Source organism: Alistipes sp. HGB5 (assembly GCF_000183485.2).
GTDB classification, from domain to species: domain Bacteria; phylum Bacteroidota; class Bacteroidia; order Bacteroidales; family Rikenellaceae; genus Alistipes; species Alistipes finegoldii.
In genome coordinates, this window is the sequence record NZ_AENZ01000010.1 from 1 (window position 1) to 93,099 (window position 93,099).

The 93,099-nt window shown below is 59.6% G+C and carries 84 protein-coding genes and 1 pseudogene; 36 read left to right on the forward strand and 49 right to left on the reverse strand.

All coding sequences use genetic code 11. From position 1 onward, the window contains the following. Positions 1 to 135: 135 nt before the first annotated feature. Positions 136 to 690: an NADH peroxidase gene (locus HMPREF9720_RS02160; protein ID WP_009596576.1), complete on the reverse strand. Its 555-nt coding sequence runs from the start codon at positions 688 to 690 to the stop codon at positions 136 to 138. A 120-nt stretch (positions 691 to 810) separates the two neighbouring features. Next, complete coding sequence (locus tag HMPREF9720_RS02165; protein ID WP_009596533.1) at positions 811 to 1,734, reverse strand: DUF5106 domain-containing protein; 924 nt, start codon at positions 1,732 to 1,734, stop codon at positions 811 to 813. A gap of 143 nt (positions 1,735 to 1,877) precedes the next feature. Between HMPREF9720_RS02165 and gadC the strand changes: the two genes are divergently transcribed. The 4 genes from gadC to HMPREF9720_RS02185 all read left to right on the forward strand — a co-directional run bounded on the left by gadC (position 1,878) and on the right by HMPREF9720_RS02185 (position 5,599). Further along, positions 1,878 to 3,425, forward strand: a complete 1,548-nt coding sequence (gene gadC, locus HMPREF9720_RS02170) for a putative glutamine/gamma-aminobutyrate antiporter GadC (protein ID WP_009596540.1) — start codon at positions 1,878 to 1,880, stop codon at positions 3,423 to 3,425. A 20-nt stretch (positions 3,426 to 3,445) separates the two neighbouring features. Next, complete coding sequence (gene glsA, locus HMPREF9720_RS02175) at positions 3,446 to 4,429, forward strand: glutaminase A (RefSeq protein ID WP_009596593.1); 984 nt, start codon at positions 3,446 to 3,448, stop codon at positions 4,427 to 4,429. 636 nt (positions 4,430 to 5,065) lie between these two features. Beyond that, on the forward strand, positions 5,066 to 5,302 hold the full coding sequence (locus tag HMPREF9720_RS02180; protein WP_014776312.1) for a helix-turn-helix domain-containing protein: 237 nt from the start codon (positions 5,066 to 5,068) through the stop codon (positions 5,300 to 5,302). Positions 5,303 to 5,347: 45 nt separating this feature from the next. Next, positions 5,348 to 5,599: a helix-turn-helix domain-containing protein gene (locus tag HMPREF9720_RS02185; RefSeq protein WP_009596606.1), complete on the forward strand. Its 252-nt coding sequence runs from the start codon at positions 5,348 to 5,350 to the stop codon at positions 5,597 to 5,599. A 115-nt stretch (positions 5,600 to 5,714) separates the two neighbouring features. On the opposite strand, the gene HMPREF9720_RS02190 is transcribed toward HMPREF9720_RS02185, so the two are convergent. The 6 genes from HMPREF9720_RS02190 to HMPREF9720_RS02220 all read right to left on the reverse strand — a co-directional run bounded on the left by HMPREF9720_RS02190 (position 5,715) and on the right by HMPREF9720_RS02220 (position 12,492). Then, a complete protein-coding gene (locus tag HMPREF9720_RS02190; RefSeq protein ID WP_009596538.1) occupies positions 5,715 to 7,442 on the reverse strand; it encodes an acyl-CoA dehydrogenase family protein in 1,728 nt (575 codons plus the stop codon). Beyond that, on the reverse strand, positions 7,442 to 8,461 hold the full coding sequence (locus HMPREF9720_RS02195) for an electron transfer flavoprotein subunit alpha/FixB family protein (protein WP_009596603.1): 1,020 nt from the start codon (positions 8,459 to 8,461) through the stop codon (positions 7,442 to 7,444). The genes HMPREF9720_RS02190 and HMPREF9720_RS02195 overlap by 1 nt, the downstream gene beginning before the upstream one ends. A 17-nt stretch (positions 8,462 to 8,478) precedes the next feature. Continuing rightward, a complete protein-coding gene (locus HMPREF9720_RS02200; protein ID WP_009596542.1) occupies positions 8,479 to 9,357 on the reverse strand; it encodes an electron transfer flavoprotein subunit beta/FixA family protein in 879 nt (292 codons plus the stop codon). A 160-nt stretch (positions 9,358 to 9,517) separates the two neighbouring features. Continuing rightward, entirely contained in the window at positions 9,518 to 10,783 is a 1,266-nt protein-coding gene (locus HMPREF9720_RS02205; RefSeq protein ID WP_022043683.1) for an adenylosuccinate synthase, read from the reverse strand. Positions 10,784 to 11,545: 762 nt separating this feature from the next. After that, entirely contained in the window at positions 11,546 to 12,154 is a 609-nt protein-coding gene (locus tag HMPREF9720_RS02215) for a leucine-rich repeat domain-containing protein (RefSeq protein WP_009596616.1), read from the reverse strand. 5 nt (positions 12,155 to 12,159) lie between these two features. Next, a complete protein-coding gene (locus HMPREF9720_RS02220; RefSeq protein WP_014776306.1) occupies positions 12,160 to 12,492 on the reverse strand; it encodes a hypothetical protein in 333 nt (110 codons plus the stop codon). Between the two features lie 139 nt (positions 12,493 to 12,631). On the opposite strand from HMPREF9720_RS02220, the gene ligA reads away from it, so the two are divergent. The 5 genes from ligA to HMPREF9720_RS15770 all read left to right on the forward strand — a co-directional run bounded on the left by ligA (position 12,632) and on the right by HMPREF9720_RS15770 (position 18,217). Next, positions 12,632 to 14,716 (forward strand): NAD-dependent DNA ligase LigA, encoded by a 2,085-nt coding sequence (ligA, locus tag HMPREF9720_RS02225; protein WP_009596527.1) that lies wholly within the window; start codon positions 12,632 to 12,634, stop codon positions 14,714 to 14,716. A 382-nt stretch (positions 14,717 to 15,098) separates the two neighbouring features. Next, on the forward strand, positions 15,099 to 15,989 hold the full coding sequence (gene dapA, locus HMPREF9720_RS02230) for a 4-hydroxy-tetrahydrodipicolinate synthase (protein ID WP_022043680.1): 891 nt from the start codon (positions 15,099 to 15,101) through the stop codon (positions 15,987 to 15,989). Positions 15,990 to 16,028: 39 nt separating this feature from the next. Continuing rightward, positions 16,029 to 16,766, forward strand: coding sequence for a DUF4919 domain-containing protein (locus HMPREF9720_RS02235; protein WP_009596581.1), 738 nt, complete (start codon positions 16,029 to 16,031; stop codon positions 16,764 to 16,766). Further along, positions 16,727 to 17,464 carry a hypothetical protein gene (locus tag HMPREF9720_RS15765; RefSeq protein WP_254654351.1) on the forward strand — a complete coding sequence of 246 codons (738 nt, stop codon included), beginning with the start codon at positions 16,727 to 16,729 and terminating at the stop codon, positions 17,462 to 17,464. The genes HMPREF9720_RS02235 and HMPREF9720_RS15765 overlap by 40 nt, the downstream gene beginning before the upstream one ends. A 21-nt stretch (positions 17,465 to 17,485) precedes the next feature. Further along, on the forward strand, positions 17,486 to 18,217 hold the full coding sequence (locus HMPREF9720_RS15770; protein ID WP_009596584.1) for a clostripain-related cysteine peptidase: 732 nt from the start codon (positions 17,486 to 17,488) through the stop codon (positions 18,215 to 18,217). A 37-nt stretch (positions 18,218 to 18,254) separates the two neighbouring features. On the opposite strand, the gene HMPREF9720_RS02245 is transcribed toward HMPREF9720_RS15770, so the two are convergent. After that, complete coding sequence (locus tag HMPREF9720_RS02245) at positions 18,255 to 19,526, reverse strand: pseudouridine synthase (RefSeq protein ID WP_009596563.1); 1,272 nt, start codon at positions 19,524 to 19,526, stop codon at positions 18,255 to 18,257. Between the two features lie 176 nt (positions 19,527 to 19,702). Between HMPREF9720_RS02245 and HMPREF9720_RS02250 the strand changes: the two genes are divergently transcribed. Genes HMPREF9720_RS02250 through HMPREF9720_RS15775 form a run of 3 tightly spaced genes read left to right on the forward strand, consistent with a single transcriptional unit; the run spans position 19,703 to position 21,773 of the window. Further along, positions 19,703 to 21,028: an MATE family efflux transporter gene (locus tag HMPREF9720_RS02250; protein ID WP_009596585.1), complete on the forward strand. Its 1,326-nt coding sequence runs from the start codon at positions 19,703 to 19,705 to the stop codon at positions 21,026 to 21,028. Between the two features lie 5 nt (positions 21,029 to 21,033). After that, positions 21,034 to 21,567, forward strand: a complete 534-nt coding sequence (locus HMPREF9720_RS02255) for an AAA family ATPase (RefSeq protein ID WP_009596537.1) — start codon at positions 21,034 to 21,036, stop codon at positions 21,565 to 21,567. Beyond that, complete coding sequence (locus tag HMPREF9720_RS15775; protein WP_412197186.1) at positions 21,552 to 21,773, forward strand: AAA family ATPase; 222 nt, start codon at positions 21,552 to 21,554, stop codon at positions 21,771 to 21,773. The genes HMPREF9720_RS02255 and HMPREF9720_RS15775 overlap by 16 nt, the downstream gene beginning before the upstream one ends. A gap of 160 nt (positions 21,774 to 21,933) precedes the next feature. Here the strand turns inward: HMPREF9720_RS15775 and HMPREF9720_RS02260 are convergent, their stop codons facing one another. Beyond that, on the reverse strand, positions 21,934 to 23,280 hold the full coding sequence (locus HMPREF9720_RS02260; RefSeq protein ID WP_009596555.1) for a tetratricopeptide repeat protein: 1,347 nt from the start codon (positions 23,278 to 23,280) through the stop codon (positions 21,934 to 21,936). A 38-nt stretch (positions 23,281 to 23,318) separates the two neighbouring features. Next, a complete protein-coding gene (gene gyrA / locus HMPREF9720_RS02265) occupies positions 23,319 to 25,874 on the reverse strand; it encodes a DNA gyrase subunit A (RefSeq protein WP_009596570.1) in 2,556 nt (851 codons plus the stop codon). 351 nt (positions 25,875 to 26,225) lie between these two features. Here gyrA and HMPREF9720_RS02270 point away from each other — a divergent pair, with 351 nt between their 5' ends. Then, positions 26,226 to 27,005 (forward strand): formate/nitrite transporter family protein, encoded by a 780-nt coding sequence (locus tag HMPREF9720_RS02270; RefSeq protein ID WP_039939620.1) that lies wholly within the window; start codon positions 26,226 to 26,228, stop codon positions 27,003 to 27,005. Between the two features lie 141 nt (positions 27,006 to 27,146). Here HMPREF9720_RS02270 and HMPREF9720_RS02275 read toward each other — a convergent pair whose 3' ends face one another. The 7 genes from HMPREF9720_RS02275 to HMPREF9720_RS02305 form a co-directional block, all read right to left on the reverse strand. Beyond that, the gene (locus HMPREF9720_RS02275; RefSeq protein ID WP_009596579.1) at positions 27,147 to 27,869 is read right to left on the reverse strand and encodes a hypothetical protein; all 723 of its coding nucleotides are present in this window, start codon (positions 27,867 to 27,869) and stop codon (positions 27,147 to 27,149) included. A 257-nt stretch (positions 27,870 to 28,126) separates the two neighbouring features. Then, positions 28,127 to 31,081, reverse strand: a complete 2,955-nt coding sequence (locus HMPREF9720_RS02280; RefSeq protein WP_009596549.1) for a DNA translocase FtsK 4TM domain-containing protein — start codon at positions 31,079 to 31,081, stop codon at positions 28,127 to 28,129. A 91-nt stretch (positions 31,082 to 31,172) separates the two neighbouring features. Further along, positions 31,173 to 31,946, reverse strand: a complete 774-nt coding sequence (gene murI / locus HMPREF9720_RS02285) for a glutamate racemase (RefSeq protein WP_009596574.1) — start codon at positions 31,944 to 31,946, stop codon at positions 31,173 to 31,175. A 60-nt stretch (positions 31,947 to 32,006) separates the two neighbouring features. Further along, entirely contained in the window at positions 32,007 to 32,531 is a 525-nt protein-coding gene (locus tag HMPREF9720_RS02290; RefSeq protein WP_009596530.1) for a shikimate kinase, read from the reverse strand. A 9-nt stretch (positions 32,532 to 32,540) separates the two neighbouring features. After that, on the reverse strand, positions 32,541 to 35,687 hold the full coding sequence (locus HMPREF9720_RS02295; RefSeq protein WP_009596559.1) for a DNA gyrase/topoisomerase IV subunit A: 3,147 nt from the start codon (positions 35,685 to 35,687) through the stop codon (positions 32,541 to 32,543). A 6-nt stretch (positions 35,688 to 35,693) separates the two neighbouring features. Beyond that, a complete protein-coding gene (locus HMPREF9720_RS02300) occupies positions 35,694 to 37,568 on the reverse strand; it encodes a DNA topoisomerase IV subunit B (protein WP_009596528.1) in 1,875 nt (624 codons plus the stop codon). Positions 37,569 to 37,571: 3 nt separating this feature from the next. Then, the gene (locus tag HMPREF9720_RS02305) at positions 37,572 to 38,300 is read right to left on the reverse strand and encodes a lysophospholipid acyltransferase family protein (RefSeq protein ID WP_195290684.1); all 729 of its coding nucleotides are present in this window, start codon (positions 38,298 to 38,300) and stop codon (positions 37,572 to 37,574) included. 313 nt (positions 38,301 to 38,613) lie between these two features. Here HMPREF9720_RS02305 and HMPREF9720_RS02310 point away from each other — a divergent pair, with 313 nt between their 5' ends. From HMPREF9720_RS02310 to HMPREF9720_RS02320, 3 genes are all read left to right on the forward strand, one after another. Next, positions 38,614 to 39,444 (forward strand): MerR family transcriptional regulator, encoded by an 831-nt coding sequence (locus HMPREF9720_RS02310; RefSeq protein ID WP_175282384.1) that lies wholly within the window; start codon positions 38,614 to 38,616, stop codon positions 39,442 to 39,444. Positions 39,445 to 39,622: 178 nt separating this feature from the next. Then, entirely contained in the window at positions 39,623 to 41,995 is a 2,373-nt protein-coding gene (locus tag HMPREF9720_RS02315; RefSeq protein ID WP_009596602.1) for an outer membrane beta-barrel protein, read from the forward strand. Positions 41,996 to 42,112: 117 nt separating this feature from the next. After that, a complete protein-coding gene (locus tag HMPREF9720_RS02320; protein ID WP_009596586.1) occupies positions 42,113 to 42,982 on the forward strand; it encodes a DUF4396 domain-containing protein in 870 nt (289 codons plus the stop codon). Between the two features lie 39 nt (positions 42,983 to 43,021). Here HMPREF9720_RS02320 and HMPREF9720_RS02325 read toward each other — a convergent pair whose 3' ends face one another. The 4 genes from HMPREF9720_RS02325 to HMPREF9720_RS02340 all read right to left on the reverse strand — a co-directional run bounded on the left by HMPREF9720_RS02325 (position 43,022) and on the right by HMPREF9720_RS02340 (position 46,956). Beyond that, positions 43,022 to 43,933: a DMT family transporter gene (locus tag HMPREF9720_RS02325; protein WP_009596571.1), complete on the reverse strand. Its 912-nt coding sequence runs from the start codon at positions 43,931 to 43,933 to the stop codon at positions 43,022 to 43,024. 5 nt (positions 43,934 to 43,938) lie between these two features. Next, a complete protein-coding gene (locus tag HMPREF9720_RS02330) occupies positions 43,939 to 44,514 on the reverse strand; it encodes a LemA family protein (RefSeq protein ID WP_009596617.1) in 576 nt (191 codons plus the stop codon). Positions 44,515 to 44,633: 119 nt separating this feature from the next. Next, a complete protein-coding gene (locus tag HMPREF9720_RS02335) occupies positions 44,634 to 45,548 on the reverse strand; it encodes a TPM domain-containing protein (RefSeq protein ID WP_039939648.1) in 915 nt (304 codons plus the stop codon). Positions 45,549 to 45,672: 124 nt separating this feature from the next. Next, on the reverse strand, positions 45,673 to 46,956 hold the full coding sequence (locus HMPREF9720_RS02340) for an alpha-amylase family glycosyl hydrolase (RefSeq protein WP_009596567.1): 1,284 nt from the start codon (positions 46,954 to 46,956) through the stop codon (positions 45,673 to 45,675). A gap of 170 nt (positions 46,957 to 47,126) precedes the next feature. Here HMPREF9720_RS02340 and HMPREF9720_RS02345 point away from each other — a divergent pair, with 170 nt between their 5' ends. The 3 genes from HMPREF9720_RS02345 to HMPREF9720_RS02355 are packed head-to-tail and all read left to right on the forward strand — an operon-like array spanning position 47,127 to position 50,783. Then, the gene (locus HMPREF9720_RS02345; protein WP_039939626.1) at positions 47,127 to 47,924 is read left to right on the forward strand and encodes a polysaccharide biosynthesis/export family protein; all 798 of its coding nucleotides are present in this window, start codon (positions 47,127 to 47,129) and stop codon (positions 47,922 to 47,924) included. Between the two features lie 8 nt (positions 47,925 to 47,932). Then, on the forward strand, positions 47,933 to 50,392 hold the full coding sequence (locus tag HMPREF9720_RS02350; protein WP_009596550.1) for a GumC family protein: 2,460 nt from the start codon (positions 47,933 to 47,935) through the stop codon (positions 50,390 to 50,392). Between the two features lies 1 nt (position 50,393). Further along, the gene (locus HMPREF9720_RS02355; protein WP_009596573.1) at positions 50,394 to 50,783 is read left to right on the forward strand and encodes a hypothetical protein; all 390 of its coding nucleotides are present in this window, start codon (positions 50,394 to 50,396) and stop codon (positions 50,781 to 50,783) included. 374 nt (positions 50,784 to 51,157) lie between these two features. Here the strand turns inward: HMPREF9720_RS02355 and HMPREF9720_RS02365 are convergent, their stop codons facing one another. After that, entirely contained in the window at positions 51,158 to 52,069 is a 912-nt protein-coding gene (locus HMPREF9720_RS02365) for a nucleotidyltransferase family protein (protein ID WP_009596562.1), read from the reverse strand. Positions 52,070 to 52,188: 119 nt separating this feature from the next. On the opposite strand from HMPREF9720_RS02365, the gene HMPREF9720_RS02370 reads away from it, so the two are divergent. Genes HMPREF9720_RS02370 through HMPREF9720_RS02405 form a run of 8 tightly spaced genes read left to right on the forward strand, consistent with a single transcriptional unit; the run spans position 52,189 to position 59,582 of the window. Continuing rightward, complete coding sequence (locus tag HMPREF9720_RS02370; RefSeq protein ID WP_009596604.1) at positions 52,189 to 53,061, forward strand: murein hydrolase activator EnvC family protein; 873 nt, start codon at positions 52,189 to 52,191, stop codon at positions 53,059 to 53,061. A gap of 6 nt (positions 53,062 to 53,067) precedes the next feature. After that, positions 53,068 to 54,219, forward strand: coding sequence for a 1-deoxy-D-xylulose-5-phosphate reductoisomerase (gene dxr / locus HMPREF9720_RS02375; RefSeq protein ID WP_009596526.1), 1,152 nt, complete (start codon positions 53,068 to 53,070; stop codon positions 54,217 to 54,219). A gap of 13 nt (positions 54,220 to 54,232) precedes the next feature. Continuing rightward, positions 54,233 to 55,549 (forward strand): RIP metalloprotease RseP, encoded by a 1,317-nt coding sequence (gene rseP / locus HMPREF9720_RS02380; RefSeq protein ID WP_009596564.1) that lies wholly within the window; start codon positions 54,233 to 54,235, stop codon positions 55,547 to 55,549. A 1-nt stretch (position 55,550) separates the two neighbouring features. Next, a complete protein-coding gene (locus HMPREF9720_RS02385; protein WP_009596599.1) occupies positions 55,551 to 56,174 on the forward strand; it encodes a lactate utilization protein in 624 nt (207 codons plus the stop codon). A gap of 13 nt (positions 56,175 to 56,187) precedes the next feature. Further along, positions 56,188 to 56,856: a hypothetical protein gene (locus HMPREF9720_RS02390; protein WP_009596620.1), complete on the forward strand. Its 669-nt coding sequence runs from the start codon at positions 56,188 to 56,190 to the stop codon at positions 56,854 to 56,856. 10 nt (positions 56,857 to 56,866) lie between these two features. Continuing rightward, the gene (gene radA, locus HMPREF9720_RS02395) at positions 56,867 to 58,234 is read left to right on the forward strand and encodes a DNA repair protein RadA (protein WP_009596568.1); all 1,368 of its coding nucleotides are present in this window, start codon (positions 56,867 to 56,869) and stop codon (positions 58,232 to 58,234) included. A 35-nt stretch (positions 58,235 to 58,269) separates the two neighbouring features. Further along, complete coding sequence (locus HMPREF9720_RS02400; protein WP_009596588.1) at positions 58,270 to 59,238, forward strand: NAD-dependent epimerase/dehydratase family protein; 969 nt, start codon at positions 58,270 to 58,272, stop codon at positions 59,236 to 59,238. A gap of 11 nt (positions 59,239 to 59,249) precedes the next feature. After that, on the forward strand, positions 59,250 to 59,582 hold the full coding sequence (locus HMPREF9720_RS02405) for a thioredoxin family protein (RefSeq protein WP_009596611.1): 333 nt from the start codon (positions 59,250 to 59,252) through the stop codon (positions 59,580 to 59,582). Between the two features lie 10 nt (positions 59,583 to 59,592). On the opposite strand, the gene HMPREF9720_RS02410 is transcribed toward HMPREF9720_RS02405, so the two are convergent. From HMPREF9720_RS02410 to secDF, 9 genes are all read right to left on the reverse strand, one after another. Continuing rightward, entirely contained in the window at positions 59,593 to 60,288 is a 696-nt protein-coding gene (locus HMPREF9720_RS02410; RefSeq protein ID WP_009596541.1) for a DNA alkylation repair protein, read from the reverse strand. Positions 60,289 to 60,296: 8 nt separating this feature from the next. Further along, the gene (locus tag HMPREF9720_RS02415; RefSeq protein WP_009596607.1) at positions 60,297 to 61,190 is read right to left on the reverse strand and encodes a DUF4831 family protein; all 894 of its coding nucleotides are present in this window, start codon (positions 61,188 to 61,190) and stop codon (positions 60,297 to 60,299) included. 52 nt (positions 61,191 to 61,242) lie between these two features. Then, positions 61,243 to 61,959 (reverse strand): tRNA1(Val) (adenine(37)-N6)-methyltransferase, encoded by a 717-nt coding sequence (locus HMPREF9720_RS02420; RefSeq protein WP_009596548.1) that lies wholly within the window; start codon positions 61,957 to 61,959, stop codon positions 61,243 to 61,245. A 2-nt stretch (positions 61,960 to 61,961) separates the two neighbouring features. Further along, positions 61,962 to 62,747 (reverse strand): TIGR02757 family protein, encoded by a 786-nt coding sequence (locus HMPREF9720_RS02425; RefSeq protein ID WP_039939634.1) that lies wholly within the window; start codon positions 62,745 to 62,747, stop codon positions 61,962 to 61,964. Then, positions 62,747 to 63,397, reverse strand: a complete 651-nt coding sequence (locus tag HMPREF9720_RS02430) for an ABC transporter ATP-binding protein (protein ID WP_009596589.1) — start codon at positions 63,395 to 63,397, stop codon at positions 62,747 to 62,749. The genes HMPREF9720_RS02425 and HMPREF9720_RS02430 overlap by 1 nt, the downstream gene beginning before the upstream one ends. A gap of 13 nt (positions 63,398 to 63,410) precedes the next feature. Beyond that, a complete protein-coding gene (gene folP, locus HMPREF9720_RS02435) occupies positions 63,411 to 64,250 on the reverse strand; it encodes a dihydropteroate synthase (protein ID WP_009596557.1) in 840 nt (279 codons plus the stop codon). Continuing rightward, complete coding sequence (coaE, locus tag HMPREF9720_RS02440; protein ID WP_014776277.1) at positions 64,231 to 64,821, reverse strand: dephospho-CoA kinase; 591 nt, start codon at positions 64,819 to 64,821, stop codon at positions 64,231 to 64,233. Before coaE ends, folP begins: the two co-directional genes overlap by 20 nt. Continuing rightward, positions 64,821 to 65,237 carry a hypothetical protein gene (locus HMPREF9720_RS02445; protein ID WP_175282385.1) on the reverse strand — a complete coding sequence of 139 codons (417 nt, stop codon included), beginning with the start codon at positions 65,235 to 65,237 and terminating at the stop codon, positions 64,821 to 64,823. The genes coaE and HMPREF9720_RS02445 overlap by 1 nt, the downstream gene beginning before the upstream one ends. 73 nt (positions 65,238 to 65,310) lie before the next feature. Beyond that, positions 65,311 to 68,337 (reverse strand): protein translocase subunit SecDF, encoded by a 3,027-nt coding sequence (secDF, locus tag HMPREF9720_RS02450; protein ID WP_009596598.1) that lies wholly within the window; start codon positions 68,335 to 68,337, stop codon positions 65,311 to 65,313. Positions 68,338 to 68,484: 147 nt separating this feature from the next. Between secDF and HMPREF9720_RS02455 the strand changes: the two genes are divergently transcribed. From HMPREF9720_RS02455 to HMPREF9720_RS02470, 4 genes are all read left to right on the forward strand, one after another. Continuing rightward, positions 68,485 to 69,402 (forward strand): DMT family transporter, encoded by a 918-nt coding sequence (locus HMPREF9720_RS02455; protein WP_009596566.1) that lies wholly within the window; start codon positions 68,485 to 68,487, stop codon positions 69,400 to 69,402. An 18-nt stretch (positions 69,403 to 69,420) separates the two neighbouring features. After that, positions 69,421 to 69,843, forward strand: coding sequence for a carboxypeptidase-like regulatory domain-containing protein (locus HMPREF9720_RS02460; RefSeq protein WP_009596608.1), 423 nt, complete (start codon positions 69,421 to 69,423; stop codon positions 69,841 to 69,843). Further along, positions 69,834 to 70,241 (forward strand): hypothetical protein, encoded by a 408-nt coding sequence (locus HMPREF9720_RS02465; protein ID WP_009596615.1) that lies wholly within the window; start codon positions 69,834 to 69,836, stop codon positions 70,239 to 70,241. Before HMPREF9720_RS02460 ends, HMPREF9720_RS02465 begins: the two co-directional genes overlap by 10 nt. 133 nt (positions 70,242 to 70,374) lie before the next feature. Then, complete coding sequence (locus HMPREF9720_RS02470; protein WP_009596583.1) at positions 70,375 to 71,679, forward strand: alpha-L-fucosidase; 1,305 nt, start codon at positions 70,375 to 70,377, stop codon at positions 71,677 to 71,679. An 87-nt stretch (positions 71,680 to 71,766) separates the two neighbouring features. On the opposite strand, the gene dnaK is transcribed toward HMPREF9720_RS02470, so the two are convergent. The 6 genes from dnaK to ruvA form a co-directional block, all read right to left on the reverse strand. Then, the gene (dnaK, locus tag HMPREF9720_RS02475) at positions 71,767 to 73,686 is read right to left on the reverse strand and encodes a molecular chaperone DnaK (RefSeq protein WP_039939637.1); all 1,920 of its coding nucleotides are present in this window, start codon (positions 73,684 to 73,686) and stop codon (positions 71,767 to 71,769) included. 588 nt (positions 73,687 to 74,274) lie between these two features. Continuing rightward, positions 74,275 to 74,517, reverse strand: a complete 243-nt coding sequence (locus HMPREF9720_RS02485; RefSeq protein WP_009596558.1) for a hypothetical protein — start codon at positions 74,515 to 74,517, stop codon at positions 74,275 to 74,277. Between the two features lie 172 nt (positions 74,518 to 74,689). Continuing rightward, the gene (locus HMPREF9720_RS02490; RefSeq protein WP_009596610.1) at positions 74,690 to 76,279 is read right to left on the reverse strand and encodes an FKBP-type peptidyl-prolyl cis-trans isomerase; all 1,590 of its coding nucleotides are present in this window, start codon (positions 76,277 to 76,279) and stop codon (positions 74,690 to 74,692) included. 16 nt (positions 76,280 to 76,295) lie between these two features. Continuing rightward, a complete protein-coding gene (locus tag HMPREF9720_RS02495) occupies positions 76,296 to 76,922 on the reverse strand; it encodes an FKBP-type peptidyl-prolyl cis-trans isomerase (RefSeq protein ID WP_009596613.1) in 627 nt (208 codons plus the stop codon). 115 nt (positions 76,923 to 77,037) lie between these two features. Continuing rightward, on the reverse strand, positions 77,038 to 77,181 hold the full coding sequence (locus HMPREF9720_RS15575) for a hypothetical protein (protein ID WP_009596561.1): 144 nt from the start codon (positions 77,179 to 77,181) through the stop codon (positions 77,038 to 77,040). Positions 77,182 to 77,285: 104 nt separating this feature from the next. Beyond that, positions 77,286 to 77,870, reverse strand: coding sequence for a Holliday junction branch migration protein RuvA (gene ruvA, locus HMPREF9720_RS02500; RefSeq protein ID WP_009596600.1), 585 nt, complete (start codon positions 77,868 to 77,870; stop codon positions 77,286 to 77,288). Positions 77,871 to 77,968: 98 nt separating this feature from the next. Here ruvA and HMPREF9720_RS02505 point away from each other — a divergent pair, with 98 nt between their 5' ends. The 3 genes from HMPREF9720_RS02505 (at position 77,969) to HMPREF9720_RS02515 (ending at position 80,463) form a co-directional block, all read left to right on the forward strand. After that, positions 77,969 to 78,553 (forward strand): OmpH family outer membrane protein, encoded by a 585-nt coding sequence (locus HMPREF9720_RS02505; protein ID WP_009596572.1) that lies wholly within the window; start codon positions 77,969 to 77,971, stop codon positions 78,551 to 78,553. Positions 78,554 to 78,766: 213 nt separating this feature from the next. Next, on the forward strand, positions 78,767 to 79,567 hold the full coding sequence (cdaA, locus tag HMPREF9720_RS02510; RefSeq protein WP_009596597.1) for a diadenylate cyclase CdaA: 801 nt from the start codon (positions 78,767 to 78,769) through the stop codon (positions 79,565 to 79,567). 365 nt (positions 79,568 to 79,932) lie between these two features. Next, positions 79,933 to 80,463, forward strand: a complete 531-nt coding sequence (locus HMPREF9720_RS02515; RefSeq protein WP_009596525.1) for a GNAT family N-acetyltransferase — start codon at positions 79,933 to 79,935, stop codon at positions 80,461 to 80,463. An 85-nt stretch (positions 80,464 to 80,548) separates the two neighbouring features. Here the strand turns inward: HMPREF9720_RS02515 and HMPREF9720_RS15780 are convergent. The 6 genes and pseudogenes from HMPREF9720_RS15780 to HMPREF9720_RS02545 all read right to left on the reverse strand — a co-directional run bounded on the left by HMPREF9720_RS15780 (position 80,549) and on the right by HMPREF9720_RS02545 (position 84,701). Then, positions 80,549 to 81,125 (reverse strand): annotated as a pseudogene (locus HMPREF9720_RS15780) (YdeI/OmpD-associated family protein). A gap of 186 nt (positions 81,126 to 81,311) precedes the next feature. Continuing rightward, the gene (gene secG / locus HMPREF9720_RS02525) at positions 81,312 to 81,677 is read right to left on the reverse strand and encodes a preprotein translocase subunit SecG (RefSeq protein ID WP_009596569.1); all 366 of its coding nucleotides are present in this window, start codon (positions 81,675 to 81,677) and stop codon (positions 81,312 to 81,314) included. Positions 81,678 to 81,688: 11 nt separating this feature from the next. After that, on the reverse strand, positions 81,689 to 82,177 hold the full coding sequence (locus HMPREF9720_RS02530; RefSeq protein ID WP_009596612.1) for a hypothetical protein: 489 nt from the start codon (positions 82,175 to 82,177) through the stop codon (positions 81,689 to 81,691). 12 nt (positions 82,178 to 82,189) lie between these two features. Beyond that, complete coding sequence (locus tag HMPREF9720_RS02535; protein ID WP_009596529.1) at positions 82,190 to 82,699, reverse strand: LptE family protein; 510 nt, start codon at positions 82,697 to 82,699, stop codon at positions 82,190 to 82,192. Positions 82,700 to 82,784: 85 nt separating this feature from the next. After that, on the reverse strand, positions 82,785 to 83,993 hold the full coding sequence (locus HMPREF9720_RS02540) for a sigma-54 interaction domain-containing protein (RefSeq protein WP_009596552.1): 1,209 nt from the start codon (positions 83,991 to 83,993) through the stop codon (positions 82,785 to 82,787). Further along, positions 83,994 to 84,701: a hypothetical protein gene (locus tag HMPREF9720_RS02545; RefSeq protein WP_009596619.1), complete on the reverse strand. Its 708-nt coding sequence runs from the start codon at positions 84,699 to 84,701 to the stop codon at positions 83,994 to 83,996. Positions 84,702 to 84,923: 222 nt separating this feature from the next. On the opposite strand from HMPREF9720_RS02545, the gene HMPREF9720_RS02550 reads away from it, so the two are divergent. Further along, positions 84,924 to 86,318, forward strand: a complete 1,395-nt coding sequence (locus HMPREF9720_RS02550; protein WP_009596543.1) for a decarboxylase — start codon at positions 84,924 to 84,926, stop codon at positions 86,316 to 86,318. A 129-nt stretch (positions 86,319 to 86,447) separates the two neighbouring features. Here the strand turns inward: HMPREF9720_RS02550 and HMPREF9720_RS02555 are convergent, their stop codons facing one another. Further along, a complete protein-coding gene (locus HMPREF9720_RS02555) occupies positions 86,448 to 88,049 on the reverse strand; it encodes an ATP-binding cassette domain-containing protein (protein ID WP_009596595.1) in 1,602 nt (533 codons plus the stop codon). 845 nt (positions 88,050 to 88,894) lie between these two features. On the opposite strand from HMPREF9720_RS02555, the gene HMPREF9720_RS15785 reads away from it, so the two are divergent. After that, positions 88,895 to 90,307 (forward strand): acyloxyacyl hydrolase, encoded by a 1,413-nt coding sequence (locus HMPREF9720_RS15785; protein WP_412257955.1) that lies wholly within the window; start codon positions 88,895 to 88,897, stop codon positions 90,305 to 90,307. Here the strand turns inward: HMPREF9720_RS15785 and HMPREF9720_RS02565 are convergent. Genes HMPREF9720_RS02565 through HMPREF9720_RS02580 form a run of 4 tightly spaced genes read right to left on the reverse strand, consistent with a single transcriptional unit; the run spans position 90,299 to position 93,061 of the window. Beyond that, complete coding sequence (locus HMPREF9720_RS02565; protein WP_039939642.1) at positions 90,299 to 90,853, reverse strand: glycosyltransferase; 555 nt, start codon at positions 90,851 to 90,853, stop codon at positions 90,299 to 90,301. The genes HMPREF9720_RS15785 and HMPREF9720_RS02565 overlap by 9 nt on opposite strands. After that, a complete protein-coding gene (locus HMPREF9720_RS02570) occupies positions 90,798 to 91,184 on the reverse strand; it encodes a glycosyltransferase (protein WP_009596554.1) in 387 nt (128 codons plus the stop codon). Before HMPREF9720_RS02570 ends, HMPREF9720_RS02565 begins: the two co-directional genes overlap by 56 nt. A 17-nt stretch (positions 91,185 to 91,201) precedes the next feature. After that, positions 91,202 to 92,701, reverse strand: coding sequence for a DNA methyltransferase (locus HMPREF9720_RS02575; RefSeq protein ID WP_009596544.1), 1,500 nt, complete (start codon positions 92,699 to 92,701; stop codon positions 91,202 to 91,204). 21 nt (positions 92,702 to 92,722) lie between these two features. Then, positions 92,723 to 93,061, reverse strand: a complete 339-nt coding sequence (locus HMPREF9720_RS02580) for an AvaI/BsoBI family type II restriction endonuclease (RefSeq protein WP_083817597.1) — start codon at positions 93,059 to 93,061, stop codon at positions 92,723 to 92,725. Between the last annotated feature and the right edge of the window lie 38 nt (positions 93,062 to 93,099).

The window sequence follows — 93,099 nt, forward strand, 5'->3', positions numbered from 1 at the left end:
GCTGAGAAACAGAAAAACAAAGAAAAAGAGGACACCGGCAAACAGTACGGCAGGGAGATAAAAAAGGGTGAACGGCGTTTCAGACGCAAACCGTTCACCCTCGCAAATATGTGGAAACTCCGATTGAATCAGCCGTTATTTACCGAAGTAACGCTTGTAGAGACCTTCGAAGCCCTTGCCGTGGCGCGCTTCGTCCTTGGCCATTTCGTGCACGGTATCGTGTACGGCGTCGAGGTTCTGCTCCTTGGCCATGCGGGCCAGACGCATCTTGTCTTCGCACGCGCCGCACTCGGCGTTCATGCGCTTTTCGAGGTTAGTCTTGGTGTCCCATACCACTTCGCCGATCAGCTCGGCGAACTTCGAAGCGTGCTCGGCCTCTTCCCATGCGTAACGCTTGTAAGCCTCGGCGATTTCGGGATAACCCTCGCGGTCGGCCTGACGGCTCATGGCCAGATACATGCCCACCTCGGTGCATTCGCCCATGAAGTGGTTCTGCAAGCCCTCCCAGAGTTCCTTGCTGGCGCCCTTGCCGTCGCCGATAACGTGCTCGGTCACGAATTCGAGGTCACCCTCCTTTTCGACGACTTCGACGAATTTCTCTTTGCCTACCTTACACATCGGGCACTGCTCAGGTGCCTCAGGACCTTCGTGGATGTAACCGCATACGGTACAACGCCATTTCTTTGCCATAATCGCAGTAATGTTTATTGTTTATATTCTGTTTGTGTGGTGCAAAGGTAACGATTAGGGGCGAAATTCGCATATAAAAACGATTGTCTTTTTTTATAGAACGATAAGCCCTGCTTATAGTCAGCCCCGGCGGTCGATAACCTCCTCGATATAAGGCACGTCGGTGGAATCCTTCACCAGCACGCGCTTGTCGCGGTCGAGCAGGTAGAGCGTCGGAATCGCATGGAGGTCGTAGAGACTCTTCTCGCGCACGACGCAGCCCGCATCGTAGCCGTTGATCCAGCTCGGCGGAATATGGCCGCGGTATTCGCGCCACTCGGCGAGGTCCTCGTCGGGATAAAGCGCGACGACCTTCAGCCGGCCCCGCTTGATCATCACGGAGAGCATCGGCGAACCGCCGATCTGCTCGCGCAGCTGTTTGCACATCGGGCAGCCGGGGTTATTGATGAACAGCAAGACGTACTCGGCCTTCACGCCGTAGAGCGTTCCGGTGGCGCCCGAAGCGAGCGTATAGCGGAAATCGTTGGCGCGCTCGCCGATGCGGTTCTGCATCGCCATATTGAGATCGTAGGAGGGGCCGATACGCTCGTACTCGTCGTAATAGGGACTCGCCAGCACGGCCCGAAGAACGGGAATATAGAATTCGTCGTTGCGCAGCGGCGAATTGGGGTCGTGGATAACCAGCTCGGCCAGCATCGTGAAGTAGTCGAGCATGGGACGCGAAGCCGAAGCGCGGCGCATGAGCGAATCCATCGGCACGCCGTCGGTCGGACGGTCGGAGATAAGCGCGATCCAGCGGACATAGGCCTCGACCATCTGTACCGTATCAACCTCGCGAATAAAAAGGGTGTCGGCGAAGTCGAAACGGTCCCAGTAATGCCAGCGCAGGTAGTCGCGCTTCGCGTCGTCGGAGAGACTCGAAGGCGCGATGGCCGGAAGGAAAACCCGCATCTGGGGAGCGGCGGAGGTCTGCTGCCGCGACGAACGGCGACCGCACGAAACGGCGCAGAGGGCCGCAAGCAAAATAACAACAATACGGTACATAAAAGGAGTGTTTTATGTGCAAATATAGTTTTTTTTCGGCTACAATCCTACCATCCTCCCGGCGAAAGAGGTTCATCCGGCGGATTTGCACGGTAGTTGCAACGTTTTCATCCGTTAAAATCAATTCTCAATTTCATTGAATTATGGATGTAAAGAAAACTACCACAAGTACCGGGTTCAAACTGAGTGTCATGACACTCGCAATTATGAACGTGACTGCCGTAGTGAGTCTGCGCGGCCTGCCCGCAGAGGCCGTCTACGGACTTTCGTCGGCATTCTACTATCTGTTTGCCGCCATCGTGTTCCTCATCCCCACGGCCATGGTCGCCGCGGAGCTGGCCGCGATGTTCTCGACAAAACAGGGCGGCGTTTTCCGTTGGGTCGGCGAAGCTTACGGCGCACGCACCGGATTCCTTGCCATCTGGCTGCAATGGATCGAATCGACCATCTGGTACCCCACCGTACTGACGTTCGGCGCCGTGTCGATCGCCTTTATCGGCATGAACGACGTGCACGACGCGGCGCTGGCCTCGAACAAGGTCTTCACGCTCTGCATGGTGCTGGCAATCTACTGGATCGCCACGTTCATCGCGCTCAAGGGACTCGGATGGGTAGGTAAAATCAGCAAATGGGGCGGCATGATCGGCACGATCATTCCCGCGGGTCTGCTGATCCTGCTGGGCATCATCTACATTTCGACCGGCGGCCACAACCACATGGACATGTCGCAGGGATTCTTCCCCGACCTCTCGAAATTCGACAACCTCGTGCTGGCAAGCAGCATCTTCCTCTTCTATGCGGGTATGGAGATGATGGGCATACACGTCATGGACGTAAAGAACCCGTCGAAGAACTACCCCAAGGCAATCATCATCGGTTCGCTGGTCACGGTCTGCATCTTCGTGCTGGGCACCTTCTCGCTGGGCTTCATCATTCCCGCAAAGGACATCAGCCTGACGCAGTCGCTGCTGGTGGGCTTCGACAACTACTTCCACTACCTGCATATGTCGTGGGCAGGCCCGATTATCGCCATCGCCCTGATGTTCGGCGTGCTGGCGGGCGTGCTGACATGGGTCGCAGGTCCTTCGAAGGGTATTTTCGCCGTGGGCAAGGCGGGCTATCTGCCTCCGTTCTTCCAGAAGACCAACAAAAACGGCGTGCAGAAAAACATCCTGCTGATTCAGGGATGCGTCGTGACGCTGCTGGCGCTGCTGTTCGTGGTGATGCCTTCGGTGCAGTCGTTCTACCAGATTCTGTCGCAGCTCACCGTGCTGCTGTACCTGATCATGTACATGCTCATGTTCTCGGCCGCCATCGTCCTGCGATACAAGATGAAGAACACCGACCGTCCGTTCCGTCTGGGCAAGGGCAACGGGCTGATGTGGTTCCTCGGCTGTATGGGTTTCTGCGGCGCCCTGCTGGCGTTCGTGCTGAGCTTCGTGCCACCCAGCCAGATCTCGACCGGAAGCAATACCGTATGGTTCTCGGTGCTGATTATCGGCTGCGTGGTGGTCGTAGGCGCGCCGTTCGTCATCTATGCACTGCGCAAACCCTCGTGGAAGGACCCGCAGGCTGCTGCAGAGTTCGAGCCGTTCCATTGGGAAACGCAGCCCGTCGCAGCGGCTCCGGTGCATACGAACACTCCCGAACCGACGGCGAAACCTTCGGAGACGGAACTTCACAACAAATAAATCGATAAACAGATCGGACAATGATTCAAAAAATAGACAACGCTACGGTCCGCGAGGCCGTACAGCAGGCATACGAGCGCTGCAAGAACGAAACGGGCGGCAAGAACGCCGACTATATCCCCTATCTGGCCAACGTGCCGTCGAACCTCTTCGGCATCGCGGCCTGCCTGCCCGACGGCGAAGTGATCGCCGTGGGAGACACCGATTACAAATTCGGCATCGAGTCGGTATCGAAGGTGCCGACGGCGATACTCGCCATGAACCAGTACAGCGCACAGGAGATGCTCGACAAGATCGGCGCCGACGCGACGGGACTGCCTTTCAACTCGATCATGGCGATCCTGCTGGAGAACGACCACCCCTCGACGCCGCTGGTGAACGCCGGTGCGATCAGCGCCTGCTCGATGGTGAAACCCGTCGGCGACAGCGACGGCAAATGGAAGTCGATCGTCGGTTTTATCGAAGGGCTGGCCGGATCGCAGGTCGAAGTGATCGACGAGTTGTACAAATCGGAGACGGCGACCAACTTCAACAACAAGTCGATCGTATGGCTGCTGAAGAATTACAACCGGATTTACGACGATCCCGACATGTCGCTGGACATCTACACGCGCCAGTGTTCGATCGGCGTGACGGCCAAGCAACTCGCAACGATGGCCGCGACGATCGCCAACGGCGGCGTGAATCCCGTGACCAAGCAGCCGGTATTCAAACCGGAACTGGCGCCGAAGATCGCATCGCTGATGGCGACGGTGGGCTTCTACGAGCACACGGGCGACTGGCTCTTCACGACGGGCCTGCCGGCCAAGACGGGCGTCGGCGGCGGCATCATGGGCGTAGTTCCGGGCGTGATGGGCGTTGCGGCGTTCGCTCCCCCGCTGGACGAAGCCGGCAACTCGGTCAAGGCGCAGAAGGCGCTGGCCTATGTCGCCGGGCACCTCAACCTCAATATCTTCGGCACGACGCGCTGCGTGATGGCCGAAAAGGAACCCGCAAAGGCATAGGCCGAGCGGTAATGTACGGCGAAAGGGGCTGCACTCCGAAGTGCAGCCCCTTTTCTATCGGACGGGAATACGCCGTCCGTCAGAATTGATAACGCACCCCGGCGACAAACGAACCTGAAACGCCCAAGCCGCCTTCGGCGCATCATCCGTCCGGCAATGCGGCGGCTACCGGATTCCCCAAAAGCGCAAAACGGGTACGGCAGGGCTGACAAGTGACGCATTTCACAGACTAGAAGAATTCTTTGCCCGAACCGTACCCGGTAATATCGGCCTGCGCAAAAAAAAGCAAGGGCGCAGGTGCAACTCCCGTTGACCGGCCTTCCGAGCCTTGCATGGCAGTTGTCCTTACGCCCAAGCCCGTCCCGGCGCAAGGCCGGGACATGACAAGGGTTTCAGACAATGTTTACACCATGCATAAACCTGTTATATAAACAGTCGGAAGTTCGTCAACGGCGTAAAGGTTGTCTTAACCTTATAATATGTCGTTACGGCGGTGCCGTATCGTTTCGCAAAGTTAGCATAATTTCTGTATTCGGAGTTTCTGTTTGCACTCACAAAGATAGTAAAATTTTCATTCTGAACAAATAGACAGAGCAGAAAATTAGATTGATCCTTTCATTTGTATAAATGAAGCAGATGAAACCAAAACGAACGGACGAAAAATTGGCTCAATATGTCATTTCGCGAATGAAACAGTTGCGCCGCGATCATAATTATTCCCAGGAATACGTTATAGAAAATACCGGTCTGGATATTTTCCATTTTGAAAGCGGATCAAAATTTCCTACCCTTATCTCACTGACAATACTCTGCCGCTTCTACGGCATCAGCCTCCGGGAATTCTTCGGCGAGAGCGACTACCCTGTCGAATAATCCGAATATGTGAATTTATTAAATAAGACTCACAAGGGGAGGGTAATGGAACGGAAAAAACAACGCCGCGACGAAGAATTGCTTCAAAAAATCATTTTGCGGGTGAAGGAACTAAGGCACATGCACGACCACCAATCGCAGGAACAATTGGCCGAAGCGACGGAATTAAGCATTGCACAACTCGAATCAGGCAAGAATTTCCCAAATCTGACGACAATTTCGATTATTTGCAAGTTTTACAATATCACCCTCGGCGAATTTTTCGCGCCGCTCGATTATCCAACGAAAGACAACTGATTATTCTGCAACTTTCCGACTGCAGGATCATCTTATTCGAATAACAGAACCGCACAAATAAAAAAAGATTCCGCCCTTAGAGGCGGAACCTTTTTTACAATGCGTATAGGACAGACTACTCCGTCTCTTCGATAACGGCCTTGAACAGCTCGACGTCCTCCAAGGTGGAGTTCATGACGTAGGTGTATGCCTCCGAAATCTTGCCTTCGGCCAGCTTGCAGAAGACCTTCGCCGAATTGACATACTCCTCCGACTCGCCGGCCTGACGCGCCAGCAGGTAGGTGATGATGATATGTCCGGCGGTCTCGACCAGACGACGGGCGTGGAAATCCTTGAAGCCGCAAAGCTCCTTGTCCCCTGCTTCGACGCGGGCGATCATCTCCGCGAATTTCGCGGTCAGCTCCTTCAGCTTCGCAACGACGGGCTGCATGGGCTGGCTGTATTCGGCGGCGGCGTAGCGCTCGATCTGCTCCATGAAGGTGCCTTTGGTCACGGAGTTGATGGCCGCGACGACCTGCAGCTGCGAAGTGCCTTCATAGATATTCATGATGCGCGCGTCGCGGTAGAGACGCTCGCAGGGGTAATCCTTCATGAAGCCCGAACCGCCGTGGATCTGGATGGCGTCGTAGGCCTGCTGATTGGCGTACTCCGACGAGAAGAGCTTGACAAGCGGCGTGAAGCCGTCGGCAAGGCGGTTGTAGAACTTCATCTCCTGACGCTCCTCGCCTTCGAGCGAACGTTCGTGCGCGATATGGCCGTACTGCTTGTAAACCTCGACGAAGCGCGTGGTTTCGTACAACAGCGCGCGGACGCCCTGCAATTTGGCTTTCATGTTGGAGAGCATCTCCGAAACGGCGGCGAAGCGGATGATCGGCTTGCCGAACTGCTCGCGCTCGTGGGCGTATTTCAGAGCTTCGCGGTAGGCGGCCTCGCAGAGACCCACCGACTGGGCGCCGATGCCCAGACGGGCGGCGTTCATCAGCGACATCACGTATTTGATAAGGCCCATCTTGCGGTCGCCGACCAGTTGCGCCGGAGCATTGGTGAAGACCAGCTCGCACGTCGGCGATCCCTTGATACCCATCTTGTTCTCGATACGGCGCACCTTGACGCCGCCGTCGCGCTTGTCGTAGACCAGCATCGACAGACCGCGGGCGTCGGTCGTACCCTCTTCGGTACGGGCCAGCACCAGCGAAACGTCGCCGTCGCCGTTGGTGATGAAACGCTTCACGCCGTTGAGCAGCCACGTCTGCTTCTCCTCGGACCACGTGGCCTTGAGCATCACGGCGCCCAGATCCGATCCGGCGTCCGGCTCGGTGAGGTCCATGGCGCAGGTAGCGCCCGCGGAAACCCACGGCAGGAATTTGGCCTTGATCTCCTCCGAAGCGAACTCGTTGAGCGTCTCGGCGCAGTCCTGAAGGCCCCAGATGTTCTCGAAGCCGGCGTCGGCGCGCGACACCATTTCGTTGGCCATCACGAAGCAGACCAGCGGGAAGTTAAGACCGTCGTACTTGCGCGGAAGCGTCATGCCGCTCAGGCCCGCATCGACGATCGCCTTCATGTTCCGGACCGTACCCGAAGCGTACTCCACATGGTCGTTCACCACGCGGGGGCCTTCGTGGTCCACGCCCTCGGCATTCGGAGCAATGACCTCGCCGCAGATCTCGCCCGCGATCTCCAGCACGCGGCGGTAGGAGTCCATAGCGTCTTCGAAATCCTGCGGCGCGAAATCGTAGAGGTCCTTTTCGGCGAAACCGCGCTCTTTCAGCTCCACGATCTTGCGCATCATCGGATGCCCAAGGTGGAACTGCAAATCTTTGTTATCTGAAAAGAAATTTGCCATTACTTCGAATTTTGTTTGTAGTACTTAATCATCTTGGGGATTATCTCATTGACGTCGCCCGTGATGGCGTAGTCGGCGATCTTGTTGATCGGGGCTTCGGGATCGGTGTTGATCGAGATGATCATGGCCGAACCGTCCATACCCGCCGTATGCTGGATCTGACCCGAAATACCGCAGGCGATGTAGAGTTTGGGACGGACCGTAACGCCGGTCTGGCCCACCTGACGGGCATGGTCGGCAAAGCCGGCGTCCACGGCGGCGCGACTGGCGCCCACCTCGGCGCCCAGCACGTCGGCAAGCTCGAACACCAGATCGAAGTTCTCCTTCGAACCCATGCCGTAACCGCCGGCGACGATGACGCTCGCGCCCTTGATGTCGATCTTGCTCTCCGAAATCTCGCGGTCGAGGATCCGCACCGCCAGATCGGTGTCCTTCACGAACTTCTGCCAGTCGATCTTCTTCACCTCGCCGGCGCCCGGCACGGCGGCGTACTCGCGGCGCATGACGCCTTCGCGGACGGTAGCCATCTGGGGACGGTTGTCGGGATTGACGATCGTGGCGATGATGTTGCCGCCGAAGGCGGGACGGATCTGGTAAAGCAGGTCCTTATACTCCTTGCCGGTCTTGGCGTCCTTGTGGTCGCCGATCACCAGCTGCGTACAGTCGGCCGTAAGACCGCTGTAGAGGGCCGACGATACGCGCGGGGCGAAGTCGCGGCCGTTGCAGGTCGCGCCGAACAGCGCGATCTGGGGTTTCTCCTGTTCGATCAGGCCGCACATGACGGCCGTATGGGGCAGCGTGCGGAAAGGTGCGAAGATCTTGTCGTCGGCGACCCAGACGGTGTCGGCGCCGTATTTGGCCAGTTCGGTCTCGATACCTGCAAGATGCTCGCCCAGCACTACGGCTTCGAGCTTCACACCCAGCGTCGTGGCCAGTTCGCGACCTTTGGTCAGCAGTTCGAGACACACGTCGGCGACCTTGCCGCCCTCGTTCTCGATATATACGAATATATTGTTCATGGATTACTTCTGCGGATTTAACCGAGCGTGTGGCTCGCGATAAGTTCGACCATCAGTGAATTGATATCCTCGTCGGAAGACGTGAGTTTCTTGGCCTCCTTGGCCTGAAACACCACGTTCTCGATCTTCTTGACCTTGGTGGGCGAACCCGCAAGGCCCAGCTGCTGCGGATCGGGATTGACGTCGGCGGCGGCCCACTCGACGATCTGCAGGTACTCCTTGGCGGCGGCGCGCTTGGCGGCCGGCGAGTCGGGAGCTGCGGCGATCTCCGATTTGGCGAGGGCGAATTTGCAGGTCATCACGCGCTTGGCGTTGCGCGGACGGCATTCGGGAGCCGACGCGTTGACCGTAACGACCACAGGAACGGGCGTCTCGACCGTCTCCATGCCGCAGTTCAGGCGGCGTTTGATGACCAGCGAATCCGCTTTGATTTCGGTAATCTCCTCGGCATAGGTCACCTGCGGCAGGCCCAGCTTCTCGGCCACCTGAGGTCCGACCTGCGCCGTATCGCCGTCGATGGCCTGACGGCCCGCGAAGATGATGTCGGGAGCGATCATTTTCAGCGCGCAAGAGAGCGCGTACGACGTGGCGAGGGTGTCCGAACCGGCGAACTCGCGGCCCGTAAGCAGATAGCCGCCGTCGGCCCCGCGGAACATGGCGTCGCGGATAATGTCGGCGGCGCGCTGCGGACCCATCGTAAGGATATGAACCGTGGAGCCTTCGGTGCGGTCTTTCAGCGCGAGCGCCATTTCGAGCGCATTGAGGTCCTCCGGATTGAAGATGGCCGGCAGCGCCGCGCGGTTGACCGTCCCTTCGGGGGTCATCGCATCCTTACCCACATTGCGGGTATCGGGCACCTGCTTGGCCAATACGACAATTTTAAGTGCTTTTTTCATAAGGTTATAGTTACAAAATTAAATCGGTATCATTGTTTCGGACGCCGCGGCAGGCGGAAAACTCCGCGCACGGGGCCGCATCTCCGGCCGCAATACGGCATGCGGGATACATTCGGCGCGGCATACGCGGCATGCGACATGCGGCGGCCCAAAGGCTCCCCTACCGGACGATCGTTTCGCCGCGGTCGGGACCGACGGAGATGATCTTCACGGGAACGCCCGTCTCGCGCTCGATGAATTCGACGTACGTCTTGAATGCGGCCGGGAAGTCGTCGTAGCTCTTGCAGTCGCGCAGGTCGCACTTCCAGCCTTCGAACTCGCGGTAGACGGGTTTCAGGTCGTCGCCGATCTCGTAGGGAAAATGCGCGGTGCGCTCGCCGCCGACCTCGTATTCGGTGGCGACCTTGACGGTCTCGAAGTCGTTCATGACGTCGGACTTCATCATGATGAGCTGCGTCACGCCGTTGATCATGATCGAATATTTCAGCGCGACAAGGTCGAGCCAGCCGCAGCGGCGTTCACGGCCCGTAACGGCGCCGTATTCATGGCCGATACTGCGCATCCGGGCGCCCGTTTCGTCGAACAGCTCCGTAGGGAACGGGCCGCTGCCCACGCGCGTACAGTAGGCCTTGAAGATGCCGTAGACCTCGCCGATACGGTTTGGGGCGATGCCCAGACCGACGCAGGCGCCGGCGCAGACGGTATTCGAGGAGGTGACGAACGGATACGAACCGAAGTCCACGTCGAGCAGCGTGCCCTGAGCGCCTTCGGCCAGAATGCTCTTGTCCTGAGCCAGACACCCGTTGACGAAATATTCGCTGTCGATGATGTTGAAACGCTTGAGGTATTCGACGGCCTCGAACCACTTCCGTTCCAGCTCCGCAATATCATATTCATAACCCAGACCGCGCAGAATGCTCTCGTGGCGCGCCTTGGCCCGTGCATAAATCTGCCGGAAATCGGCGCTCAGCACGTCGCCGACGCGCATGCCGTTGCGGCTCACCTTGTCGGTATAGGTCGGACCGATGCCTTTGCCCGTGGTGCCGATCTTGGCGCTGCCCTTGGCCGCTTCGTAAGCCGCATCGAGAATGCGGTGGGTCGGCAGGATCAGGTGGGCTTTCTTCGAAATGCAGAGTTGTTTGGTCAGGTCGTGGCCGCTGGCTGCGAGCGCCTCGGCCTCCTCGCGGAAGAGGACGGCGTCAATGACAACGCCGTTGCCGATGATGTTGGTTTTTCCGCCCTGAAATATGCCCGAAGGAATCGAGCGGAGTACGTATTTCTCGCCGTTGAACTCCAACGTGTGACCGGCATTGGGACCGCCCTGAAAACGGGCGACGACCTCGTAGGCAGGCGTCAGCACATCCACGACTTTTCCCTTGCCCTCGTCACCCCATTGCAGGCCGAGGATAACGTCAACTTTTTTCATTGTATCCGGTTGTATTTTTGTGTGCAAAAGACATTTTTTGCATCCAAAGGTACTAATTATTATCCGAAATACCCAATTCGCCGCGGCGACTTTTCAACAATGTATCAGAAATCGGGTGCGAAAAAACATCCTGCGACGAAAAAACAAAGCACTGTGCGAAATCGGCGGAATAAAATTCGGCGGCTCCGGAGCGGGACGGGCGGAGCAGGCGGACGGGGCAGGCGGAGCGGACGGAGCGGACGGACACGAATGAGCGGAGAGACGAAGCGCGGACAGGCAGGTGGGCAGGCGGAGCAGACAGAAAGGTCAGAGCAGGAGGACGGGACGAACGGAGCGGATAAAGGAATAGGCGGGAATCAGACAAAGCTGACAGACGGAGAGACGAAGCAGACGGGACAAGACGAATGGGCGGACAGGCGGAGAGACGAACCAAACAGACGGAAAGACGAAACGGCCAAAACGGGCGAAGCGGCCGGATAGGCGGGCAGATGGGCGGGACGGATGGGCGGACGGATGGGCGGACGGATGGGCGGACGGATGGGCGGACGGAGCGGACGGAAAGGCAAGCAGAGCGGACGGACTGCAGAGACCCCGCATCGCCATTCGGAAGATTCGCAAAACGCCGGACTGAATCATGCCGCAGGCGAAGAAAAAAACGACAATCCCGCCCCGGAGAAACCGGACGGGACGGAAGTGGAGGCCGGGAGCGGAAACCGGGAGCAGATCGGACGGGAGCGGATCGGCCCAAAAGACGATGCGGAATCAGCGGACGATTATTTCGGTATGTCCGTCGGCACTGACGCTCTGCGATGCGCGGCAGTAGACGGTCGTGAGCGGAGGATTGCCGCCCGCATCGGCCTTAAGCCGCTCCGAGCAGGGTCGCAGGTCGAGCGTCACGAGCCGGTTGCCGCTGCAGTCGAGCAGACGGAGCGCTCCGGCGGATTTGAGGTCCAGCAGCGTGAGCGCATTGTCCGCGCAGTTCAGCTCCAGAAGAGCGCGCAGCCCGTCCAGATCGAGCGAAGCGATGCGGTTACGGCTGCAATCGAGCGTCTGCAACAGCGTACACTTGCGCAAATCAAGCTGCGTGAGGTCGTTGCCGCTGCAGTCGAGCCGTTCGAGCCGCGAGAATTCGCCGATCTCCCACATATGCGCGATGCCGCGGTCAGGGCAGTCCATTTTCAGGACGCGCTGCGCTTCGTAGCGCGAAATGCGTCCGTCGTGGTCGATGTCGAAATGCTCAAGGCAGTAAGCCTCGAATGCGGGATCTGCAAAAGTGATGTATACGCGCTTGTTCTTGTCGTCGCGTTCGTCGTCCACAAGGCCGCAGGCCGCAAGAAGCGCAAACGCGAGGAGAGGAACGAAGCGGGTCATAGGCCTCAGATGTTTACGTCGTCGTCGGAGTCGTCGCCGCCGTCGGAATTGCCGTCGTCCTGAATCTCGTCGGCACCCTTGATCTCGTCGTCGTAGTAGTCCTTGTCGTCGTCCTCCTGCGCATTGTCGTCGATCTTGACGTCGATCTTAACCATGTAGGCGATTTCGTCCGTATCGAAAGGTACGGCATAGAAAAAATCTCCGTTGGGCTTGTCCACGCGCATCATCGCTTCGGTGAACCCCAGCGGGTATTTCTGCTTGACGGCCTCCTGCAGTTCGGGGGCCAGATTATGGAAGCTCGTTACGATATGTTTCTTCGTCGTATTCTGTTTAGCCATAATAATGTTTGGAAATTTTCTGCAATTATAAGCAAAATTTACATATCGCGCCACATACTCAATTTTTTTTTGCATTTTTTTTGAATTTGCAGGTAGTTACGAACAAAATACGTACCTTTACGCACGTTATACTTATATTATGATACGCGAGAGAATCGAAGAGCTGCGGCGGCAGCTTGAGTACCATAACTTCAGATATTACGTCGAAAACGCCCCCGAAATCTCCGACTTCGAATTCGACGCCATGATGCGCGAACTGCAGGATCTGGAGCGCGCGCATCCCGAAATGGCCGATCCCAACTCACCTTCGGTACGCGTCGGAAGCGACATCACCGCGGAGTTCCGAAGCGTGAAGCACCGGTTTCCGATGCTTTCGCTCGGCAACACCTATTCGCCGGACGAGCTGCACGAGTTCATCGAGCGGATCGAGAAGGAGACGGGTCCCACGGAATTCGTCTGCGAGCTGAAGTTCGACGGCACGGCCATATCGCTCACCTACGAGCATGGCCGGCTGCTGCGCGCCGTGACGCGCGGCGACGGCACGCAGGGCGACGACGTGACGGCCAACGTCCGCACGGTGCGGACAGTGCCCCTCAGGCTCAGGGGCGACGACTGGCCCGACTATTTCGAAATACGCGGCGAGATACTGATGCCCTACGCCTCGTTCGACAAGATCAACGCCGAACGCGAGGCGGCCGGGGAGACGCTTTTCGCCAATCCGCGCAACGCCGCGGCCGGAACGCTCAAGCAGCAGGCTTCGGCGGTGGTCGCGCGGCGCGGTCTGGACTGCACGCTCTACCAGCTGGCGGGCGACGACCTGCCCTTCACGAACCATTGGGAGAGTTTGCAGAAGGCACGCGAATGGGGATTCAAGATTTCGGACCAGATGCGCATATGCCGCAGTGCGGAGGAGATAGACGCCTACATCGCCCATTGGGACGAAGCGCGCAGGGAACTCCCCTTCCCCACCGACGGCGTGGTAATCAAGGTAAACGATTTCGGCGTGCGGCGGCAGCTGGGATTCACGGCCAAGGCCCCGAAATGGGCCGTGGCCTACAAGTTCAAGGCCGAGCAGGCTTTGACGCGGTTGGACAGCGTGGCCTTTCAGGTGGGACGCACGGGAGCCATAACGCCCGTGGCCAACCTCGAACCGGTGCTGCTGGCCGGCACGACGGTACGCCGGGCGACGCTGCACAACGCCGAACAGATGGCCCTGCTGGACATACGTCCGGGCGACATGGTATACGTCGAGAAAGGCGGCGAAATCATTCCCAAGATCACGGGCGTGGAGCTTTCGCAGCGGCCGGCAGACAGCAGGCCGTTCGAGTACATCACGGTATGTCCCGAATGCGGCACGCCGCTGGTCAAATACGAAGGCGAGGCGAAGCACTACTGTCCCAATCAGGGCGGATGCCGTCCGCAGATCATCGGACGCATCATCCACTTCATCCGCCGCAAGGCGATGGACATCGAGGGACTGGGCGAAGAGACCGTCGAGCTGCTTTACGAAAACGGGCTGGTGCGCGACGTGGCCGACCTGTACGACCTGCAGGCTCCGCAGCTGGCGTGTCTGCCGCGGCTGGGCGAGAAGTCGGCCGACAACATCATCCGGAGCATCCGGGGATCGGTCGAAGTGCCCTTCAGGCGCGTGCTGTTCGGGCTGGGAATCCGCTTCGTGGGCGAAACCACGGCCAAATACCTCGCGGAACACTTCCGGTCGCTCGACGCGGTGATGAAAGCCACGCGCGAGGAGTTGACCGAAGCCGACGAAGTGGGCGGACGCATCGCCGACGCGATCATCGAATACTTCGCCGACGAGAAGAACCTCGCCATCATCCGCCGCCTGCGCGACGCGGGCGTGAAGTTCGAAGCCGAAGCGCGCGAGCTGGCGTCGGAGTCGCTCGCGGGAAAGAGTTTCGTGATATCGGGCAAATTCTCGAACCACAGCCGCGACGAGCTGAAAGAGCTGATCGAAATACACGGCGGCAGGAACCTCGCGGCCGTGTCGGCGAACGTCGATTACATCGTGGCGGGCGAGAATATGGGTCCGGCGAAGCTCAAGAAAGCCGAGAAGCTGGGCGTGAAGATCATCTCCGAAGAGGATTTTATCGCCATGATCGGCAGCGACGAAATACCCGCCGCAAATGCGGCGGAAAAGCGGACGGAAGGGAGTGCGGAAGGGGGCGCGGCGCACAAGGATGCGGCCGAGCCGAAGCTGTTTTAGCCGGCAGACGCAACCGGATAGGCCGTCCCCGCCGGTACGAAGAAACGGAGGCGGGAACGGAAGAGACGACAGCGGCGGAAGTTGAAAACACGGCAGTGAAGGCAGAAGACGCAATACCGAAAGAAGGCTAAAACGCAGGGCGGCAAACAAAGACGCGGCGGCAGAAGCAGGAAATACAACAGCGGAAGCAGGAAACGCGGCGGCGGAAGTTGAAAACACAGCAGTGAAGGCAGAAGACGCAATGCCGAAAGAAGGCTAAAACGCAGGGCGGCAAACAAAGATGCGGCGGCGGAAGCAGGAAACGCGGCGGCGGGAACGGCGTAAGCGCCGGATCGCGGAAGACAGCCGCAGGAAAAGAAACTACGAACAAAACCGGAATACGATGATAAGAGAGAAACTGACAGGCGTGGGGGTCGCGATGATAACCCCCTTCACATCGGACGGACGCGTCGATTATCAGGCATTGGCGCGCATGATAGACTACGTAATAGAGGGCGGCGTGGATTACATCGTGGCGCTCGGCACCACGGCCGAAACCCCGACGCTCTACATGCCCGAACGCGCGGTGATCGCCATGTTCATCACCAACCATATCGCAGGCCGCGTGCCGCTGGTGATGGGCTGCGGCGGCAACTCGACGTCGGAGGTGCTGGACCAGCTCCGCGAATTCGACCTGCGGGGCGCGGACGCCATCCTGAGCGTGACGCCCTATTACAACAAACCCTCACAGGAGGGACTTTACCAGCATTTCCGCACCGTATCGGAGCATTCGCCCCTGCCCGTGATACTCTACAACATACCGGGCCGGTCGGGCGTGAACATGACCGCCGAGACCACGCTGCGGCTGGCGCGCGACATGAAGAACGTCATCGGCATCAAGGAGGCGTCGGGCGACATCGAGCAGATGCAGCGCATCCTCGACAACCGCCCCGAAGGGTTTCTGGTGCTGTCGGGCGACGACGGCATGACGCTCGACCTGATGCGCCGCGGCGGCGAAGGCGTGATTTCGGTGGCGGCGAACGTATTTCCCAAACGTTTCATGCAGTGCGTCGGTCATGCCAAGCAGGGCGATTTCGACCGCGCCGAAGAGGAGTACAGGGCGCTCGACGAAGCGGTGCACGCGCTCTTCGAGGAGGGGAATCCCGTGGGTGCGAAATGCGCGCTCTCGATGATGGGCAAAATCGGCCCCACGATGCGGCTGCCGCTGGTCGAGGGTTCGCAGGCGCTGCGCGAAAAGTTCAGCCGGCTGATTGCGGAATACGATTTGCGCTGATTCCGCGTTAGTGTCTAAAATACGGACTAAAACACGGATATGAAAAATTTACTGCTGTTACTGCTTCTGCTTCCGGCGCTGGCCGCGGCGAAGGTTCCCGACGAGGAGGATATTCAGAACAAGACGATGGACGCCGAGTCGCCGTTCTACTATCCGTCGCTGATGATGCGCTACAACGCCGGCGACGAAACGCTGACCGACGAGGATTACCACTACCTCTATTACGGCTACGCCTATCAGGAGAGCTACAAACCGCTGGACTCGAATCCCGATCTGGACAAGCTGCTGTTGATGGCTTCGGGACTCGATCCCGACAAACCGGCCGTCGAGACGCTCGAAGCAATGCTCTACACGGGCGAGGATGCGCTGGCCCGCGATCCGTTCAGCCCCAAGATCCTCAACCTGATGGCCTACGCCCACGGCGCGCTGGGCAACAAACTGCAGGAAAAGATGTACTACAACCGGATGCAGGGCGTCATCCGGGCGATCCGGGAGTCGGGAGACGCGCTGACGCAGAAAACGCCGCGCCATATCCTGATGTTCGACCACGCGCTCGACGTGATGGCCACCGAAGGGCTTTCGTACGACAAGAGCCGCATCATCAGCCGAACGGTGGAGTTCATCCCGCTGACCGTACCCTACACGGTGGAGGGCAAGAAGCGCAAGGGACTCTACTACGACTTCGGACGCATATACTGGAACAAACCCGAAGGTTATACCTATAAACGCGACCGCACATGGCAGTTCAACAACCTCAAACCCCGTACGTACAAATAATCCGGCGCGCATTGTGCCTGCTGCTGGCGCTGGCGGTTTTCACCGGCTGCGAAAAGGAGCGGGAGCCGGCGGAAATAACGAGCTCACAGGAAGAAGCGGTGCTGCGCAGCACGGCCGGATCGGCAGCGGCGTTCACCGTGACGGCGACCGGACCGTGGACGCTGACCACCACGGGCGGCGGATTCGGCATCTCCCCCACCGCAGGCGGCCGGGGCGAGACGACGGTAACGGTGACGGCGTCGGACGGGAATCCGAGCCGCAGCCGCGTCAAGCTGGGGACGGTCGCGCTGACTCTGAACGCAGGAGGCGCGCAGTGCAGCGTCACCGTGTCGCAGAGTCCGGCGACGGCGACGCAGACCATGCTGCTCTACATGCCGGGACGGGATTTGCTGAAATTCTACAAACAGAATATCGACGGCGTCCTGAAAGCCGTCGATGCCAACGTTCCGGGCGACGGCCGCGTATTGGTCTGCTATCAGCCCAACGCGCACTCGCAGGCCGAAATGTACGAGGCGTATTTCAACGCCGAAAAGCAGGCGGCCGCATTCGCGCTGCTGAAAACCTACGACGATTTCGCGGCGGCCGATCCCGCATGCGTACAGCGCATGCTGGCCGACGTGGAGGCATTCGCCCCGGCGCAGCATTACGGGATCATCGTCGGCTGTCACGGCAAGGCGTGGGTGCCCGCGAATCAGTGAGCGCTCAGCTACTCGGCCCGGATGTCGAAGGAGCTGGAGGATTTATGGACCCCGGCGCCGGGAGCGCTGACGACCCGTTCGTTCGGCGACACGGGACGGTCGATCGACATTACGGACTTCGCAGCGGCGGTCAAGGCCCAGAATTACAGGACCGACTACCTGCTTTTCGACGCCTGCTTCATGGCCAATATCGAGACGCTTTACGACCTGCGCGAATGCACGGACTACGTGATTGCCGCGCCCTGCGAAATCATGGGACAGGGATTCCCCTACGACCGGGCGATGCCGTGGTTCTTCACCGACGGCGGCAAAGGACGCGATCTGACAAAGGTATGCGAAGCATTCTGGAACTTCTACATGAACGACGCGACGACCCAATCGGGCTGCATTTCGCTGGCCGTGATGTCGGAAATGGAGGGCATGAAGGAGGTCATGCGGCGCATCAACGCCGCGCCGAAAAAGTCTTATGCCGAAGAGCTGCAAAGCTACGAGGGAATGTCTTCGCACATATTCTACGATCTGGGCCACTGGGTCGAACTGGCCTGCGGCGACGCGAAGCTGAAAGAGGATTTCAAAGCGCAGCTGGACAAGGCGTTTCCCAAAGCCGCACGGCTCAGCACACCGGGATTCTACTCGGCGTACAACGGCCGGATGAACCCCGTCGCCTACTATTCGGGAGTGTCGTTCAGCGAACCGTCGGACAAATACGTCGAGGAGAACAAGCAGACGAGCTGGTACCGGGACACGCATTGAATGAAAAAGGGTGATTCTTGCGAATCACCCTTTTCCGTTATTCGTACTGGCCGGACTTGAGCCGTTCGACCTCCTCGCGGGAGAGGAAACGCCATGCACCGCGCTTGAGGTTCTTTTTCGTCAGACCCGCATAATAGACGCGGTCGAGCTTGGTGACGGTATAGCCGAGGAACTCGAAAATACGGCGCACGATGCGGTTGCGGCCCGAATGGATCTCGATGCCGACCTCCTGCTTGTTGTCCTTGACATAGGAAATCTCATCGGCGAAAATCTCGCCGTCTTCGAGCGTAATGCCCTCGGCGATGCGGTCCATGTCGGCGCGCGTCAGGGGTTTGTCGAGCGACACCTGATAGATTTTCTTCTTCCGGAAGGCCGGATGGGTGAGCTGCTTGGTCAAATCGCCGTCGTTGGTGAACAGCAGCAGTCCGAGACTGTTCTTGTCGAGACGCCCCACCGGGTAGATGCGTTCCGTGCAGGCGCCCTGCACCAGCTCCATGACGGTTTTGCCCGCATGCGGATCGTCGAGCGAAGTCACATAGCCCTTGGGCTTGTTGAGCACAAGATAGACCTTCTTTTCGCCCTGCACACGGCTGTCGTTGAATTTCACCTCGTCGGTGGGCAGCACCTTGGTGCCCAGCTGGGTGACGATCTGACCGTTGACGGTCACCAGACCCGCCGTGATGAAATCGTCGGCCTCGCGGCGCGAGCAGAGTCCCGACTGGGCCAGAAAGCGGTTCAGGCGCATTTCGCCGATCTGCTTTTCGGGCGTGAACTTCGGATAGGAAGCCGGCTTGTCGTCGTGCTTCCGGAATCCGGGCTTATAGGGTTTGTCGCCGAACCTGCGGTCGCCGGACTTTTTGTCTGCGAACCGACGGTCGCCGGCGGGCTTGTCGCCGGATTTACGTTCGCCGTAGGGTTTGTCGCCGAACTTGCGGTCGCCGAATTTCTTGGGTCCCCGATTGTCGCCATAGGCGGGTTTTTCGCCGCGGGGCTTATCGCCGAACGAGCGGCGCGGTTTGTCGCCGTCGCGGTAACGTTCGTCCGAACGGGCGCGGTCGCCCTGCCGTTCGTCGCCGAAACTGCGGCGCGGTTTGTCGAATGCAGGACGGTTGTCCTCCGTAAAGTGGGGATTGTACGACGCCCGCTTGACGGGCTTGCGGTCATCGGACGGCTGCTCCGAATCGGCAGCATCACGCTGCAAACGCGGGCGACGCTCGACACGCTCCGCCGTAGCGGTCACGGTACGCTGACGCTTGTCGCGTCCGAAACGCGTAAGCACCGAGGTCGAGTCGTTTTTAAAGTCTTTCATAATCAGTTTGAATGTTTACGCGGCAAAGTTAATCGAATTTTCCGGATAAAAGCATATTGCGTGCCCGATTCGGAGATAAAAGCCGCAGGCCGTTACAAATTCGCCGCTTTTGCGTTATCTTTGCATCCATAAACAACGCCCGGCGCCGTTTGCCGGGTATTTCCCCGTCGCTTTCCATGAACATGAACCGTGAAATACTGCGCATTGCGCTCCCCAATATCGTCTCGAACATCACCGTGCCGCTCATGGGCATCGTCTCGACGGCGATCGCCGGGCACTGGGGTTCGGATACGGCCGCAACGATCGGCGCGCTGGCCATCGGCGTGTCGATCTTCAACTTCATCTACTGGAACTGCTCGTTCGTGCGCATGGGGACCAGCGGACTGACGGCGCAGGCGTTCGGCGCGGGCAACTTCCGCGAATGCACCAACATGCTGGTCCGGGCGCTGCTCGTGGCCGGAGGAATGGGCCTGCTGATGTTGCTGCTGCAATACCCGCTGGGCGAGCTGGCCCTGTGGGGACTCAACGGCAACGACATGACGCGCGAGTACTTCTACGCCCGCATCTGGGCCGTGCCGGCGGGGATTCTGCTGTTCGGCTTCAACGGCTGGTTTACGGGAATGCAGAACGCGCTGATACCGATGTTCACGGCCATCACGGTCAACGTGGTCCATGTGCTGTGCAGCCTCTGGTTCGCATTCGGACTGGACATGGGGATCGTCGGCATCGCCTACGCCTCGGTAATCGCGCAGTGGACGGGCGTGGCCCTCTCCGCCCTGCTGCTCTTCGCATGCTACCGCAGGATACTGACCGGAATCGACTGGGCGGAGGTGGTGAACCTGAAACCGCTCAGGACCTTCTTCATCGTAAACCGCGACATCATGCTGCGCACGTTCTGCATCGTGGCCGTCTACACCTTCTTCACGGGGGCGTCGGCCCGCATGGACGAACCGGCGCTGCTGGCCGTGAATACGCTGCTGCTGCAGTTGTTTACGCTCTTCTCGTACATGAACGACGGATTCGCATACGCCGCCGAAGCCCTGACGGGCCGATTCATCGGCGCACGCGACGAAGGGGCGCTGCGCGACTGCCTGCGCCGCTGCATCGCGTGGGGCACGGCCGTGTCGGTGCTGTTCGTCGGCATCTATATCGGCTGGTGGCGCGAACTGGTGGGGCTGTTCGTGGACAGCACGGCGCCCAATGCCGCGACGATCGTGGAGCTGGCGGGAGAGTATATCGTATGGATCATCCTGATTCCGGTCGCCAGCGCCATGCCCTTCATCATGGACGGCATCATGGTCGGAGCGACCGAGACGCGCGTCATGCGCAACTCGATGTTCTGGGCCACGGCGGCCTATTTCGGCATCTTCTACGTCGGTTACGCGATAATCGGCAACAACGCGCTCTGGCTGGCGTTCACGCTCTACATGTTCCTGCGCGGGGTGCTCCAATACTTCATGACGCACCGCCTGCGGTCGATTTACGTGAAAGCGACAGTCTGACCGCCATGGAACTGACCCCTGATTCGCTCTACATCAAATACGTCCGCCTGAAAGAGGAGGGCGAAACGCCGCAGACCTATCCGTACACCGTTCCGGCGCTGGCCAACTTCCGGCGGCTGGAATTCCGCAGGCCCGTGACCTTCATCATGGGCGAGAACGGCATGGGAAAATCGACGCTGCTCGAAGCCATAGCCGTCAAGGCGGGATTCAATCCCGAAGGAGGGTCCAAGAACTTCCGGTTCGCAACGCGCGCCAGCCATTCGGACCTTTACGAACATGTCGTTCTGGGACGCGGACTCCAGCCGCGCGACGGCTATTTCCTGCGGGCGGAGAGTTTCTACAACGTGGCGACGGAAATCGAAAACGTCGCCGACGGCGTACTGAAATATTACGGCGACAAGTCGCTGCACCAGCAGTCGCACGGCGAAAGTTTTCTGGCGCTGCTCGGACACCGGCTCTTCGGACACGGACTTTATATTTCGACGAGCCGGAAGCCGCACTGTCGCCCTCGCGCCAGATGTACATGCTGTGCCGGATGAAGCAGCTGGCCGAGCAGGGGTCGCAGTTCATCATCAGCACCCACTCGCCGATCGTCATGTCCTACCCCGGCGCCGAGATATACGAAATCACGGACCGCGGACTGGAACCGACCGAACTGGAGGAGACCTCCCACTTCCGGCTGATGAAGCGTTTTATCCTCGACCGCCGGGGAATACTGCGACAGATGGAGCTGGAGAAGGAATAGCCCTCGAACTGAGTTCGAGGGCTATTCCTTATTCGGAGTGCGCACCGGACATAGCATCGGATAAAGCGCCAGACAAAAGAGCGCAAACAAAAACCACCCGGCTCCTGCGAGTCGGGTGGTTCTATATTGCCGGAGGGCTGTCCCGCCCGTTATGCGGCGGTTATTCGCCCTTGGCGGCTTTCCAGAGCGGGAAGTATGTGTCATACTTCTCCTGAATGCCGGGTTCGTCGCGCAGACGGAAGCAGAGCTGTTTGAGCATGTCGAGCGTATTGAAGTCGTCGGCTTTCAGCTCGTGGGCCTTCTCGAACCACGGAATAGCCTCCATATAGACCGCATTGGCGGCTTTCAGGTCGGCATCGTAAGCGGCCTGACTGCTGTACTGCTTCTCGTTCATCACCTTGTTCATCTCGTCGGCCTTGATCGTGTAGAACACACCCAGATAGTAGTTGCCTTCGAAGAGTTCGGGTTTCAGTTCGACGACCTTTTGGAACGATGCGATGCTTTCGTCGTACTGCTTCAGCGCGAAGAAGATACGGCCGCGGCCGAACCAAAGATCCACATTCTCCGGATTGCTCTCGATAGCCGCGTCGATCAGCGCCACCAAGTCGGCGGGGTCGCCCACCGAATCCTCAGGATTGGTATAGAGCTGCACCAGACCGTCGAGAATACGCTCGTTCTTCGGGAACTTCTTGATACCGGCGACCAGCGCATCCTTGGCTTTCAGGACATTGGCCTTGTCGGCGTCCTTCTGGCCGTAGTAGCAGTGGAAAAGGTAGTAGTAGATATTGCCTTCCTCGTCGTTATAACCCAGATCGAGCGCCTTGTTCAGGTAATCGGCACCGATGACGTACGATGCAGGGTTCGCAGCGCCGTCCACCGTGCGCAGATAACCCGCATAGTAGAGCAGCGCGGGTTCGGGATTGCCGTGAGCGGGGCTGGACTGGGCTTCGAAAGCCAGTGCATAGGCGTCGGCGGCATCGGCATAATTGCCGGTGTCGATGCCCGTATTGCCCACTTGCGAGCAGAAGTCGCTGATCTGCTTGAGCCCCTCCTTGACCTTATCGGCCGTCTTGGGGGCCATTTCATAAGCCTTGTTGTAGGCTTCGATAGCCTTGGCGGGAGCGTCTTCAATCACCCACTGCGTCTGGCTCCAAGTCGCGATCTTGCCGTCCTTGATATATGCCGTGAACCAAGGATAGACCCAAGCCTCGTAGGGAACATTGACGAGCGTCACCGATTCGGTCGAGGCGGGTTCGCCCACGGCCAGCTTGAGCATCGCGGCATCCATATTGACGAAAAGGCTCTTCGTCGGTTCGATAGCCGCTTCGTAGAAGGCTTTGCCGCGGTTGATCCACGTCGCAGCCTTGGCGCCCTTCTTCGCATCGGCGATGTCGGCGTCGCTCTTCTCGATCTTGGATACAAGCGCCGACTTGTTTACTTTCTGGGCCTGAACGGCAGTAACTGCTACGAGAGCCACCGCAAGGACCGTCAAAAATACTTTTTTCATAACAGATTGAATTTTAATGTTTTAAAGTCATTTCTTCATTACTCCTCCGCCGGACGGTCCGCTTCGGGAGTGGCGTCATTCCCGGTTGCAGCGACCTCTGCGGATTGTACTTCTTCGTCTTCATCGCCCGCTGCCGGTACGGCCATCACCGAAGCAATGGCGTCGCCCTCGCGCAGGTTGATGATACGCACGCCCTGCGTCGCGCGGCCCGCAAGGCGGATCTGCGACACTGCCGTACGTATGGTAAGTCCCGAACGGTTGATAATCATCAGGTCGTTGTCGTCCGTAACGGCCTGAATGGAGATAAGTTTGCCGGTTTTCTCCGTTACATTGATCGTCTTCACACCCTTGCCGCCGCGGTTGGTGATGCGGTATTCGTCCAGATCGGTACGCTTGCCGTAACCGTTCTCGCTCAGCACCAGTACGTCCTGCTTCGAATCGGGTTCGACACATATCATGCCGACCACTTCGTCGCTCTCCTCGATCGAGATGCCGCGGACACCCGCACCGACACGTCCGATAGGACGCACCGTGCTCTCGTTGAAGCGGATGGCCTTGCCGTCGCGGGCCGCGATCATCACCTCGGCCTGACCGCTGGTGAGCTTGGCCTCGATCAGCTGGTCGCCTTCGCGGATGACGATGGCGTTCACGCCGTTCTGACGCGGACGCGAGTAGGCTTCGAGTTTGGTCTTCTTGATCGTACCGTCCTTGGTACACATGATGATGAAGTTGTTGTTGACGTACTCCTCGTCGTTCAGACGCTTGACGTTGATGTAGGCGCGGACCTTGTCGTCGGGTTCGATCTGGATGACGTTCTGGATGGCACGGCCCTTCGAAGAGCGGGCGCCTTCCGGAATCTCGTACACCTTGAGCCAGAAGCAGCGGCCCTTCTCCGTGAAGAAGAGCATCGTATTGTGCATCGAGGCCACGTAGATATGTTCGATGAAGTCTTCGTCGCGCGTGGCGCTGCCCTTGGCGCCGACGCCACCGCGGTTCTGCGTGCGGTACTCGGCAAGCGGCGTACGCTTGATATAGCCCATGTGCGAAATGGTGATGACCATGTCGTCGTCGGCGTAGAAGTCTTCGGGGTTGAACTCCTCGGAAGAGTAAACGATCTCCGAGCGGCGTTCGTCGCCGTATTTCTCCTTGATTTCGAGCAGTTCGTCCTTGATGATCTGCATCTGCATGCCGACGTTTTCGAGCACCTCCTTGAGGTAGGCGATCTGCTTGGTAAGTTCGTCGCGCTCGGCGATCAGCTTGCCGTATTCGAGTCCGGTCAGGGCGCGCAGGCGCATCTCGATAATGGCGGAAGCCTGAATGTCGCTCAGGTTGAAACGCTCGATCATCGTCTGCTTGGCGGCGTCGGGCGTCTGCGACGAACGGATGATGTGCACGATCTCGTCGATGTTGTCCTGCGCGATCAGCAGACCCTGCACGATATGCAGGCGTTCCTCGGCCTTCTTCAGGTCGAAGCGCGCACGGCGCACCACCACGTCGTGGCGGTGATCGACGAAATGCTTGACCAGATCGCGCATCGGCAGCATCTGGGGACGGCCGTTCACCAGCGCGATATTGTTCACTGCAAACGAAGTCTGCAGCGGCGTATTCTTGAAGAGCGTGTTCAGCACGACGCTGGCGACGGCGTCGTGTTTGAGAATGATGATGATGCGAAGGCCGTTGCGGTCCGATTCGTCGTTGATGTAGGAGATGCCCTCGATCTTCTTCTCGTTGATCATGTCGGCGATCTTCTTGATCATCTCGGCCTTGTTGATCATGTAGGGAATCTCGGTGATGACGATGCACTCGCGGCCGCTGGGGGTATGTTCGATATCGGTCTTGGCGCGCATCATAACGCGGCCGCGGCCCGTAAGCATCGCCTCGCGGACACCCTCGTAGCCGTAGATGATACCTCCCGTCGGGAAGTCGGGGCCCTTGATATACTGCAGCATCTCCTCGCCCGTGATTTCGGGATTGTCGATATAGGCGCAACAGGCGTCTACGACCTCGCTCAGGTTGTGCGGGGCCATGTTGGTGGCCATGCCGACGGCGATACCGCTCGCGCCGTTGACGATCAGCAGCGGAATCTTGGTGGGAAGCACCGTGGGTTCGGGAATCGTATCGTCGAAGTTGAGCGTCCAGTCCACGGTCTCCTTGTCGATGTCGGCCATCACCTCGTCGGTGATCTTCTTCATGCGGGCCTCGGTGTAACGCATGGCCGCAGGCGAGTCGCCGTCCATAGAACCGAAGTTACCCTGACCGTCGACCAGCGGATAACGCATCGACCAGTCCTGAGCCAGACGCACCATGGCGTCGTAGACCGACGTATCGCCGTGGGGGTGGAACTTACCGAGCACGTCGCCGACGATACGGGCCGACTTACGGGTGGGCTTATCGGAGTAGAGGTTGAGCTCCGCACTCATATCGTAGAGGATGCGGCGGTGTACGGGCTTCATGCCGTCGCGCACATCGGGAAGCGCGCGCGACACGATGACCGACATCGAATAGTCGATGTACGCCGACTTCATCTGCTCTTCGATATTGATAGGAATGATACGTCCTACCAAACCGGCATTCTTTTCTTCTTCAGTTAGCATCTTGTCTCTTGAAATTACGGTCTTTTAACGAACAAAAATACGATTTATTTCCGATCTGAGCAACTTTAGGGCGATAAATCTGACGCCGGTGCACAAGATTTCCGGACCGGCACCCCGTTTTTGCCCCTTTTCCGCCGATCTGACGGCCTGAAAAAAATCTCCCGACGAGGTGTCGGGAGAAAACGAGCCTGTTTGCAGCCGGGCGAGAGCCGGCGGCCGCGGCCGGGTGGGGGCGCATGCGTTTTCAGACGCCGGAGAAAAAGTCGGAAAAAACGATTTCCGGGAAGCACGCCCCGCTTTTTTGCCGTTTCGGGAGGATTTTTTTACCTTTGCGGCTTCGACCCGAATTTTATGACCCGAATCAATACCCCCAAAGAGGTCCTCGCGCTGGCCGGAAGCTCCGCGGCGGACAAACTGCAAAATACGGCCGGCAAGACCCTCATACTCGCATTTCTGGCCGGCGCATACATCGCCATAGGCGGCCTGTTCTCGCTGATGGCGGGATTCGGGTTCCCCGGAGCGGCCGAAGCGCCCGGATTCCAGCGCCTGCTGTCGGGCGCGGTATTCCCGCTGGGGCTTATACTGGTGGTATTCACCGGAGCCGAGCTGTTCACGGGCAACAACGCCGTACTGATGCCGGGGGCGCTCGCCCGCCGGTACGGCTGGGGCAAAGTAGCGCGCAACTGGACGCTCGTGTGGATGGGGAATTTCGCAGGGGCGCTCTTCTTCACCTATTTTATGGTGGTTCTGCCCGGCGTGCTGTCGTCGGAAATGTGGCGGGAAGCGGCCTGCAATATTGCGCAGGCGAAGGTATCGCTGCCGTGGAGCACGGTTTTCCTACGCGGCGTGGGCGCCAACTGGCTGGTATGTCTGGCCGTATGGCTCGGAATGAGCGCCAACGACGTGCCGGGACGTATGCTGGGGCTGTTTTTCCCGATCATGTGCTTCGTGGTGATCGGCTACGAACACTGCATCGCCAACATGTTCTTCATCCCGCTGGGCATGCTGCTCGGCGCACCGGTATCGGCGGCGGAGCTGTTCGCCGGCAATCTGGTTCCGGCCACGCTCGGCAACATCGTGGGCGGCGGGCTCTTCGTGGGCGGGCTGTACTGGTATCTCAACCGGAAATAAGCGGCAGGAAATTCCTGCGGCAGCAGGGACGCGGCAGTCCGGCGCGCAATCCGGGGCATGAGCCGTCACATACGCACGCCGTTCGTATCCACTAAGTGTATCCACGGAAAGTATCCGCCGGAGTATATCCGCGCAGGCGTATCAGCGGAAGTCGATAAATTCGTAACCTTTGTAGTCCCCTTTGGAGAAGGCTTTGAGCGGCGTGTCGAGCGGGGCAACGCCGAGAACGGCGATGCCGACCTGCTCGCCGTCGTAATCGTAGCGGAGCGATTCGGGGCGCATCGCGGCGGTATCGACCGTAACGAGAATCTCCCCGGCGGGCGAGGCGTCCGCCGAAGTCGGGGTCAGCCGCACGACGGCCCGGCCCTCCGCGTCGCTCACCAGCGAGGGGGCATACTGGGTGCCGATGAAGTCGAAGGCATGGGCGGGGTTGCTGAGCAGATTACGGCTTGAAGTATCCACGTCGTCGATGGTCACTTCGCGGCGGCGGTTGTCGATCTCGTAGCGGATTTTGCCGTCGCAGTAGACCTCCGCCTCCCCCACCGCGATATAGTAGTTTTCACCCTCGACGGCATAACGGCCGCGGGTGGTGTATTCGTCCGAGCTGACCTCGAACGTCACTCCGTAAGCGCCCAGCGCACGGAATCCCGCAGCCAGTTTTTCGAGAATCTCAGCGGCCCGTCCGTCGGCAGAAGGCTCAAGGGCGGCAACCGCCGCGGAGGATGCGGGAGATGCAGCAGCAGCCGGAACGCCGGACCGGAAGAAATCACCTGCGGCCGCAGGAACAGCGGATACGGTGGTTTCCGGGAAAACCGCACGAAGACCCGACGCGGCTTCGGCAGACACTGAGGAAACAGCGGACATGAAAGTTTCGGCTGACGCTGAGGAAACAGCGGACGCGGCGGTTTCGGCTGACACCGAGGAAACAGCAGACGCAACAGCTTCGGCAGACGACGAGACAACAGCAGATGCAATGGTTTCGGCTGACGCTGAGGAAACAGCGGACGCGGCGGCGGTTTCGGTTAGGGCGGCGGTTTCGGAAAGCATCCCGCGGGCGGCGGCCGTCCGGGCCGCTGACAGCAGCACTATTGCGAACAAAAGTCGTTTCATGGGCGTAAGCATCAGAATAAACCGAGGTCCTGCAGTTTGGCTTCGAGCGACGGCAGGTCGTGGAACAGAATGTCGCGCGGCTTGGCCCCCTGCTGGCGGCCGACGATGCCGGCACGTTCGAGCTGCGTCATGATGCGACCGGCGCGGTTGAAGCCGACTTCGTAGTTGCGCTGGATCATCGAGGTCGAAATATTGCCGCCCGAAACTGCGTCGCGGGCGATCTCGGCGAAGAGCGAGTCGTATTTCACCGGAGCGGACTCCTCGCTGCCCAGACTGCTGCCGCCGCCGTCCGCATCGGGCGTATAGTCGGGCAGCGGGTAGGCTTCGGTATAGCCCTGCTGGCGGGAGATGTAATCGACGACGCGCTCCACCTCCTTGGTCTCGACCAGCGCACACTGGATACGGGTCAGCTCGCCGTCCTTCGAGAAGAGCATGTCGCCGCGTCCGATCAACTGGTTGGCGCCCGGCTGGTCGATGATCGTGCGCGAGTCGATCATCTGCATCACGCGGAAGGCGATACGGGCCGGGAAGTTGGCCTTGATACCGCCCGTAATGACCTTCACGTCGGGACGCTGCGTGGCGATGATCAGGTGGATGCCGATGGCGCGGGCTTTCTGCGCCAGACGCATCACGGGTACCTCGACCTCGCGGGCGGTCATGATCAGGTCGGCGAACTCATCGACGACGACGACGATATAAGGCAGGTAACGGTGGCCGTTATGCGGATTGAGCCGCCGGGAGGTGAACTTCTCGTTGTATTCGGCGATATTGCGCGCCCCGGCCTTCTTACAGAGTTCCAGACGGTTGTCCATCTCCGTACAGAGCGAGTTGAGCGCATAGACCGCCTTACGGGGATCGGTGACGATCGCATCGTCTTCCGACTCCATCTTGGCGAGGAAATGCCGTTCGATCTTGGCGTAGAGCGAGAATTCGACCATCTTGGGGTCGATCATCACGAACTTCAGCTGCGCGGGGTGTTTGCGGTAGAGCAGCGAGGTGATGATCGCATTGAGTCCCACCGACTTACCCTGACCCGTGGCGCCCGCGACCAGCAGGTGCGGCATCTTGGCCAGATCGAAGACGTAGTTTTCGTTCTGGATCGTGCGGCCGATCACCACCGGAAGCTCGGCCTTCGACTCCTGAAAACGCAGCGAACGCACGGCGGAGTACATCGACACCACCTGCTTGTCGCGGTTGGGGACCTCGATGCCGATGGTTCCCTTGCCGGGAATGGGCGCGATGATGCGGATACCCAGCGCCTTAAGGCTCTGGGCTATGTCGTTTTCGAGACTCTGGATCTTCGAAATCTTGACGCCCTGCGCCTGCACGATCTCATAGAGCGTGACCGTGGGACCGACGGTGGCCTTGATACGCTGGATCGGAATGCCGAAATTCTTGAGCGTCTCCTCGATGCGGGTCTTGTTGTCGAAAATCTCCTCGTCGCTAACCTCCGAATCGGACTGGTAGTCCTCCAGAAGCGTCACGGGCGGCTTGCTGTAGTTCACGAGGTCCTTCAGCGGATCGTAGCTCTCGGTCGTGATCGCCCGTTCGTCGACCATGCGGGCCTCGTTGGCTTCGACCGTAACGACGACGCCTTCGGCACCGGCCGAACCCGCGGAAACAGATGCGTCGGCGGGTGCGGATTCATATTCGGGCACGGAGCCAGCTCCATGCGCAGGCGCATCTCCGGATGCGGAAGCAACCGCGGCGAGAGATGCGGGGCCGGAAAGGGATTCGGAACCGGAAAGGGATTCGGGAGCGGCTCCGGCGAGGGCAGCCGGGGAAGATGCGCCGGCATCTCCGCCTACGGTAAGTTCGGTGAACGGGCCGTCGGAAACGGGCATATTGCGGACCGGAGTTCCGGCGGAGGGTGCGGCCGAGGGTGTCGAGGGACGCTCCAGCTCGACGAGTCCGCCGGGGCCGAGCACCAGCCGCCCTTCGGGACGCGAGAGGTCCACTTCGATAAATTCGCCGTCCTCGTCGGTCTTTACCGCGGATTCCGCTTCGCGGGCGGGTTCCGAGCCGACGGGGGTACCGTCGGACGAGATTTCGACGAAGGGATCGTCCTCTTCGCCGCGGACGATCTGCGTTGCGGCTGCTTCCGGCTCACGGGCGGGACGTACGATTTCGGGGTCCGGCGTACGTGCGGCGCGCGGCGTTTCAGGCTCCGGCACGCGCACGGCGCGCGGCGTTTCGGGTTCGGCCGCACGCTCCGTTCCGGCTGCCCCGGCGGCATCCGGCGCGGCCGGCGTCGCGGCAGCAGAAACGGCCCCGTCGGCCTCCTCGGCATGGAGGTGTCCCGGAACGACCTTATGCTTGACAATCTCGACGATCCGGCCGCTCTTGTCCACCATGACGTTGCCCGCGCGATTGACCTTGTTGATGAAATTGCGGTTGATGAAGACGCCCGTCAGTATCCAGCAACCCACGAGCAGGATAAGCGTGCCGAAGACGCCGATATGCGTGTGCAGCAGGGCGCCGGTCTCGATGCCGAAAGCGCCGCCCCACCCCGTCGAGCTGCAAAGGCTCCACTTGTCGCCGAAAGCGAAGCCCAGCGTCAGCGAGCCGAGGATCATGATCAGGAAGAGCGAGAGAATCGAATGGTTGAACAGCAGCGGACGCTGGCGGATGATCCGCACGCCGACGAGAATGATCATCGTCGGAATCAGGATGCCGAAGACGCCGAACGAATTATCGACCAGCAGGCGTCCCAGCTTCGCGCCCGCCCAGCCGCAGAGGTTCTCCGGCTCGACGCCCAGCGTCAGCCGCTCCTCAGGCGAGAGTTGCAGGCCGCTCTGGTCGGCAGCCCAGCTGAAGAACGAAAACAGCACGGACGACGCGGCAAACACGCCGACGAACAGCAGCAAAAGGCCCGCGATCCAGCGGGCGCTGTCGCTGTTGGAGCGTTCGATGCGCTGACGTCCGTTTTTAGAAGCAGTTGTATTTGTCGTATTTTTAGATGCCATCTCGTGTTGCGCTTGATTTTATCAAGCGAAGTTACGCATTTTTTTCGACATTCGGGGTATCAGGGGGAACTTTATTGAATCCCGCTTCCGCTCAGAGCGACTCCGCGGCCTTATGTTCCAGACGCAGGCGGTAGCTTTCGCCGGCGAAGGTGCGGAACGTATAGGAGGGGACGTGGTCCGGGGCGGCGTGCAGGCCGTACTGGTCGAGCAGCTGGACGACGCGGCGGGCGACGGCGGGCGACGGATCGACGATTTCGACGCCGCGGCCCGCGACGACGCGTTCCAGCACGGGAAGCAGGAAGGGATAGTGCGTGCATCCCAGCACGATCTGGTCGGCGCCGTGTTCCAGCATCACCGCGACGGCATCGCGGACGGCCTGCTCGGCTTCGGGCGTCGATTCGCGGTCGCTCTCGACCAGTTCGACGAAACCGCGGCCGGGGGCGGTGATGAGTTCGACGCCGCTGCCGTATTTGGCCGCCGTGCGGCGAAAAAGTTCGCCGTCGAGACTCCGCTCGGTGGCCAGCACCCCGACCACCCCGCTGCGGGTATTCAGGCAGGCGGGTTTCACGGCCGGCTCCATGCCCACGATCGGCATCGGGGCGTATTTCTCCCGCAGGAAGTCGATTGCGGCGGCCGTGGCGGTATTGCAGGCCACGACAACCATCTTGCACCCCTGCGCGACGAGGCTGGCGACGGCCTCGTCGGCAAGCCGCCGCACCTCCTCGCGGGGGCGCGATCCGTAGGGGCAGTTTTTGCCGTCGCCCAGATAGACGAGCGATTCGGAGGGCAGCATGCGCCGCACCTCGCGCCAGACGGTCAGTCCGCCCAGCCCCGAATCGTAAACACCTATGGGAGCATCGTTCATTCGCTTCTGTGTATTTGTCACTCCGTCCGCTTTGGGGAAAGCAACCGCCGCGGAGGGAGGTTATTCGTTCTGCATCGTGTGTCGAAGGATCGTTTCGACCACCTCGTCGTCGGACAGCTCGCCGCAATCGACGATCAGCTGCGCCTGCGCGTAAAACGGTTCGCGCGCAGCCATGTCGCGGCTCATGAATTCGACCAGTTCGGCGTCGCCCAGCCCCCGCAGGCGGGGGCGCTTCTGCCGTCCGTAAGGGCTTAGCCGCCGGGCGATCTGCTCCGCCTCGCGGCGCAGGTAGACCGTAAATCCCGCGGCGTTCATGCGGGCCATGTTGTCGCGCCAGACGGGAAGACCTCCGCCCGTGGAGACCACGGCGGCGGTTCCGGCGAGCGTCTGTTCCAGCACTTCGCGCTCCACCTCGCGGAAACGCTCCTCCCCTTCGTAACGGAAAACATCGGCCACGGAAGCCCCCTCGCGCCGTTCGATCAGCGCGTCGGTGTCGGCGAACTCCGCACCCAGACGGCGTGCGAGCCTGCGTCCGAGGGTGCTCTTGCCGCACCCCATGTAACCGATCAGAAAAAGAGGTTTCATCGTCAGGGGTTAAAACAGATTCAGCTGTTCGGGGTCGATCACCTCGTCGGCATCGCCTTTGGCGCGTTCGATTTCGAACTCCACGCCGCCCGAAGTCGTGCCCGTACGGGGCAGGCCGGCGGGCGACGCGGGCGTTTTCTTCGGAGCGGAAGCCTTCGCGGCGGGGTTGTCTTTCACGGCCGAGTCGTCTTTCGCGGCAGGATTATCCTTTGCGGCAGGAACGCCGTCCGCCGCAGACTTGTTCCGAGCAGGGGCGGATCCGGCCGGGACGCCCGGCGCGGAAGGAGTTTCCGCAGCGGAAGAGGCCGGCGCAAAGGCCGGGCCGGCCGTGGCGGAATTCGCACCGGAAGAGACGGCAGAACCAACTCCACCGGAAAGTGCTGCGGCGTCGATCGCGCCGCGATCAGCCGCATCACCGTTCGAACCGCCCACCGCACCGTTGTCCGCACCGTTGCCGGAACCGCCTTGCGCTCCGCCGAAAGCACCGCCGCCGGAGGGCGTATCGTCGGGCACGTCGTCGCCGTCGTCGTCCGAAGGTTCGGGTTCGGGTTCGGGAGGCAGTTCGGGTTCGATGAAGCGCAGCGCGGCGACGTCGTAGGTCGTCAGGCGCTTGCCCTTGGCGCGGTGGCTCTTGACGCCCACGAATTCGTCCACGTCGATCTCGTCCGCAGGGCGCGACGCATGCGCGCCCTTGTAGGTGATTTCGAGCTTGGCGCCCGTGCGTTCCGTCACGGCGACCAGATCGGCCTGCCCCTCCTCGTCGAGGAAGAACTGCATCTTGTCGCTCATCTCGGCCGTGAAACGCTTCATATAGTAGTACTGCTGCGAGCGGTCGTAATAGCAGATGCTGTAGATGCGGTCGGCTTCGTAACGGCTCACGCGCACGGTTTCGTCGGGAAAGTGCTGGCCGAGATCGTAACCCGTGATGTAGTACTGGTTCTTGGAGGTCCAGACGATGATCTTGTCGTCGCCCTTGAACTCGCCCAGCAGCGTGCCGCGGCCGTCGGCGTTCAGGCGGCGGACATCCTCGTCGAACCAGACGTTCTGGCCGCCGAGCGTCGAAGTACCGCGCTCCTTGAGGACGATCTTGTGGATGCCGTAGCGCGAGAAGAGATTGCCCTGACTCTGGCGCCCCTTGATGGCGAGGGTCGAGAAGTCGAGGTCCACGATCACCTTCTTGAGACGCGGACGGGGCTTGAAGTAAATCTTGAGCACCTCGGCCTCACCGTTCGGATTGACAGACATATAGAGTATCTCGCTCTTGGGCGTGCCCTTGGTGATGTCGTACTCCTTGTCGCGCGTGATGGCCTTGATGGCGCAGCGCTTCATCATGATCGGGCCGTTCTTGCCGTCGCGGTACAGCACGTTGTAGATCGTGCGCTCGTCGTTGCGCTTGAAGACGCCGATATAATAGATGCCCTTCTCGAAGAAGGCCTTGTCGCTGACCTTGGTGATGACGTAACGGCCGTCCTTGGTGAAGACGATCACGTCGTCGATGTCCGAGCAGTCGCAGACCAGCTCGGCGTCCTTCATCGACTTGCCGATGCCGAAGAAGCCTTCGGCGCGGTCCACGTAGAGCTTGGCGTTGGTCACGGCGACCTTCGTGGCTTCGATATTGTCGAATTCGCGCAGTTCGGTCCTGCGCTCCCGGCCCTTGCCGTACTTGTCGCGGATACGCTCGTAATAGGCCACGGCGTATTCGGTAAGATGGTTCAGATCGTACTGCGTGGACTTGATGTCCTCCTCGATCTGACGGATTTCATTGTCGGCCTTGTCGCTGTCGTAACGCGAAATACGGATGAACTTCAGCTCCGTAAGCCGCTGCACGTCGGAGAGCGTCACCTCGCGGCGGAGCAGTTTCTTGAACGGCTCCAGCCCCTTGTCCACGGCGGCGTAGGCCTCCTCGCGGCTCTTGCTGCCCTCGATGAGCTGGTAGAGCTTGTTCTCGATGAAGATGCGTTCGAGCGACGCGGCGTGCCACGCTTCGTTCAGCTCGCCGAGCCGGATCTCCAGCTCGCGGCCCAGCAGCCATTTGGTATGCTCGGCCGAGCGGCGCAGGATTTCGCTCACGCCCAGAAAATGGGGCTTGTCCTCCCAGATCAGGCAGGCGTTCGGGGCGATCGAGACTTCGCAGTCCGTGAAGGCGTAAAGCGCGTCGATGGTCTTGTCGCTCGACTCGTCGGGCGAGACCTGAATGACGATCTCGACCCGGTCGGCCGTATTGTCATCGACCTTCTTGATCTTGATCTTGCCCTTGTCGTTGGCCTTGATGATCGAATCCTTGATCGACTCGGTGGTCGTGGTATAGGGAATTTCGGTGATGGCCAGCGTACGTTTGTCGATCTTCGAAATCTTGGCGCGGACCTTCACAGCACCGCCGCGAAGACCGTCGTTGTAACGGCTCACGTCGGCCATGCCGCCCGTCGGAAAGTCGGGGTAAAGCTGGAATTCGCGGCCCTGAAGATGGGCGATGCAGGCGTTGATAAGCTCCACGAAGTTGTGGGGCAGGATTTTCGACGCCAGACCTACGGCGATGCCGTCCGAGCCCTGCGCCAGCAGCAGCGGGAACTTGATCGGCAGCGTGACCGGCTCCTCCTTGCGGCCGTCGTAGGTAAGCATCCACTCGGTGGTCTTCTTGTTGAAGACCACTTCGTTGGCGAATTTCGAAAGGCGGGCTTCGATATAACGGCCCGCGGCGGCTTCGTCGCCCGTGAGGATGTTGCCCCAGTTGCCCTGACAGTCGATCAGCAGGTCCTTCTGGCCCAGCTGGACCAGCGCATCCTTGATCGACGCGTCGCCGTGCGGGTGGTACTGCATGGTCTGGCCCACGATGTTGGCCACCTTGTTGTAGCGGCCGTCGTCCACGACCTTCATGGCGTGGAGGATGCGCCGCTGAACGGGTTTCAGACCGTCTTCGACATGGGGCACGGCGCGTTCGAGGATCACGTACGAAGCGTAATCCAAGAACCAGTTCTTATACATGCCCGTCAGTTTGCGCACGCCCCCCTCGTCCTGCGTCAGCCGGTCGAATTTGCCCGCCTTGCCCTGAGGCCCGGCGGCCGGGGTTTCGTCGGCTGCCTCGTCGGCCGTTTCCGGGGTCGATGCGTCCTCGTTGAGCGGCTCTTCCCGCCCGATGATATCTTTTTCTTCTGCCATATTCCTTTAACTGATTGCAAGGTCCTGCTCGACGATATCCTCCTCGATGCGCAGGTTGTCGATGATGAAGCCCTGCCGCTCGTAGGTGTTCTTGCCCATGTAGAACTCCAGCAGGTCGTGGATCGGGTCGTCCTTGGTGATGCGGACCTTGTCCAGCCGCATCCCCTCGCCGATGAATTCGCGGAACTCGTCGGGCGAAATCTCGCCCAGACCTTTGAATCGCGTGATTTCGGCGTTGGCGCCGCAGCGGGAGACGGCTTTCAGGCGTTCGTCCTCCGAATAGCAGTAGTGCGTCTCCTTCTTGTTGCGCACGCGGAAAAGCGGCGTTTGCAGCACGAACAGATGGCCCTGACGGATCACGTCGGGGAAGAACTGCAGGAAGAAGGTCATCATCAGCAGGCGGATGTGCATGCCGTCGACATCGGCATCGGTGGCGATGATCACCTTGTTGTAGCGGAGGTTGTCCATATCCTCCTCGATGTTGAGTGCCGCCTGCAGGAGGTTGAACTCCTCGTTCTCGTAGACGACCTTTTTGGTGAGTCCGTAGCAGTTGAGCGGCTTGCCGCGCAACGAGAAGACCGCCTGCGTACGCACGTCGCGGCTCTTGGTGATCGAACCCGAAGCCGAATTACCCTCGGTGATGAAGATCATCGACTGTTCGGCCAGCTCATGCTTGTCGGTGCGGTGTATCTTGCAGTCGCGCAGTTTCTTGTTGTTGAGCGACACCTTCTTGGCCGTCTCGCGGGCCTTCTTCTGGATGCCCGAAATCGCCTTGCGCTCCTTTTCGTTCTCGACGATCTTCTTCTGGAGAATCTGCGCCGTCTCGGAGTGCTTGTGCAGGTAGTCGTCGAGGTGCTTGCCCAGAAAGTCCACGACGAAGTTGCGCATCGACACGCCCGGCTCGATCTCCTTCGAACCGAGCTTGATCTTGGTCTGCGACTCGAAGACCGGGTCGGTGACCTTGACCGAAATGGCGGCGATGATCGACGTGCGGATGTCCGAAGGGTCGTAATCCTTGTGGTAGAACTCCTTGACGGTCTTGGCGATGGCCTCGCGGAACGCCGCCTGATGCGTGCCGCCCTGCGAGGTGTACTGGCCGTTGACGAACGAGAAGTAGCTCTCGCCGTAACCCGTGCCGTGGGCGATCGCCACTTCGATGTCGTCGCCCGAAAGGTGGATCGGCGGATAGAGCGGCTCCTCGGTCATGTTTTCGTTCAGCAGGTCCAGCAGGCCGTTTTTCGAGACGTAGCTGCTGCCGTTGAAATTGAACGTCAGACCCAGATTCAGGTAGGTGTAGTTGCGGATCATCTGCTCGACGTATTCGAGGTTGTAGGCGTACTGCCCGAAAACCTCCTCGTCGACGCGGAACGAAATGAAAGTGCCGTTCTTCTCCCTCACGCCGCTCTCCCACGTATCGCTCTGTTCGAGTCCCTGCGCGAAGGTCACCGTGCGAGCTTCGCCGTCGCGGACCGAACGGGCCGTGAATTCGCTCGAAAGCATGTTGACGGCCTTGACGCCGACGCCGTTCAGGCCGACGGTCTTCTTGAAGGCCGAGCCGCCGTACTTGCCGCCGGTGTTCATCTCGCTGACGGCCGCCGCGAGCGACTTGAGGGGAATGCCGCGGCCGTAGTCGCGCACCGAAACCACGTTGTCGGCGATCGAAATGTCGATCTGACGGCCGACGCCCATGATGAACTCGTCCACCGAGTTGTCCACGACCTCCTTGATGAGGACGTAAATGCCGTCGTCGGCCTGCGCGCCGTCGCCCAGCTTGCCGATATACATACCGGGCCGCAGGCGGATGTGCTCCCGCGGCGAGAGGGTGACGATGGCGTCGTCGCCGTAATTGTCGTTCGGATTCGTATTGAGTAAATCTGCCATAGTCTATTTTTTGTTTCGGATCTCGGCGAGGGCCGCGCACATGGCGTCGTGCACCTCCTGCATCAGTTCGTGCGTCTCGGCCGCGGCGACCCGCCCGGCGGAGACGGGGGGCAGCACCCGGATCGTGATCCGGTTGCCCCAGTTGAACAGCGCGTTCTTTTTGATGAGCGTCTTCGTACCGTCGAGCACCACGGGAAGAATCTCCACGCCCGCCTCCTTGGCCAGCGTGAAGGCCCCCGCCTTGAAACGGTGAATCTCGCCGTCCTTGGAGCGCGTACCCTCAGGGAATACGGCCACCGAAGCGCCGCGCGAAATCCATAGTTTGCCGTCGCGGACCATCTGCTCCAGCGCTTCGGAAGCGCGACCGCGGTTGATGCAGATGTCGCCGTGCAGGACGAGGTACTGCCCGAAGAAGGGGGTCTTGAAGACCTCGCGCTTGGAGACCCAGCGGAAATTGAGCGGAATGTAGTAAAGCGTCGGGATGTCGATCACCGTATTGTGGTTCAGCACGATGACGTAACTCTTCTTCCGGTCCACGTACTCCCGGCCGATCACCCGCTGCCGCCACCGGGGAGGCACGGCGAAGAAGATGCGGACCAGAATGCGCGACAGTTCGTGCACCACGCGGCGGCCCTTGTCGAAAGGATAGCACACGACCAGAGCGACGGCCGACAGCACCATGAAAAAGGTGCAGAGGAAGACCAGAAAGATATAGTAAACTGCGCTTATCATAAAATCAGTCTTTAAGGCCCGGCCGCCGCACCCCGCCGCACCCGTCCGGACGCCGTATCGGGCGGAAAACGGCATAGCGGAGCGTTCGGAATAACGTCAGGGGACAATGAGCCATAATAATTCAATCTGCAAATTTAGGAATTATTCGCAGGAATCCTAAATCGGGGAGCAACGATTTTTCAACAAAATATTCACGATGACCGTCGGGCCGGACCTTTTTTTTCGCAGGCCGCCGAAAAAAAATAATGCGAAACAGTTGACCCGTCCCCAAGGTCAGGGTGTATCTTTGCCGCATGAACACTGCGCAGAGTTTATGAAGACAACGAAAATCAAATTCAAAATCGGAGAATTTTCCAAGCTCAACCGGGTTACCGTCAAGACATTGCGGCACTACGAAGAGATCGGACTGCTCGTACCGAGCCAAGTGGACAAGTGGACCGGATACCGTTATTACGACGTATGCCAGCTGGGAAGGATGAACACTATCCGCTACCTCAAGGAGCTGGGATTCACGCTCGAAGAGATCGGAGAGCTGTTCGACGAGGGGCGGACGCGCCCGTCGCCGGAGCTTATCGCGGCCAAAACCGCGGAGTGCCGGGAGACGCTGCTCCGGCTGGAGCGGCGCATGACGGAGCTGGAAAGGCTGGGAAAAGAACTCGCAAAACCGAAGAAAATGGAAAAAGCATTTATCAAAGAGCTGCCGGCGGTCGTCGTCGCCAGCCACCGCCGGGTCGTCAGGGGCTACGACGAACTGTTCGACCTCTGCCCCAATGTCATCGGACCGGAGATGGCGCGGCTGGGTTGCGAATGTTCCGAACCGGGCTACTGCTTCACGATCGACCACACCTGCGAATTCAGGGAACGGGACATCGACATCGAATACTGCGAAGCGGTGACCGAACGGAAAGAGGAGTCGGAGCTGATTGAATTCAAGGAGCTGGAGGCCGTGCCGACGGCCGTGTGCATGTATCACCGCGGAAACTACGACACCCTGCCGCAGACCTTCGCCGAGCTTTACGCATACGTCGAAAAAGAGGGATACAAGCTCGCGGGAAGCCCCCGGTTCAGCTATATCGACGGCATCTGGAACAAGGACAGCGAGGAAGAGTGGCTGACCGAAATTCAGATTCCGGCAGGCAGGTAACCCCGCCGTCCTACCCTTTCGGACCTCCGTACCCTGCCGGTACGGAGGTCTTATTTATATATGTATCAAAATTTTCTGCAAAAATACAGTACTATGCATTGCAAAGTATAAACATTTTTACATATCTTTGCCACGTCAACTAAAATGCTACGCAGATTACAATTAAACGCAGAATATTATGAAAAAACTTATCCTCCTTATCCTGCTGCTCGCAATGGCTGCGGCGAACGCAATAGCGGCCCGCATGTATCCGACCGGAGGCCGCGTCGTGGACGCGCAGGGACAGGCCGTGGAGTATGCGACGGTGGTACTGCTCAGGGGCGGCGAGCAGGTGGCCGGCATGGCGACCGACGACGCCGGACGTTTCGAGCTGAAGGTCCCGACGGGCGAATACACCCTCTCGATCCAGTATCTGGGTTTCGATCCCGTCCTGCGGCAGGTGCGCGTCGATGCGGACAACGATTTGGGCGACATCGTGCTGAAAAGCTCCTCGACGCAGATCGAGGGCGTGGTGGTCAAGGCGCAGCTGATCCGCCGCGAGGCCGACCGCTTTGTCGTCGATGTGGCCAACGCCCCGGCGGCGATCGGCAAGGATGGCATCGAACTGCTGGAGCGCGCTCCGGGCGTATGGGTGGACGACGAGAAGATCTCGATCAACGGCAAGAGCGGTTCGAAGGTGTACGTCAACGACCGCGAGCTGCGCATGGAACCGGCGCAGCTGCTGACCTACCTGCGTTCGCTGCGCGCCGACGACATCCAGAAAATCGAGGTCGTGCCCACGACCGGCGCGGACTACGATGCGGATTCGTCGGGCGGCATCATCCGGATAACGCTCCGCAAACGCCGCGAAAACGGCATGGAGGGGTCGCTGTCGGTCGATTCGCGGCTGGGCCGCTGGGTGCGGTCGGTCAATCCCCGTGCGCGCGTCAACTACCATTCGGGACGGCTCGACCTCTACGGGCTGGCGTGGTTCAACCTCGAAACCGACGAATTCGAATCGGACGAAAACACCCGCTACACGTCGGGGAGCAACAGTCTCGAAGCCCACTCCGAAAAATTCGAACGCGACCGGAATTTCGGCGCGAGCTTCGGTTCGGTGTACGAGATCAATTCCCGCCAGAGCGTCGGCGCGGAGTTCGAATACTGGCGCAACCGCGAAAAAGGTCCCAACGACTCCTACACGGACTTCACGGCCGAAGAGGGGGTGACCCGCACCGACAGCCGCTATGACAATTTCACAGCGCGCAACAACTACTCGCTGACGTTCAACTACATCCGGAAGATCGACTCGCTGGGTTCGACGCTCAAGGTGCTGGCCGACTACAACCGCCGCACCACGGACGCCGAGAACGACAACTTCAGCCGCATAGCCGCTCCGGCCCCCGCGCCCGCCGCAGACTCGGCCTACCGCGACAATTCGGTCTCGGTCTACAACGTGACCACCGCCACGCTGGCCTTCGACAAGAAGTTCTCGCCCCGCTGGTCGCTGCGGGCCGGAGCCAAGTACACCTACAACGACATGCACAACGACGCGCTGTACGAATACCTGAAAGACGACGCATGGGCGCGCAACGACAACCAGAGTTTCACGATCAACTACACGGAGAACATCGCCGCGGCGTACGGCATCGCGTCGGCCAATCTCGGACGCTGGAGCTTGGTGGCGGGAGTGCGCGGCGAGTACACCCGCACCGAAGGCAAAGGGCACGGCATCGCGCAGAATTATTTCAGTCTGTTCCCCAACGCCAACGTCTCCTATGCACTCACCAAGGACGGCGCCTATTCGCTGATCGCACAGTACGCCCGTACGATCGAGCGGCCGCGGTTCTGGACCCTCAACCCGCAGCGGTTCCAGATTTCGGACTACACCTATCAGACAGGAAATCCGAAGCTCGACCCGGCCTACAAGCACGACGCGAGCCTGACGCTGGTGCTGAAACACAAATACACGCTGACGGGCGGCATCGTCGTCCAGACCGGCGAAATACAGCAGACGATGCGTCCCGACGCCGACGACCCGAAGCGACTGTGCATAGCGTGGGTCAATTACGACACGACGAAGAGTTATTACGTCTCGGCCAATGCGCCGTGCCAGTTCGCCAAATGGTGGACCATGAACCTCAACGCCACCTACATCCGTCAGGGCCAGCGCATCGACCAGCACACGCCCGAAAAGCACTACAATTTATATTTCGCGAACGCTTCGACCACCTTCACGCTGCCCGCGAAGTTCTACATCGACCTGTCATACCGCTTTCAGAGCCGCATGGACTTCGGCAACTGCTGGGTGGAACCGATGCACTTCCTCAATGCGGGGATCAAAAAACGGTTCGGCGACAAGTTCACCGCCGCATGCTCGGTGCGCAACCTGATCGACCGCCCGCAGCACGTCGGCGCACGCGGCGAAGGATTCGTCCGCAGGGTGGATGTCTCCCAGCAATGGAACTGCCGAGAATTCCGCATTTCGCTGAGCTACAACTTCAAGTCGGGCAAGGCCTTCAAGCGCAGGGCCGTCGAGGCGGGTTCAGCCGACGAGAAGAGCCGATTGTAGATCGTCGGGGCCGGCCCCGACGGAGTAAAACGGCTGCTGCCGGGAGCGGATCAAAAACCGCTGAATACAAGCGGATACGGTACATAAATTGCTGCATGGCGGGAAAAACTTCCTGCTATGCAGCATTTCAGTTATCTGGCCGAGATATTCGTCGTGGGCGGCATCGTCTCGGCGCTGATTATCGCGGCCGACCTGCACTCGTGCAGACAGCCGATGCGTATTATGAACAGCGTGTGGATTCTCACCGGCCTGTGGGCCAGCGTCATCGGGCTATGGGCCTATTTCACCTTCGGCCGGCCGCGGCACTGCGACCTCGAAGAGCATAACGGCGGCCGGAAAACGGGGACGAAGCCGGAAACAGGAGCAGAAACACGAGCCGAAGCGGAAACGGGAGCAAGAGCGGCAGAAGCCGGGGCTGACGGCATGCGGAAAATGAGCAGTACGGCAGGCATGGAAAATATGGGTGAAACGGCAGGTATGCCGGGTATGGCTATGCCCGGCATGAGGAACATGGCGGAAGCGGAGATGCCGGGGCGGCCGAAATGGGAGTCGGCGGTGTTGTCCACGCTTCATTGCGGAGCGGGATGTACGCTGGCCGATCTGGTCGGGGAATGGTTTATGTATTTCGTTCCGATCGCCGTCGGCGGGAGCCTGCTGGCCGGGGCGTGGATCGCGGACTACATACTGGCGCTGGTTTTCGGCATCGGGTTCCAGTATGCGGCGATCCGGGGCATGGAACGGACACTCGGACGCGGCACGGCCCTGCGGCGGGCGGCTAAAGCCGACATACTGTCGCTCACGGCATGGCAGGCGGGCATGTACGGCTGGATGGCGGTCGCAATTTTCGGACTCAACGGGGGCATGCCGCTTCCCCGCACTTCGTTCGTATTCTGGTTTATGATGCAAATCGCCATGGCATGCGGGTTCCTGGCAGCACTGCCGGTAAACGTCCTGCTGATTAAAGCGGGCATAAAAAAAGGGATGTAGCTTCCCGCCGCATCCCCTTATATCCAACACGATACCACCCTACCGCGCCCGGCGGAACCGCAGGTGCGGGAAAGGAATGTGCAGCGACCGACCGGCGATGATGAGCGTCACGGCGACCAAAATCAACACCACGCCCAGCACGATGCGCGGCGTGAGTCGTTCGCCGAAGACCACGACGCCGAAAAAGAGGGCCGTAAGGGGTTCCAGCGCACCGAGAATCGCCGTGGGCGTAGAGCCGATGGCGCGGATGGCGGCGGCCATCGTCACCAGCGACACGATCGTCGGAAAGAGCGCCAGCGAGACGGCGTTGATCCAGAGTCCGGGCGTGGGGATCGCCTGCAGGTCGGCGCAGAAGCGCAGGCGCACGACATAGACGCTCAGGCCGAACAGCAGGGCGTAAAAGGTGAGTTTCTCGGTCGGCAGGCCGCGCAGCGACGAGCGGTTGACGCCCACGATGTAGACCGCATAGCAGAGCGACGAGAGAAAAACCAGCGCGACGCCGAGAAAGGAGAGCGGCTCACCGCCGCCTTTGTAGAGCATGGCGATGCCGGTGAAGGCCAGCAGGATCGAGAGCATGGTGATCCGGCTCACCTTCTCGTGGAAACCGACGGCCATGATGACCGCGACCAGCACGGGATAGAGGAACAGGATGGTCGAAGCGATGCCCGCGTCCATGTGGTTGTAGCTCTCGAACAGGAAGAGCGACGAGAAAGAAAAGAGCAGTCCCATGACCGCCAGCGGCACAAGGTCGCGGCGGCGCACGGCGAACGACTGCCGCCGGACGAGCATCAGCGCGCCCAGCATCGCCGCAGCCAGCAGATAACGGTAGAAAAGCACCGAATCCACTCCCATGCCCGCCTCGTAGAGGGGCAACGTGAAGAGCGGATTCAATCCGTAACTGGCGGCGGCCACGGCACCCAGCACGCAGCCGCGCGACTTAGCGTTCGCCATTTCCTTTAGAACTGTACCTGCGGCGCGGCTTCGGAGCCTTCGGCCGACTCGAAGTAGGGCTTCTGCTCGAAACCGAACATTTTGGCGACGAGGTTGGCCGGGAAGCGGCGCACGGAGACGTTATAGGTCCGGGCCACTTCGTTGAACTGCTTGCGGGCCACCGAAATACGGTTTTCGGTGCCTTCGAGCTGCGCCTGCAGTTCGAGGAAGTTCTGATTGGCCTTCAGGTCGGGATAGCTCTCCGACACGGCGATCAGGCGGCCCAGCGCCGAGCGCACCTGCGCCTGCGCCTGCTGGAACTCGGCCAGCTTTTCGGGCGTCAGGTCGTCGGCCGACAGGTTGATCGAGGTGGCCTTGGCGCGGGCTTCGGTCACCTCGGTAAAGGTCTGCGTCTCGTGGGCCGCATAGCCCTTGACCGTATTCACCAAATTGGGAATCAGGTCAGCGCGGCGCTGATACTGCGTCTCGACGTTGGCCCATGCGGTCTTAACGCCCTCTTCCTTGTTGACGAATCCGTTGTACGTTGCATAGAAGAAGATCACCACAAGGGCGGCGACTCCAATCCAAATCCATTTTTTCATAACAAACTGTTTTAATAAATTATCAACTCATTTCGTTCCGGACCGCCATATCCGCGGCCGACAGCCGCGCTTAGAAGTCCGCCCTGTGCGGCATCATGCAATTGCCTTTAAACACCCCGTTACCACCGCGATCCGGCGCCTCCGCCCCCGAACGACCCGCCGCCGAAACCGCCGCCGAAGCCGCCGCGCGATCCGCCGCCGAAACCGCCGAAACCGCCGAAGCCGCCGATGATCGTCCCGCCGCCACCGCCGAAATTGTCGTCGCGCAGATTTTTGGCCCGCCGCTTCACCACGGCCCCGCAGTTGGAGCAGACGTAGGTGTACTCGACCAGCCGGTAGCTGGGAGTCACCTGCAAAATACGGTTCGACTGCTGCCGAAGCGTCGGTTTGTGGCACTTCGGGCAGCGTTTGCGGGCATAATAGCCGAGCATGACGACGCCCAGCGGCAGGACGACGAATCCGACGACGATCAGGAAGACGGCCCACGACGGAAGCTCCCCGTCCGCGGTATCCGTACCGCCCAGATCCAGTTCGCTGCCTTCGAGCAGCTGCGCCGCGGCTTCGACGCCCGCGACCATGCCGCGGCTGTAGTCGCCCTCGCGGAAGGCGGGCAGCATGTATTTCAGCTGAATCCGCTTGCAGACGGCGTCGGGAAGCACGCCTTCGAGCCCTCCGCCCGTGACGAAGCGGATTTCACGCCGGTCCCTGACCAGCAGGATGCCCAGCCCGTTGTCGTTCTCGGCGCGCCCCACGCCCCACTGCGTAAAGAGATCGACGGCGAAATCGAAGACGTCGCCGCCCGCAATGTCGTCCACGGCCACCACGGCCACCTGAGCAATCGCCCGGTCGCGGAGCGCCCCGCAGACCGAGTCGATACGCGCTACGGCGCCGGGCGAAAGGATACCGTCGGGATTCGACACGTAGCGCGTACGGTCGGCGCGCTGGACATTGGGGATATCCTCGGCGCGGTAGCTCCGGGCCTGCGCCGCAAGGCTCGCAAAGAGCAGCAGGCAAAGAATGATAAAGCATCTCATATTCATCGGCAAAAATAGCAAATATTCCGGAACCGGAACGGATTCCGGCAGGAAGTTACCGGACAAAATGCAAAAAAAAGGCCGCCCTGTCGTGCGGCGGTCTTTTTTCGGCGGCGCAGAAGCGTCAGCGGGTCAGGATGCGGTAGCTCCACGGCGCCATATCCTCCTCGACGTGGCCGCGGAGTTCGCCGGGACGGCCCGTCATGGCGTCGGTATACATGCCGGCGTAGATGCCCGTATAGTAATCGGCATGGATCGCATAGGGCGAGAGGTTCATGACCGCGACGACGCAGTTGCCCTCCGCCTCGCGGACCGCAATCATCAGGCAGTCCTCGGCGTTGTTGCGTATCTCGATCATCTCGCCGCCCCGTTCGCCCGATGCGAGCGCCGGATTGGCGTGCCGCAGCGCCGTCAGACGGCGGTAGAACTCCGAAAAGGGATTGGATCCGTAGGCGGGAAGCGGGTCGCGGTCGAAGAAGGCGAACGAATGGTCGTAGCCGATCTCCTGACCGGTGTAGATCAGCGGCAGGCCGCGCGGCACGACGAAGGTGAAGACGGCCATGATCTCGCGGGCGGCGCCCATGCGGGCGAACTCCGAGCCGTTCCACGAATTCTCGTCGTGGTTGGAGGTGAAGGCCAGCCGCATGGCCGAACGGGGATAGCGCCGGCGGTCGGCATAGATGTAGTCGCGCAGCGACGTGACGCGGACCCTTTGCTGCGCCACGTCGTTCATCAGGTGGTGCATCTCCCACGCATAGCAGGCGTCGAAGGCTCCCCCGTCGAAAAGGTAGGTCTCCTCGGCTTCGGCCAGCATGAACAGATCGGGCTTCACCCGCCGCAGGCGTTGCGCCGTCTCGTTCCAGAATTCGATCGGAACCAGCATCGCCATGTCGCAGCGGAAGCCGTCCACGCCGTGTTCGCGGACCCAGAACTCCATGGCGTCGCCCTGCGCGCGCCACACTTCGCGTTCGGCATAGTTGAGTTTGGCCGTGTCGGTCCAGTCCCAAGGCACGGCGGGCGCTCCCGAAGCGTCGCGCTCGTACCACGAAGCGGGCTTTTCGGTCACCCAGCGGGCGTCGCGCGCCGTATGGTTGGCGATCCAGTCCAGCAGCACCTTCATACCCAGCCGGTGCGCCTCGGCGACGAAGGCGTCGAAATCTTCCATCGTCCCCAGACAGGGATCGACCGCACAATAGTCGCGGACCGAATAATAGGAGCCGAGCGAGCCTTTGCGCCCCTCGACGCCGATCGGATAGACGGGCATCAGCCACACGGCGTCGATGCCCATGTCGCGCAGGAAGCCCAGTTTCGCGGCCGCGGCGCGCAGCGTGCCTTCGGCCGTCAGCTGGCGCACGTTCATTTCATAGAGCACGGCCTGATAACTCCATTCGGGATGTAACATTTCCATAGCTTGAATAAATCGGTTTTCGGGGTGTCAAATGTACGTTTTTTTCCGGACAAACGCTCCGCCCGGACCAAAAACAGCCATAATTCGACGGAAATAGCTGACGCAGGGCGCATTTATTTCATGGAAAATTCTTACCTTTGCGCACGATTATAAAAACGCCTTAATCAAATATGAAACATTTACGTCTCCTTATGCCGGTCATACTGACGGCTCTACTCGTCACGTCATGCGCCTCGCAAAAGCGTGCATGGTACCTGCAGGATGCCCAGCCGTTCACGCCCGAACAGATCGCAGAAAACGGCCAGATACGCATCAAGCCCCTCGACAGGCTGACGATCGTCGTCAACAGCAAGGACCCCGAACTGGCCGTGCCGTTCAACTCGTCGTCGTCGCTGAGCTCCCTGACCGGAGCGACCAATTACGGAAGCGCCACCAACCAGTCGCTGCAAATCCGCACGGTGGATGAAAACGGACAGCTCGAAATGCCCGTGATCGGAAAGATCGAGTGCAAGGGCAAAACCCGGAGCGAACTGGCGCAGGCCATAGCCGACAAGATCGTCGAGGGCGGGTATATCAACGACCCGACGGTAAACGTGCAGTTCGCGGACATGAAGATTTCGGTAATCGGCGAGGTGGCACGTCCGGGACACTACGACGTCACGCGCGACAAACTCTCGATCTTCGACGCGCTGGCCATGGCCGGCGACCTGACGATCTACGGTATCCGCACCGACGTGGCTGTGGCCCGCGAAGTGGACGGCGTGCGCACCATCGAGTACCTCGACCTCACGTCGAAGGAGCTGTTCAACTCCCCCGCGTTCTACATCCAGCAGAACGACGTGATCTACGTCAAACCCAACAAATACAAGGCGCAGACCGGTGAAATCAGCCAGAACCGAAACTTCTACCTTTCGCTCGTGGGTACGGCAATTTCCGTGGCGACGCTCATCATAACCCTGACCAAATAAGACCGGCCATGACAGAACAGAACATCAATCCGCATCTGCTGAACGAAGAGTCCGAAAACACGAACGGCATCACGCTCCACGACCTGATTCAGATGGTTCTGGCCAACTGGTACTGGTTCGCGCTCTCGGCGATCATCTGTCTGGGAACGGCCTATTACTATCTGGCAAGCACCCCGAAAATATACAGCCGGACGGCGACCATCCTCGTGAAGGACAGCCGCAAGGGCGGCGACACGGATCTGGGCGCGTTCAGCGATCTGGTGGGATTCCAGAACCGCCGCAACGTAGACAACGAGGTCTATATCCTCCAGTCGCACCGGCTGATGTCGGAGGTGGTCAAGCGCCTCCACCTGACGGTCAACTACTCGGTGCGGGAAGGGCTGCGCACGGCGGACCTGTACGGCCGTTCGCCGATCGAAGTCGATTTCATCAACGACAACTCCAAGCAGAAGCTTTCGCTGGAGGTCACCCCGCTCAGAAACGGCAAGATCGAGCTGACGGACTTCGAGGACAAGTTCGTGACGCGGCAGGAGACCAAGCGGGTCATTCTGGCCGAATACGGCGATACGGTCGCCACGCCCGTCGGGCAGGTGGTCGTGCACAAGACCCTGTTCATGGACTCGACCTATCTGAAAAAACCCATCACCGTAATCAAGAATTCGCTCGCGGCGACGACCAACGCCTACCGCGCCGCCGTGAAGAGCGACGTGGCCAACAAGCAGGCCTCGATCGTGACGATCTCGATGAACAATTCGGTGCCGCGCCGCGCCGAGGACGTGATCAACACGCTGATCGCCGTCTATGAGGAAGACGCCATCGCCGACAAGCGCCAGCTGTCGGTGGTGACGGCCGACTTCATCAAGGAGCGCATGCAGGTAATCGGCCGCGAGCTGGGAGACGTGGACCGCGACATCGAGGACATCAAGAAGAGCAACAAGATGATCGACATCACCTCGGAGGCGACCCGCACCATCACCGAGAGCACGCGCTACAAGGCCGAAAGCCTGACGATCGAGAATCAGATAAGCGTCGCCGACTTCATCCGCGAATACCTCAACGACCCGTCGCATGCGGGCGACCTGATCCCGATGGTGGCCTCGATGACCAACAACGGCATCGTCGCGCAGATATCGGAATACAACGAGGCCATCCTGCGGCGCGAGAAGCTGCTGGAAAACAGCTCGGAGCGCAGTCCGGTCATTCAGGACCTAGACAACGGGCTGGCCGCCGTGCGCCGCTCGATCATCGCCTCGCTCAACTCCCATATTTCGACGCTGGAGATACAGCTCGAAACCATGCGCAAGGAGGAGGCGCAGGTCAACCGCCGCATCTCGACCATGCCTTCGCAGGAGAAGGTCATGCTCGACATCATGCGTCAGCAGAAAATCAAGGAGGAGCTGTTCCTCTACCTGCTCAACAAGCAGGAGGAGACGCAGCTCAACTACGCCGTGGCCGAGAGCAACTCGCGCACGATCGACATGGCGTACGGAAGCGCACGCCCCGTATCGCCCCGCTCGACGATCATCCTCGGCATCAGCCTGCTGGCAGGTCTGGCCATTCCGTTCGGCATACTCTACCTGATCGGCATGCTCGACACGACCATCCGCGGCCGCAAGGACGTGGAGGAGAACCTCAGCGCACCGTTCCTCGGCGACATACCCTTCCTCGAAGGGGACAACAAGGGCGGCGTGGTGGTCCGGGAAACCGGACGCGACGCGCTGTCGGAGGCGTTCCGCATCCTGCGCTCGAACATGACGTTCATGAACGTCTCGTCGGGCAAGGAGATCAAGTGCGTGCTCTTCACCTCGTCGGACCCCCATGCGGGCAAGACGTTCGTGGCGATGAATCTGGCAATGACGCTGGCCATGGCGGGCAAACGGGTCGTGCTGATAGACCTCGACCTGCGCCGTCACGCGCTCACGACGCACTTGGGACGCAGCAACAGCAAGAACGGCATGTCCGGTTATCTGGCCGGAACGATCACCGACATCGACCAGCTGGTGACGAACATGGGCTTCCACGAGAACCTCGACGTGATCTGCGCCGGCATACAGCCGCCCAACCCCACCGAGATGCTGCTCTCGAACCGGCTCGACAAGCTGGTAGAGCAGCTGAAGGAGCGTTACGACTTCGTATTCATTGACAGCACACCGGCCATGTCGGTAGCCGATGCGGTGATTACGGACCGTCTGGCCGACCTCTGTATCTATATCGTGCGCGAAGGCGTGCTCGACCGCCGTCAGCTGCCCGACATCGAACGGCTCTACCGCGAGAAGAAGTTCCATAACATGTGCATCGTGCTCAACGGCACACGCACACGCCGCCATGGCTACGGGTACGGATACGGCTATGGTTACGGGTATGGATACGGTTACGGATACGGCTATGGCGACGACCATCAGGAGGTAAGCTACCGCAAGCGGATCAAACTTTTCTTCAGCAAACTCGCACGTAAAGTAAAGAAATAATATGGCTATACACAATGCATTGATCGCCGTGGATTTCGACGGCACGGTGGTAACGCACGCCTACCCCGAAATCGGGGACGATGCAGGCGCGGTTGCCGTACTCAAAGAACTCACCGACAACGGATGCCGGCTGATACTCTACACGATGCGTTCGGGCGCACTGCTCGACAAGGCAGTCAAGTGGTTCAGGGACCGGGAAATCCCGCTCTACGCCATCAACGAAAACCCCTCGCAGCAGCGCTGGACTTCGTCGCCGAAGATTCATGCGGACCTCTATATCGACGACAGCAACTTGGGCTGTCCGATCCGGTTCGTGGACGGCGTGAAACGGCCGGTGGCGGACTGGACCAAGATCAGGGAGCAGCTGGTACGGGAGGGATTTCTGGACTGACCGGCCGCCCGCAGGTTGTTAGACGGTTACTCGACAAGTTGTTAACCAAGGATAAAAGCAGGACTTTTCGGAGTCCTGTTTTTATTTTGCGCTACGGGTGAAAAATGCAGAGGCCCTGCTCTACCCTGCCGGAACGGAATGGCGCCGGAAAAGGCGGCGGGATAACAGCAGACGAGAAGCGGCAGACGAGAAGCGGCAGATGGAAAGCGGCAGATGGAAAGCGGCAGATGGAAAGCGGCAGAAAAAACGGCAATACAACCGCGGACAAAGACAACAGGGACAGGCAGCCGAAAAGACGTCGGAAAACAATAGGGCAATACGGGACAAAAGATAAGGGGCGGCCCGCAAGCCGCCCCTTATTATAACGCCGGGAACTAAGCCCAGAGATTGCGGGGGTATTTGCCCTCGGCGATCATCTTCTCGATCGAGGCCATCAGCGCGGGTTTGTCCTCCTTGTAGGTGACGCCGTGCCACTGGGCCGCCGAACGGAGCACGCGCAGGGACGCCGCGCCCTCGCCGATGAGTTTGTTGACCATCGTCGGAATGTAGAACTCCGATTTGAGGTTCTCGCGGTTCTCGGCGAGCCACGTCTTGAAATACTCCTTCGAATAGGCGAAGAAGTCGGGCGTGAAGCCGAAGAGGTTCATCGAAACGGGGGTATCCTCGGCAAGCTCTTCGTCGGCGCCGCCGTCGTGGAAGAGGATTCGGCCGTCGGGCATGCGCTCGATCTGCGTACGCTCGACCATCGACGTCAGGTTGCCGTCGGCATCCACGCCGCAGACGCCGCGCGATACGGTGCCGTTGTCCGAAAGGGTCCGGTTCAGATCGTAAGCGACCATGCAGTAGCGGTTTTTGCTGTCACCGAGCTGCGAAAGGTAGTCGCCGATGGTCTGGTAGGCTTCGGCGCCGTAGAAGTCGTCGGCGTTGATGACGGCGAACGGCTCGTGCACGGCGTCGGCAGCCATCATCACGGCATGGTTCGTGCCCCACGGCTTGACGCGGCCTTCGGGAACCGAAGCGCCTTCGGGCAGATAGTCCAACTCCTGAAAGACGAACTCGACGGCGATGCGGCCGCCGAAACGCTCGGCCGAAAAGACCTCGCGGAACTCCTTCTCGAAGGAGTGGCGAATGACGAATACGACCTTGCCGAAACCGGCGCGGATCGCGTCGTAAACCGAATAATCGATAATGGCCTCGTTATTGGGGCCGACCCCGTCCATCTGCTTGAGCGAGCCGTAGCGCGAACCCATGCCTGCGGCGAGGACCAGTAATGTAGGTTTTACCATACTTTTTATCTGTTTTTGGCGTTAAAATCAAAACGATTACAAAGTTAAAAAATTCACCGCGTTCCGCAAAGGTTTTCTATGAAATTGGTTATCTTTGCATGGATAATTGCAATGGTTTGATGAAATTTTTAAAGAACATACGGGCATGGCAGCGCAGCTTTTTCCGCAAACGCCGCTTCAACATGCTCAACGCTACGGACAACAGCGAAGAGTGGCACATGCACCTCTCGCCGGCCAGCATCTTCGCAGCATTCGTTTCATTCGCACTGCTGCTCTTTATCCTCATCCTCACGCTGGTGGCGTACAGCCCCGTACTGGAATTCCTGCCGGGCTACCGCACCGAAGCCGACCGCTCGCGCGAAAGTCTGGTGCAGAACATCATCCGGCTGGACTCGATGGAGCGCATGATGAACGACATGCTCACCTACAACCAGAACATAGCCCTGATCATGGAGGGCAAGACGCCCGTGGCGCGGGTGCTCGCCAATTCGGACAGCACGCGGGCCACGAAGGTGCTGGTGATGCCCTCGCCCGAAGATTCGGTGCTCAGGGCGCAGATGGAGGGCGACGGCGAGTACGCTGTCACGGGCCGCAGCGGCGGCTCGCGGCGCTCGGTGCGTGAAGCGATCGAGCTGGCGACGCCCGTCGAAGGCATCATCACCGACCGGTTCGACATCCGCAACGGCAACTTCGGCATACGTATTGCGGCGGCGGCCAGCGACCGCATAGCGGCCGTGGACAACGGCACGGTGGTGCTGAGCCTCTGGACCCCCGAAACGGGCTACATGGTCGAACTGCAGCACGCCGGGAATCTGCTGTCGGTCTACAAGGGACTCTCGCAGTCGCTGGTGACCAAAGGGCAGACCATCCGCGCGGGCGAGCTGATCGGCTACAACGCCGAAGCCGAGCAGGGCGAGGTGAGACTCTTCGAATTCGAACTCTGGAACAACGGCAAGCCCGTCGATCCCGAAGGATATATCGTCTTCCAATAGATCCGCATGAAACAACGATTGGCAATACTGGGTTCGACCGGTTCGATCGGCGTGCAGACGCTCGACATCGTACGCGAGAACCCCGATTTTTTCGAAGTGCGCGTGCTGACGGCCAACAGCAACTGGCAGCGGCTGGCGGCGCAGGCGCGGGAATTCGACGCAGACACGGCGGTCATCGCCGACAAACGATATTACACCCGGCTGCGTGACGCGCTGGAGGACACCGACGTCAAGGTTTACGCCGGAGAGGAGGCCGTGGCGCAGGTCGCGGCGGGCGGCGACACCGACGTAGCAGTCAATGCGCTGGTCGGCTACGCGGGGCTGGCGCCCACGGTGGCCGCGCTCGGAGCGGGCAAGAAACTCGCGCTGGCGAACAAGGAATCGCTCGTCGTGGGCGGCGAATACGTGATGCGGCTGGCGGCCGAAAAGCGTGCGCCGATCCTGCCGATCGACTCGGAGCACTCGGCGATTTTCCAGTGTCTGGCGGGCGAACAGTCCCCCGTGCGGCGGCTGATAATCACCTGCAGCGGCGGCGCGCTGCGTGACCTGAAGCGCGAAGAGCTGGCCGGAGTGACGGCCGAGCAGGCGCTGCGCCATCCCCAGTGGGAGATGGGCGCGAAGATCACGATCGACTCCTCGACGCTGGTCAACAAGGGTTTCGAGGTGATCGAAGCCCACTGGCTGTTCGGCACGCCGGCCGAAAAAATCTCGGTGGTGCTGCATCCGCAGTCGATCGTCCATTCGATGGTCGAATTCGAGGACGGGGCGATCAAGGCTCAGCTCGGAACACCCGACATGCGCATGCCGATCAGCCTCGCGCTGATGTATCCCCGACGGGCGAACCGTCCCGGCGAGCGGTTCGACTTCCTGAAGCATCCGCAGCTGACATTCGCCGAGGTGGACCGGGTGAAATACCCGGCGCTGGACATCGCCTACGACTGTCTGCGGCGGCGCGGCACGGCGGCCTGCACGATGAACGGCGCCAACGAAGTGGCCGTCGCGGCGTTCCTCGGCGGCAGGTGCGCATGGCTCGACATCGTGCGCGCCATCGAACATGCGCTCAATCGCGCATCGTTCGCTGCGGCCCCCACCCTCGCGGACTATGCGGCGGCGGACGGCGAAGCACGCCGGCTGGCCGCGGAATTTATAGCCTTGTAACCAAAACACGAACATGGATATTATCATCAAGATCATTCAATTTTTCCTCTGCTTCACCATTCTGGTGGGCATTCACGAACTGGGACACTTCCTCATGGCGCGGGTCTTCAAAATCCGCGTCGACAAGTTCTATATCTTCTTCGACCCGTGGTTTTCGCTCTTCAAATTCAAGCGCGGCGACACCGAATACGGGCTGGGCTGGCTGCCGCTGGGCGGATACTGCAAGATCGCCGGCATGATCGACGAGTCGATGGACAAGGAGCAGATGAAACTGCCCCCCAAGCCCGATGAATTCCGCACCAAACCCGCATGGCAGCGTTTTCTGGTGATGATAGCCGGCGTGGTGATGAACGTTCTGCTGGCCATCTTCATCTACATCGGAATCTGCTACACGTGGGGCGACAACTACTTCTCGAACGAAGATGCGCGCTGGGGATACACCTTCAACGAAGCGGGCCGCAAGCTCGGATTCCAAGACGGCGACAGGATCGTTTCGATCGACGGCGAGGCGGTGGACAACGTGAACAAGATCGTCAATGCGCTGATTATCACCGAAGGCGAACGCCGCGTGGTGGTGGAACGCGAGGGCCGGCAGGTCGAGCTGACACTGCCGCTGGGCGAGCTGATCGAAATGCGCCAGAACAAAGGTTACGAAGACCTGCTGGCGCTCCGCATGCCGTTCCTGATCGACAGCGCGGTGTACGAAACGGCGTCGGCGCTCAGGCGCGGCGACGAGATCGTGGCGATAAACGATGCGCAGGGGCTGGAATACCCCGCTTACAGGGAATACCTGAAGGCCCATGCGGGAGAGGATGTGACGCTGACCGTCAAACGCGAAGGCGACATGCTGCTGGAGCTGGTCGTTCCGGTGTCGGACGAGGGAAGACTGGGCGTGACGGCGCTCAATCCCTACAAGCTCCGGACGCAGAAATACACCTTCTGGCAGGCGATTCCGGCAGGAATCAGCAAGGCGGGCAAGGTGATGTCGTCCTACTGGGAACAGCTGAAGATGATCGTACAGCCCAAGACCAAGATGTACGAGGAGCTGGGCGGCTTCATCGCCATCGGCAGCATCTTCCCCGGAGACTGGAACTGGGAGGATTTCTGGATGAAGACGGCGTTTCTGTCGATCATCCTCGCCGTGATGAACATTCTGCCGATACCGGGACTCGACGGCGGGCACGCCATCTTCACGTTCTGGGAGATGATTACGGGCCGCAAGGTGAGCGACAAGATACTGGAGGGCGCGCAGTACGTGGGGCTGTTTATCATCCTGCTTCTGCTGTTGTACGCCAACGGCAACGACATATACCGGTTTTTCATAAAATAAGATGAAAATAACAAATTGCGCAGATGCCTTGCGGCGGCACCATTTCGAGGTTGAGACGGTCCGGGACACGGACGAAGCTTTCGCCGTAATAAAGGCCGCCGTCGAAACGGAGCGGCCGGAAACGGTATCGTTCGGAGATTCGATGAGCATGCGCGCCACGGGCGTCATCGAATGGCTGCGCGGCGACGGAAGGTACAGGCTGCTGGACGGATTCGACCCCGCGATGACGTACCCGCAGCGGCTCGAAATACGCAGGCAGGCGCTGATGTCGGACCTCTTCATAACGGGCGTGAACGCCGTGACGGCAGAAGGCACGCTCCACTGGCTCGACAAGGTGGGAAACCGCATCGCTCCCGTGGCGTTCGGGCCTCGCAAGGTGATTATCGTGGCGGGACGCAACAAGATCGTCGCAAACCGGGACGAGGCCGAAGAGCGCATCCGCACGATCGCAGCGCCGCAGAACATAGCGCGCCACCCCGGATTCCGCACGCCCTGCGCCAAGACCGGCGTATGTTCGGACTGCAATTCGCCCGACCGGGTATGCAACACCCGCATGGAGATGCTGCGCTGCTGGCCGGACAAGCGCGTGCTGGTGGTGCTGATCGACCAAGATTTGGGACTTTAGCGATATACGGACTATGGGAAAACTGAAAATACTGACAGCGCTGCTTCTCGCAGCCGCACTCACGGCCTGCGGCGACGATTCGGACGTCTTCTACACGACCTCCTACCCCGTCGCCCGGATCGAGATATCCGTAAGCCTGAGCGAACCGGAAAAGCCGGATCCTGAAAACCCTGATCCGGAGAATCCCGACCCCGAAAATCCCGATCCGGAAAATCCCGATCCGGAAAATCCCGATCCGGAAAATCCCGATCCGGAAAATCCCGATCCGGAGAATCCGGACGCAGGAACTTCGCAGACGGAAAAGCCGGAGAATCCGGAAGAGCCGGAGAATCCGTTGCTGGAGGAGATCCGGAACGACGCGCTGGCCAAGGCTCCCGTGCAGGCGGGCGGCAGCTACCGGCTCGACTTTACGCACCACAACGGCGGTCCGCTCGTCGTCCGGCCTGCGGCCGACGCCGAAACCGTCACGGGCACATTCATAAAAGAGCCGGACAAACCGGAGGAGCTGCACTTCACGTTCGGAGAACAGGCCTACACCTGCAAGGTTTCGGGCTATACGGACACCGACGACCTACGCAAAACGCTGTTCAGCGTCGATCTGACCGAGGAGTACAAACAGCTCTATCCCGATGCGGGCATCACGCAGGTGATCCGGAAGGAATACACGTCGCACCCCTATTAACCGACACGCGATGGCAAAAGTCAAAAAGGCATACTTCTGCAAAAACTGCGGATTCGAAGCTCCCAAATGGCTGGGCCGCTGTCCCTCGTGCGGCGAATGGAACACCTTCACCGAGGAGATCGTCGCCCGCGAAAGCGGCTCGGTGCCGGCCAATGTCGCAGGCTCCCTGCCCGCAGCCAAGCCCCAGCGCGTACGCGACATCCGCGAGAGCGAACACCGCCGCATGGACCTCGGCAACAGCGAGGTGAACCGCGTATTGGGCGGCGGCATGGTGCCGGGGTCGCTGATTCTGCTGGGCGGAGAGCCGGGAATCGGCAAATCGACCCTTTCGCTGCAGCTCGCGCTGGCGGCGAACGGACTCAAGACGCTCTATGTTTCGGGCGAGGAGTCGGCCGAGCAGATCAAGATGCGCGCGGGACGCATCGGCATCGGCAACGACGAATGTCTGATCTATCCCGAAACGCTGCTCGAAAACATCGTCAACCAGATCGGCGAACACCGGCCCGATCTGGTGGTGATCGACTCGATACAGACCATCTACACCGACCTGCTGGACTCGTCGGCGGGAAGCGTGTCGCAGATACGCGAATGCGCGGCGACGCTGCTCAAATACGCCAAATCGACCGGCACGTCGATCTTCATCATCGGCCACATCACCAAGGACGGAACCATCGCCGGACCCAAAATTCTGGAACATATCGTGGACGTGGTGCTGCAGTTCGAGGGCGACAGCAACAACATATACCGCATCCTGCGCGGCATCAAGAACCGTTTCGGCGCGACGTTCGAAATCGGGGTTTTCGAGATGCTCGACAACGGACTGCGCGGCGTGGACAACCCGTCGGAGATTCTGCTCACGCACTACGAGGAGCCGCTGAGCGGCATCGCGGTAGGCGCTTCGGCCGATGGCGTGCGCCCCTACCTGATCGAGGTGCAGGCGCTGGTGAGCGGCGCGGCGTACGGCACGCCGCAGCGTACGACCACGGGCTACGACACCAAGCGCATGAACATGCTGCTGGCCGTGCTGGAGAAGCGCGTGGGAATGAAGATGTTTCAGAAGGACGTCTTCCTGAACTTCGCCGGAGGATTCAAGGTCGCCGATCCGGGGCTGGACCTCGCGGTCGTGGCGGCGGTGATCTCCTCCTACTACGACCGTCCCGTGGCCGAGGGCGTCTGCTGCGCGGGAGAGATCGGGCTTTCGGGCGAGGTGCGCCCCGCACCCCGGACCGAACAGCGCATCAGCGAGGCGGCACGGCTGGGTTTCAAACGCATCATCGTCTCCGGCTACCTCGGCAAGGGCGGCAAACGTCCCAAAGGAATCGAAATAGTCACGATAAACAGCATCGATCAGCTGCCCCGCGCGCTCTTTGTGGAATAGATTTTGCTCTGTACTCCTGCAAAAAGGAGTAAAAGATGCAAAAGCGAATTGTCATATTGGGCGGAGTGGGATTTATCGGCACACACCTCTGTCTGCGCCTTCTGGAAGAGGGCCACGAAGTGTTTTGTGTCGATATCCGCGACGCCGTGAATTCGCCGCTGCTGCGCAGCGTATTGCAGCATCCGCTGTTCCGGTACGTCCACCACAACATCATCAATACATTCGGAATCCGCTGCGACGAGATTTACAACCTCACCTCGCCGTCGCGCGTGCGCTACAACAAGGCGCTGCCCGTCGAGACGCTCCGGATCAACATGCAGGGCGCGATAAACGCCCTCGACACGGCGCGCATGGAGCATGCGCGGATATTGTTCGCCTCGTCGGGCTGCGTATACGGCGCGGGATACCGCGATCCGGCGACCGATCCGGCGGCGGGATATTCGGGGCAGTACATTCTGAGCGAAGGCAAGCGCGCGGCGGAAGCCCTGCACCGGGCCTATCAGGAGGAGCTGGGCGTGGACGCACGCATCGCACGCATCTTCAACACATACGGAAGCGGGGCCGACATCATGGACCAGCGCGTGGTGATGAAGATGATCGTAGCGGCGCTGCAGAACCGCGACATCCCGGTCAACGGCAGCGGCGAACAGATGCGCACCTTCTGCTGGGTCGAGGACATGGTGGACGGACTTGTACGGATGATGGAAGCCACGCCTTCGGAGCAGACCCGCACCTTGGATCTGGGCAGCAACCACGAAATCTCGATACGCGCGCTGGCCGAAAAGATCATCTCCCTGACGGGAAGCCGCTCGCGGATCGTACACCGGGCGGCACGTCCGGACGATGCGCGGCGGAGGATACCCGACATTTCGGCCGCACGGCGCGAACTGGACTGGACGCCCCGCACGCCGCTGGCCGAGGGGCTGCGCCGCACGATCAGCTATGCAGAAAAAGAGTTGACAGACAAGGTCTACACGGAGCTTACATGGGCGGAAATGAACTAAACACGACAAATATGACAGCAACGGATTTTGACAAGATTATCTGGCGGGACGCACTGACGTTCGTGGATTTCTTCGCAACATGGTGCGGGCCGTGCCAGATGATGCACCCCGTCATAGACCGGTTTCAGGAGAAGATGAACGGCCGCGTGGATGTCTACAAGGTGGACATAGACGACCGGGACATGCTCGAAATCGTACACCGCTACAACATCATGTCGGTACCGACGCTGATGTTTTTCCGCCGCGGCGAGGTGCTGTGGCGCGAAAGCGGCCGCATCGGCTACGACCATCTGGCGAACGTACTCAGGGAATTGGAACAGCGCGAGCAGGTAGGTCAGCGCTGACAGGCGGAAGCTATGCTTCCAAACGCCAAGTAAGCTCCTCGTGGACGTAGTCTTCGGCAGGGAGCTTACCCAGAGAACCGGCTGCGCGGAGTACCGCCTGCCGGTTCTCCTCGTTCAGGCCGCCGACGGCAGACAGCAGCGCGACGGCCCCCTGCGCGATCAGGCGGGCGGCCGAAGATGCGGAAAGCGGAGCGGCGGCAGGCTTGGAGAGGGATTCGGCGGCGCATACGGCGGCGCGGCGGACCGCTTCGACGGCGGGCGCGATCCATGCCGCCGTAAGAAGATCGCTGCGGGCGGCGGACTGCAACGCGGCGTATCGAAGTAGCGGATTCGGGTCGGCGATCCATGCGTCGAACAAGGCCGGAAGCGCTGCGGAGCGGCTCAGGAAAGCGAAAGCGGCTTCTTCGGCGACTTCGGAATTGACGATCCCGGCTGCCCATGCCGGAAATTCATCGGGCGTAAGCGATTCGGGCCGGGCGATATGCAGCGCCGCAAGGCGCAGTTCGCGGACCTCCTGCAAATAAAGATAACGGGAGAAATCGTGGTCGGGAGTCTCGGCGCGTGCGAGTTTGCGCAGCGTCGGCAGGCTCACGCCGTAGTTGAGACCGTACGGCGCACCGTAACAGCGCATCGCATCGGCGACGGCGCCGTTCCGCTCGCGGCGCAGCTCGCCGAGCAGCGCCACCATACGCGACGTGAAGTCCATGGACGGGATTATTTGCGGCGGGGAAGCGCCACGTTGATCGTACGGCCGAACTCGAAGAGGGGCAGCACCGCACGGGCATATTCGCGGCCGCCGGCGATGACCGTGCAGACCGAAGGATCGGCCACGCGGCATGCGACGACGTTGGTCTCCTTGGCCGAAGCTTCGAGCGCATTGGAGGTGTTGCCCGAAGGTTCGATCTGCAACAGCACCATGTCGCCCGAAAGATCGCTCTCAGGGAGCAGACCTGCGGCAGGGCTGAAGCGGCAGACGATATACTGCTTCTTGTCGGCCTGAGGATAAACCACATAGCGGCGCGTTTCGGTGGTCACGATGCGCTTGCCGAGAAACAGTTCCAGATAGTTCTGCTCCAGACGCTCGATCTCCGCGAGGGCGGATTTGAGTCCTTCGCCAAAGACGTTTTCACCGGCTTCGCCCGTAATCAGTTCGAGACGGTGCTTGCGGAGCGAAAAGATCGTATTGGCGGCTTCGCGGGCGGCGTCTTCCAGCGCCAGCACCGTCATGTCGTTCTTGTCGGCCTGCAGGCGGGCGAATTCATCTTCGGCAGCGGCGTAGGTCATAATACGGCGCGAAGGCTCGGCCGGGGCGGGTGCGTCGAGGCATGCCTTGGCATCGAGCAGAGCCACGGCGGCTCCGGTAACGGCCCAGCCGGTCTTGTCGGTGAGCGGAGCGCGGACACCGAGGAATTTCTGCGCATAACGGGCGTAAGGACCGCTGAGGGTCACGTCCTTCTCGACGGTGACGTCCACGGCCAGCACCGTGCGGGGCTGGGAGACGACGATGCCGTCGGCGGTTTCGTTCGCGCCCTGCAGGGCGATGTATGGATTTTGCGCCGCCGCGCCGCCGCATACGGCGAGGGCGAGGGCGAGAAGTCTGAGTTTCATGGTCTCGAAGTTTTTATTCACTGATACAAATGTAATTTATTTTGCCGTGCTATCAAAATTTCAGGTAAAAATCACGGGTTAAGGCCCGGTATTCGGGGGTGTACTGCTCGTGTTCGCCCGTGCCGACGACCAGTTCGGAGCAGACAGGAGGAGAATCGGAGCGCAGGCCGGAGCAGGCGTTTTCGTGCACAAATTCCATCAGCAGGCGTTTGACCGGACGGCGTGGCGTGGTGCGTACGCCCGTAGAGCGGGTCTGCGCGAGGAATCCGCGGCAGATGTCGACAAAACGCCGGGCTTCGTCCGTCGGCAGAATCACGGCGAAGCGGCCCTCGGCGGCGAGCAGGCGCACGACCGCGTCGCGCAATTGGTCGAAAGGCAGGCGCACGGCGTGACGCGCCGTGGTGCGGCCCTCGTCGGGGCAGGTCAGCGAATCGACGAAGAAGGGCGGATTGGAGACGATCAGGTCGAAGTGTTCGTCCGGCGCGAATTCCTGCACGGGACACTGTTCGAACACTACCCTGCCGCCCCACGGCGACGCGGCGGCGTTTTCGCGGGCCTGAGAGACCTCCTCCACATCGACGCCCGTAATCCGGGCTTCGGGAGCGCGCTGGGCCATCATCAGGGCGATCAGCCCGGTGCCTGTACCGACGTCGAGGATGCGGCGGTCCGAAGGCCGCACGCCGGCCCATGCGCCGAGCAGCACGCCGTCGGTTCCGACCTTCATCGGGCAGCGGTCCTGACGTATGGTGAATCGTTTGAAGCGGAACATCGTCAACACTCTTTCAGATAACCGTCGATGCCGGCGCCGAAAAGCGAGAAATCGTAGCGCACGGGATCGGCGGGATCGAATCCGCGAAGCGCCGCCGTGACCTCCTCCACGGCCCGCCAGTCGTTCTGGCGGCGTGAGAGCAGCCCCAGCGCGCGGGCCATGTCGCCCGTATGGAGGTCGAGCGGAATGTAAAGGGCCGACATCGGAATCCGCGTCCACTGGCCGAAGTCCACGCCCCGCTCGTCGCGGCGCACCATCCAGCGCAGAAACATGCAAAGCCGCTTGCAGGCCGCGCCCCTGTCGATCGACGAGAGGTGTTTCTCGCAGCGGAGCGCATGGTCGCAGCTGAAAAATTCGCGGCGGAATTCGGAAAGGACCGCCGGAATACTCTGCGCAGCCGCATAGCGCTCCTCGAAAAAGGCGCCGAGGCCGCCGAAGCGTCGGTCCATGCGGCGCAGGGCCAGCACGAAATCGCGCAGGTCGCGGCCGTTGAAGGTGCGGTGGACATAGGTTTCGAGCGTCGCCAGCTCCCGGTCGGAAGCATTGCGCACGAAGTCCGCCGGAGCGTCGTCCATGCAGCGCATCATGCGGTGGCCGCTCGTGACGATCGCCCTGCGGTTGCCCCATGCGATCGTGGCGGCGAGGAACCCCGCGATCTCGCGGTCGGCGCGGTCCGTATAGCGGTGCGGCACCGAAATCGGGTCGTCCTCGATAAACTCAGGGCGGTTGTATTTGTCGTGGAGCCGTTCGAGCAGCTCTTTGAGTTCGTCGTCCATAAAACGCGGCATTACAGAATCCGGCCGTCCGACATGGTGATCTTCCGGTCGGCCATCGCCGCCAGATGCTCGTCGTGGGTGACGATCACGACGGTCTGCCCCAGCCGGTCGCGCAGCTCGAAGAAAAGGCGGTGTATCTCGTCGCGGTTGTGCGAATCGAGGTTGCCCGAAGGTTCGTCCGCCAGCAGTACGGCGGGCGAATTGACAAGCGCGCGGGCAATAGCCACGCGCTGCTGCTCGCCGCCCGACAGCTGGCCGGGTTTATGGCCGCGGCGCGGCGTGAGGTTCATCATCTCCAGCAGTTCGGCGGCGCGGCGTTCGACCTCCGCACGCGGACGGCGGCCGATAAACCCCGGAATGCAGACGTTCTCGAAAGCCGTGAATTCGGGCAGCAGGTGGTGGAACTGGAAGACGAAGCCGATACGTTCGTTGCGGAAGCGGGACAGCGCCTTGTCGCCCAGCGAAAAGGCGTCCTGTCCGTCGATCTCGACACGGCCCGCGTCGGGGCACGAAAGCGTGCCGACGATTTGCAGCAGCGTGGTCTTGCCCGCGCCGCTGGCGCCGACGATCGAGACGACTTCGCCTTCGGCGACGTCGAGCGAGACGCCCTTGAGCACTTCGAGGTCGCCGAAACGCTTGTGTATGTCGGTAACTTTTATCATGCGGTTGCGATGGTTATTTGCGGTTCCGTTCGTATGCGTCGAAGAGCCTGACCGTATCGACGGCCTCCTGCACATCGTGCACGCGCAGGATCGCGGCCCCCTGACGCAGGCACTCCCAGCCGAGGGCGACGGTGCCCGCGAGCGATTCGGCGGGCGTGGCGTCGAGGACGCGGTAGATCATCGACTTGCGCGAAAGGCCCGCCAGTACGGGGTACCCCAGTGCGCAGAGACAGTGCAGGCCCGCAAGCAGCTCGTAATTCTGTTCGGTGGTCTTGGCGAAGCCGAAGCCGGGGTCGAGGATAATGTTCTCGCGTTTGATCCCGGCGGCGAGCAGGTCGGCGGTCTTCGTTTCGAAATAGGCCGTGACCTCGGCCGTGATGTCGCGTTTGTAGTCGGTGAGGGTCTGCATGGTCCGGGGATCGCCCTTCATGTGCATGGCGACGTAGGGCACGCCGTAGCGCGCGGCCGTGGCGGGCATCTGCGGGTCGAGTTCCCCGGCGGAGATGTCGTTGATGATGAGCGGACCGAATTTTTCGATCGCACGGGCGGCGACTTCGCTGCGGAAGGTATCGACCGAAATCAGGACGCCGGGCGCCAGACGCCGCACGGCCCCGATGCCCAGCTCCACGCGCCGCCACTCCTCGTCGGCGGGAACTTCGTCGGCGCCGGGGCGCGACGAATAGCCCCCCACGTCGATGATCGAGGCGCCTTCGGCGGCGGCCTCCTTCACGCGGCGTTCGACATGCGTCGCGTCGGGCATGCGGCTGCCGGCGAAGAACGAGTCGGGGGTGACGTTCAGGATCGCCATCACCTGCGGCCGGGAGAGGTCGAGATCAATGTCGTGCTGCTTCATGGCTGAATATGCGGTCGAGTTTGACAACGGCGGGTTCGAGGTCCTCCTCGAAGATATTGACGATCGCGTAGTCGGCACGGCCGCTCAGCGTATCGTCGTCCAGCTGGGCGGCGATGCGGCGGCCTACCTCATCGGGACCGCAGTCGTCGCGGCGGCAGGTGCGCTCGATGCGCAGTTCGCGCGGCGCGAGGACCGCGACGGTCTTGTCGACGCACGTTTCGAGACCGGCTTCGAACAGGATCGCGCTTTCGAGAATCACGTAAGGCCCCTCCTGCCGGGCGGCCCACGCATCGAAATCCGCCATCACGACGGGATGCACCAGCGCATTGAGGTCGGCGAGCGCCTGCGGGTCGCTGAAGACAACGCCTGCGAGGCGGCTCCGGTCGAGCTGTCCGTCGCGGAAGGTGTCGGCTCCGAAACGTTCGGTGAGCCGCATACGCAGCGTGTCGTCCTGCTGCATGAGTCGTTTGGCCGCGGCGTCGGAATCGTAAACCGCAATGCCCTTTTGTGCAAAAAGGCGGCATACAGTGCTCTTGCCGCTGCCGATGCCGCCCGTTACTCCGATTTTCATCATGGTTTCTCTTCGGGATAATCCAGTTCGGGAACAGCGCCGATGGAGACCACCTTGATGTCGCTGTAGCGTACCGAAATGGCGCTCTGCAACGACTGGGGGTCGATCACCACCTTGCCCTCGTGCCCCTCCTCGCGCGAACGCTTGTATTTGAGTTCCGAGAGCGGGATGCGCAGCGTCTTGTTCATGTAGACCCGGTAGCCGAACAGGTTGGTGCCGACGCCCTCGACGACGCACGTCACCTCGAACGGCTCCCCGTCCACACTCACACGCACGACCTGCTCGGTGGTATAGGTATAGCTCAGTTTGGCGATATACCACAAAATGAACGACGCGACGAGCAGCGCAAGAAAGACCGGCGAGACGTAGCGGTGCATCCATTTCAGCAAATTATCCAATGTGCGTTGAAGTTCCATGATGCAAAGGTAAAAATAAAATGGACTGCAACAAACCGTGCAGTCCATTTTATTCGAATAGATATAAGGTGTATTACGCCTCCTTGTCGAGTTTGGCGCGTTTGACCATCAGATCATAGGCGATCGGGGTGGCGATGAAGATCGTCGCGACGGTACCCACGATAACGCCGACGGTCAGCGCGAAGATGAAGCCGCGGATGGTCTCGCCGCCGAAGAAGAAGATCGCCAGCAGCGTCACGAGCGTCGTGCCCGAAGTGTTGATCGTACGCGACAGAGTCGAGTTGATGGCGTTGTTCACGTTCTCCTTGAGGTTGCGCTTGGGATACATGCCCAGATATTCGCGGATACGGTCGAAGACCACCACGGTATCGTTGATGGCGTAACCGATGATCGTAAGGATCGCGGCAATGAAGGCCTGATTGACTTCGAGGTTGAAGGGCACGAAGCCGTAGAGCATCGAGAAGAGACCGATGATGAACAGGGCGTTGACCGCAAGGGCAATCGTGGCGCCCGAAGCCCACTGCCAGCGCTTGAAGCGGAAGGTGATGTAGAGACCGATGGCGATGAGCGAGAACAACACCGAGTAGATGGCGTTCCACGTCATGTCCTTGGCGATCGAGGGACCGATCTTGTCGGCCGTCAGGATACCGTTGACGTCGGTCTGGGTATTGCGGAACTGCTCGAACGAAATGTCGTAGGAGTAGAGCGACTTCATGGCGTCGTAGATGATCTGCTCGACTTCGGCCGTAGCTTCGTCCGACGTATCGTCGTAACGGTACTGCGTCACGATGCGCATCTGGTTCTCGTTGCCGTACTGCTTGACCTCGAAGCTGATCGCCGAAGCGTCGGCGTCGGCGTGCTGCGCGAAGACCTGACCCAGATTCTGACGAACCTCTTCGGCCGAAACGGGCTTGTCGAAGCGGATGACGTAGGCACGGCCGCCGGTGAACTCGGCGCCGAGGTTCAGACCGCGGGCGACGAACGAGATGCACGACAGCGCGAGCAGGGCGACCGCGACGGTGTAGGCGACCTTGCGGACGCGGATGAAGTCGAAATGCGTATTGGTCAGGAAGTTCTCGGACCACTTGCGCGAGAAGGAGATATTGCCCCACTTGGCGACGATCCACTCGATCAAGAGGCGGGTGATGAACACGGCGCTGAAGAACGAGGTGATGATACCGATGATGAGGGTCGTGGCGAAGCCCTGCACGGGACCGTTGCCGAAGATGAAGAGGACGATACCGGTGATGATGGTCGTCAGGTTACCGTCGATGATGGCCGAGTAGGCTTTCGAGAAACCGTCCTTGATAGCCAGCGAAAGGCCCTTGCCGCCGCGAAGCTCCTCCTTGATACGTTCGTAGATGATGACGTTGGCATCGACGGCCATACCCATCGTCAGCACGATACCGGCGATACCCGGCAGGGTCAGCACGGCGCCGAACGACACCAGAACGCCCATCAGCAGGAAGACGTTGGTAAGCAGGGCGATGTCGGACATCCAGCCTGCGGTCTTGTAGAACAGACCCATGTAGAGCAGGACGAGGATGAAGGCGATCAGGAACGAGAGCATACCCGCATTGATCGACTCCTGTCCCAGCGAGGGACCTACGACGGTGTCCTGAATGATTTTGGCGGGCGCGGGAACCTTACCCGAATTGAGCACGTTGGCGAGGTCCTTGGCTTCCTGAATGGTGAAGTCGCCCGAAATTTCGGAAGAACCCTTGTCGATCTTGGTGTTCACGCGGGGAGCCGAGTAGACGTAGCCGTCGAGAACGATGGCGATGCACTTGCCGATGTTCTCGCCCGTCAGACGCGCCCACTCCTGCGTGCCTTCGCCGTTCATCGACATCGAAACCACGGCGTTGGCGCCGCGCTGGGCGTACTGCTCGCGGGCTTCGGTCACGACGCTGCCGTCAAGCGGAGCCTTACCGTCGGGCGTCGAGATGCGGATCGCATAGAGGTAGAAGCGGCCGTCGATCTTGTCGTCGCCCTTGACGCCCCACTTGAAGGCGATGTCGGCGGGGAAGAGTTCGCGGACCGCAGGATTGGCCAGATATTCGTTTACGGCAGCCATGTCAGCCTTGTAGGCCGCACCGATGGCGGCGCCGCCCGCAAAACCGGGATCGAGAACCGCGAAGAGCGGGTTCTTCGCACGGTCGTAACGGTCGGTGTGCTCGGCTTCGGCAACAGCCGTGGTGTCGGAGCCGATCTCGGCGAGAAGGCCCTCGGCTTCGCCTGCGGGAGTCCCGGCGGCGGCAGCGGCCTCGACGGAAGCGACTTCGGGCTGTCCTGCGGCGGGAGCTTCGCTCAGCTCGGCCTTGATGAACTTATCGGCGGCGGCCAGTGCGGGAAGCACCTCGCGGGCGTCGTAAGTGAGCCAGAATTCGAGCGAGGCGGTACCCTGCAGCAGGTCGCGCACACGCTGCGGCTCCTTCACGCCCGGCAGCTCGACGAGGATGCGGTGCGAATTGGGCAGGCGCATGATGTTGGGCTGCGTGACGCCGAAGTGGTCGATACGGCTGCGGAGCACGTTGAACGACGCGGCGATGGCGGCGTCGGTCTCACGCTTGAGGATCTTCTCGACGTCGGCGTCGGAGCTTTCGAGCGTGATGTCCTTACGGTCGGGGCTGACGAAAACCGCCGCCAGCGAACCGCCGTTGGAGAGACGCTGGTAAGCCTTCACGAAGTCGGAGATATAGTCTTTCGAGGTGCCCTCCTTCAGCGCGGCGTTCGCCTCGGCGATGGCTTCGACGAATGCGGGGTCGTTCTGGCTGTCGCCGGCAAGCGCCTTGATGACGTCCTCGACCTGCACTTCCAGCATGACGTTCATACCGCCCTTGAGGTCCAGACCGAGGTTCAGCTCCTTCTCCTTGCACTCCTTGTAGGTGAATTTCTTGAATCCGAGGTTATAGACCCCGACATTCTGGACCGAATCGAGGTAATGCTGCTCCGCCTCGGACTGCTGTCCGACGGGGAACTGCGCGGCGTACTCGGCCGCTTTTTTCTCTACACTCCGCGTTTTGAACGTGAAGGAGAGCTGGTAAATACACGCAAGAGCCAAAAGGACCGCGAGTAATTTAATAGCACCTTTACTTTGCATTTGAGTTGAAAAATTTTGTTATTATTTGTTGTAATTATTGTCATTACGCATAATAGCACGCAAAGATAGGAAAAAAGAATTGAAAATCGGAAATTAAGAATTAAGATTTGCGCCCGGACGGCAAAAAATCTGTATTTTTGGGACCGTATGATAAAATATACCGAATACAAGTACCATGCAGCGGCGCTGTTCACCGTGGCGGTATGGGGCGCGACGTTCGTATCGACGAAGGTGCTGATCGCCCATTCGCTGACGCCTGCGGAGATATTCCTGCTGCGTTTCGCCTTAGCCTACGTCTGCATCTGGCCCCTGTCGAAAGGCCGCCTGCGGGCCGACGGATGGCGCGACGAAGCGCTGCTGGCCGCGGCCGGGGTGACGGGCGGATCGCTCTATTTCCTGACCGAAAACATGGCGCTGGAATACGCCCCGGCGTCGAACGTGTCGCTGATCGTCTGCACGGCGCCGGTATGGACCGCGCTGCTGCTGAGCCTCGTATACCGCGGCGAGCGGATGACGCGGCGGCAGATCGGGGGATCGGCGCTGGCGTTCGCGGGCATGGTGCTGGTGGTTCTCAACGGCCGTTTCGTGCTGCACCTCTCGCCCAAAGGCGATCTGCTGGCCCTGTCCGCGGCGCTGCTGTGGATGGTCTATTCGCTGGCGGTCAAACGCATCGGAGGCCGCTACCCCGCCGTTTTCATCACCCGCAAGGTCTTCTTCTACGGACTGCTGACGATCCTTCCGGTATTCGCCTTCCAGCCCTTCTCGGTCGGCGCGGAGGTACTGGCGCGTCCCGCGGTGTGGGGCAACCTGCTGTTTCTGGGCGTCGTCGCGTCGATGCTCTGCTACATCCTGTGGAACGCCGCGATGCACCGGCTCGGAGCCGTAAGAACCACGAACTACATCTATTTCAACCCATTGGTCACGATCGTCACGGCCGCGCTCTGCATCGGCGAACGGATCACCGCGGCGGCTCTCGCCGGAGCGGCGCTGATCCTCTACGGCATGTGGCGGGCGGAACGGCGGCCCGCATCGGGCAATAAAATCCCGCGGCCCGACGTTCCGTGATAAACCCGCAAAGTCAGCATGCTGAAATTCCTACTCGTCTGCGCCGCATTCGCGGCCCTGCCGATACAGGCGCAAACACTCTCCGGACGCATCGTCGGAGCGGACGCCCGACCGGTCCCCTACGCCAACATAGGACTCAAGAACCGCCCCGCGGGAACCGTATCCGGACGGGACGGCTCGTTTACGCTCCGCATTCCCGACCTAAGCGTCCGGGACACGCTGCGCATATCCTGCATCGGGTATGCCGCACGGGAGATTCCGGCCGCCGGACACGACGCACGGCCGCTGGAGATACGGCTGCAGGAGCAGCCCCAGACACCGCTGAGCCCCGTGATAACCCATATTCCCCGCAAACGCTACACCTTCGGCCGCAGCATCGGCAGCAAAACCGTTTCAGCGCGGCGTTCCGCGCCGGGCAGGAAGGCGGCGAGATGGGCGTGAAATGCAAGCTCGGAGAGCTCCGGGGTGAGTTGCAGCGGGTGCGGCTCAATCTGGCGGGATGCAAGGGCGTGGACACGCTCCACATGCGCATAAACGTCTACGCCATGCGGGGCGACCGTATCCGCAAAAACCTGCTCGCGGAACCGGTCTATTTCTCGGTTCCGGCGTCGGAGGCCGACAAGACGACGACCGTAGACCTGCGGCCCTACGAGATATTCGTAAGAGGCGACTTCCTGATCTCGGTCGAGAACCTGACACACATGCCGGCGGGGGCGAAATACTGGATTCGCGCCCGGCTGCTCGCGCGCACCTACACCCGCGACACGAGTCAGGCGCCGTGGAAGATGCGCAAGGCCGGGGTCGGGCTGAGCGTCGACGTGCTGGTGGAGCCGGAATAGAAAACCCCGCCACCGTCTCCGTTCCTGCGGCGGAGCGTCCGGCCCTTCGTTCCGGTCATCCGACGGCGGCGGCATTGTGCGGATTGCAAATTATTTGCTAAATTTGTCCGTATCACCAAACCCGACCGTCACCATGACCCGACTCTTCACCTCCTTCTGCGCCTTCGTGATCGCCACGGGCGCCTTCGCACAGGCCGGCTACCGCCCGGCCCCGGAAAACCTCCTGTCACGCAGCCAATTCGCCGACTGCCGGTTCGGCATATTCCTCCACTGGGGGCTTTACGCCATGCTCGCGCAGGGCGAATGGGCGATGACCAACCACAACCTCAACTACCGGGAGTACGAAAAGCTCGCGGGAGGATTCTATCCCTCGAAATTCGACGCGGACGCATGGGCCGAGGCTTTCCGCCAAGCGGGAGCGCGCTACGTCTGCTTCACGACGCGCCATCACGACGGATTCTCGATGTTCCGCACGGCGCAGACGCCCTACAACATCGTCGATGCCACGCCTTTCGCCCGCGACGCGGTGAAGGAGTTGGCCGACGCGTGTCACCGCCGCGGACTGCGCGTCCACTTCTACTACTCGCTGATCGACTGGTGGCGCGAAGACGCCCCGCGCGGCCGGACGGGACTCGGCACGGGCCGCCCGGCCGAAAAGGAGGACGCCGACGCCTATTTCGACTTCATGAAGGCGCAGCTCACCGAACTGCTGACACAATACGGCAACGTGGGCGCCATCTGGTTCGACGGCATCTGGGATCAGGACGAGAATCCCGGATTCGACTGGCGGCTGGGCGAACTCTACGGACTGATACACAAATTGCAGCCCGGATGCCTGATCATCAACAACCACCATCTCGCACCGTTCGAAGGCGAAGACGCGCAGGCGTTCGAACGCGACCTGCCGGGAGAGAACACGGCCGGATATTCGGGGCAGGAGATCAGCCGCCTGCCGCTCGAAACATGCCAGACGATGAACGGCATGTGGGGATACAAGATCACCGACCAAAATTACAAATCGGCGCAGACGCTCGTGCGCTATCTCGCAGGGGCCGCAGGACGCGGCGCGAACCTGCTGCTCAACATCGGTCCCCAGCCCGACGGCGCGCTGCCCGCGGCGGCTCTCGAACGGCTTGACAGCATGGGACGCTGGCTGCGCGCGAACGGCGAAACCATCTACGGCACGCAGGCAGGACCCGTAAGCCCGCGCAGCTGGGGCGTGACCACGCGCCGCGGCGACAAAATCTACGTACACATTCTCGACTGGCCCGACGAAGAGCTGTTCGTGCCCGTCAGAGACGAACGCATCCGGCGGGCGGTACGCTTCGCCGACAAACGCGCGGTCGCCTTCTCGCAGGACAAGGCGGGCGTGACGCTGCGCTTGGGCGAAAAACCTGCGGGAGCGGACTGCATCGTGGAACTGACAGTCGGACAATAGCAAAAAAAGATGCGGTCCGGAAATCCGGACCGCATCTCGAAAAATATATGTGAGCCTTACGGCTGAAGTGTTCGGAACACTTCGGAATTACTTCACCTCCTCGAACTCGACGTCCTCAGGCTGCGAGCTGTCACCGTTCGACGCATTGCCGGCGTTAGCCTGCGACTGCTGGCCGGCATCGGCTCCGGGCTGGGCGCCCTGCGCCTGCTGCTGGGCGTAGATGTCCTGCGAAGCGGCCTGCCATGCGGCATTCAGTTCGGCGATAGCCGTGTCGATAGCCGCGACGTCGGCGTTCTTGTGAGCCTCCTTCAGCTTGGCCAAAGCCCCCTCGATCGCCGATTTCTTGTCGGCAGGAAGTTTGTCGCCGTACTCCTTGAGCTGTTTCTCGGTCGCAAAGATGTTCGAGTCGGCGGCGTTGATCTTGTCGATACGCTCCTTCTCCTCCTTGTCCTTCGCTTCGTTGGCCTTCGCCTCGTCGCGCATGCGCTGGATCTCCTGCTCGGTAAGGCCCGAAGAGGCCTCGATGCGGATCTTCTGCTCCTTGCCCGTGCCCTTGTCCTTGGCCGATACGTTCAGGATGCCGTTGGCGTCGATGTCGAACGTCACCTCGATCTGCGGCACGCCGCGCGGTGCGGCGGGAATGCCGTCCAAGTGGAAGCGGCCGATCGACTTGTTGTCGCGGGCCAGCGGACGCTCGCCCTGACAAACGTTGATCTCGACCGAAGGCTGGTTGTCGGCAGCCGTCGAGAAGACCTCCGACTTGCGGGTCGGGATGGTGGTGTTGGCGTCGATGAGCTTGGTCATCACGCCGCCCAGCGTCTCGATACCCAGCGACAGCGGCGTAACGTCGAGCAGCAGCACGTCCTTGACCTCGCCCGTGAGCACACCGCCCTGAATTGCGGCGCCGATGGCCACCACTTCGTCGGGGTTCACGCTCTTGTTGGGCGTCCTGCCGAAGAACTCCTCCACGATCTTCTGGATCGCGGGAATACGGGTCGAACCGCCCACGAGGATCACCTCGTTGATCTGCGAGGCGTCGAGACCCGCGTCGCGCAGCGCCAGTTTGCAGGGTTCGATGGTCTTGCGGATCAGGTGATCGCAGAGCTGCTCGAACTTGGCACGCGTGAGCGACATCACGAGGTGCTGCGGAATGCCGTTTACGGGCATGATATACGGGAGGTTGATCTCCGTCGTCGTCGAGGACGAGAGCTCGATCTTCGCCTTCTCGGCGGCCTCCTTCAGACGCTGGAGGGCCATCGGGTCCTGACGCAGGTCGATCTGGTGCTCGGCCTTGAACGCCTCGGCCATATAGTCGATCAGCACGTGGTCGAAGTCGTCGCCGCCGAGGTGCGTATCGCCGTTGGTGGACTTCACCTCGAAGACGCCGTCGCCAAGTTCGAGGATCGAAATATCGAACGTACCGCCGCCGAGGTCGTACACGGCGATCTTCATGTCGCTGTCCTTCTTGTCCATGCCGTAAGCCAGTGCGGCAGCGGTCGGCTCGTTGATGATACGGCGCACCTTCAGACCTGCGATTTCGCCCGCCTCCTTGGTGGCCTGACGCTGCGAGTCGGAGAAGTAGGCAGGAACCGTGATGACGGCTTCCGAAACCTCCTGTCCGAGGTAATCCTCGGCAGTCTTCTTCATCTTCTGAAGGATGATCGCCGAAATCTCCTGCGGCGTGTACTGACGTCCGTCGATATCGACGCGGGGCGTATTGTTGTCGCCCTTGACGATTTCATACGGAGCGCGTGCGATGTCGGAGGCCACCTGATCGTAACGCTCGCCCATGAAACGCTTGATCGAGAAGACCGTGCGTTTGGGGTTGGTGATAGCCTGACGCTTGGCGGGGTCGCCCACCTTGCGCTCGCCGTCCGCCGTGAAAGCCACTACCGACGGAGTCGTGCGGTGTCCTTCGGAGTTGGGAATAACTACAGGCTCGCTGCCTTCCATCACTGCCACGCAGGAGTTAGTAGTTCCTAAGTCGATACCAATAATCTTTGCCATAATCGTATATGAGTTTAATTGTTTATATTTTTTCCGTTTTCTTTCCGTGCCGCCGGAGTTCTTCCGCCCTGCGGGTCCGGAGCGCCGGTCACGCCCTGAATTTGAACAAAGGTTGTACCAAACGGCAATCTCTGCCAAATTGTCAGCAGAATGGCAGACCGGGCCGGGAATATCGCCCCGGAAAGCAGGATGCAAGGTGTTATTTTGTCAGAAACGGCGCGGCGACCAAGCTGCGGAAGGCGGAGGCTTTTTCGAGGAAAGGCAGACCGACGGAACCGCTGCGGAACGACACGGCAAGCAGCTCCCGCAGACACGCAGGCCGGGATTCCGCGGATACAAAAGCCGTGGTCCGGACCGAACGGCAGCGGAAAGAGAAGCGGCGCAACGGCGGGCGATAAACAACCCGCGGCAAGGAATAGACAATGGACGACGACCAACAAACGGCGGGCGATGAACGATGGGCGGCGCAAAGGGCGATGCAAAGGGCGATGCAACGAAGACAGACAGGACTGCAGAGTCAGGCGGCAAAAAAACAGGCCTGCGCAACCGCAGGCCCGACGACACGGCCCGAAGGCCGGCATACAATATTTATTTCTGCTCGCCCAGAATACGCATCGCAACGTCGAGAATCGTCGTATCGTCCAGCGTAACCACGCCTCCGTCCGGCCCCGGCTCGAAGTGGACACCCACGCATTCTTTCGCCTCGTGCTTGCCTCCGAAATAGTTGCGGACGGTGTCTACATCAATTCCTAACTCATCTGCAATGCGCTGCGAGCTGCCGCTGGGCAGTCTGTCCTTGATACGGCGCAACTCGTTAAATGTGATAATCATATCCGTTGAATTTTAAGTTGAAGTTCTGCATCACTAAGTTAATACATTTTTGGTGAACTGCAAAATTTCTGCCTTAAAAATGTGTAATAAAAACGAAACGGGGAGATAATAAAAAAGAAACCGCACTTTCCGTCGGGAAAGTGCGGTTTCAGTTTTCGTATCCGGCGCCGGATTACTCCTTCGGCTCGATGTAAAGCTGGAAAATAAGCGGCGTGAACGAGGGAATCTCGGTGCTGATGGTCGTGACCGTAGTTCCCGTGCTGGAGCTGTTGTAGTCGCTGCCGTACATGTCGCCGTAATAACCGCCGTAGTAGCCGCCGTAACCGCCGTAATAGTTATTGTAGTAACCGCCGTAATAGCCGCCGCTGCCGTAATAGCTGTTGGCGTAATTCAGGTAGTTCAGGTAATCGTAATAGCTCGACGAATAACCGCTCGTGCCCGACGTGGAGGAGCTGGTCGATCCGGTCTTGCCCGACGAGCCATAGGCGTTGGTCGAAGTGGTGATCAGCTCGGCCCACTGGCCGTACTTGAGGTTGGGAATCGTGTAGTAGAAGGCTTCGATCATCTTTCTTTCCGACGGCTTATAGGAGAGCGCCGAACCGGCGGATTTGACCTCGCCGTAAATGATCTTCTTCACCTCGTCGATATTCGTATCGAAGATAAAGCCGTCGAGGAAACGCCCGATATACCAGATTTTGGCTGTACCTTCGAGCGTCACCGAATCGGCATCGAGCTTCACGACGCCTTCGTATTTATCGTCGTCGTCAGGATAGAAACGCTTTTTCAGCGCTTCGGCGATCTTCTCATCGATCGTTTTTACGGACTCTTCGGTCACATAGGGTTCGTATCCCGAGTGGTACGGAGCCGGATAATCCAGCCGGTCTGCGGCCTGCGTCGGATCATAGCGCACGTTCACATAGAGCTGCGGAATGGTATCGCAGGCGCTGACCCAGCGTTTGTCGGTCACATAGGCGTGGTTCGGGTCTTCGGGATCGGTCGGACGAACGACGGTTTGCGTCTTTTCGTCGGCTTCCTTGCCGTAGACCAGCCGGCCGCCGTTGCCGTCGCTGAATTCGTCCACGTTTTTACCCTCGCGTTCGAGGGGGTTGCTGACCGTATCGCGGATCTCCATCGTGACAATGAACGGACGGTTGGCGCTCAGCGTATATTTGCTCGGAGAACCCTGCCCTTCATAGCCTCCCGTACCCTCGACGCCGTTGCCGACGACGGTAGAGGGCATGTAAAGCTGTATCTTGGAGCCGATGCGGAGCTGCAGCTCGGTAGAGGTGAGACGGCGCTCGGGATCGTTTTTATACTTGTCGAAATACTCCTGGTCGAGTTTCAGCGTGTTGCGCATGGCCAGCCACGTGCCCTCCATCAGTCCCGTATTTTCGGTGCCGCAATAGCGGTAAAACGGCACATAATGGGTATACTTGGAAAAAGCGCCCGTCAGCTTGGCGTCGGATGCACTGCGTGTGAGGATAATATTGCCGGCCAGATCGCGCCCCGTGAAGTCGAACGACACCCAGATCGGCTCCTTGTTGAGCGGATCTTTATCCGGCTCCCCGGCATCGAGTACGTCGATATAATAACCGCCGTCGGGCTGGTAGTTCTTCACCAGATCGGGACGGTGCTGGGTCATCCACGCTTCGAGCGCCTGATTCTCGAACTGAACGTACGATTCGTCTTCGTCTTTCGCACAGGATGTCAGCGCCAGAAGGCCGGCAACCGGCACGCATAAAAAACGGGTAATAAATTTCATATTTTCGGTTTGTATTTTACTCGACACTGTTTACCGTAAAAAAATAAGCGACGGGACTCTCCTTCGGGATCGTACTGAAGTTGATGTCGCCGTAAGCCATATTGTAGGTCATGTAGGATTCGACATAGTCGCCCTCACGACAACCAAGTAACGCATCGTAAAGCCCTTTTATTATGCCGGAACCGCGCATATCTATCTCCAGCGGTTCGGACGACCACGCGCCCGGCGTCAGACCGGGACCGTTTTCGGGATCTTCCATCGCCGCGATCAGCACCGGATCGTTCGAATAATAGGGCATCGTAAGGTTGGTGGAGGACGTCGCGGGCGTCACGATATTGGCAAAGGTGAAGACGTAGGCGCTGAAAGTGACGGTCACCTTCGAGGTGCGCGTCACCTCGGTCCAGTTCACGCGGTCGGGGTTGTTGATCCCCGCGATGTAGCGGTAGACCGCGTTGCCCGAAGTGGTGAAGTAAGGCTCGTCGCTCCCCTCCTCCAGCTCCTCATAGGCCACGAGCTTGGGCGAATGGGTGCCGGTCAGGTAGGAGACGATCTTCGTCTTCTGCGTGGGCAGGATGTCCTCCTCGTCGGAGCATCCGGCCAGCAGCACCAGCGCCGCGAATATGGATATGAAAACTCTGCTCATCGTCGTATAATCGTGCAAATTTACAAAAACAATCCGATTTTACAGCATGAAACGCAAAAAAAGCCCCGGTTAGCATGCCGGGGCAAAAAAAAGACGGCCGAAGCCGTCGATTATGCTACCGATAATAGTCTTTCCGGGGATTTTTGAGACGTTGAATTCGCCGTTGCTTCAGATATATGACGCCTACACCGATCAGGAAGGCAAAGGCGAACACCCCTAGCAGGATACCGATAAAGCCAAGAGGGATTTGTTCTTCCATAAATCAATAATATCAAGTAACGGGTGCGAAGGTATAGCAAATATCTTACCAAACCAAACAAACGGGGGGGGAATTATTCGATTTCGTTGATGAAAAAAGACTTTTCATAGGCTTTTTAAGCCCATTCGCACCAAATCCTCGACCGAAGCCCCCGGATTTTCGCGCAGAATGCCGCGAAGAGCCTTCTCGGCGGCAGTTTTGGCAAAGCCGAGCATGACCAGCGCCGCGAGCGCCTCTTCGAGCTTTTCGCCGTTGCCGGCAGCCGGAAGAGCGGCGTCGGCGTCGCCCAGTCCGGTGAGCTTGCCGCTCAGCTCGACGATGATTTTCTGGGCGGTTTTCAGCCCCAGCCCCTTGACGTTTTTCAGCAGCACGGCGTTGCCCGAAGTGATGATGCCCTGCAATTCGCGCGGCGAATAGGTCGAAAGGATCATCCGGGCGGTATTGCCGCCGACGCCCGACACGCTGATCAGATGGCGGAAGAGTTCGCGCTCGGTTTTGGTCGCGAAACCGTAGAGCAGCTGCGCGTCCTCGCGCACGACGTAATGGACGTACAGACGGGCCGTCTCGGTGTGCTCGATGGCCGAAAACGTTTCAAGCGAGATATGGAGGTAATAACCTACCCCGCCGGCATCTATAACTGCGTATGCGGGAGCGACTTCGGCCACCGGACCGCTGATGTATTCATACATGGAGTCAAAATTTACAAGGCGTGGGGCAAAAATAAAGATTTTTTTTTACCTTTGTGATTCAAAAGCGGAATATTTAACTAAACCCGATAAAAAACGACATGAAAAAAATGCTTTTTACGGCGCTTGTTGCGGCTTGCGCCATGACGGCCTGCGGTACGAAAACCACTGAGACGGCGGCCGCCGCAGAAGAGGCGACCCGCGAAATCGGCTCAAGCGACATCGCCTATGTACAGGTGGAAGCCGTGCTGGCTCAGTGCGATCTTTTCCTGAACGAAGGCAAGGCCCTGCAGGAGAAGACCCAGAAGGCGCAGAAGAGCTGGGCGCAGAAGGAGCAGAACCTTCAGTCCGAAGCCGCCCAGTTACAGGAGAAGTATCAGAAGGGACTGATTACGACCAACGACGCGCAGGCCCAGCAGCAGAGCATCGAAAAGCGCGTGGCCGCCTACCAGTCCTCGGCGCAGAAAGAGGCGCAGGCGCTCGACGAAGAGAACTTCGTATTCACCAACCGGGCGCAGGATCTGCTGCACCGCGCCGTGCAGGATATCAACGCCGGCAAGAAGTACAAGCTGATCATCAACTCGACGGCCCTTATCGACGCCGACACGACGCTCAACATCACCCCCGCCGTGCTGGCGAAGGTAAACGAGCTGTATGCGGCCGACCAGAAAGCCGAGAAGAAATAAGCAATCCGGTTCCGCTGCATGAATAAGAGCCGTCCCCTGCGGGACGGCTTTTTTCGTGGACGCGCCTGCGTGGGGAACCGCCGAAACATGCCTGCCGGGCTGCGGCGACCGGCAGGCCGGCAGCACATCGGCACGACTTATTGAGGCCCGACCGAGGAAAAGTCCGTATTTTTTTATACATTTGCAGGAAAACTAAAAAGCAACGCACACGCAATGGGTTTCGTTCCGTTCACATTCGTCGATTTCATAGACATCATTCTGGTCGCCGTGATCATGTACTGGATCTACCGCATGACCAAAGGCACCAACGCGCCCTATATTCTCTCAGGCATCATCGCCATCTACCTGCTATGGGTCGTCGTGCGGACGCTCAACATGGAACTGCTCTCCACAATTCTGGGACAGCTGATTTCGGTCGGAGCCATTGCGCTGATCATCGTCTTCCAGCCCGAACTGCGGCGTTTCCTGCAGATGATCGGCATGCGCCAGAAACATTTCAACTTCATCACCCGCATCTTCTCGACGGGCGACGATGCGGTGCAGACCAACGTCGTACCGATCGTCACGGCCTGCCGCGAGATGTCGGAGACGAAAACCGGCGCGCTGATCGTCATCGGACAGCAGAGCGACCTGCGGCTGATCGCCGAGGGCGGCATCGCGCTCGACGCAAAGGTTTCGACGCCGCTGATCCGCAATATCTTCTTCAAGAACGCCCCGCTGCACGACGGCGCCGCAATCATCGAAGGCGACCGCATCGTGGCCGCGAAGTGCATCCTGCCCGTAACGCAGAGCGACGTACCCAAATCGTACGGCACACGCCACCGCGCCGCGATCGGCATGAGCGAGATTTCGGACGCCATCATCATCGTCGTTTCCGAAGAGACGGGCGGCATTTCGATCGCACAGAGCGGCGAACTGCGCCGTGACATCGATCCGGTACGGTTGCAGCAGACCCTGCAACGCTATCTGACGATCAACACCCGCAAGCGTTCGAAAAAAGAGGTGGCCGAGTAGGGCCGCAGAAAGGGAGGGCGGTTTCCTCCGGGCCGTAAAAGAGCGGACGATCGGACCGGTAGTTGAATCCGGGCCGCAGAAGAGCGGACGACCGGGCCGGCTGAATCCGGACGCTGTTGAAGAGCAGACAGCTCCCGACAAAACGAAAAACGGCAGGACAGAAGTCCCGACCGAATAAAAAAAAGAGGCGGACAAATGTCCGCGGCCGGGAGCGGTAAACGCCCGGCAGACAACTGCAGTCGGAAGCAGCCGATCCGGTTCCGGAAAACACACGGCGGCGGGACCGGCTGCGATGCGAAGCCGAAATCCGAACGGCATTCGGAATACGGTATCTACATCCACCAATTCAAAACAGAATTTGCGAAATGATTTTTCCAGCACCTACACCCCGGCTCGTGCTGCGCACATGGCGGGAAGAAGACCTCGGAACATTTACGGCCATGAACGCCGACCCGCGCGTGATGGAGTACTTTCCGGCACCGCTGGCGCCGGAGCAGTCGGCGGAATTCATGGAACGCATACGCGAGGAGTTCTCGACCGAGGGATTCGGCCTGTACGCCGTCGAGCGGCGCGAGGACGGCGAGCTGCTCGGTTATACGGGACTGCACCGCGTAACGTTTACGGGCATGAAGGATAAAATCGAAATCGGTTGGCGCCTGCGGGCCGAGTTCTGGGATCAGGGTTATGCGACGGAAGCGGCGCAGGCCTGCGTAGCGCTCGCCGCAAAGCTGGGCATCGAAGAACTGGTAGCCTTCACGACCGTCACGAACCTGCGCTCGCAGCGGGTCATGCAGAAGCTCGGCATGGAGCTTTTGTGCGAGTTCGACCACCCCGCCCTGCCCGAAGGCCATCCCCTGCGACGGCATGTGCTCTACCTGATCGGGACTGAAAAATAGAAGCGGCGAAACAGGAGCTGCCGGGAGGCCGGTCCCGTCGGGCAGCCGCAAGAGCGGGCAGCCCGTCCGGCCATGCACCGGAATTTTATTTCGAATAGTATTTTTCAATTCCGCCGAATCCCCGTATCGTCTTATTTTCCTTCGTCTTGCAAATGAAGTGGTTCAACCGCTTCCCGAACTCTTCGGGACGCGACCTCGCAGCTTCGATGTAGGCAATGCGGATACGTTTATAGGTTTCCGGAAAACGGCAGTAGTTTCTCTAGACCGTTCGATCTTCTTTCAGCCGGTCGATGATATCGTCCGGAAATACAAAAGGGACGGAAAGCACCTTCTGTATCTTCTCCTCGAATTTCGGGTGTATCATTCCATTGTCCATGAGCCATTTAAGTCTTTCCTTATTGGCTTGCGAGTAAGGACTTTTGGGATTTCTGGGGGTGAAACGCTGAATTTTATGCTCTGCGTCGAGGGGTCTTATCGTGCTGTCGATCCAATCGAAACAAAGGGGCTTCTTCAACCGCATCATTATATACGATGCTTTTCTTACCGGACGACTTATGCGGAAACACGAACCATATCTCACGGGCCGTATCGAAATTGTCAGTCAGCCATCTCCGCCACTCCTCGCGGTTTTCAAAATACTTTATTCCACTTTCCGTTGTCATAATAACCGATTTTGGATTCGAGCGATTGTCCTGCACCCGACAATACTTCGGCGCAGGACGTACGACCGAATACGGGAAAAACGAAAAGCCGTGGAAAATCCACGGCTTGTAAAATATCAGACAGCACCCGCATCGGCCGGGAACCCCGTTCCTCGCGGCCGGCACTGTCCGGCTGAAACCCAGCCCCTATTCGGCCGACTGCTCGGCGGGAACTTCGGCGGCGGGAATCTCGGCCTGCGGCATCGTGGCGGGAGTTTCCGACTCGATAACGCGCTCCTGAAGCGCCTTAACGTCCTTCGAAATCTCGCTGTTGCTCTCGGCGACAAGGCCTTTGTCCATAGCCAGCGTAGCGACCAGACTCAGCACGACGATAGCAATGGCCATCGTCCACGTGAATTTCTCCAAAAAGTCCGAAGTCTCGCGCACGCCCATCACTTGGTTCGACGCGCCGAAGTTGGCGGCCATGCCGCTCTTGGGGTTCTGCACCAATACCGCAAGGATGATCAATACGCTCGCGATGAGTATCAGGGCAATGCAAATCGTGTATAACATATCGTTGAATTTTAATTATTGTTTTCCAATTTGCCAATTAGCTCGGCAAAGTAAACACTTTTTTCGGGATTTAGCAAACTTAATTTGCGATAAATCGCTATTGCTTTGTCACAAAGCCCCTGCGCGAGATAGATTTCGGCCAGCTCTTCGCTCACGACCTCGTCGTCGTCGTCCAGCTCGGCGGCCGTGCGGACCTCCTCCTCCGGTTCGCCGTCGGCCGCGACGATGCGCAGGTCGTCCTCCTGCAGAAAGCGGTCGATGATGTCGTCCGACGAAAGCCGCAGGACGGCCTCCGCGTCGATCGGTCGGCGCAGCAGCGAACTCTGCGCCCGCCACGGGGCCGTGACGGCCAGCCGCGGATCGCATATCCCGGTTACGATCTCCCGTGCGATACGGACCGGAGCGAACCATTCGTAACGCGCCGCGAGGGCGTCCAGCTCCCCGGCGGAAGGGCGCTCCGCGGTGGCGGGCGATGCGAGGTATTGTCTGAAATCCGTCATGCCGCGCAGGTTTTACCAGTTGGAGGCCGAAGCCTGAAAAATATCCGTAACCAGTTTATCGACGATCTGGGGGATCAGCTCGCCCTCGACCTCGGAGAGCAGCCGCGTGGATTCGTAATCCTCGAAAGCCGTGAACGTCCGGTTGAACGACATTTTTTCGTCGAGCGCATTCGTGAAGCGCACCTTGACGGTGATCGAAAGGCGGTTGAGCACCGCGTAGTCGTCGGTCGAAACCGACGAGGTCGCCGACATGTAGTTGGTGATCTCGCCCTCGAAGGCGAAGTCGCCGCCCTCCTCGACCTGCATCAGGCGGGTGCGGCGGGTGAACATGTCAACCAGTGCGTCGGTGAGCGTCGAACTGAGGATCGGCGCGACCATCGTGGCGTTGTTGGGGAAATAGGCCACGCTGAAGGTCTTGGCGTCGGGCGGAATCGAAGCGCCCGAAAGCGAATATTTGATGGCCACGCCGCAGCCCGTCAGCAGGGCGGCGCAAAGGGCCGTGATTGCGAATTTTATCTTCATGCCGAAAATCTATCGTTTTACTCCGGTTCGGAACCGGTTATTTTCAGTGCACTCCGCCGGACGATCCGGGGAGGGTCGTCAGCCGTCAGTTCTCTTCGATGCCCAGCTCCTTGATCTTGCGGTAGAGCGTGCGCTCGGACATGAACAGCTCGGCGGCGGCTTCGCGGCGGCGGCCGTTGTTGCGGCGCAGGGCGCGGATGATCTGCTCGCGCTGCATGTCAGCCTTGGTCATCTCGCGCGGCGGCTCGTCGGTCACCTCCTCGCTCTCGGCGAAGACCGGAACCGAGCCTGCTGCATAGACGGGCGCGGAGCTTTGCGCCGTGGTCGACAGCAGCGCCTTGACGTCGCGGACCGGCTCCTGACAGGGGTTGTGCAGCAGCTCGGACATCATCCGCTTCAGGTCGTTGATGTCGGCGCGCATGTCGAAAAGCACCTTGTAGAGCAGTTCGCGTTCGGTGGACATCGCATCGTCGACCGGCGCCCCGCCCATCATGACGGGAGCGCCCCCGCCCTGCGGCGGCAGGTATTTGGCCAGCACGTCGGGCGTAATGAGACGCGTCTGCTCGATGGCCGATATCTGTTCAGCAACGTTTTTAAGCTGGCGGATATTGCCCCGCCAGTAATAATGCATCAGCATCTCGCGCGCCGCGGGATCGAGCGTCACGGCGGGCATGCGGTACTGCACGGCCACGTCGGCGGCGAATTTGCGGAACAGCAGCGGAATGTCCTGCGGACGCTCGCGCAGCGCCGGAACGGTGATCGGCACCGTGCTCAGGCGGTAATAGAGATCCTCGCGGAAGCGGCCCGAAGCGATGGCCTGCTGCAAATTCATGTTCGTGGCCGCGACGACGCGGACGTCGGTCTTCTGGACCTTCGACGAACCGACACGTATGAATTCGCCCGTCTGCAGCACGCGCAGCAGGCGCGCCTGCGTCGGATGCGGCAGTTCGGCGACCTCGTCGAGGAAGATCGTACCCCCGTCGGCCTCCTCGAAATAGCCCTTGCGGGCTTCGAGCGCTCCGGTGAAGGAGCCTTTCTCGTGGCCGAAAAGCTCCGAGTCGATCGTGCCTTCGGGAATGGCCGCGCAGTTGACGGCTATATATTTATTGTGTTTGCGGGCCGAGTAAGCGTGGATGACCTGCGGGAAAAACTCCTTGCCCACGCCGCTTTCGCCCGTGACGAGTACCGTCAGGTCGGTCGGAGCCACGCGCACGGCGACCTCCAGCGCCCGGTCCAGAAGTTCCGAAGCGCCGATGATGCCGAAGCGTTGTTTGACTGTGGTGATATCCGTCATTTATTCCGTAATGGGTTGTTCTGGTTGTGCCGCATCGCCGGACGCCGCGGTATGGGTGTCGGCAGGCTGTTCGAGGTACTGCATCTCGGTCTCCCGGTCCTTCGCCTCGCGCAGATAGCCGAACGCGATGGCCGCGACGGCGAGGGCCGCGGCGATCAGGGCGATCCAGATGAAGCGGTCCGCCTTGCGGCGGCGCGGAGGACGGTCCACGTAAGTATAGGCGTCGGTGTTTTTGGGCGGCTTGCCGTAGCGCAGGCCGCGCACCGAAGGATCGGGAGCCATCTTGGCCGAAGTCGAAATGCGGGGTTCGTCGTAGGGCCGGCGGGCGGGCTTCGGCTGTCCGTCGGACGCCGCGGCCGCACCGGGAAGTCCGGATGCGCCGGATGCGGACTCCGCACGGCGGGATTCGAAAGCGAAGGCGATGGTGCCGTTGGGACCGGGCCTCATCACGCCGAAACCGTCGAGCCGGAATTCGGCGCCGTGCTCCACGGCGTGGCGCACCTCGAAGACGAAGCGGTCGATCTCCCCCGCCGCTTCCAGTTCGCTCAGCCCCCCGTCGATAAGCAGACGGCGGAGCGTCCCGTCGTCGCGCTTCAGAAGTTCCGAGAAAACGATGCTTACGCCCGGCTCCTTGACGATAAACGTCCCAAGCTGGGGAACGACGAGCCGTTTGTGCGACTCAAGATATTGCGATATGGTGCGAATCAACACGATTGAAATCTTGCTTGAAATTTGCACCAAAAGTACCTTTTTTCGAAGAAAAAACCAAAATTCGGGGGAGTTTTTCAAAATAATCCGGCAAAGTGTTGGTTATACGAAAAATATTCGCCTACTTTGCATCCCGTTTTTTCGGAAAATCCGGGCGAGCTACATTGCCCGAAAATTTCGGATGTAGACGGGACGGATTGTAAAAACCACGACAAACGAGCCATGAAGGACAAGTACATCGACCTCATCGAACAGACGTTCGACTTCCCGCAGGATGAGTTCTCGGTCGAAGACAACGAGCTGAATTTCCACGACATTCCGCTCATGGAGTTGATAAAACAGTACGGCACGCCGCTCAAGATAACCTACCTGCCGAAGATCTCGCAGCAGATCAACCGGGCCAAGCGTATGTTCAACGTGGCGATGGCCAAGGTGGACTACAAGGGCTCGTACAACTATTGTTACTGCACCAAGTCGAGCCACTTCTCGTTCGTGCTGGAGGAGGCAATGAAGAACGACATTCATCTCGAAACGTCGTCGGCATACGACATTCATATCATCAATGCGCTCTACGACAGCGGAATCATCGACAAGGACCGCTACATCATCTGCAACGGTTTCAAGCGGCCGCAGTATGTGGAGAACATCGCCCAGCTGGTCAACGACGGCTTCGTGAACACCATTCCTGTGCTCGACAACAAGGAGGAGCTGGAGCTGTTCGAGGATTCGTTCACCAAGAAATGCAAGGTCGGCATCCGCATCGCCTGCGAGGAGGAACCCAAGTTCGAGTTCTATACCTCGCGTCTGGGCATCCGCTACAACGACATCATCGACTTCTACAAGGCCAAACTCAAGAACAGCAAGAAGTTCCAGCTCAAGATGCTGCACTTCTTCATCAATACCGGCATCAAGGACACGGCCTACTACTGGAACGAGTTGTCGAAGTGCATCAACGTCTACTGCGAGCTGAAGGCCATCTGCCCCGAATTGGACAGCCTCAACATCGGCGGCGGATTCCCGATCAAGAACTCGCTCAACTTCGAGTACGACTACGAGTACCTGACCGAAGAGATCATCGCCCAGATCAAGAACATCTGCCAGCGCAACGACACTGAAGAGCCCAACATCTTCACCGAGTTCGGCTCCTTCACGGTGGGCGAAAGCGGCGCATCGCTCTATTCGATCGTCAACCAGAAGCAGCAGAACGACCGCGAGAACTGGTACATGATCGACTCGTCGTTCATCACTACCCTGCCCGACACATGGGGCATCAACCAGCGTTACATCATGCTGGCGGTGAACAACTGGGACAAGGAGTACCAGCGCGTGCTGCTCGGAGGACTGACCTGCGACAGCGAGGATTTCTACAACGCCGAGTCGCACACCAACGCCATCTTCCTGCCCAAGCTCGAACCGGGCAACACGCAGTACATCGGATTTTTCCACACGGGAGCCTATCAGGAGTCGCTGGGCGGCTTCGGCGGCATCCAGCACTGTCTGATTCCCGCGCCCAAGCACATCATCATCGACCGCGACAAGAGCGACAACGAGTATTACACGCGCCTGTTCGCCAAGGAGCAGTCCTACCGCTCGATGCTGAGAATACTCGGATATTAGTCCGCACGCGAGACGCGGCACCAAACAAATAATGCCCGGCCCCGTTGACAATGAATCCGGCCCTTTCCAACGGGGCCGGATTTATTATTGCCGTCTGAGTCCCGTTCTTCCGGTCCGGGGTTCCGCTTTTTATTCGGCCGGCGGCGATTCCAGTCCGACCGTCCGGGTAATTCCGATTTCACGGGTGAAATTGTCGTCGTGGGAGACGACCAGCAGAGTGCCGCGATAATTGCGGACCGTGCGGGTCAGGATCGCAAGGCTCGAAAGGTCGAGGTTGTTGGTCGGCTCGTCGAGGACAAAGAGATCGGGAACGTGGTTGGCGATCATCAGGCTGCAGAGGCAGAGCCGCATCCGTTCGCCGCCGCTCAGCGTATCGCACCGCTTGTCCCACATCTGCTGCCCAAACAGCGCACGGTGAAGCCGCAGTTTCAGTTCGTGGTCCTGCAGATTGCCGTGATTGCAGCTCTGCGCCAGTTCCAGCACGCTCTGCGGGGTGTTCACACGGCTGTATTGCTGATCGAGACAGACATACGAGAAGTCAGCCCTGCCGATGCGTCCGGCAGTGGGTTCCAGTTCGCCGGTCAGCAGCCGGACGAGGGTCGTTTTGCCCGTGCCGTTGTCGCCGGTCAGGCGGATACGTTCGCCGCTGCGGATCTCCAGCGCAAGCGGTTCGCGCCACAACGGGCGGCCGGGCGCATATTCGAAATTCAGGCCGTCGGCCCGGACCAGCAGTTTGCCGTCGTGAAGCTGCGCGTCGTCGAAATCTATTTTCAGCTCGCACTGCGTCCGCTGCCGGCGGCGCAGTTCGTCCAGCCGCTCCCGACTGCCGTCGATCAGCTCCGCATGTTTGCCGACGAGCTGCGCCTTGGTCCGTTCACCGCTGTCCTTCATCGTCCGGCGCAGGATGCGCGGAAGCTGGTCCTTGTGCCGCTCGCCCTGACGCATCCGCCGCTCCTGTCGCTCGCGGACCTCCTGCGCCTTTTTGCGGGCCAGCCGCAGGGCCGTCTGTTCGGAATCGACCTGCTGGGCCAGCGCCTCCTCCTCGATCCGTTTGCGTTCGCGGTAAAAATCATAGTTGCCGCCGTAGACTTTCAGTCCTTTCGCAGAGAGTTCGCAGGTCGTACCGAGCAGGTTGAGCAGCGCAACGTCGTGGCTCACAACGACGATCGTCGCACGGCTGGCACGGATCAGGTCATAGAGCCTGCGGCGGCCCGACGTGTCGAGGTGATTGGTCGGTTCGTCGAGCAGAATGACAGAGGGGTTATGGACCGAAATCCCCGCCAGACAGAGTTTCGTCCGCTCGCCGCCGCTCAGCGCATCGACCGGGTCGGTCAGGCCGACGTGCGGCAGTCCCCAGTGGTCGAGGGCGGCGCGGCAGCGGGCTTCGACGTCCCAATCGTCGGCCAGAATGTCGTAACAGCGGGGATCGGCGCTGCCGCCGCAGATGGCGCGGAGCGCATCGAGCTTGTCCGCGACGCCCAAAACGCCGACGGCGGAGATGCCGGCGGCGGAGAGGTGCTGAGGCACATAGTAGGGACGCGAGGAGCAGGCGATGCTTCCCGCGGCGGGAGCGAATTCGCCCGCGACAAGTTTAAGGAGCGTCGATTTGCCGGCGCCGTTGTCGCCCACGACGGCGGCTTTGGCGCCCGCGGCGACGGACAGGTCTATTCCTTCGAACAGAAATTGCTGATTGCGGTAGCGGTACGAAACACCGCTAAGGATAATACTCATATGAAAACGATTAATAGCGGTCCCGCAGAAAAGGGACCTGTTAAACCTCAGACCGGGTTGCTTTACGGCACGGCGTCGGTTTAAGGAAACCGACCTACTAATCGTTTATTCTCATCGGAGCGGATATTGGTTCGGGAACAAAGATAGGGACAATAATCGAAGAAACCAAATAACAGTCCGTATTGCCGGCGATTACGCCCCGGAAATGCTATCGGAGGCCGCTGAAAATCGCATTGCAGGCGGGATTTTTTCGAATTGTCGCTTTGCGCTCCGGCAAAAATTCGTATCTTGTGCGGTCAAAACGGGGATAGGCCATTATGGAATGTAAAATACGGAAAGGATTGACGGGGCTTCTTGCGGGAAGCATGCTCTTTCTGTCCGGCTTCGCCAGAGCCGGAGAAGCGGCGGACGAGAGCCGTAAGGATCTGACGACGGCAGGAGTTTCGGAAACTCCGGCTGCCCCGGCGAACGCAAACCGCGGCGGCGATCCGACAACAACGGAATCCCCGACAGCAGATCTCTATCAGGTCAACAGTACGATTAATGAACCAATCGGCAGTCCGACCGGCGCAAGCGGTCCCGGCGCCTGTGAAACGGACGCTCCGCAATCCCCCGAAACCGCAAAATCCGACGCCAAACCGACAGTCGAATCCGCTCCCGGCACAGCGAACGGTTCGCCCGAAACGACGACGCCCCGGCCGGCAAAGCCGTCGGCGCAGAGCGCGGCGCGTTCGGCCGAATATGCCGCAGGGTACGACGCAGGATACAGAGACGGACATAAAAGGGGTTACCGCACCGGATACGAAACCGGATTTCAGGCTGGGTTCAGTGCCGGATCGGGGGCAGTGGGAAAACATCCGGACGGCGCATCCGGAACGGGTCCGGGATCCGGGTCCGGCACGGCAGAGAGCGGGGGCGCCGGCAACTGGGGCGGATCCGCGCCAAACAGCGGTAACTCCGACAGAAGTTCCGCGACGGGCGACGGCAACAACGGTTCCAGCACCGGTTTCGTGCCAAACGCGGGCACCCGCATAGCCTCCGCGACGGGCGGCGGCAACGGTTTCGGCACCGGTTCCGAAACGGGCGCCAACACCCGTACGGACAGTACGGCAGCATTCCCCCGCCGTCGCTTCGTCCACGGTATCGGGCTGGAACTCCGTCCGGAATACGTGTGTCCGACCAATCCGTTCCTCGCGGGCGACAATCTGGCCCGGCAGCCGATCGACCTGTCGCTGGCCGCCCACCTGCGCTACTCGTTCCGCTTCCAGCCCGGATCGCGTCCCGACCGGATATACGGAGGCGCCTATCAGGGAATCGGGGTCTCCTACTACAGTTTCGAAAACAGGGAGGAGCTGGGCAGCCCCGTGGCGTTTTATATTTTCCAAGGGGCGCGCATCGCGCGGATAAGCCGGCGGCTGTCGTTCAACTACGAGTGGAATTTCGGACTGTCGTTCGGCTGGAAACCCTACGACGCGCAGATGAACCCGGCCAACATAATGATGGGGTCGAAGATAAACGCCTACATCAACGCCGATTTCTACCTCAACGTGACGCTCACGCGCGAGCTGGATTTCTCGGCGGGACTCTCGATGACCCACTTCTCGAACGGCAACACCAAATTTCCCAATGCGGGACTCAACTCGATCGGCATGAAGTTCGGCCTGCTCTACTGTTTCGGCCGGGCCGACGATCCGCTCGTAAAACCGCGCAGGCCGCTTCTCGCGCCCGATTTCCCCCGCCATTTCAGCTACGATCTGGTGCTGTTCGGATCGTGGCGCCGCAAAGGCGTGGAGGTCGGCGACAAGCAGTACGCTTCGCCCAACGCCTACGGCGTGGCGGGCTTCAACTTCGCGACGATGTACAACTTCGGCTATAAATTCCGCGCGGGTCTCTCGCTGGACGGCGTCTACGACGGCAGCGCCAACGTCTACACCGAAGATTATATCGTCGAGGTCGGAGGCCGCGATCCCGGCTACACGTTCTACACCCCGTCGATCGACCGGCAGATCGCGCTGGGAATATCGGGACGCGCCGAATTCGTCATGCCCTACTTCACGGTCGGCATCGGACTGGGAGTCAACGTCCTGCACAAGGGCGGCGACCTCAAGTCGTTCTATCAGATGCTGACGCTCAAGATCGCCGCCACACGGCGCACGTTCGTCCACATAGGCTACTGTCTCAAGGATTTCCAGACCCCGAACTACCTGATGCTGGGCGTGGGATTCCGCTTCAACAACAAATACCCGGTACTAAGGTAACGCAGCCCGCCGCAGCGCCCACTTGCGGCGCAGACGCCGGACCGCCGTGACCAGAAACCGCGCGGGAACGACGCACAGCGTGCAGAACCACTGCCGCAGTCCCGGAACATGGAGGTCAGGCAGGCCGAAATCGGCGAACCGGCGACCCCAGAGCAGGGGAATATACCACACTTTGATATTGATTCGAAAATCGTTGCTGACGTTGTCCTCGTGCACGATTTCGAGCCACTTGCCCTTATCGGTGGCGAGGTAGACCGTCGGCTGCTGGCGGATGGCTTTGGTATGACGGTAGGAAACGATGGTTTCGGAGTGCGCATCGAACGGCTCGACGAGCGTCAGGAAGTGATTGTTCGTGTAGCGCATTTTGAGCGCGAAGCGCCGGTCGGTGAAATACTGGTAACCGTAAAGAAGGCTGTAGATGCGTTTGCCGGAGGAGAAGCGGATTTCGCGCTGAAGCAGTTCGACGGCGTCGGCGGCCAGTGCGTCGTCGTTATCGAGATTGGTAGTGATCAGCAGCTGCGGAGGGGGGGGTGGCCAGCCCTTCACGCCCGGCCAGCAGGCCTGAAATCGTAGTGCGCAGACTTTCGGTCAGGCGTCCGGCCTGCCCGGCGCTGTAAAATACGGCCCGGAACTGCGGGCAGACGGACTGGTAACCGCCGATGCGGCGGCGGTAAGCCGCGGGCGTCGCCGCGTCGAAAAGACAGAGCCACCTGAAATTCGGGTTGGTCTGCGCCGCCACCGAAGGCAGGCAATAGCGTTCGAAGATCTCGAAACGATGTTCGAGCCACCGTTCGGTGCGCGTCGGAGCGTCGTGTTTGTCCCGCGCATAGAGGTTCAGATTGAACCGCGTGATGATTAAATGTTCGAAACTTTTCATGGATTAATCAATATTTCTTATTTCTTCCAAATCGTAATGCTTTTCCTCAAAGCTACTCGTCCATATTTCTTCATTTGCTGACTACTATTACCTTTTTGTTGCTTTAAAGTGTAAATTTTCACAGGAGTAAAACCTATTTGCTCGGCCAAATTTGTAGTAAGAAAATCAACCGGGATAACTTCGCCCGCATATCTTACATTATCATTAACGAAAGCGACGTATGCACCAGTTTTACATACGCGATACAACTCAGAAAACAGAAAGGTCAATTCTGTGAAATACCCCTCCACCATTTTAAGGACTCCCTTATTGTTTATTTCTCCATTTTCATTACGGTTCTTCAAGGCGTTATTTATTTCTTGAAGTGCCGCATTTTCATCGACGATATTCATTGTTCTCTCATAACGTTCTTGTTGTCCTATTTGTTTGTAATAATCCTGTAGTTGTTCTATTTTAGATTTGTTTTCGACTGTACATGACAATAAGTCCTGCCGTAATTTTCTCACCCCGGCTTCTGACATGCCGAGATAGGCTAATTCCATCGCATAGGTGCGAGTGTAATCATATCGGTTACAGTATGGAGGAGAAGATATTACTGCACTAACTGTTCCGTCTGCAATCTTAGGTAATTCAAAAAGCGCACTTCCTTCAATAAATTTACATTGCGTATCAAATCCACTAGGATTATTATTTAGATACTCTATATCTTTGATAACACCACTTAGTTCTTCTGTCAAGACTTCTTTAAGAGATGGCAATTGCCCTTTGTCCAATTTGACAACAAAAGGTTTTCGCCCAGTTTTTTCTCTGGCCTCAGCGGCTGCGATAATCTTGGGGCAACGCCAATCCCATCGAAGATATTGCCCATCTTTTGCAGAGTAGCTTATACGTTCCAAAGCATTCAAAGTACAAAGTTCAAGGAGCATTTTCGTATTCTCAGAATATCTGGAATTACGAAAATGTTCTTTGTAATAAGCCAGCTCCCGACTCGTTTCTCTGGGATAGCCGTCTTTAGTAATTCTTATTTCAGGAGTTCTTCCATCATATTCTTCTGGAACGTTCAAATTTATTATCTCTTTAAGAAGCTCCTTCAGCTCCAATGTATTGTATGTGTAAATAGCGGTTTTTGCATGAATAGCAATTTTTGACATTGGCAGAATGTCAAATCCGAGACTATTATACCCATTGAACATTGATACTAAAGCCGTTGTTCCTGAGCCCATAAAAGGGTCGGCCACTATGTCTCCCTTTTGCAGGTGAAAATCCTTCAAAAGAGTTCTAACCAATTCAGCTGAAAACCCCTCCTTGTATTTTAGCCATTTATGCAGACAATCTCTTTTGCTTAATTGATAACTGACGCTTTGACGATTGAATCGCTCGGTTATTTCGGTGATAGGCCAATACCGTTCTTCTAAAGCAATACGGGCTTTCTGAGAATTTGTATTGCCAGCAGAAAACTCGGTCACATACCATCCTTTCGCATCAACAATTTCCAAATTGTGAAATACATCCTGCATATTTATAATTTTATCAGCCAGTCACGTCAATTGTTTGTCTACTGTAAGGTTGGCAGCATTCGATAATATTCCTTCCGATAATTGATTGTAAATCTCTGTCGCCATCTTCTTTTCGATAGCAGCAGCGATAAAAGATGTCTTTACTTGATAATCCTCAAAAGCTTTGCGAATACGTACCAACGCAGAATTTCCAGTTTGCCAATGTTCATCAGCCCCAGCCGGATCTATTCCCCCTTTTAATTCTCCGAACATGATAGCAAGGTTATTATCATTCACAATCTTTCCTCCTGCAAACTTTTCTGGATCTCCCTTATAAAGACTGATATCTATACCTATTGGCGGAATTAAATTATAAAAGATTTATGTTTAAAAAGTTGTGCATATTATTGATATTTAGC

Excerpts from the sequence above, each read along its gene's own strand:
- HMPREF9720_RS02220 (WP_014776306.1), bottom strand. The coding sequence starts at position 12,492 with ATGGCTAAACAGAATACGACGAAGAAACATATCGTAACGAGCTTCCAT.
- HMPREF9720_RS02310 (WP_175282384.1), top strand. The coding sequence starts at position 38,614 with ATGAAGACAACGAAAATCAAATTCAAAATCGGAGAATTTTCCAAGCTC.
- HMPREF9720_RS02385 (WP_009596599.1), top strand. The coding sequence starts at position 55,551 with ATGAAAATAACAAATTGCGCAGATGCCTTGCGGCGGCACCATTTCGAG.
- dxr (WP_009596526.1), top strand. The coding sequence starts at position 53,068 with ATGAAACAACGATTGGCAATACTGGGTTCGACCGGTTCGATCGGCGTG.
- HMPREF9720_RS02370 (WP_009596604.1), top strand. The coding sequence starts at position 52,189 with ATGAAATTTTTAAAGAACATACGGGCATGGCAGCGCAGCTTTTTCCGC.
- HMPREF9720_RS02540 (WP_009596552.1), bottom strand. The coding sequence starts at position 83,993 with ATGACGGATATCACCACAGTCAAACAACGCTTCGGCATCATCGGCGCT.
- HMPREF9720_RS15775 (WP_412197186.1), top strand. The coding sequence starts at position 21,552 with ATGCTGTGCCGGATGAAGCAGCTGGCCGAGCAGGGGTCGCAGTTCATC.
- HMPREF9720_RS02185 (WP_009596606.1), top strand. The coding sequence starts at position 5,348 with ATGGAACGGAAAAAACAACGCCGCGACGAAGAATTGCTTCAAAAAATC.
- HMPREF9720_RS02180 (WP_014776312.1), top strand. The coding sequence starts at position 5,066 with ATGAAACCAAAACGAACGGACGAAAAATTGGCTCAATATGTCATTTCG.
- HMPREF9720_RS02295 (WP_009596559.1), bottom strand. The coding sequence starts at position 35,687 with ATGGCAGAAGAAAAAGATATCATCGGGCGGGAAGAGCCGCTCAACGAG.
- HMPREF9720_RS02200 (WP_009596542.1), bottom strand. The coding sequence starts at position 9,357 with ATGAAAAAAGCACTTAAAATTGTCGTATTGGCCAAGCAGGTGCCCGAT.
- HMPREF9720_RS02250 (WP_009596585.1), top strand. The coding sequence starts at position 19,703 with ATGAACATGAACCGTGAAATACTGCGCATTGCGCTCCCCAATATCGTC.
- secG (WP_009596569.1), bottom strand. The coding sequence starts at position 81,677 with ATGTTATACACGATTTGCATTGCCCTGATACTCATCGCGAGCGTATTG.
- HMPREF9720_RS02260 (WP_009596555.1), bottom strand. The coding sequence starts at position 23,280 with ATGAAAAAAGTATTTTTGACGGTCCTTGCGGTGGCTCTCGTAGCAGTT.
- HMPREF9720_RS15765 (WP_254654351.1), top strand. The coding sequence starts at position 16,727 with ATGGCAGTTCAACAACCTCAAACCCCGTACGTACAAATAATCCGGCGC.
- HMPREF9720_RS02235 (WP_009596581.1), top strand. The coding sequence starts at position 16,029 with ATGAAAAATTTACTGCTGTTACTGCTTCTGCTTCCGGCGCTGGCCGCG.
- HMPREF9720_RS02160 (WP_009596576.1), bottom strand. The coding sequence starts at position 690 with ATGGCAAAGAAATGGCGTTGTACCGTATGCGGTTACATCCACGAAGGT.
- HMPREF9720_RS02350 (WP_009596550.1), top strand. The coding sequence starts at position 47,933 with ATGACAGAACAGAACATCAATCCGCATCTGCTGAACGAAGAGTCCGAA.
- HMPREF9720_RS15575 (WP_009596561.1), bottom strand. The coding sequence starts at position 77,181 with ATGGAAGAACAAATCCCTCTTGGCTTTATCGGTATCCTGCTAGGGGTG.
- HMPREF9720_RS02550 (WP_009596543.1), top strand. The coding sequence starts at position 84,924 with ATGAAGGACAAGTACATCGACCTCATCGAACAGACGTTCGACTTCCCG.
- HMPREF9720_RS02485 (WP_009596558.1), bottom strand. The coding sequence starts at position 74,517 with ATGATTATCACATTTAACGAGTTGCGCCGTATCAAGGACAGACTGCCC.
- HMPREF9720_RS02315 (WP_009596602.1), top strand. The coding sequence starts at position 39,623 with ATGAAAAAACTTATCCTCCTTATCCTGCTGCTCGCAATGGCTGCGGCG.
- HMPREF9720_RS02460 (WP_009596608.1), top strand. The coding sequence starts at position 69,421 with ATGCTGAAATTCCTACTCGTCTGCGCCGCATTCGCGGCCCTGCCGATA.
- HMPREF9720_RS02290 (WP_009596530.1), bottom strand. The coding sequence starts at position 32,531 with ATGAAACCTCTTTTTCTGATCGGTTACATGGGGTGCGGCAAGAGCACC.
- HMPREF9720_RS02470 (WP_009596583.1), top strand. The coding sequence starts at position 70,375 with ATGACCCGACTCTTCACCTCCTTCTGCGCCTTCGTGATCGCCACGGGC.
- HMPREF9720_RS02400 (WP_009596588.1), top strand. The coding sequence starts at position 58,270 with ATGCAAAAGCGAATTGTCATATTGGGCGGAGTGGGATTTATCGGCACA.
- glsA (WP_009596593.1), top strand. The coding sequence starts at position 3,446 with ATGATTCAAAAAATAGACAACGCTACGGTCCGCGAGGCCGTACAGCAG.
- HMPREF9720_RS02365 (WP_009596562.1), bottom strand. The coding sequence starts at position 52,069 with ATGGTAAAACCTACATTACTGGTCCTCGCCGCAGGCATGGGTTCGCGC.
- HMPREF9720_RS02330 (WP_009596617.1), bottom strand. The coding sequence starts at position 44,514 with ATGAAAAAATGGATTTGGATTGGAGTCGCCGCCCTTGTGGTGATCTTC.
- HMPREF9720_RS02205 (WP_022043683.1), bottom strand. The coding sequence starts at position 10,783 with ATGAAAAAAGTTGACGTTATCCTCGGCCTGCAATGGGGTGACGAGGGC.
- folP (WP_009596557.1), bottom strand. The coding sequence starts at position 64,250 with ATGAAGCAGCACGACATTGATCTCGACCTCTCCCGGCCGCAGGTGATG.
- HMPREF9720_RS02345 (WP_039939626.1), top strand. The coding sequence starts at position 47,127 with ATGAAACATTTACGTCTCCTTATGCCGGTCATACTGACGGCTCTACTC.
- coaE (WP_014776277.1), bottom strand. The coding sequence starts at position 64,821 with ATGAAAATCGGAGTAACGGGCGGCATCGGCAGCGGCAAGAGCACTGTA.
- rseP (WP_009596564.1), top strand. The coding sequence starts at position 54,233 with ATGGATATTATCATCAAGATCATTCAATTTTTCCTCTGCTTCACCATT.
- HMPREF9720_RS02505 (WP_009596572.1), top strand. The coding sequence starts at position 77,969 with ATGAAAAAAATGCTTTTTACGGCGCTTGTTGCGGCTTGCGCCATGACG.
- HMPREF9720_RS02335 (WP_039939648.1), bottom strand. The coding sequence starts at position 45,548 with ATGAGATGCTTTATCATTCTTTGCCTGCTGCTCTTTGCGAGCCTTGCG.
- HMPREF9720_RS02455 (WP_009596566.1), top strand. The coding sequence starts at position 68,485 with ATGATAAAATATACCGAATACAAGTACCATGCAGCGGCGCTGTTCACC.
- HMPREF9720_RS02275 (WP_009596579.1), bottom strand. The coding sequence starts at position 27,869 with ATGTCCGCTGTTTCCTCAGTGTCTGCCGAAGCCGCGTCGGGTCTTCGT.
- HMPREF9720_RS02555 (WP_009596595.1), bottom strand. The coding sequence starts at position 88,049 with ATGAGTATTATCCTTAGCGGTGTTTCGTACCGCTACCGCAATCAGCAA.
- HMPREF9720_RS02255 (WP_009596537.1), top strand. The coding sequence starts at position 21,034 with ATGGAACTGACCCCTGATTCGCTCTACATCAAATACGTCCGCCTGAAA.
- HMPREF9720_RS02420 (WP_009596548.1), bottom strand. The coding sequence starts at position 61,959 with ATGTTCCGCTTCAAACGATTCACCATACGTCAGGACCGCTGCCCGATG.
- murI (WP_009596574.1), bottom strand. The coding sequence starts at position 31,946 with ATGAACGATGCTCCCATAGGTGTTTACGATTCGGGGCTGGGCGGACTG.
- HMPREF9720_RS02495 (WP_009596613.1), bottom strand. The coding sequence starts at position 76,922 with ATGAGCAGAGTTTTCATATCCATATTCGCGGCGCTGGTGCTGCTGGCC.
- HMPREF9720_RS02355 (WP_009596573.1), top strand. The coding sequence starts at position 50,394 with ATGGCTATACACAATGCATTGATCGCCGTGGATTTCGACGGCACGGTG.
- HMPREF9720_RS02570 (WP_009596554.1), bottom strand. The coding sequence starts at position 91,184 with ATGAAAAGTTTCGAACATTTAATCATCACGCGGTTCAATCTGAACCTC.
- HMPREF9720_RS02445 (WP_175282385.1), bottom strand. The coding sequence starts at position 65,237 with ATGGAACTTCAACGCACATTGGATAATTTGCTGAAATGGATGCACCGC.
- HMPREF9720_RS02195 (WP_009596603.1), bottom strand. The coding sequence starts at position 8,461 with ATGAACAATATATTCGTATATATCGAGAACGAGGGCGGCAAGGTCGCC.
- cdaA (WP_009596597.1), top strand. The coding sequence starts at position 78,767 with ATGGGTTTCGTTCCGTTCACATTCGTCGATTTCATAGACATCATTCTG.
- HMPREF9720_RS15770 (WP_009596584.1), top strand. The coding sequence starts at position 17,486 with ATGTCGAAGGAGCTGGAGGATTTATGGACCCCGGCGCCGGGAGCGCTG.
- HMPREF9720_RS02340 (WP_009596567.1), bottom strand. The coding sequence starts at position 46,956 with ATGGAAATGTTACATCCCGAATGGAGTTATCAGGCCGTGCTCTATGAA.
- HMPREF9720_RS02490 (WP_009596610.1), bottom strand. The coding sequence starts at position 76,279 with ATGAAATTTATTACCCGTTTTTTATGCGTGCCGGTTGCCGGCCTTCTG.
- HMPREF9720_RS02325 (WP_009596571.1), bottom strand. The coding sequence starts at position 43,933 with ATGGCGAACGCTAAGTCGCGCGGCTGCGTGCTGGGTGCCGTGGCCGCC.
- dnaK (WP_039939637.1), bottom strand. The coding sequence starts at position 73,686 with ATGGCAAAGATTATTGGTATCGACTTAGGAACTACTAACTCCTGCGTG.
- HMPREF9720_RS02425 (WP_039939634.1), bottom strand. The coding sequence starts at position 62,747 with ATGCCGCGTTTTATGGACGACGAACTCAAAGAGCTGCTCGAACGGCTC.
- HMPREF9720_RS02215 (WP_009596616.1), bottom strand. The coding sequence starts at position 12,154 with ATGACCCGCTTCGTTCCTCTCCTCGCGTTTGCGCTTCTTGCGGCCTGC.
- gyrA (WP_009596570.1), bottom strand. The coding sequence starts at position 25,874 with ATGCTAACTGAAGAAGAAAAGAATGCCGGTTTGGTAGGACGTATCATT.
- gadC (WP_009596540.1), top strand. The coding sequence starts at position 1,878 with ATGGATGTAAAGAAAACTACCACAAGTACCGGGTTCAAACTGAGTGTC.
- HMPREF9720_RS02405 (WP_009596611.1), top strand. The coding sequence starts at position 59,250 with ATGACAGCAACGGATTTTGACAAGATTATCTGGCGGGACGCACTGACG.
- ruvA (WP_009596600.1), bottom strand. The coding sequence starts at position 77,870 with ATGTATGAATACATCAGCGGTCCGGTGGCCGAAGTCGCTCCCGCATAC.
- HMPREF9720_RS02390 (WP_009596620.1), top strand. The coding sequence starts at position 56,188 with ATGGGAAAACTGAAAATACTGACAGCGCTGCTTCTCGCAGCCGCACTC.
- HMPREF9720_RS02300 (WP_009596528.1), bottom strand. The coding sequence starts at position 37,568 with ATGGCAGATTTACTCAATACGAATCCGAACGACAATTACGGCGACGAC.
- HMPREF9720_RS02270 (WP_039939620.1), top strand. The coding sequence starts at position 26,226 with ATGACCCGAATCAATACCCCCAAAGAGGTCCTCGCGCTGGCCGGAAGC.
- secDF (WP_009596598.1), bottom strand. The coding sequence starts at position 68,337 with ATGCAAAGTAAAGGTGCTATTAAATTACTCGCGGTCCTTTTGGCTCTT.
- dapA (WP_022043680.1), top strand. The coding sequence starts at position 15,099 with ATGATAAGAGAGAAACTGACAGGCGTGGGGGTCGCGATGATAACCCCC.
- HMPREF9720_RS02515 (WP_009596525.1), top strand. The coding sequence starts at position 79,933 with ATGATTTTTCCAGCACCTACACCCCGGCTCGTGCTGCGCACATGGCGG.
- HMPREF9720_RS02280 (WP_009596549.1), bottom strand. The coding sequence starts at position 31,081 with ATGGCATCTAAAAATACGACAAATACAACTGCTTCTAAAAACGGACGT.
- HMPREF9720_RS02165 (WP_009596533.1), bottom strand. The coding sequence starts at position 1,734 with ATGTACCGTATTGTTGTTATTTTGCTTGCGGCCCTCTGCGCCGTTTCG.
- HMPREF9720_RS02430 (WP_009596589.1), bottom strand. The coding sequence starts at position 63,397 with ATGATAAAAGTTACCGACATACACAAGCGTTTCGGCGACCTCGAAGTG.
- HMPREF9720_RS02305 (WP_195290684.1), bottom strand. The coding sequence starts at position 38,300 with ATGATAAGCGCAGTTTACTATATCTTTCTGGTCTTCCTCTGCACCTTT.
- HMPREF9720_RS02530 (WP_009596612.1), bottom strand. The coding sequence starts at position 82,177 with ATGACGGATTTCAGACAATACCTCGCATCGCCCGCCACCGCGGAGCGC.
- ligA (WP_009596527.1), top strand. The coding sequence starts at position 12,632 with ATGATACGCGAGAGAATCGAAGAGCTGCGGCGGCAGCTTGAGTACCAT.
- HMPREF9720_RS02190 (WP_009596538.1), bottom strand. The coding sequence starts at position 7,442 with ATGGCAAATTTCTTTTCAGATAACAAAGATTTGCAGTTCCACCTTGGG.
- HMPREF9720_RS02465 (WP_009596615.1), top strand. The coding sequence starts at position 69,834 with ATGGGCGTGAAATGCAAGCTCGGAGAGCTCCGGGGTGAGTTGCAGCGG.
- HMPREF9720_RS02245 (WP_009596563.1), bottom strand. The coding sequence starts at position 19,526 with ATGAAAGACTTTAAAAACGACTCGACCTCGGTGCTTACGCGTTTCGGA.
- radA (WP_009596568.1), top strand. The coding sequence starts at position 56,867 with ATGGCAAAAGTCAAAAAGGCATACTTCTGCAAAAACTGCGGATTCGAA.
- HMPREF9720_RS02320 (WP_009596586.1), top strand. The coding sequence starts at position 42,113 with ATGCAGCATTTCAGTTATCTGGCCGAGATATTCGTCGTGGGCGGCATC.
- HMPREF9720_RS02410 (WP_009596541.1), bottom strand. The coding sequence starts at position 60,288 with ATGGACTTCACGTCGCGTATGGTGGCGCTGCTCGGCGAGCTGCGCCGC.
- HMPREF9720_RS02575 (WP_009596544.1), bottom strand. The coding sequence starts at position 92,701 with ATGCAGGATGTATTTCACAATTTGGAAATTGTTGATGCGAAAGGATGG.
- HMPREF9720_RS02415 (WP_009596607.1), bottom strand. The coding sequence starts at position 61,190 with ATGAAACTCAGACTTCTCGCCCTCGCCCTCGCCGTATGCGGCGGCGCG.
- HMPREF9720_RS02535 (WP_009596529.1), bottom strand. The coding sequence starts at position 82,699 with ATGAAGATAAAATTCGCAATCACGGCCCTTTGCGCCGCCCTGCTGACG.